Origin of the sequence: Roseomonas gilardii subsp. gilardii, from assembly GCF_023078375.1 — a bacterium.
GTDB lineage: Bacteria > Pseudomonadota > Alphaproteobacteria > Acetobacterales > Acetobacteraceae > Roseomonas > Roseomonas gilardii.
In genome coordinates, this window is the sequence record NZ_CP095554.1 from 1,355,108 (window position 1) to 1,467,588 (window position 112,481).

Below are 112,481 nucleotides of genomic sequence, written 5' to 3' on the forward strand. Positions count from 1 at the left end.
CCTGTCCGGCCTCACCCCCTATGCCGAGGACCTGGACCGCGATATCCGCCACCGTGCCGAACGCCTGCGCTGGAGCTTCTTCGAGGCGAATGCGAAGGAGCTGGACGCGATCTATGACGGGCTGGTGAAGCTGCGCCACGGCATGGCGCGCAAGCTGGGCTATGACAGCTACACGCCGCTCGCCTACCGCAACATGCGCCGGGTGGATTACGGACCGGCGGAGGTGGCCCGGTACCGGGAGCAGGTGGCGGAGCATGTCGTGCCCCTGGTGTCCCGCCTGATGGAGCGGCAGCGCCGCGAGAACGGGTGGGAGAGGCTGTATTTCTGGGACGAGGCGCTGGTCGATCCCCGGGGAAACCCCAAGCCCGCCGGCTGCCACGACCTGCTCGTGACCCGCGCCCAGGCGATGTTCGATGCGATGGACCCGCGCCTGGGCGCCTTCTACCGCCTGATGCACGAGGGCGGCTTCCTCGACCTCAAGAACCGTCCGGGCAAGGCGGGGGGCGGCTTCTGCACCTCTTTCCCCAGCTACGGCGTTCCCTTCATCTTCGCCAACTTCAACGGCACCAACCATGATATCGGCGTCTTCACGCACGAGATGGGGCACGCCTTCCAGAACTGGGAAAGCCGCGAGCAGCCGGGCATCGACTATCTCTGGCCGACCATGGAGGCTGCCGAGATCCACTCCATGGGCCTCGAATTCCTCACCTGGCCGCAGATGGAGAAGATGGTGGAACCCGGCGCCGCCGACCGCTTCCGCCGCCTGCACCTGATCACCTCGCTGGCCTTCCTGCCCTATGGCGTCTGCGTGGACCACTTCCAGCACGAGGTCTACGCCAACCCCGACGCCACACCGGCCGAGCGCCATGCGATCTGGCAGCGGCTGGAGAAGCTCTACATGCCCTGGACGGATTATGGCGACCTCGCCTATCCGGCCCGCGGCGGGCGCTGGCAGGCCAAGCACCACATCTACCGCTCGCCCTTCTACTACATCGACTACACCCTGGCGCTCTGCTGCGCGATGCAGCTCTGGGTGAAGTCCCGCCGCGACTATGCGGGCACGCTGGAAACCTATGTCGCCCTTTGCGGGCAGGGCGGCTCGGCCCCCTTCGGCGAGCTCGTCCGCTCCGCCGGCCTCGTCTCTCCCTTCGAGTCGGGCGCTTTGGCCGAGGTGGTGCGCGAGGCCGAGGCCGTGCTCGGGGCGTGACGGAGGCTCTCCCGGGGGAGGGGCGGCCCAAAGGCGCAGCGGTGGTTGCCGTGGTCGGCGCCGGCCCCGCCGGGCTCTTCGCCGCGGAATGCCTGGCCGGGGCGGGCTGTGCCGTCACGGTCTTCGACCGGATGCCGTCGCCGGCCCGCAAGCTGCTGATCGCCGGGCGCGGCGGCCTGAACCTGACCCATAGCGAGCCGCTGGACGCCTTCCTGCCCCGCTATGGCGAGGCCCGCGACTGGCTGGAGCCCGCCATCCGGGCCTTCCCGCCCGAGGCGCTGCGCCGCTGGTGCGAGGATCTGGGACAGCCGACCTTCACCGGCAGCAGCGGCCGCGTCTTTCCCACGGCCTTCAAGGCGGCCCCGCTGCTGCGCGCCTGGCTCCGCCGGCTGGAGGCCCGGGGCGTGCGACTTCGCCCACGGCATCGCTGGACCGGCTGGGACGGGCAGGGGAGGCTGCTCTTCGAGCCCGAGGGGGCGGATGCCTTCGCGTGGCGGGCCGATGCCACGCTCCTGGCCCTGGGGGGGGCCTCCTGGCCGCGCCTGGGTTCGGACGCCGCCTGGGTGCCGGTCCTGCGGGAGGCCGGGATCATCGTCTCGCCGCTCCGCCCCGCCAATGCCGGCTTCACCCTCGACTGGTCGCCCCTGTTCCGCGAGCGCGCCGCGGGCGAGCCACTGAAACGCGTCGCCCTGCATTTCGGGGGCCGCACGGTCCGGGGCGAGGCGGTCGTGACGGCCGAAGGGCTGGAAGGCGGCTTGTTCTACGCCCTCTCCGCCCCCTTGCGCGAAGCCATCGCCCTCTGGGGAGAGGCGGTGCCGCTGCTCGATCTGCGGCCGGACCTTCCGGCCGGGGATGTGCTGCGCCGGCTTTCCGCCCCACGCCGTGGGCAGTCCCTTTCCAACTTCCTGCGCAAGTCCCTGGGCCTGCCGCCGGTGGCGATCGGCCTGTTGCGGGAAGTGACGCGCGGCGCGCCGGAGAGACTGTCGGAACCGGCGCGGCTGGCGGAGCTGGTCAAGGCCCTCCCGCTGCGCCTGACGGGCATCCGGCCGATCGAACGCGCCATCTCCTCGGCGGGCGGCATTGCCCGGGAGGAGGTGGAGGCGGGCTTCATGCTCCGCCGCCGTCCTGGCGTCTTCGTGGCGGGCGAGATGCTGGACTGGGAGGCGCCGACCGGCGGCTACCTGCTCCAGGCCTGCTTCAGCACCGGCCGCGCGGCGGCGGAGGGGATGCTGCGCTGGCTGCGCGTGCCGGGGGCGGCATCATAAGGAGAGGAAAAAGGCGCGTGCGCCCCGTCCCCATCCGTAGATATGCTTCCATGCCCGCACCGTGACGATTCCCGCGGCCATGCGGGAAACCCATCCGCCATGTCGGCGCTCAAGGTTTCACAACGTTTCCGGAGACACCGAAGTGGGCATCATCTGGACCATCATCATCGGCTTCATCGTGGGCCTGATCGCCAAGTTCCTGATGCCTGGGCGTGACCCTGGCGGCTTCATCATCACCACGATCCTAGGTATCGTCGGCGCCGTGGTGGCCACCTATCTCGGCCAGGCCGTCGGCTGGTACGGACCAGGGCAAGGGGCCGGGTTCATCGCCTCCATCGTCGGCGCCATCATCGTTCTCTTCATCTACCGCATGGTGGCCCGGCGCTCGAACTCCCTCTGAAGGGACAGCCTCCAGGCTGATCGACCTTTGCACGAAGGAGCCGGCCTGGCCGGCTCCAGGAGTCCCCGCCGGATCGGCTGAGTCGGTCGGCGCCAGTGCTTCCCCGAAGGGCCTTCCGTCTTCGGGCCGGGTTCCGGCGGGCCGTTTCACCCCCGCCGGCGCCTCGCTTTCTCTCTCCGGTTTCTCCGGCAATCCATTCACGCAGCAGGCCGGCCGGTCCCGGCAGGGCCGTTCGCGGCCGCGGTGACATCAGCCCCACTTCCTCGCGCGCCCGTCCCGGCCAGGGATTTGGAATGCGGAGCACAGGTCGAGTACTCCGGGCATCTTGTGCCTACCTGCCGTGCAGCGACAAGAATACCACGCGCGCGAGCAGGATCGACCCGGCCGCAGGGAGGGATAGGACATGGTGATGCCAGGCACGGTGCCGATCCCGCGCTGCGGCGTGGCCACGGCCGGCGCCCCGCCTCATGCCCAGGCCATGCCGCCCTCGCTGAGGATGGCCCATCGCGAAAGCCGGATGGACATGCTCATGGCCGCCATCATCGCTCCTGCCGCGGGACCCTTTCCTGGATCGCCCTGACCCGGTTCCGGCGGCGCCGTTGCAGACCCCAGCACGCGGAGAGGCCCAGATGCACCAGTCCGAGGAAGGGATAAGTCCCGAGGCTCCCAGGTCCGCCATGCAGAGCTTCCTCGACGTGGTGGAAAGGATCGGCAACAGGGTTCCGAACCCGATCGTCCTGTTTCTCATCCTGATCGCCATCGTCGTCGTGCTGTCCCATCTCCTCGACATGGCCGGCGTCAGCGTCACCTATCTGGTCATCAACCCCGGGACGAACGACGTCGAATCGACGACCACGGCGGTGCGGAGCCTGCTGCGGGCCGACGGCATCCGCTTCATGGTCGAACGGATGATCCCGATCTTCCTGGGGTTCACCGCGCTGGGGCAGCTCTTCGTCGCCATGCTCGGCGTCGGCGTGGCCGAGGAAGCGGGATTGGTCGATGCGATGATCCGAAAGGTCGTGCGCGTCGCCCCGTACTGGGCACTGTGCTATATCCTCGTCTTCGTCGGCATCGTGTCGAGCATCGCCTCCAATGCCGGCTACCTCGTCCTGATCCCGCTGGCGGCCGTCGCCTTCCTCAAGGTCGGCCGGCATCCCATCGCGGGGCTGGCCGCGGGTTTCGCCGCCGTCGGCGGCGCCTTCTCGGTGAACATGTTCATCAAGCCCATCGATGCCGTCCTCGCCGAGATGACGAACGACGCCATCCGCCTGATCGATCCCAGCGTTTCCATCGGGCTGGCCTCGAACATCTGGTTCAGCATCGCCTCCACCCTGTTCCTGACCGTCGTGGTCACGCTCATCACCGAGCGGATCATCGAGCCCCGCCTCGGTGCCTATGGCGGGACGCTGCTGCCGGAGGGCGAGGGAGCCGCTGCCGCGACGGAGGAGACGGCACCGGCCAATGAGGCGCGCGGGCTGCGCTTCGCGCTCGTCGCCCTGGCGGCGGTGGCACTCCTCTTCGGGCTGCTGACCTTTCCGCCCGGAGCGGCGCTGCGCGATCCGGCCACCGGCGCGATCATCGGCAACACGCCCTTCATGAACGGCCTGGTGGTCATCATCGCCGTGGTCTTCCTGGCCTGCGGTGCCGCCTATGGCATCGGCGCGAGGACGATGAACGGTATCGGCGACGTCATCAAGGCGATGCAGAAGACGGTGACCGGACTGAGCGGCATGATGCTCGTCATGTTCTTCATCAGCCAGTTCGTCGCCTATTTCAACTACAGCAACATCGCGACGATCCTGGCCATCTCGATGTCCGATGTGCTGCAGACCACCCAGATCGGGCCGTTCTGGCTGCTCATCGGCTTCATCCTGGTCATCTGCGTGCTGGACCTGTTCATCACGGGCGCGGTCGCGAAATGGGCGATGCTGGCCCCCATCTTCGTGCCGCTTCTCATGCGGCTGGGCGTTCCGCCGGAGGCGGTACTGGCGGGGTACCGGATCGGCGATTCGGTGCCGAACATCGCCACGCCCATGCTGTCGATGTATGCGCTGATCCTGGGCTTCTTCCAGCGATACGACAGGAGCGCCGGTGTCGGAACAGTGCTCACACTGATGCTGCCCTACGTGATGTGGATGCTCGTCACCTGGCTGGGGCTTTTCACGCTCTGGTACTGGCTCGGCATTCCGTGGGGTGTGTGACGGGGGGGGTGACGGGCGAGATTCGGACACCGGCGTTCATGCCGGAACAACAGGAAGCGAGCCAGATCATGAGCAGCGCCACCGATTCCGCGGACATGGCCTTCGCCGAGGATCTCCTGATGCGGTTCCTGGAGATCGACGGCGTCACGGGCGAGGAGGGTGCAATCGCCGCCGCCGTCACCGAGGCGCTGAAGGCCGCCGGTGTGCCGGCTTCCGCCATCCGCCACGACAGTGCCCACAAGCGCATCCCCCTGCCGACAGAAACCGGCAACCTCATTGTCGACCTGCCCGGCACGCGGCCGGGGCCGCGCCTGCTTTTCTCGACACATCTCGACACGGTGCCGCTGTGCCGGGGCGCCAGGCCGCGACGCGAGGGGGACCATATCGTCTCCGACGGCACGACCGCACTGGGTGGCGACAACCGCACCGGCTGCGCCGTGCTGGTGACGCTGGCCCGGAGCCTGCTGGCGCAAGGGCTGCCCCACCCGCCCATCACCCTGCTCTTCACGGTCCGGGAGGAGAGCGGGCTGCATGGCGCGCGGGAACTCGATCCGGCGGATCTGGGCGGGGCGGTGATGGGCTTCAACGTGGATGGCACGCATGCCGCCAAGCTCACCATCGGCGCGGTCGGCCAGCAGAGCTGGGAGGTGGAGATCAAGGGCCGCGCGGCGCATGCCGGCGTCGCACCGGAGAAAGGCATCTCCGCCATCCTGGTGGCCTCTGTCGCTCTCGCCGAGGCCCATCGCGGCGGCTGGTTCGGCAAGGTGGTCAAGCCGGAAGGCCGGGGTTCCAGCAATGCGGGCGTGTTCGGCGGCAAGGATGGGAAGGCCGCCGGCGATGCGACCAACGTCGTCACGGACTATGTGCATCTCCTGGGCGAGGCGCGAAGCCCGGACGCCGCCTTCGCCGCCAGGATCGCGGAAGCCTATAGGGAGGCCTTCGCCAGGGCACAGGCGGAGATCACCGATGCCGAAGGGGCACAGGCCGAGATGAGGTTCGAGGCGAGGACCGCCTATCCGCCCTTCCAGTTGGAGGAGGACTCGCCCGCGGTGCTGCATGCGAGGAAGGCGGCGGAGTCGATTGGCCTGGAACCATACACCATCTCGTCCAACGGCGGACTGGACGCCAATTGGCTGGTCAAGCACGGTGTGCCGACCGTGACCTTCGGTGCCGGTCAGGCCGAGATCCACACGATCAAGGAATATGTGGATCTTTCGGAATTCGCCCTGGGCTGCCGCATGGCGGTGGCCCTGGCGACTCTGGCGGAGTCCGCCAGGGCTCCGGCCTTCTGAACACCTCCGTGGTGGGGCCGCCAGCCTCACCCATCCCAACAGGCCCGGACCTCCCGGCTCAGGCGTGCAGCCCGGGCGCCTCCTGCCCGGTCCGGGCCACATATTCGGTGTACCCGCCGTCATACCGGTGGATGCCTTCCGGCGTCAGCTCCAGCACGCGGTTGGACAGGGCGGCCAGGAAGTGCCGGTCATGCGAGACGAACAGCATGGTGCCCTCGTATTCCGACAGGGCCGCGATCAGCATCTCCTTGGTTGCCATGTCCAGGTGGTTGGTCGGCTCATCCAGCACCAGGAAGTTCGGCGGGTCGTAGAGCATGCGCGCCATCACCAGCCGCGCCTTTTCCCCGCCCGAGAGCACGCGGCACTTCTTCTCCACCTCGTCGCCGGAGAAGCCGAAGCATCCGGCCAGCGCCCGCAGCGAACCCTGTGCCGCCTGCGGAAAAGCATCCTCCAGCGACTGGAACACAGTGCGGTCGCCGTCCAGCAGCTCCATGGCATGTTGGGCGAAATAGCCCATCTTCACGCTGCCGCCGAGCGATACGGTGCCCTGGTCCGGCGCGGTGGCCCCCGCCACCAGCTTCAACAGCGTGGACTTGCCGGCGCCGTTGATGCCCAGCACGCAGCAGCGTTCCCGGCGACGGACGAGGAAGTCCAGTCCTTCGTAGATCACCTTGCTGCCGTAGCGCTTGTGCACGCCCTTCAGGTTCACCACGTCGTCGCCCGAGCGTGGCGCCTGGCCGAACTCGAACACCACGGTCTGGCGGCGCTTCGGAGGCTCGACGCGGTCGATCTTCTCCAGCTTCTTCACCCGGCTCTGCACCTGCGCGGCGTGGGAGGCGCGGGCCTTGAAGCGCTCGATGAAGTTGATCTCCTTGGCCAGCATCGCCTGCTGGCGCTCGAACTGCGCCTGCTGCTGCCGCTCGTTCATGGCACGCTGCTGTTCATAGAAGGCGTAGTCACCGGAATAGGAGTTCAGCGCGCCGCCATCGATCTCCACCACCTTGTTGATGATGCGGTTCATGAACTCGCGGTCGTGCGAGGTCATCAGCAAGGCACCGTCATAGCCCTTCAGGAACTGTTCCAGCCAGATCAGGCTCTCCAGGTCCAGGTGGTTGCTGGGCTCGTCCAGCAGCATCACGTCCGGCCGCATCAGCAGGATGCGCGCCAGCGCCACGCGCATCTTCCAGCCGCCGGACAGCTTGCCGACATCGCCCTCCATCATCTCCTGGCTGAAGCCGAGGCCCGCCAGCACCTCCCGCGCGCGGCCCTCCAGCGCATAGCCGCCCAGCTCCTCGAAACGCCCCTGCACCTCACCGAAACGCTCGATGATGGCATCGAGGTTCTCCGCCTGCTCCGGGTCCGCCATCGCGGCTTCCAGCACAGCCAACTCGGCCGCCACGGTGCTGACATCCCCGGCGCCGTCCATCACCTCCGCCACCGGGGTGCGGCCGGACATTTCCCCCACATCTTGGCTGAAGAAGCCGATGCTGACGCCACGATCCACCAGCACCTGGCCATCATCCGGTTGCTCCTGCCCGGTGATCATGCGGAACAGGGTGGTCTTCCCCGCGCCGTTGGGGCCGACCAGGCCCGCCTTCTCCCCACGCTGGAGTGCCGCCGAGGCCTCGATGAAGACAAGCTGCTGGCCGTTCTGCTTGCTGATGGAGTCAAGGCGGATCATGGGTACTCTGGGCCTGGGATGGGGGCGCCGCGCCGGCGCCCGTAGGAGCCGTCCGAGACCACATCCACAGACCGGCCGTCAACTGCCATCGGGGGGTGGCGGGGAGGGGGCTCTCCTGCCGGCTGCCTTATGCGCCCGGCAGGGTTGACGGCCCGGGCCCTGAGGGAGAAGGCGCACGAAACAGGAGAACCTCGGATGCCCCGCCCAGCCGCCCGCGAGGGCAGGATCGGCGCCTTCGCCGGCTTGCCGCAACATGATGCCGCCATCGCGGGGCCGGGTCACGCCGTGATGCCCCGTTGAGCCGGATGCCAGGAAAGACCGGCACCCGCCGGGTTCTGGTTGGCGCGGCGGTTCTGGGCTGCCTCGCGGTTCTGGTGCTGGCCGTGCTTCCTTCCGGGGAAAGAACAGGGAGGGCAGGCCGGGAAACCTCGCCCGATGAACCGGTGACGGCGCTGCTGGCGGATGCCGATCTTCAGGCCGGCGCCCGCCTGTTCCGCCAATGTGCAGCCTGCCACACCATCAGCCGAGGTGCGCCGGACCTCAATGGGCCGAACCTCCACGGTATCGTTGGCGCGCCCGTGGCGGGCAATCGCCCCCGCTACGGCTATACGCATGCATTGCGGGCGAAAGGCGGAAACTGGAGCGTCGAGCGGCTGGATGCCTGGCTGAAAGACCCCAGCGGCTTCGCGCCCGGTACACGCATGGTCATCCGGGGCCTGTCCGACGCACGCGCGCGAGCGGATCTGATCGCCTATCTTATCAGCCAGGGAGACAGGTGAAGGCCTGGCGCCAGAGCTGGGTGCGGGCCGGGCCTCACTTGCACCGCAAGGCGGCCCGGCCACCTCGCCGCGGGCAGCCAGACCTGGAAATGCAGGCCGCAGTCCATCGGAGATGTGGCTGCGGTTCCGCCGATCAGTCTCTGGAAAGAGCCTTACCGAGATTTCTTGTAGAGCTTGGTCGCGATCTCAAACATCTCCTCTGGTGCGTAGTCGGGCGTGAAGGCGGAAGGGACGCCGGTCAGCTGATGGATCTTGCCGCCCTCCGGCATGCCTTCCACCACCTCCAGCTCACCCGGCGGATCGCCCGGCAAAGCCTGCTCGCCATTGCCCCAGATGCCGGAAATCTCCTGATAGTCTTTCTCGCTCCACGTATAGAGCCGACGGTGTGATCCCTCCTGCAGGTACTTCTGGCATTCGGGGATCTTATCGAGCGGAATGTTGGGGGTCGGGAGGAATTTCTCCAGCTCCACGCCGGTGATCTGCTTGAGCGCCAGCGCATAGGCATGTGCATGGACGGAGCCCCGCACCAGCAGATAGCCGCAGACCTCCCGTCCCGTCGGGTCTGACAGGGTCTCATAGACGCGGAGCTTGTGCAGGCGCGCGCCACATTCCAGGTGGAAATTGTGCAGGAGATCGACCACCACATTGCCCGTGGTCGTCACCATGTCGGCATTCCACGACATGGAGTTGCTGTTCACCGGCATCGCGCCGCCGCCATTCGAGGCGAAGGAGGCAAAGGACCGGATATCCTTCATGGCCTCGAAGGGCGACATGGAGATGTCGCCGCCATTCCCCTTGTCCCCGCCGGGCTTGTCCGGCCCGTTCGCCAGCATCGCCACACCATTGCTGACCAGTTCGACATGGCCCAGCTCTTCCGCCGTGATGGAGGCCACAAGGGAGTAGAAAGGCTTGAGATTGTCCTTCGAGCGGAAATTGAAGCTCTGGAACATGTAGTTCCCGAGCGTGGACATCTCCCCGTACTTGCCGCCCAGCAGCTCCTGCAGGGCCGCAGCTGCGTTGGGATCCTGCCGCTTCGGAGCCGGAAGCTCAGCCTGAAGCTTATCAACGCGCATGAACATGGGGCGACCTCGTCAGGGATGGTGAGAACGGTAAACGTGGCCCTGAACAAAAGGATTAAAAACCGTAAAGAACTTTATCGTGACACTGATGGGAAGGCCGCGTGCCAACGGCCGAGGCGGACGCCGGTAGAGGGGTTCGGACTGGTCCCTTTGAGCCTGGCCGCGCCCATGGATGGCCGCGGCCTCCAGGACCGGCCGGCCTCGTCCGGCGCCTCCCGCTTCGGCATTCTCTACCCGGACCAGTAGCCAGCGTCTCAGGCATTTCAGGACTTCAGTGGGGAAGACCTCCCGGGTGATCTCCCTCTCTTCCCGGGAAGACCGAAAAGGCCCTTCCTGGCAGGTGTAAGGGCTGTTGCCAGATCATGCCAGGAATGAATAGGCTTCCATACAAGCCCGGCGAAACGGGAAAGCTAGGGAGGTCCGGAAGATGCGCCATGGCGTGAACGGAAACGCATGCCCGCATGGTGCCAACTGACCGATGGCGACAGTCGATATCCGCGATGTTCGCAAGAACTTCGGCAGCACGGCCATCCTCCATGGTGTCAATGTCGGTATCGAGGATGGCGAGTTCGTCGTCCTGGTCGGGCCGTCGGGCTGCGGCAAATCCACCCTGCTGCGCATGATCGCCGGGCTGGAGAACATCACCGGGGGCGAGGTGGCCATCGGCGGACGGGTGGTGAACAACCTGCCACCCAAGGACCGGGACATCGCCATGGTGTTCCAGAACTACGCCCTCTATCCCCACATGACGGTGCGGGACAACATGGCCTTCTCCATGTCGCTCGCGAAGGCGCCCAAGGATGTCATGGAGACCGAGGTGACGCGGGCCGCGCGGATCCTGGGTCTGGAGAAGCTGCTGGACCGCTATCCGCGCCAGCTTTCCGGTGGCCAGCGGCAGCGCGTGGCCATGGGCCGGGCCATCGTGCGCCACCCGCAGGTGTTCCTGTTCGACGAACCTCTGTCCAACCTGGACGCGAAACTGCGCGTGCAGATGCGGGCGGAGATCAAGGACCTGCACCAGCGGTTGAAGACGACGACCATCTACGTCACCCATGACCAGATCGAGGCCATGACCATGGCCGACAAGATCGTGGTCATGCACGGCGGGCACGTGGAACAGATCGGCGCGCCGCTGGAACTCTACGACCGCCCGGCCAATGCCTTCGTGGCGGGCTTCATCGGCTCTCCGGCCATGAACCTGTTGTCGGGCATCCTGCGCGACGGCGCCTTCCATCCCGAGGGCGGGGCTGCCCCCTGGCCCCTGCCGCCGGGCCTGGGCGCCGCCGAGGGGGAGCGCGTGATCTATGGCATCCGGCCGGAACATCTGGAACTGGCCACGTCCGGTGTGCCACTGGTGCTGACGCTCATCGAACCCACGGGCTCCGAGACCCAGGTCAGCGGGCGCAGCGGCACGGCGCAGGTAGTGGGCGCCTTCCGGGAACGCATCTCCGCCCGGGTGGGGGAGACCATTCACGTGCAGCCGGACCCGTCGCAGGTGCATCTGTTCCATGGGGATACGGGACAGCGCCTCAACAGGTGACTTCACAGAGGGCGCCATAGAAGAACCGCGCCCCAGCGAGGAGGATGACAAGAATGTACGACCTGACCCGACGTGGAGCCTTGTCTGTCGGAGCCGGCGCGCTGGCGGCCGGCCTGCTGCCGGGCGCGCGCGCCCGCGCGGCCATTCCCATGGCCAATGTCCAGCCGCCGAATATGAAGATCGAGAGCGGTGCGGCGTTGCGTGTGCTGCGCCCGACCAAGTTCGTGGATGCCGACGAGACCATCTTCCGCGAAAACACCGCGAAGTTCACGCAGCAGACCGGCGTGCAGGTGCGCGTCGATTTCGCCGGCTGGGAGGATCTGCGCCCGCAGACGGCCGTCGCCGCCAATACCGGTGCCGGCCCGGATGTCGTGGTGGCCTGGGCCGATGACCCGCATATCTATTCCGACAAGGTGCTGGACCTGACGGAACTGGCCAACTACCTCGGCCAGAAATACGGCGGCTGGCTGGCCCTGCCCAAGCGCTTCGGCCAGAAGTGGGGAACGAATCAGTGGATCGCCCTGCCGATGGGCGGCTCCGGCGGCCCCTGCGTCTATCGCATCTCCTGGCTGAAGGAAGCGGGCTTCGATAAGCTGCCTTCCGACCATGCCGGCTTCCTCAAGGCCTGCCAGGCTTTGAAGAAGAATGGCCATCCGGCGGGCTTCGCGCTGGGCAATGCCGTGGGCGACGGCAATGCCTATTGCAACTGGCTGCTCTGGAGCCATGGCGGCATGGTGGTGGACGAGCAGGGCAAGGTCGCCATCAACAGCCCCGAGACCATCAACGCGCTGAAATACGCCAAGGAACTGTACCAGACCTTCATCCCCGGCACGCTGTCCTGGGGTGACGTCAACAACAACCGCGCCTATGCGGCGGGCGAGATCGGGCTGACGCAGAACGGCGTCTCCATGTACTTCTCGCTGAAGAACGATCCGAAGACCGCCGCCATCGCCGAGGATACGGGCATGGACCGCATGCCCTTCACATCGGATGGCAGGATGGCGGAGAATGTGCTGCTGCTGAACGCGCTGGTCTTCAAGCACAGCCGCTATCCCAACGCCGCGAAGGAGTACCTGCGCTTCATGATGGAAGCGGAGCAGTATGACCGCTGGCTGGTCGGCTGCGGCGGCTACTGGTCCCATCCGCTTGCCGCCTATGCCGAGAGCGAGGTCTGGAAGAGCGACCCGAAACTTGCCGTCTATCGCGATACCAATACGGTGGAATTCTGGTCAGGCTACAAGGGGCCGATCAGCGCCGCCTCCGGCGCCGTCGCGGCCGATTATGTGGTGGTGCAGATGTTCGCGGCCGCCTCCTCCGGCCAGGCGACGCCGGAGGAAGCGGTGCGCGAAGCCGAGCGCCGTGCACGCCGCTATTACCGCTGAGCCGAGCGGCCATGGGGGAAGCCCCATGGCCCGCCTGGAGGAAACCTGACCCATGTCCGTGAGCACGACCGGGCCCACGACCAATTGGCGCCGCCCCCAGGTGACGCAAGGATGGCTGGCGCGCCTCCTCGACTCCAAGCCCTTCCTGATCGTTGCCTGCCTCACCCCGGCGATCGGCCTGCTGACGATCTTCCTGACCTATCCGCTGGGGCTCGGCATCTGGCTGGCCTTCACCGATACGCAGATCGGCCGCGGCGGGTATTTCATCGGGCTGGAGAACTTCGAATCCCTCTGGTACGACCGGGTCTTCTGGGGCGCCGTGTTCTACACGGTCTTCTACACGGCCATGGCGACCATCCTGAAATTCGCCCTCGGCCTGTGGCTCGCCCTGCTGCTGAACGAGCACCTGCCCTTCAAGTCCCTGTTGCGGGCCATCATCCTGTTGCCGTGGATCGTGCCGACCGTGCTCTCGGCCATCGCCTTCTGGTGGATCTTCGACGCCCAGTTCTCGATCATTTCCTATGTCCTGGTCGATAAGCTGGGTCTCCTCGACCATTACATCGACTTTCTCGGCACGCCCTGGGCGGCCCGTTGGTCGTTGGTCGCGGTCAATGTCTGGCGCGGCATCCCCTTCGTCGCGATCAGCCTGCTCGCGGGTCTGCAGACCATCTCGCCTTCGCTCTACGAGGCGGCACTCCTCGATGGCGCGTCATCCTGGCAGCGCTTCCGCCGTATCACCGCGCCGCTGCTGATGCCCATCCTGGCCGTGGTGCTGACCTTCTCGGTGCTGTTCACCTTCACGGATTTCCAGCTCGTCTACGCCATCACCCGCGGCGGCCCGATCAATTCCACCCATCTGATGGCCACGCTGGCCTTCCAGCGGGGCATTCCGGGCGGCCATCTGGGCGAAGGCGCCGCCATCGCCGTCTCGATGATCCCCTTCCTCATCCTCGCCACGCTGTTCAGCTATTTCGCGCTGGCGCGGCGCAAGTGGCAGCAGGGAGAAGACAATGAGTAAGGCCGCCACCCTGCCGGACGATGCGCTATCCTGGCAGTCCCGCCCGCGGCGCATGGTCACGGTCTATCTGCCGCTGCTCTGCTTCGTCTTCGTGCTGCTCTTCCCGTTCTACTGGATGGCCATCACGGCCATCAAGCCGAACGCGGAGATGTACAACTACAAGGAGTTCAGCCCCTTCTGGGTCGTGCACCCGACTCTGGCCAACATCAACAAGCTGCTCTTCGAGACGAGCTATCCGAGCTGGCTGTTCAACACCATGCTCATCGCGGTGTGTTCCACCGTGCTGTCCCTGGTGGCCTCGGTGCTGGCGGCCTATGCCATCCAGCGGCTGCGCTTCCGGGGCTCGGCCTATGTGGGCCTGGCCATCTACATCGCCTATCTGGTGCCGCCATCCATCCTGTTCATCCCGTTGGCGACCATGGTCTTCCAGCTTGGCCTGTTCGACAGCCCGCTGGCGCTGATCCTCACCTATCCGACCTTCCTGATCCCGTTCTGCACTTGGCTGCTGATCGGCTACTTCAAGTCCATTCCCTACGAGCTGGAGGAATGCGCCCTGATCGATGGCGCGTCGCGCCTGCAGATCCTGCGCCGGATCACCCTGCCGCTCGCCGTGCCGGGGCTGATCAGCGCGGGGATCTTTTCCTTCACGCTGTCCTGGAACGAGTTCATCTACGCCCTCGCCTTCATCTCCTCCTCGGAGAACAAGACGGTCCCGGTGGCCATCCTCACGGAACTGGTCCAGGGCGACGTGTATCAATGGGGTTCGCTGATGGCGGGATCGCTGCTGGGATCGCTGCCGGTGGCGATCTTCTATTCGTTCTTCGTGGACTACTACGTGTCTTCCCTGACCGGCGCGGTCAAGGAATAGCCGGCGGACGAACCGCCTCACCTCCTCATCGAAGCCGCTCCGGCGCCCTTCCATATCCGGGAGGGCGCCGTCCTCGCGCTAAAGCACCTTGCCCGGATTCAGCAGCCGCTGCGGGTCCAGCGCCGTCTTCAGGCGATGCATCAGGTCAAGTTCGGCATCGGACCGGACATAGCCCAGCCAGGACTTCTTCGTGAGCCCGATGCCATGCTCCGCGGAGATGGTCCCCCCGAAAAGGCGCACCGTGTCATAGACCACGTCCTGGATAACCCGCTTGGGCTGGGTCGGGGCACCGGGAAGGAAGGACACGATGTGCATGTTGCCGTCGCCGATATGCCCGTAGAACAAGGCGACGACGCCCGGCAGCCTTTCCTCCAACGCTGCCTTGCAGGCCCGGACATACTCGTCCATCCGGGCGACAGGCAGGCCGATGTCGAAGGATTCATGCGGACCGAGCACCTGCACGAACTCCGCGCAGGCATCCCGCACGCCCCAGAAGGCGCGGATATCGGCCAGGGATTGCGAGACGGCGGCGTTGGCCAGGAGCCCGGCCTCGGCCTGGGCTTCAAGCCAGGACTGGAAGCGGGGCGCATCGATCGCCTCCTCCATGCCCTGTGCCTCCACGAGGACGTAGGAGGCGTGCTCTCCGGGGATGGGATTGCGGACACCCGGGATCTGTCGTGTCACCACCTGCCAGTAGTCCGGCCACATCACCTCGAAGGCCGACAGCAACGGGCCAAGCCCCCGGCGGGCCGCGCCGAGGAACTGGACTGTGCAGTCGTAGCTGGGCAGGGCGCAGAGCGCCACCATGGTGCAGCCGGGCTTCGGGAACAGGCGCAGGACCGCGCGCGTGATGATGCCCAGCGTTCCCTCGCTTCCCAGGAAAAGCTGCTTCAGGTCATAGCCCGCATTGTTCTTGAGCATCTTGTTGAGGCTGCGGATGATGGTGCCGTCCGGCAGCACCACTTCCAGCCCCAGCACCATGTCCCGCGCCATGCCGTAGCGGATGACGCGGTTGCCGCCGGCATTGGTGGAGAGGTTGCCGCCGATCGCACAGGAGCCGCGTGCGCCAAGGTCGAGCGGCATGAAGAAGCCCGCTTCATCCGCCGCCTTCTGGACCGTCTCCAGCGGTGTGCCGGCCCGGACCGTCATGGTCGCGGCCGCCGGATCGATCTCCTCGATCCCGGTCATGCGTTCCAGCGACAGCGCCACGCAGCCCTCAACGGGCAGGGCCCCGCCGCAAAGCCCCGTCAGCCCGCCTTGCGGCACCACCGGCACGCCGAAGCGCTGGCAGAGCCGCATGGTGGCTGAGACCTCCTCCGTCGTGACCGGTCGTACGACGGCGAGAGGCCGCACCGGGGCCAGCGTGCTCCAGTCCTTCTCGTTGCGGACCGGGATGTCGCCCCCGCTGAGGACGGTGCGCGGTCCGAGTTCGGCCAGAAGAGCGGCGAGCAGGGCATCCTCCGCCGGAAGCGGCGTGGTGCCGGGCTGGTTGGCATCTGGGGTCATGGGATCAGCCTCGTGGCCAGGATCAAAGCCAGCGCCTGCATCGTCCATGCCGGATGGGACATGCTCGCGGCATCGGCGGGCCATGATCGCTCTACACGACGCCGCCGGGAGCACAAGGATTTTGACGTGCCGGTGATGGTATCGGCATGGGCAAGGCTCGCGACCGCCCTTCACGGACCCGGCGATATCCGCGATGCTCCCTTCCACAAGGGGAGGAAGAACGATGCTGGTTTCGCTGGTCACGCCTCGGTTGATCCTCGTCGGCGGAGGCGCGGTGGCGCAGATCGCGGAGGTGCTGTCGCAGTTCGGGCTGTCCCGCCCCCTGGTGGTGACCGATCCCTGGATGGTCTCTTCCGGCCTGGTGGAACGTTGCCTGGAGCCGCTGCGTCAGGCGGGTTTCAGCCCGGCCGTCTTTCCCGACACCGTGCCCGACCCCACCGACACGGTGGTGGTGGCGGGCGTGGAGCGCCTGCGCAGTGCCCGGCATGACTGCCTGATCGGCTTCGGCGGAGGCAGCCCGATGGACACTGCCAAGGCCATGGCCATCCAGGCCGCGCTGGAGCCCGGCGCTCATATCCGCAGCGTGAAGTTCCCCGCCCGGGCGGATCGCGGTGCCCTGCCGGTGATCTGCATCCCGACCACGGCCGGCACCGGCAGCGAGGCCACCCGCTTCACCATCGTCACCGACACGCAGCGTGACGAGAAGATGCTGATCGCGGGCCTGGGTGCCCTGCCCCTGGCCGCTATCGTGGACCATGAGCTGAGCTGGACCGTCCCGCCCCGGATCACCGCCGATACGGGCGTGGACAGCCTGACCCATGCGCTGGAGGCTTTCGTCTCCCGCCGGGCCAATCCCTTCTCCGACGACTATGCCCGCCAGGCCATGCGCCTCATCGCGCCCAACCTGCGGGCCGCCTATGCCTGGCCAGACGATGCCGCGGCACGGGAGGCCATGATGCGCGGCGCCCTGCTGGCGGGGCTTGCCTTCTCCAATGCCTCGGTCGCCCTGGTCCATGGCATGTCCCGCCCGTTGGGGGCGCATTTCCATGTGCCGCACGGGCTTTCCAACGCCATGCTGCTGCCCGCCGTGACCGCCTATAGCCTGCCGGATGCACTGCCCCGCTATGCCGAGGCGGCGCGGATCATGGGCGTGGCAGGGCCGGAAGAAGGGAACCAGGCCGCGGCGGCCCGGCTGGTGGAGGCCCTGCGCGAGCTGAATCACGATCTCGCGGTGCCATCCCCTGCTGCCTGGGGGATCGAGGCGGAGCGCTGGAACGCGCTCCTGCCCCTGATGGCGGAGCAGGCCCTGGCATCCGGCAGCCCGGCGAACAACCCCCGCGTGCCGGAGAAGGAGGAGATCATCGGGCTGTACCGGGAGGTGTATGGGGACTGATAAGGATACCTGCACGTTCCGCGCGAGGAGGATTGATTCACTTGCAGCCGGAACGTGGCGGCAACAGCCCCGCAGCCGCTCCTTTCTGTCGCCTGTGCCCTGGGGAAGGGATGACAACTCCGCCCGGGGCTGGCACACCTGTCTTGACCCCACCGCCGGGGTCCGGTTCGCGTCCTCCGGACCCGTGCCCCGCCGGACCCGCATGGCGGCGGTCCATAAATGGGATCTCGGATGGATTTGATTTCCTACGCGCAGAACCAGGAAGACGTCATGCTCTGGCGTGCCCTGCGGCGTGTCGAAAACGGCTTCTACATCGATGTGGGCGCGGCGCACCCGGAAGATCTGTCCGTGACACGGCTGTTCTACGATCGGGGATGGTCGGGCATCAATATCGAACCGAACAATGCCTATTTCACCGAGCTTCAGGCCCATCGCGGCCGGGATATCAACCTTCCGGTTTGTGTGACGGCCGAGCCGGGCGAGCGCGTTTTCCACGAGATCCCGGGAACGGGCCTTTCCACCCTGGACGCGGCGGTGGCGGAGGAGCATGCGCGCAAGGGCTGGAAGACGCAGGAACGTCATGTCTCTTGCCTGACGCTGGCGCAGATCTGCGAGCGGTACCGGCCCGACGGTCCGATCCATTTCCTCAAGATCGACGTCGAGGGTGGCGAGGCGGAAGTTCTGCAGGGCGCCGATTTCGGCCGCTTCCGGCCATGGGTCCTGGTGATCGAGGCCACCCGCCCGCTATCGCAGGAACCGGATCATGCCGTCTGGGAGAATGGGCTGCTGGCGCAAGGCTATCGCTTCGCCTGGTTCGATGGCCTGAACCGCTTCTATGTGGCCGAGGAGCAGGCCGCCGCGCTGCTGCCATACTTCACGGTCCAGCCCAATGTCTTCGATGGCTTCCTCCGGGCGGCGGACCTGCTGCGGCGGCACCAGGATTCGGAAACCTATGCAGCCAATGAGCGTGAAGCCAGACTTCGGACCGAGGCGGATCGTGATCGCGTGGAACAGGAACGACAGAAAGCCGAGGAAGCTCACAACCTTCTGCTGACCGCGCACAAGGCCGCTCTGGCCGCTCTTGAGGAAGCCGGATTGCGCCGCGGCGAAGCGGAGCAGGGAATGCTGTCTTTGCGGGAAAAGACCGCGCGGCTGGAGCAGACGCTGCGGGATGCGGAGGAACATATCCAGCGAGCGGAGCAGCGAGCTTCCGCGGCCGGCGAGCGCGAACGGAAGGCGCATACCGAATACTTGGTTCTCCGGGAAACCCTGATCGCGCAGACGGCATCGGCCGCCGAAGGGGGCGGTGTCCGCATTGGCCGGGCGCTGGAACATGCGGAGGCCGCCCATCGCCGTCTCTCGGAGATGATGGAGGAGCGTGTGCGACTGGAGGCCCGCCTTCAGGAAGCCGAGCATCGCTATGTCGCGGCGGAAGCATTGAACCGGGCTTACCACTCCAGTACGTCATGGCGCCTCACGCGCCCCTTGCGCGGCATGATCTATCTGCTGCGCCGTCAGATCGGCCTGAGGGATGTCGGCCTCTACGCCTCGCGCCGCGTGTTGCCCAAGCTTCGTCCCAATCATGCCGGGGATGATGCGAAGCAGGTGCGGGGCATCACAGAAATCCCGGCTCAGGATGGGACGCTTGTTAGCAAGACTTCCTTGCCGGCGGACACGTTGTCAGCGAGAGAGCAGGATCTTTCACCGCGCGGACAGTATGTGCGGCGACTGCTCTCGCATCGCCTTTCCCCCGATGGCCGGCAGGGCCATCCCACCATGCATGCTGGTTGAGACAGGAAGACAGAGTTGCGACTGGTCATCGATCTGCAAGGTGCGCAGGGAAGCAACGCCAAACGCGGCATTGGCCGCTATTCGCGTGAACTTGCCCTGGCGATGGCGCGCGCTCCGCGCCAGCATGATGTCGTCGTGGCGCTGAACGGCGCGATGCTGGAAACCGCCGAGGATCTTTCGGCGCGCTTCTCGGCGCTTCTCCCCCCTCCCATCTTCGCTCCTGGTTCTCCGCCCCCACCTCGGCCGGGCCTTACGCGGCACAGGCCGCGCGCGTCTTGCGGGCCCAGTTCCTGGCCTCCCTGCAACCCGACATCGTTCATGTTTCGAGCATTTTTGAGGGGCTGGGCGACGAGGCGGTTACCTTCTCGCCGGCCGGTATCGAAAGATTGCCGCTGGTCGGTACCTGTCATGACCTGATTCCGCTGATCCGGCATAAGGACTACCTTGAAGGTCAAGGTGTCCTGGCGCCGCACAAACGTTGGTATTATGCAGGCCTCCACGAGATGTTCCTGGCCGAAGGCCTTCTGTCGAATTCAGAGTCGAGCCGTCAGGAGGCCATCACCTATCTGGGCTTTGATCCTGGAAAGGTGACCAATATCCAGGCGGGGATCAGCCCGCTTTTCCGTCCGCCGGCACTGGCCGAGGACGAGGTTACCGTGCGTTTGGCACGCTACGGCATAGAGGCTCCCTATATCCTCTTTGTCGGTGCCGGCGATCTGCGGAAGAACGAGCAGGGCTTCATCGAAGCCTATGCCCGGTTGCCGGCGGACCTGCGCGCGTTGCACCAACTGGTCCTCGTCGGGCATGTCGATGAGGGACGCCTTCACCGCGCCCTGGCGGCTTCCGGCACCCCCCCGGAAAACCTGCGGATCATCCCCTTTGTCCAGGAGGATGACCTGCCCGTGCTGTACGGGCATTGCGCGGTCTTCGTCTTTCCTTCCCTGCACGAGGGTTTCGGCCTGCCGGCCGCGGAAGCCATGGCCTGCGGCGCTCCGGTCATCGCGAGCAACACGAGCAGCCTTCCGGAAGTGGTGGGCCTGGACGAGGCGCTGTTCGATCCGACCCAGCCGGCGGAGATCGCCAGGTGCATGGCCTGGGTCCTGCGGGACCCCGGGGTCCGGAAGCGCCTGTCGGCGCATGGCCTGCAGCAGGCACGCCGCTTCACCTGGGAAGCCTGTGCCGACCGCGCCTGGGATGCTCTGGAGCAGATCCAGGATCGCCGCGTGCGGCAGGGCCATGGGCGCGTCACGGCGTTGCAGCCGCTGCCCTCGCTGGCTTTCGTCTCGCCGCTGCCGCCGCAGGAAAGCGGCATCGCGGATTACAGCCGGAGCCTTCTGCCCGCGCTGTCGCGCCACTACGACATCACCCTGGTGAGCGAGCCGGGGCAGACCGACGATCCCTGGCTCGAAGCCGTCTTCCCGCAACTGGATGCCAGGCGTTTCCTGCAGCAGGATAAGAGCTTCGACCGTGTCCTGTACCAGGCCGGCTGCTCGGATTTCCATACCTTCCAGTATCGTGATCTCCTGCCCGTCCAGCCCGGCGTCACCGTCCTGCACGACGCCTTCCTGTCGAACCTCTGGAACTGGCTGGCGCATCACGAGGGAAGACCCGCCGACTTCCTGGCCCGGCTCTACCATTCCCACGGCTATCCCGCGCTTCACGACGAGGCGCGGCACGGGCGCGACGCAGCGGTGAGGCAGTATCCCTGTTGCCTGGATGTCCTGGACCAGTCGCTCTCGCTCATTCAGCATTCCGAGTACGGCCGCACGATCCTGGCCATGCATTTCGGGGACGAGATCCGCGACAGGATCAAGATCATTCCGCTCTTGGCGCATGGCCGGGCCCGCCCGGACCGGAATGCCGCCCGCAAGGCCCTCGGCATCGGAGCGGGGGAGTTCCTGGTCTGCAGCTTCGGGATCGTCTCGTCCGCCAAGATGCCCGGGGCGATCCTGGAAGCCTGGCGTTCCATGTCCGGCGGAAACACGCGTCTCGTCTTCGTCGGGGCGCTCACCGGCGAACCGGAAGGTTTCGCGCTGCGCGACGGTGAACGCGACGGCGATGTCACAGTCACCGGTCGTGTCGGACAGGAGGAATACGACCAGTGGCTGGCAGCGGCGGATATCGCCGTTCAGCTCCGCCGCGATCTGCGTGGCGAGACCTCCGCCGCGATCACCGATTGCCTGTGCTTCGAGGTGCCGCTGATCGTGAACCGGCATGGCACGGCCACCGAATTGCCGGATGACTGTGCCTGGAAGCTGCCGGAGCAGTTCTCCGTCAAGGCGCTGGGCGAGGCGATCGGGCTGTTGCGCGGCGATGCGGAACTGCGCCGGAACCTGGCCCGGGCCGGCAGGGCCTATACCGAGCAGCGGCTTCGCCCGTCCCGGATCGCGCAGGAATACCATGCCGCGATCGAGGCGAGCTACGCGAAGCGGCTGCTGCCCTCGCTGGCCGGGGTCTCGCTCGGCCTTTCCCGCCTGCACGGGACACCCTGGCCGAGGGAGGAGGAGCTCTCCGCGGTATCGCAGAGCCTGGAGGCCAGCTTCCGGTCGGCGCCGCGACGCCGTCTCCTGATCGACATGTCGGAGATGGCGCGCTTCGATGCACGCTCCGGCATCCAGCGCGTGGTGCGGGAGGTGAGCAACCGTCTCCTGGCCTCCTCCGGCCATTACAGGCGCGTGGAGGCCGTCCGCTTCGATGGCGGCAGCCTGCGCCATGCCTATGAGGCCGCCACGCGGGTTCTGGGATGCCCGCCGCTCCCCCTGGCCGAGACGCCGCTCGACATGGGTGAGGACGACACGCTGCTTTGCATCGACCTCAACCCGAAGATGACCGAGGCGGAGTTCACCGATCTGCGGCGGCGCAAGCTGGCGGGTCTGCGGCTGGTGCTGGTGGTCTACGACCTTCTGCCCATGCTGCGTCCGGACTGCTTTCCCGCCGGGATCGTGGAGGTCAGCGCCTGGTACAAGAGGATGCTCTCCATGGCCGACCATGCCATCTGCATCTCGCGCGCCGTGGCGGATGAGCTTTGCGGGTGGCTGGATACGGTGGCGGACGTCCGGGACAGGCCTCTGCCCATCGACTACTTCCATCTGGCCGGCGATTTCAGGGGTGAGGCCGCGATGGGCGAGCCCCCGGGTTCGATCCTGGCGGCCATGTCCTGCACCGCACGCCGCCCGACTTTCCTGATGACCGGCACCCTGGAACCGCGGAAGGGCTACAGGCAGGCCGTCGCCGCCTTCGAGCAGCTCTGGGCCGAGGGCGTGGATGTCGGCCTTCTGATCGTCGGCAAGGAAGGCTGGCAGATGTCGGATTTCGCCGAGCACCTGCGCACCCATCCTTACCTCGGCGGCAGGCTGCATTGGCTGGAGGGGGTTCGCGACGTCGATCTGCGACGGCTCTATGGCATGAGCCACTGCCTGCTGATGGCGTCGGAGGGGGAGGGCTTCGGCCTGCCACTCGTCGAGGCGGCGCAGGCCAGCCTGCCGATCCTGGCGCGCGACCTGCCGGTCTTCCAGGAGGTGGCCGGCGAGCATGCGATGTATTTCTCGGGGCGCCAGCCGGAGGATCTGGCCGCCGCCCTGAAGCGCTGGCTGGAGGCCAAGGAGAGGGACAAGGTTCCGTCCTCGGCCCGGATCAGGACGCAGGACTGGGATGGGTCGGTCAGGCAGTTGCTGGATCGCCTCGCCGCACAGCAGCCCTACCGCCTCTGGGCGAGGGAGAACGCGGTTCCGGCGGCAGCCGGCTCCGCCTGAGGCGGGCGGGGGGGTCAGCCCCCCGCCACCGTCAGCCCCTCGATCCGCAGCGTCGGGCTGTCGGTGCCCCGGCGGAAGCGCAAGTCGTTGGCCGGGGTCATGGCGAGGAACATCTCGCGCAGGTTGCCGGCGATGGTCAGGCCGCTGACCGGTTCGGCGAGCTGGCCGTCGCGGATCATGAAGCCGGCGGCGCCGCGGCTGTAGTCGCCGGTCAGGGTGTTGACGCCGTGGCCGATGAGTTCGGTGACGTAGAGGCCCTCGCGGAGATCGGCCATCAGCGCCTGGGGCGAGAGGGGGCCGGGTTCCAGCCACAGGTTGCTGGGGGCCGGGGAGGGTGGCGAGGAGGGGCCGCGCGCGGCGTGGCCGGTGGTGGGCAGGCCGAGTTGCCGGGCGGAGCGGGCGTCCAGGAGCCAGCTCCGGAGCGTGCCGTCCTCGACCAGGGCGAGGGAGGCGCCGGGCTGGCCTTCTCCGTCGAAGGGGCGGGAGCGCAGGGCGCGGGGCTTCGTGGGGTCGTCGCGGACGGTCAGGCCGCGGGCCATGACCGGCTGGCCCATGCCGTCGCGCAGGAAGGAGGTGCCGCGCGCCACGGCGGCGCCGTTGAGCGCGCCGGCGAGGTGGCCAAGCAGCGAGGCGGCGACGCGGGGGGCGTAGACCACCGTGCGCCGCGCCGTGGCGGGGCGGCTGGGGTTCAGGCGGCGGACGGCGCGCTCGGCCACCTCGCGGCCCAGCATGGCGGGGTCGTCGAGGTCCGAGAGGTGGACGGTGGAGACGTGGTCGTAGTCGCGCTCCATCCCCGTGCCGTGGCCCGCCAGGGCGGTGATGGAGAGGTGGTGGGCGGAGCGCGCATAGGCGCCGGAGAAGCCGGTGGAGGTGACGAGCGCGACGTCGCGGTGCGACCAGCCGGCCTCGGCGCCCTCGGAATTGGTGATGCCGGGGATGGCCAGGGCGGCGTCCTCGGCCTGGGCGGCGCGGGCGGTCAGTTCCGCGACATCGGGGCGGGCGCCGCTGGTGAGGTCGAGCTCGGGCGGGGTGAATCTCGCCGGGTCGGGCAGGCCGGCGAAGCCGTCCTCCGGCACGGCGCGGGCCATGGCCACGGCCCGCTCGGCCAGGGCCGGGAAGGACAGGGGATCGGTGCCGGAGGTGGAGACGATCGCCTGCCGGCGGCCGGAGCGGCTGTGCAGGAAGACCCGCAGGCCGAGCTCCACGCCCTCGGCGCGCTCGATCCGCTCCACCTTGCCGAGACGGCGGGCGACGGAGAGGGTGGTGCCACGGATCAGCACCGCATCGGCTGAATCCGCCCCGGCCGCCCGCGCGGCGGCGACGAGGTCGCCCAGCCGCGCCAGATGGCTCTCCATCCGGCCCCCCATCCCGGCGGCGCTCACGCCGCCAGCTTCTCGGCGATGGTGGCGAGGGAGGGCACCTTGCCCATGGGGCCGAGGGCCGCGAGGGTGGGGGTGCCGCGGAAGGCACGGGCGGCGGCGGCCTGGACCTGTTCCACCGTCACGGCGGCGATCTTCGCCTTGGTTTCCTCGACCGGGATGATGCGGCCATGGACCTGGAGCTGGCGGGCGAGCTGCTCGCAGCGGCTGCCGGTGGATTCCAGGGACATCAGGAGGGAGGCGCGGAGCTGGGCCTTGGCGCGGTTCAGCTCCTCCTCCGTCACGTCATGCTGGACGCGGCGGAGCTCCTCCAGCGTCACCGGGACGAGTTCGGCGGCCTGATCCTCCCCGGTGCCGGCATAGATCGCGAACATGCCGCTGTCCCGGAAGGGGGAGTGGAAGGAGTAGATGGAATAGACGAGGCCGCGCTTCTCCCGGATCTCCTGGAACAGGCGGGAGGACATGCCGCCGCCGAGCAGGCCGGACATCAGCATGGTCGGGTAGTGCATCGGGTCGCCATAGCCCGGGCCGGGGAAGCCCAGCACGACATGGACCTGGTCCAGCTCCCGCTCCTCGCGGAACTCGCCGCCGGTGTAGCGGGCGGGCTCGGCCTCGTGCACCTCTGGCACCGGGAGGTCGGCGAAGTGGCGGCCGACCATCTCCACCAGCGCCTCATGCTCCAGCGCCCCGGCGGCGGCGACCACCATGCGGGAGGGGCCGTAGTGGCGGCGCATGTAGTTGCGCAGCGCGTCGCGCGGCATCTTCTCGATGATCGCGGCCGGGCCGAGGGTGGGGCGGCCCATGGCCTGGTTGCCGTAGGCGGTGGCCTGGAAGTGGTCGAAGACGATGTCGTCGGGCGTGTCGTTGGCCTGCCCGATCTCCTGCAGGATCACGCCGCGCTCACGCTCCACCTCCTCCGGCGCGAAGGAGGAATGGGTGAGGATGTCGCCCAGGATGTCGGCGGCGAGCGGCAGGTCGTCCTTGAGCACCTTGGCGTAGTAGGCGGTGTTTTCCCGCGCCGTGTAGGCGTTGAGGTGGCCGCCGACATCCTCGATCTCCCGCGCGATGGCGGCGGCGTCGCGGCGCTCGGTGCCCTTGAAGGCCATGTGCTCCAGGAAGTGGGAGACGCCGTTTTCCTCGGCGCGTTCGTCGCGCGTGCCGGCATGGACATAGGCGCCGATCGAGGCGGTCTCCACGCGGGGCATGGTGTCGGAAACGACGGTCAGGCCGTTGGGGAGGCGCGTCAGGCGCACGGCATCACTCATGGGGGCGTTCGGTCTTCCATTCTTTCGGGGCCCGGCCCGGTCCTGGGCAGGGCGTGCTGTCCTATCCAGCGCAATGTAGGCGCGGCGGCCCGAAACTGCGACGGGGCGGGGGCGAAAGGGCTGATCCGGCGGGTGGGCATGGCGTGGGGCATGGCGGGGGTCAGGCCCAGCCCAGGCGCAGGGAGCGCGGGATGCGGGCGCGGCCGGCGGCGGTGCGGTGCAGGGCGGCGAGGCCCCGCACCAAGCGGCGATACGGGGTGACGGTGCCGTAAGCACCTGTAAAGGGCGGAATCTTCGCGCAGGCGAGGGTTGCGGACAAATCCGGATCGGGCAGCAGCCAGGGCGGGCCGGGCAGGGCGGCGCGCAGGTCGAGCCGCCGGGCGAGCAGGATGAGGCCGAGGCCCAGAATGCGGTGGGCGCGGCGGGCGGCGCGGCAGATGCGGTGGGCCAGGGCGTGGAGAGGGTGGCCGGGCGGGGTGGTGGCGAGGGCGGTGAGCAGGCGTTGCCACAACCCGGCATGGGTGAGGCGGCGGAAATAGCGGGCGACCGTGCCGGGATTACCGAAGCGTTCCGGCAGGGCGGCCCAGGGGGACTGGGTGAGGGCGGCGTGGAAGATGGCGTCGAGGCGGTGGCGGCGGTCGGCGGGGCGGCCGGCGCCGGTGGGGTGGGTGGGGAGGTGGGGGGCGAGGGCGCGCCATTCCGCCTCGGTCATCGGGTGGAAGGGATGGGGGATTGGGAGGGGGCTGGGGCGCATGGGGGGAGGATGGCATAAGTGGGGGTGATTAGGCAAGTTTTCCTATTTGTGGGGGCTGCGGTTTTGTCTTTGTGGGTGTGTGGCCTGGGTGGTGGCCCCCGGGGGTAAGGCTCTGCCTCGCTCCTGGTCCCCCCGACACTGGGCTTGAATGGGTCGGCGGGGGCCGTCAGCCTGTGGTTTGATCCATGGGGGAGAAGCCGATCGGAATTGGCCGAGACGGGTGGGAGCAGACCTGCATTGGGGGCTGTGTGGCCAATGGCTATTCTGAGGGTCGGCTGAGGGACAACGGCTTGTGCCGTCTCGACGATGCCCAAGCCGTCTTGGTGCGGATGCCGATCCGGAACAGAACGAATTGCATCAATGGCGTGAAAACAAGCAGCGAAAACATGCCTGCTACGAAGATGGTTCCCAGTCCATCACGTGGTGCCAGCAGGTCGAAGAGCGTTGCAGAGATGCCAACGACCAGAAGCGTCCAGCAGGTCAGAGCCCCGACATAGATCCACTTCGGCTTGAGTGTTTGAACAGGCTGAGCTGGGCTATCAGCCATGATCCAGCCTACCCAGGCCGCCAAGCAGCCCGGCACAAAAAGAAGAACGATGGAAGACGTCACGCCAGTGATCAGACCGAGCAGGCCACCTGCAACCGGTAGGATGAGGTAGGTCATGATAACCAGGGCCGGAAATGCACATCCTGTTGCATTTGGCTTGGCCGGAGGTGTGGCTATTTCACCAGGAACACCTGTTTGGCTCAGGGTGGGAACTCGATCATCGTCAGGCGAATTTTCACATCTGTTCATCGGTAACAGCCAACCGGGTCAGCAACTTCCAGTGCGGCAAGTGCAAGGGTTTTGTCCATAGACTGGAGGTATGGGGGGCCGAAGCACTACTTCGGCGCCGAAGGCCGGCAAGGCCTTCCGGGACGGCGCGACGGCGGCCAGATCAACGCAGCGGCAGGACGAGCGGCACTAAAAGCACGCTGACCGCCATCACCAGCACGGCGAGGGGCAGGCCGATGCGGAGGAAGTCGCCGAAGCGGTAGCGGCCCGGGCCCATGACGAGGGTGTTCACCGGGGAGGAGACGGGGGTCATGAAGGCGGCGGAGGAGGCCAGGGCCACGATCATGGCGAAGGGGTAGGGGGAGAGGCCGGTTTCCTGGGCGGTGGCGATGGCGACGGGGGCCATGAGCACCGCGGTGGCGGTGTTGGAGATGAAGAGGCCGGTCACGGCGGTCAGGGCGAAGAGGCTGGCCAGCAGGGCGTGGGGGCCGGCGGGGCCGACCGTGGCGATCAGGGCGTCGGCGGCGAGGGTGATGCCGCCGGTGCGCTGGAGGGCGAGGGAGAAGGGCAGCATGCCGACGATGAGGACCAGGCTGGGCCAGTGGATGGCGCGGTAGGCGCTGTCCATGTCCAGGCAGCGGAAGCCCAGCATGAGGAGGCCGGCGATGAAGGCGGCCATGACGTTCGGGACCAGGCCGGTGACCATGAGCGCCACCATGACGGCGAGGCTGAGCAGGGCGTAGGGGGCGCGGGTGGCGGCGGGGGTGAGTTCCTCCAGGTCCTCCGGCTGGTTCAGCAGGAGGAGGTCGCGGCGGCCGCGCTGGGAGCGGCGGATATCCGCCCAGGGGCCGACCACCAGGAGGGAGTCGCCGGCCTGGAGGGGCTTTTCCAGCATGCCTTCGTCCAGCGGGGCGTTGCCGCGGCGCAGCCCGGCCACGGTGAGGCCGAGGCGGGAGCGCAGCTTCGCCTCCAGCACCGACTTGCCGACGAGTTCGGCGCCGGGGGTGACGATCATCTCGGCGATGCCGACGGCGCGGGGGCGCTGGGCGAGGTCGGAGCGCTCGATGGGCAGGGGCTGGAGGCCCAGGCGCTGGGCGATCTCCGCCAGGGCTTCCGGCGTGGCGGGGAGTTCCACCAGCAGCTCGTCGCCCGCGCGCAGCACCGTCTCGGCGGTGGGGCTGAAGATTTCCGTGCCGAAGCGGGCGGGGCGTTCGACGGCCATGACGTTGAGGCCGTGGCGGGCGCGCAGGGCCAGCTTGTCGAGGCGCTGGCCGGCCAGGGAGGAGCCGGCGCGCAGGCGTAGGCGGTGGGTGCGGTCCTGAAGGCTGTAGTCCTCGACCAGTTGGCGCAGGGTGGTGTGGGCGCCCTGCCGGGACGCATGGGGGGGCCGTCCTCGGCCAGGGCGCCGGAGAGCCAGCGGCGGGCGAGCAGCATGTAGCCCGTGCCGAGCAGGAGGATGGGCAGGCCGAAGGGGGTGAAGGCGAAGAAGCCGAAGCCGGGCAGGCCCTGCCGCGTCAGCTCCGCCTGGACCACGAGGTTGGGGGCGGTGGCGACGAGGGTGAGCATGCCGCTGATGAGGGCGGCGGTGCTGAGCGGCATCATGAGCTGGCCGGGCGGGATGCGGAGGCGGGCGCAGATGCGCAGCACCACGGGGATGAAGATGGCCACCACGCCGGTGGAGCTCATCACCGAGCCGGTGAGGCCCACGATCAGCATGAGCAGCACGAGCAGGCGGGTCGGGCTGCCATGGGCGCGGGCGAGCAGCCAGTCGCCGAGCTGGCGGGCGATGCCGGTGCGGACGAGGCCCTCGCCGACGACGAAGAGGGCGGCCACCAGGAGGACGCTGGAATCGCCGAAGCCGGCCAGGGCCTCCGGCACCGTGACGGTGCCGGTGAGCGGCAGGAGGAGGAGCATGAGCAGGGCCACCACATCCGTGCGGGGGCGGCCGGTGACGAACATGCCGATGGCCAGGCCGAGGAGGCCCAGCACCATGGCGAGCGAGGCGGTCATCGGGGGCCGGGGAGGGGGCGGTGTCGCGATTCGGGAATGGGCATGCCGGTCCTTCCGCCGCCGGGGGCGCCCGGCCCGGGCTGTTCTCCCTGGGGGCGGCCCGGTCGTTTCCGGGGCGGGACTATCCCATTCCGCGGTTCGGCGGAACCGGGCTGGTTCCGCCGGCCTGGTCGGATCAGGTTTGCCTAATCAGGCGCGGTTGCGGCGGGTGTGGCGGCGGACGGCGGCCTCGACCTGGGCGAGGTCGCCGGGGAGGAGTTCCAGGCGCTCCTCGCGGGTGAAGAGGTCGGCCAGGCGCGGGGGGAGGGCGGGGCGGAAGCCGACCGCCCGTTCCGCCGCGTCGGGGAACTTCGCGGGATGGGCGGTGGCGGCGACGATCACCGGGATGGCCGGGTCCTCCGGCGCCAGGGCGCGGGCGGCGTGGGTGGCGGTGGCGCTGTGCGGGTCGGGCAGCCAGCCGGTGGCGGCGTGGACGCGGCGCATCTCCTCCAGCGTGCCCTCGTCATCCAGGGCGGTGCCGCGGAAGAGGTCCGCCGCGCGGCGCCAGGCGGCGTCGGGGACGGGCATGCGGCCGGTTTCGCGGAAGGCGCGCATGGCCTGGGCGGTGGCGGCGGGGTCGCGGTCCAGGAGCTCGAAGAGCAGGCGCTCGAAGTTCGAGGAGACCTGGATGTCCATGCTGGGGGAGAGGGAGGGCTCCACCGGGCGGGCGGACATGTCGTTGGCCGTGAAGAAGCGCGGCAGGATGTCGTTGCGGTTGGAGGAGATGATGAGGCGCCCGATGGGCAGGCCCATCTTCCGCGCCGCCCAGGCGGCCAGGACGTTGCCGAAATTGCCGGTGGGGACGGAGACGGCGACCGGGCGGTCGGGGGCGCCAAGGGCCAGGGCGGCATAGGCGTAGTAGGGGATCTGGGCGGCGACGCGGGCCCAGTTGATCGAGTTCACCGCGGAAAGGTTCATCTCCCGCCGGAAGGGGGCGTCGGCGAACATCGCCTTCACCAGGTCCTGGCAGGTGTCGAAGTCACCCTCCACGGCCAGGTTGTGGACGTTGGAGGAGAGGACGGTGGTCATCTGCCGGCGCTGCACCTCGGAGGTGCGGCCCTGGGGGTGCAGGATGACGATGTCGATGTTGGCGCGGTCGCGGCAGGCCTCGATGGCGGCGGAACCGGTGTCGCCGGAGGTGGCGCCGACGATGGTCACGCGCTCCCCCCGTTCGGCCAGGACGTGGTCGAAGAGCCGGCCGAGGAGCTGCATCGCCATGTCCTTGAAGGCGAGCGTCGGGCCGTGGAAGAGTTCCAGCGCGAAGGTCCGGGTGTCGAGCTGCACCAGCGGGGCCACGGCGGGGTGGGTGAAGGTGGCGTAGGCCTCCCCGGTCATGCGGCGCAGGGCGGCGTCCGGGATCGTGCCGCCGGTGAAGAGGCCGACGATGCGGGCGGCCAGTTCCGGGTAGGGCAGGCCGCGCATCGCGCGCCATTCTGCGGCGGAGAGGGAGGGCCAGGTCTCGGGGACGAAGAGGCCGCCATCCTCGGCCAGGCCGGCGAGCAGGACGCCCGGGAAGTCGCGGGCCGGAGCCTCGCCGCGGGTGGAGACGTATCGCATGGGGGCAGCGTATAGCGGGGGAGGGGAGATGATGCCATGATGCCGTGCCGGCATGTCAGCATGCCTGCCCGCCAGCATGCCTGCCCGCCAGCATGCCTGCCCGCCAGCATGCCTGCCCGCCAGCATGCCTGTCCGCTATCATGCCTGCCGATGGCCACCTCTCGGCCGCTCGGGAGCGCCATGGCCCGGCGTCACGGAAGAATCCGGAACATGGGTTGGTGCCGGCCGTTAAGAAGAAGCGGGGCCGGAGGCGACGGGAGCGGTGGCCCTGCCGTCTGCGCCCGCCGCCCGGCGAGGAGCACGCCCCGGGACTCACGGAGGACATCATGAAGATCACGTTCTACGCGCATGCGAGCTTCCGGTTGGAGGCGGATGGGGTGGCGGTGGTCACCGATCCCTACAAGCCGTCGCTCAGCCGCTTCGACCCGATCGACGAGCCGGCGGATCTCGTGCTGATGAGCTCGGCCACCGACGAGTTCCATTCCGACCCGAGCCATGTCCTGGGCGGGCCGGTGGTGATCAACACGCTGGAGCTGCCGCCGGAAGGGGTGGAGGTGCTGGGCATCCCGGTCCGCTCCTTTCCCGCCTATGAGAGCCTGACCTTCGACTTCCAGGCGGCGGCGGGGCGGGACCCGGATGCCAATGCGCTCTACCACTTCACGCTGGGCGGGCTGCGGGTGCTGCATATGGGCGATATCGGCAATCCGGTGGACCCCCGGCAACTGGAGGCGCTGCGCGGGCAGGTGGATGTCCTGCTGGCGCTGGCCGGCGCGCATGCGACCATCGCGCTGGACGACCTGGACGCGGCGATCACGGCCATCGGGCCGCAGGTGGTCATCCCGATGCACTACTACAACCCGCGCGGCATCCTGCAGATCGAGCCGGTCGAGACCTTCCTGGCGCGGGTGCCGCCGGAGCGGGTGACGCGGGTCGGCGGGCCGAGCCTGGAGCTGACGCCGGAGACCCTGCCGGCGCCGGCGGACGCGCCGCATGTCTATGTGCTGGAGCAGTCGCGGTAGGCATCCGTGGCGGGCGGGGGAGGCGGCATTCCGTGGCCGTCCCGCCCTTGACCGGGCCGTGTAACGGGCGGAGCCTCCGCGCCCGGAATTCCGGAGACCCCCGCCATGAACGACCTGTCCGCCCCCACCATGCCCTCCGTGCCCGCGTTGCGGGGGCGCTGGCCTCGCGGAGCGGGCCGGAGGTGGCGGGCGAGGTGTCGCGCCTGCTGTCCGGCGAGGCCTTCCGCAGGGCGGATGCCTTCGTGCGGCAGGACCACGGCCGCACGGTGGAGGAGATCATCCGCATCGCCGAGATCGCCTCGCCCCCCTTCGGCGAGGCACGGCGCGCGGAAGCCTATGCGGAGATGCTGCGGGCGCAGGGGCTCTCGGATGTGGCGCGGGACGCGGAGGGCAATGTCACCGCGCTCCGGCCCGGCACCGATCCGGAGGCCGGGCTGGTGGTGATCTGCTCGCATCTCGACACGGTCTTTCCCGAGGGGACGGATGTGGTGGTGCGGCGCGAGGGCACGGTACTGCGCGGACCGGGCGTGGGCGACAACAGCCGCGGCTTGGCGGTGAAGCTCGCCATCCTGCGGGCGCTGGATGCCGCCGGCATCCGGACGAAGGCGGGAATCCTGGTGCTGGCCTCGGTGGGCGAGGAAGGGCCGGGCGACCTGCGCGGAGTGAAGAGCTTCTTCCGTGTCCATCCGCTGCGCGACAAGGTGGTGGGCTTCATCGCCGTGGACAGCCTGGAGACGGCGCGGCTGACGGTGGGGGCGGTGGGCAGCAAGCGCTACCGCGTCAGCTTCCGGGGGCCGGGCGGGCATTCCTTCGGCGCCTTCGGGCTGGTGAACCCGGTCTTCGCCCTGGCGCGGGCGGCGGACGACCTGTCGCGCATCCGCGTGCCCGCGGTGCCGCGCACCACCTTCTCCATCGGCAGGATCGGCGGCGGGACCTCGATCAACGCGATCCCGGAGGAAGCCTGGATGGAGGTGGACCTGCGTTCGGAATCCGCCGAGGAGCTGGCGCGGCTGGAGGAGCGTTTCCTGGCCACGCTGCCGCAGGCGGCAGCGGACGAGAACGCGGCGCGCGACGTGAGGCGCGGCGGCATTCAGGTGGAGGTGAAGCAGGTGGGGGACCGGCCGGCCGGGACGACGCCGCGCGAGGCGCGGATCGTGCGGCTGGCGGAGGCGGTGATCGCGGCGCGGGGCTATGCGCCGAAGCTGGAAGCGTCCTCGACCGACAGCAACATCCCTATCAGCCTGGGCATTCCCGCCATCACCGTGGCCTCGGGCGGCACGGGCGGGCGGGCGCATTCGCTGGAGGAGTGGATCGACGTGGCGCCGGAGGAAAGCGCCAGGGGGATCGCCACGGCGCTGGGCGTCATCGTGTCCGTGGCGGGTGGCGCCGCCTGAGATGGGGCTAGCGCCAGGGTGCGGGCGTGGAAAGGGATGTGCCTTTCCGCCCGCAGCCTGGCAGCCGCCGTGTCAGTGCAGCACGCCGAACAGCCACAGCAGGATGATCACGGGGATCGGGATTCCGATCAGCCACAACAGGATGCCGCGCATCGTTTCCTCTCGCTTGTCTCCAGGCATGGAACGTGGCGTTCGCGGCGCGGGTTGCGTCGTGGCTGTTGCGGCCTCGGCTTCGTGGCCGGCCCCGGGGGAGAGGCTTTGCCTCTCGCCCCGGACCCCCTCTCCACCAGGACCCTGCGGGCCCTGGACCCGATGGGTTGGTTCCGGGTGGTGGCCGTTGGCTCGCTTGCCCGGTCCGTCGGTGCGGCGGACAGGCGGGGCGCCGGGAAGAAAACATCGTTTCCGCGCTTGTGGCGGCGGACGTGATGCGCAAGGGGGAAAGGAACACGGCATGAGCGGCAGAGACTTCGCGGGCCCGGAATGGGCGAACGAGACACCCTGGGTGGCCTCGGCGCGCTATCCGGATGTGCGGATGCGGGACCTCGATCCCGGCTTCGCCCGGTATCGCGTGATGAACGCGGCGGTGGAGAAGCTGTGCGGGGGCCTGCGCTGGGGCGAGGGGCCGGTCTGGTTCGGCGACCATCGCTGCCTGCTCTTCTCCGACATCCCGAACAACCGCATCCTGCGCTGGGACGAGGAGACGCGCGGCGTCACCGTGTTCCGGAAGCCGTCGAACTTCGCCAACGGCAACACGCGCGACCGCGAGGGGCGGCTGGTGACCTGCGAGCACGGCGCGCGGCGGGTGACGCGGACGGAGCATGACGGGCGGATCACGGTGATCGCCGACAGCTTCGAGGGGAAGCGGCTGAACTCGCCGAACGATGTGGTGGTGAAGTCGGACGGCACGATCTGGTTCACCGACCCGCTTTTCGGCATCGGCGGCGATTATGAGGGGGAGCGGGCGGAGTCCGAGATCCCCGCCGCCGTGTACCGGGCCGATCCGGCGCGGGGGGCGCTGCGCAAGGTGGCGGAGGGCGTGCCGGGGCCGAACGGGCTGGCCTTCTCGCCGGATGAGAGCCTGCTTTATCTCGTCGCCTCGCGGGCCGAGCCGCGGCAGATCCTGAGCTATCCGGTCGCGGCGGACGGGGCCTCGCTGGGCGAGGCGCGGGTGCTGATCCGGGCCGAGGCGGACGGCACGCCGGACGGGTTCCGCGTGGACGAGGACGGCAATCTCTGGTGCGGCTGGGGCATGGGGCGCGCCGGGGAGAGCGACGGGCTGGACGGTGTGCGGGTGTTCAACGCCAGCGGCGCACCGATCGGGCATATCGACCTGCCGGAGCGGGTGGCGAATGTCGCCTTCGGCGGCTGGCGGCGGAACCGGCTGTTCATGGCGGGGTGCCGGTCGCTCTACAGCGTTTTCGTCAACACGCGGGGATGCTGAGGCATGGTGATCCGTCTGCATGAGCTGTGCGGCAGCGATCCGGCGCGGGTCTTCAGCCCCTATTGCTGGCGGGCGCGGATGGCGCTGCTGCACAAGGGACTGCCGCATGAGAGCCTGCCCTGGCGCTTCAAGGACAAGGCGGCGATCGCCGATGCGGGTACGGACAAGGTGCCGGTGCTGCGCGACGGGGCGCGGGTGGTGCATGATTCCTGGGCGATCCTGGAGGATCTGGAGGACCGCTATCCGGGCCGTGCCAGCCTGTTCGGCGGCGAGGGCGGGCGGGCGCTGGCGCGTTTCGTGGCGCATTGGGCGGATACGGTGCTGAACCCGGCGATCTCGGCGCTGATCGTGTCCGACATCCCGGCGCTGCTGGATGCGGAGGACCGGGCATATTTCATCCGCACGCGTGAGGCGCGCTTCGGCAGGCCGCTGGCGGAGGTGACGGCGGGGCGGGAGGAGCGGCTGGAGGGGTTCCGTGCCCTGCTGCTGCCTTTGCGGCGGACGCTGTCGGACCGGCCCTTCCTGCATGGCGCCACGCCGGGGGCGGGGGACTACATCGCCTTTTCCGGCTTCCAGTGGGCGCGGGTGGTGAGCCCGCTGCCGCTGCTGACGCCGGAGGATGTGCTGCATGGCTGGCGCGGGCGGCTGCTCGATGCCTTCGGCGGCGTGGCGCGGGCCGTGCCGGCGGCGGAGCGGGGCTGAGGAGCGGATTGGGCCGGATGGCTCGCCCAGGTTCGGAGGCTGTGGCACGCCATGTGCGAGGGCCCGTCATGCGATAGGCTGGACGGGTTGGTGGGGCAGGGACCGATGCTGGGACGACGTGGGCTGGGTTTGGGATTTCTGGGGATGGCCGGCCTGGCCGGTGGCCGCGCTGCGCGGGCGGCCTCCTGGCCGGAGCATCCCTTCCGCTGGGTGGTGGGCTATCCGCCGGGCGGGGCCTCGGATGTCTTCGCGCGGCTGATCGGCGCGGGAATGGGCGCGGCGCTGGGGCAGAATGTGGTGGTGGAGAACCGGCCGGGCGGCGGCGCGGTGCTGGCCAGCGAGGTGGTGTCCCATGCCGCGCCGGATGGCTACTCCTGGCTGCACACGGACAACGGGAACCTCGTCTACAATCCGGCGCTCTATGCGAAGCTGCCCTATGACCCGGACCGCGATCTGACCGGGGTGGGATTCATCGGGCGGTTTCCGCTGTTCCTCGTGGTGCGGCCCGACGACCCGGCGAAGGGCTTCGCGGATTTCCTGGCCGCGGCGCCGAAGGACCCGCCGACCTATGGCACGGCGGGCGTGGCCTCTCCGCATCATCTGGCGATGGAGATGCTGCGGCGGCGGGCGGGGAACTTCCCGGCGGTGCATGTGCCTTATCGCGGCGCGCCGGCAGCGATGCAGGACCTGATCGCGGGCAGCGTGGACAGCGTGGTGGTGGATTGCGCGACGGGCATCCCCTTCCTGCGCGACGGCAAGGCGCGGGCGCTGCTGGTGATGGGGGAGGGGCGGTCCCAGGCCGCGCCGGAGGTGCCGACGGCGCTGGAACTCGGCTATGCGGATGCGGTGGCCTATGGCTGGCAGGGGCTTTCGGTGCCGGCGGCCACGCCGGGCGAACTGGTGGGGCGGCTGAACGCGGCGCTGAACGGCGCGGTGCGGAGCGAGGTGGCGCAGGCGCGGATGCGGACCCTCGGGATCGAGTCCTCGCCCCTGTCGCCGGCCGCGTTCAATGCCTTCGTTGCGACGGAGAGCGCGCGCTGGCGGCCGCTGATCCGGGAACTCGGCATCCGGCTGGATAGCTGAGACGGGGCCGATCGGGCCGCCGTCGCGCCTGTGGTCCCGGGGGGAACGGCGCTGCCTTTCCCCCGGACCCCCTATCCGCCAGGACCCTGCGGGCCCTTGCATCTTGGGTGATGCGTCCGGGAGGCTTCAGCCCTGCGGCGTGTCGGCTTTGCGGGACACGCGCGGGGCCATCAGGGGGCCATTCAGGGGGCCATGACGATGGCGGTCGCAGACCATGCAGCCCTCCTCTGGCCGGGATGACGAGACAGTCACGCTAAAGCATGGCGCGGGCGAGTCGCAAGTTCACCTTCTCGTGCCCTCTGCCTCCTGCCTGCCACGCGGCTGGGTGGGGGCGTCAGCCGCGCCGGGCTTCGGCCAGGGCGTGCGGCGGGTTCCGGCCGGGCTGTTCCGGGGTGGCGGGGCCGCGCCCGGCCATGCGGGCCAGCACGCCGTCGCACCAGAGGAAGCGGTGGAGCAGGACCATGGCGACATGGCCGGCGATCAGGGCCAGCAGCGTCCAGGCCAGGAGCCCGTGCGCGGCATTGGCGGGGGCGACCAGCGCCTCGATCCGCTCGCCGGAGGCGGGCCAGAGGGGAATGCCGAAGGGCGCGAAGGCGCGGCCCGAGCCGTATTGCCGCAGCAGGGCCAGGGAAGGGACGATCAGCATCAGGGCATAGAGCGCCAGATGGCCAAGGCGGGCGGCGAGGCCGAGCGGGCCGGCCTCGTGCGGCGGGCGGCGGCGGAGGTTGTACAGGCCCCAGGCGCCGCGCAGCAGGATCAGCAGGAAGAGCAGGGCACCGACGCTGGCATGGCTGCCGACCAGGAAGGTGGTGAGCGGGGAGCGGCCGACGGTGACCTTCACCACCATGCCGGCGAACTGCCACGCGAAGACGAGGGCCATGCCCCAGTGCAGGGCGCGGCTGACGAGGCCGTAGCGGTCCGGCGTATCACGCCAGGGCAGGGATGGCCGGGACGGGGAGGGCATGGGGCTTCTCCGGTCGATCGGGGCGGCTCGCCGGCCGGTGGGATGGCTGGATGACATTCCGTACATGTATCTCGGTGCCCTGCCGCGCAAGCGGGATTTCCGCGACCGCGAAGAAAGGGGCTTCTTGGGGTGGGGGCCGGTCAGCGCCGCTCCGCGAAGAAGTCCCGCAGCAGGGTGGCGCATTCGGTTTCGCGCAGCCCGCCCACCACCTCCGGCACATGGTGGCAGGAGGCGGCGGCGTAGATGCGGGCGCCGTGCTCGACCCCACCGCCCTTGGGGTCGTAGGCGCCGAACACCACCCGTTTCACGCGGAACAGGGAGGCCGCCTGGGCGCACATCGGGCAGGGTTCCAGCGTGACCGTCAGGGTGCAGCCGGCCAGCCATTTCTCCCCGCGCCGCGCGGCGGCGGCGCGCAGGGCCAGGATCTCGGCATGGGCGGAGGGGTCGTGGCGGGCCTCCACCTCGTTGCCGGCGCGGGCCAGGACGAGGCCGCGCGGATCGGTGACCACCGCGCCCACCGGCACCTCCCCCCGCAGGGCGGCGGCGCGCGCCTCCTCCAGGGCCAGCTCGATGGGGGAGCGGCGCGGCTCAGGCGCGGCTGGCACGCGCCGCCGTCTCGGCCTCCAGCCCCGCCAGCAGCACGCAGAGGGCGATGCCCTCGGAGGCGAGGCGCACATTCTCCAGGCTGGGGAAGGTGGGGGCGAGGCGCAGGTTGCTGTCCTGCGGGTCGGCGCCGCCCGGCCAGGTGGAGCCGGCGGGGGTCAGGGCGAGGCCGGCCTCCTTCGCGAGGGCCACGACGCGCTTCGCCGTGCCGGGGCGGGCGTCGAGGCTGATGAAGTAGCCGCCCTCGGGCTTCGTCCAGCGGGCGACGCCGGTGCCGGCGAGGTGGGATTCCAGCGCCTCCAGAACCGCGGCGAATTTCGGCGCGATCAGGGCGCGGTGGCGTTCCATATGCGCGGCGATGCCGGCCTGGTCGCGCAGGAAGCGGACATGGCGGAGCTGGTTCAGCTTGTCCGGGCCGATGGTGCGCTTCCCGGCGGAGCGGAGGAACCAGGCGACATTGGCGGGGGAGGAGGCGAAGAAGGCGAGGCCGGCGCCGGCCAGCGTGACCTTGGAGGTCGAGGCGAAGACGAAGGCGCGGTCGGGGTTGCCGGCCTCGGCGCAGAGGTTGGTGATGTTGGCGATGGCGTGCCGCGTGCCGGTCAGGTGGTGGACGGCGTAGGCGTCGTCCCAGAACAGGCGGAAATCCGGGGCGCCGGTCTTCATGGCGGCGAGGCGGCGGATCACGGCCTCGGAATAGACCTCGCCGCTCGGGTTCGAATACCTGGGCACGCACCACATGCCCTTCACCGCCGGGTCGGCGGCGAGGCGCTCGACCTCCTCCATGTCCGGTCCCTCGCCGGTCAGCGGCACGGGGATCAGGCGGATGCCGTATTCCTCGCAGATCACGAAATGCCGGTCATAGCCGGGGACGGGGCAGAGGAAGGCGATGTCCTCTTCCTGGCCCCAGGGGCGGGTGCCGCCGGGGACGCCCTTCACCATCGACCAGAGCAAGGTGTCGTGCATCAGGGCGAGGGAGGAGTTGTCGCCGACCACGACCTGCGCCGGCGGCACGCCCAGGATGGGGGCGTAGAGGGCGCGGGCCTCGGCGATGCCCTGGAGGCCGCCATAGTTGCGGGCGTCCTCGCCGGCCTCGGTGGTGGTGTCGCCGTTGCCGGGCAGGGCGAGCATGGGCTCGGCGAGGGAGAGCTGTTCCGGCGCCGGCTTGCCGCGCGTCATGTCGAGCTTCAGGCCGCGCGCCTTGAAGGCGTCGTAGCCGGCCTGGATGCGGCCGCGCAGGGCCTGGAGTTCGGCGTCGCTCAGCTCGGCGATGGCGGGCATGTCCGGTTCCCTCTGGCTTCGTGCCGGTCGGGCCGGCCGCGGGATGCCTCTTAGCCAGTCGCGGGCGGTGCGGTGAAGCGCGGCCTCGTGGATTCCGTCATGCAGGGCCGTCGCGGTGGCGGGCATGGGCGCTTCAACCCGCTCCGATCCTGGTCTAGAGCAGGGGGCAAGGTCGCGGCCCGCCCGATGCGCCGGACCCGGCTCGCGGGCGCAGCCTCCGGAGCCTCTCCGCCTGTATCGGCTTCTGGTATCGGCTTTTGGCGCCTCCAAGGACTTCTCATGACCTCACGCCCCTTCATCGGCCTGACCCTGGATGCGGAGGAGGCCGGCGGCTGGTCCAACCTGCCCTGGTACGCCATCCGCCAGAACTACCTCTCCGCCGTGGCCGAGGCCGGCGGGATGCCCGTCGCGCTGCCGCATCTGCCGGAACTGGCGGAGGGCTATCTCGACCGGCTCGACGGGCTCGTGGTCACGGGCGGGGCTTTCGACGTGGACCCGGCGCTCTATGGCGCCACGGAGCGGCACGGGACGGTGACGCTGAAGGAGGTGCGGACCGCCTTCGAGCTGGCCATCCTGCGCGGGGCGCTGGCGCGGGACATCCCGGTGCTGGGCATCTGCGGCGGCGAGCAGCTCCTCGCCGTGGCGCTGGGGGGCACGCTGATCCAGCACATCCCGGATTCCGTCACCGATGCCCTGGCGCATGAGCAGCCGAACCCGCGCGACGAGCCGGGGCACGAGGTGGCGGTGGTGCCGGGCTCCCTGCTGGCGCGCGTCACGGGCGGCGCGGCGCGGCTGGCGGTGAACAGCTCGCACCACCAGGCGGTGGATTTCGCCGGGCCGGGCGTGGTGGTGAGCGGCACGGCGCCGGATGGCGTGGTGGAGGCGATCGAGCACCCGGGCTACCGCTTCTGCCTCGGCGTGCAGTGGCATCCGGAATATGCGGTGGACCCGCGCGACCCCGACATCTTCCGCGCCTTCGTGGCGGCCTGCCGCGAGGCCGCCCGCCAGCGCGCCGGGGCGGAGCGGGTGCCGGCATGACCGGGGACGAGATGCCCGGGGGCGAGATGCCTGGGGACGACGGCGAGGAAGGCGGCGGGGAGCGCGGCGAGCGCATCGCGCGCTTCCTGGCCCGGGCCGGGATCGCCAGCCGCCGCGCCGCGGAGGTGCTGATCGCGGAAGGGCGGGTAAAGCTGGGCGGCCGTGTGGTGGAGACGCCGGCCACCTTCGTCGCGCCCGGCGATGCGGTGACGGTGGACGGGCGGGTGGTCGCGGCGCCGGAGCACACGCGGCTGTTCCGCCACCACAAGCCGGACGGGCTGGTGACGACGCACAAGGACCCGCAGGGGCGGCCCACGGTGTTCGAGAAGCTGCCGGCGGGGCTGCCGCGGCTGATCTCGGTCGGGCGGCTGGATCTGAACAGCGAGGGGCTGCTGCTGCTGACCAATGACGGCGCGCTGGCCCGGAAGCTGGAACTGCCTTCCAACGGCTGGATCCGCCGCTATCGCGCCCGGGTGCATGGCCGGGTGGACGAGGCGGCGCTGGCCTGGCTGGCCAAGGGCATCACCGTGGAGGGCGTGAAGTATGGGCCGATCCAGGCGGGGCTGGATTCGCGGCAGGGGACCAATGCCTGGCTCACCGTCTCGCTGCAGGAGGGCAAGAACCGGGAGGTGCGGCGGGTGCTGGCGCATCTCGGGCTGCAGGTGACGCGGCTGATCCGCACGGCCTATGGCCCTTTCCAGCTCGGCAGCCTGCCGCGCGGCGCGGTCGAGGAGGTGAATGCCAAGACCATGCGCGACCAGCTCGGCCTCGATGTCGCGCCCCGCATCCCGCGCGGCCGCGACCTGGCGGGGCAGGCGGGCGACGCCCCGCCCGAACCGGAAGCCGAGAAGCGCCGCCGCCCGCCCCGCGCCCGCCGCGCCGGCGACCCCTACCTCAACCCCTGGGGCACCGGCCGCCGCCGCGGCGATTCCTGATGGGGGGCGCTTTCCGGTTCGGGCCGGGGAACCGGGAGGCTCTGCCTCCCGGACCCTTTGCTGAGGGAGGGGCCGCTCAGGGGCACAGTGTGCCCCCGAGGCCCCGCCATGAGCGCTCCGCGAGGAGGGGGATCGGGAAACCGGTCGCTTCTGGCACAACGGCAGCAATGCCCCCTCCTCGCGGAGCGCTCATAGGGTTCCCAGGGACCAACGTCCCTGGGCGGGAGGGGTCCGGGGAGGGCGGAGCCCTTCCCGGAGCGCACGGCCGAACCGGAAAGCGCCCCCCATGAGGATCGTGGCCGGGCGGTGGCGCGGGCGGCGGCTGGAGGCGCCGGCGGGGGCGGGGACGCGGCCGACGGCGGACCGGGTGCGGCAGGCGCTGTTCGACATGCTGTGGCATGCGCCCTGGGGCGGGCGGGAGAGGGTGGAGGGTGCGCTGGTGCTCGACGCCTTTGCCGGGACGGGGGCGCTGGGGCTGGAGGCGCTGTCGCGCGGCGCGGCGCGGGCCTGGTTCATCGAGCGGGACCGGGCGGCGCTGGCGGCGCTGCGGGCGAATCTGGCGGCCTGCCGGGTGGGGGAGGCGGAGGGGCGCGTCATCGCCGGCGACGCCACGCGCCCGCCCCGGGCCGAGGCCGCCTGCGGGCTGATCTTCCTCGACCCGCCTTATGGCGCCGGGCTGCCCGGGGTGGTGTTGCCCGCGCTGCGCGGGGCGGGCTGGGTGGCGCCGGGGGCGCTGTGCTGCCTGGAGATCGGCCGGGCGGAGGATGCGCCGGGCCTGCCGGGCTGGGAGATCCTGGCCGAGCGGGAGCATGGGGCCGCCAGGGTTCTGGTGCTGGGCGATACGGGGGGCTGATCGCGGGCTGGGCAGGTCCTGGCTTTTTGCGGGCGGGGATCGCGCGGGGCGTTGGCGGGGTGCGTGAACGATTTGTCAGGGCCGGCCCATGACCGGGTGAGGCGTGCGGGCGCAATGCTGCATTGCGCGGCCGGGCCCTGTCCGGCTGCCGCGGAAATCGGCGGCGGTCTATTCCCGGCAGATCGTCGTTCGACCGGTCGCCCCGTGAGGGGGGACCATTTCGAGCCGGCTGGGCCTCGGCCCAGCCGGCTCCTTTTCTGTCCGGGCCCCGGTTTCCCTTTTCGGACGGCTTCGTGGCGGGGCGATCTGCCTGCGCGCGGTGGCGTGGACCTGCGCCTGGGGCCGCGGCCGCCGGAGCCCGCGCTTGCGGTGGCCGGGTATCGCCGGATGCCTGATGGCCGATGCGGGCGGATTCGGCGCGGCCGGGGGCCTTCACGCACCGGGCTGGCCGCGCGAGGATAGGGCCAATGGCCCTGGGTCCAGTCGCCACCGGACCAGGGCCGCACAGAGGCCGCCCCACGGGCACCGTCCAGGAGATTTCCGCGCATGAGCATTCCGTCCAAGCCTGTCCTGCTGACCGGCGCCTCCGGCAATCTGGGCCGCATGCTGGCGCGGGAACTGGGGGCCAAGGGCTGGACCCTGCGGCTGACCGACCTGACGCCCTTTCCCGACCCGCTGCCGGAGGGGGCGACGTTCACCCGCATGGATCTGGCGGATGGCGTCGCGCTGCTGAAGCTGGCGGAGGGATGTGGTGCCATCCTGCATTTCGGCGGGGCGAGCACGGACCTGCCCTTCGAGACGGTGATCGGGCCGAATCTGCGCGGCGTCTATCATGTCTATGAGGCGGCGCGGCGCGAGAAGGCGCGGGTGATCTTCGCTTCCTCCAACCATGCCATCGGCTTCCACGAGCGCCCGGGCCTGGGAGGGACCGGGAACGAGGCGAAGCTGGACGCGGACTGCGCCTTCCGGCCCGACAGCTTCTACGGGCTGAGCAAGTGCTATGGCGAACTGATGGGGCGGCTGTACTGGGACAAGCATGGCGTCGAGAACGTCAATGTCCGCATCGGCTCCTCCTTCGACGAGCCGGTGGATGCGCGGATGCTGTCCACCTGGCTGAGCTATGGCGACCTCGCGCGCATGATGGAATGCGCGGTGCTGGCCGAGCGCACGGGGCATTGCGTGATCTGGGGCGCCTCCGACAATCCGGCGAGCTTCTGGGGCCAGGACCACCGCGACCGCATCGGCTGGAAGCCGGAGGACAGCGCGGAGCCTTTCCGCGACCGGGTGGGCGGCAAGAAGGCCGATCCGGTGTCCGAACGCTATCAGGGCGGCGGCTATACCGCCGCGGGCTATAGCCGGGAGACGCCGAGCCCGCGCGACCAGTTCGACCCCGGCTGAGCGGCGCCGTGATCCGTCTCGAGGCGGGCGGCTGGCAGGCGGTGCTGCTGCCGGAGCAGGGGGCCTGTTTCGCCAGCCTGCGCTGCGATGGCCAGGACGTGCTGGCGCCGGTGCCCGCCGGCGTCCTGCCGGTGGGCAGCCAGGCGGGGGCCTTCCTGATGCTGCCCTGGTGCAACCGCCTGGGCGACGGGCTGCTGCGCTGGGATGGGGGGGAGCATCATTTCCCGATCAACGACCTGCGCGGGCACAACGCCATCCATGGGCTGGGGCGGGACCAGCCCTGGGCGCTGCTGCGGCACGATGCCGCCAGCCTGCGGCTGGAGCAGCGGATGGAGGAGCCGGACCAGCCCTATCGCTATCACGCGGTGCTGGATGTCGCGCTGACGGAGGCGGGGCTGCGGCTCGGGCTCGCCATCACCAACACGGCCGGGGCGGCGATGCCCTTCGGCACGGGGTGGCATCCCTGGTTCGCGCGGCGGCCGGGGACGCGGGTGCGGTTCCGGGCGCGGCATCTGGTGCGCACGGATGCGCGGGGCCTGCCGGCCGCCACGGAGGAGGTGGCGGAGGTTTCGGGCGGCGAGGAGGTCTGGCTGGGGCAGGACCGGCACTATGCCGGCTGGGACGGGGGGCTGGACCTCGACCTGGGCGGGATGGGGCTGCGGCTGGCGGGGGAGGGTCGCTGGGCGGGCAACCTGCAGTTCTATGCCCCCAACGCACCGCAGGTCCTGTGCCTGGAGCCGGTGAGCCATGCCACCGACCTGCCCAACCGCGCCTTCCTTGTCCCCTATGGCGACATGGACTGGCTGCCGCCCGGGGGCAGGATGGAAGGGGGCGTTTCCCTGACCCTGCGCTGAGGCGGCGGGGGACGCGGAGGACCGGGGCCATGAAGACCGGGGCCATGAAGACCGGGGCTGCCAGGGCGGGCAGCGCCATGAAGCGCGCGTGGGGCCGGGCCGCCGCCGGTGCCTCGCCGCGCCGTACGGCCGGCGGCCGGGGCGGCACGGCGGGCCGGAAGCGCTGACAGCAAAACGCCGCCGGCGGGGTGCCGGCGGCGTGTAAGCCTCGCGGATCGGGTGGAGGGCTCAGCCCTCCTCGTCGTTCTCGCTCTCGACGCCGATTTCCTCGCCGAGATCCTCGTCCGCGTCCTCCAGATCCTCGGCATCCTCCAGCCCGGTATCGGTGTCGGCGTCCTCGAGGTCCGTGTCGTCCGTCTCGGCCTCCGTGCCCGGCGTCACCGCGCGCTTGCGCAGCTTGTCATCGACCGGGGCGGCCGGGCGGCGCAGGCGGGGCTGCTCGGCCGGCTGCTCGGTGCCGCATTTCGGGCAGACGGCGGGCGTGCGGGCAAGGTCGTAGAACTTCGTGCCGCAGGCCACGCAAACGCGTTTGGTGCCCAGTTCGGGTTTGACCATGGATGGAGTCGTCCTGGTTTCGACCGACGTCCGCTCAGGCCCCGCGCTTGCCGCGGAGCCTTGGGGGCCGGGCTTCAATGAGGGCGCGCGATTGCCACGCACCCCCTCGCGTGTCAAACGCGCAATCCATGCGGGACACCTGCCAGATGCTCAGGCCGCTGCGTGCGGCCTCCCCCGCCGCCTCTTCCGCCGCCTTTCTGGGCCAGGGGCTCGCGGGCGAGATCCGCGTGCCCGGCGACGGGGCGATCGGCCACCGCGCCCTGATCCTGGCGGCCCTGGCCGTGGGCGAGAGCCGCATCGAGGGCCTGCCGGAGCGCGAGGACATCCGCCGCACCGCCGCCGCCCTGCGCGCCCTGGGGGCGAGGGTGGAACAGGTTGGTCCTGGCCTCTGGCGCGTCGTGGGGCGCGGGGTGGGTGGGCTGGTGGAGCCCGGGGACATCCTCGAACTGGGCGGTTCCGGCGATGTCGCGCGGCTGTTCTGCGGGTTGCTCGCGGGCCATCCGCTTTTCGCGGTGCTGACCGGCGATGCCGCATTGCGCCGGCGGCCCATGGGGCCGGTGACCGGGGCGCTCGCCGCCTGCGGGGCGCGTTTCGCCGCGCGCGGGGCGGGGTTCCTGCCGCTGGCGGTGGAGGGGGCGCGGCTGGCCCTGCCGGCGGAGCACCGCCTGACCCTGGCCTCGGCCCCGGTGAAGTCCGCGCTGCTGTTGGCCGGGCTCTGCGCCCGGGGCGTGACGCGGGTGGAGGAGCCCGGGAGCAGCCACGACCATACCGAGAACCTGCTGCGCCATTTCGGCGCCCGGCTGCGCGTGTCGCCGCAGGGGGAGGGGGAGGGACAGGGAAGGCTGATCGAACTGGAAGGGCAGCCGGAGTTGAGTGCCGCGCCGGTTTCCGTGCCGGGCGACCCGTCGCTGGCCGGTTTTCCGCTGGTGGCGGCGCTGCTGGTGCCGGGGTCGCGGGTGACGGTGCGGGGCGTCTGCCTCAATCCGCTGCGCAACGGCCTTCTCGCCACGCTGCGCGAGATGGGGGGCGGGTTCGCCGTGGCCGGTGAGCGCGTCGAGGCGGGTGAGCCGGTGGGCGATGTCACCGCCACGCATTCCCCTTTGCGCGGCGTGGATGTCCCGGCCGGGCGGCTGGCCGGTGCCGGGGCGCTGCTGGCGGTGGCCGCGGGCTTCGCCACGGGCACGAGCCGCATCCGGGGTCTGGAGGCTGGGGAACTCGCGTCCCTCGCCGCGCTGCTGGCCGGGAACGGTGTGGCGGCGGAGGCTGGGAGTGGCGAGCTGATCATCCGCGGCAATGGTGCCTCCGTGCCCGGCGGCGGCCGGTTGGATTCCGGGGCGCAGCCTCGTCTGGCGATGAGCGCACTGGTCCTGGGCCTGGCGGCGGAGATGCCTGTGACCGTGGCGGACAGTGCCGGCATCGACAATGTTTTCCCGGGGTTCGCCGAAGCGATGAATCGCATGGCGGGCGGGGACGCCATCGCGCCCCTTTGACCGGCGTGGTATGATGCGGCGCACAAATCCTGTAGGGTGCCGCAACCAGAACGGGAGCAGATCCGGATGACCGCCACCGAGACCCTTGCCGCCGGAACCCGGGCGATCATCGCCGTGGACGGCCCGGCCGCCGCCGGCAAGGGCACGCTGGCCCGCCGTCTCGCCACGGCGCTGGACCTGCCTTACCTTGATACCGGCCTGCTCTATCGCGCCACGGCGCGGCGCCTGATCGACGAGGGCGGCGATCCGGGGGATGCCCGGGCCGCCGAGGCGGTGGCGCGGGCCCTGGAGCCGGGCGATCTCGGCCGGGCCGGCCTGCGCGCGCCGGACACCGATAACGGGGCCAGCCAGGTCGCGGCCATTCCCGGCGTGCGGGCCGCGCTGCTCGATTTCCAGCGCCAGTTCGGGCGGGCCAATGGCGCCGTGCTGGACGGGCGCGACATCGGCACCGTGGTCTTTCCCGATGCGCCGGTGAAGCTCTTCGTCACCGCCAGTCCCGAAGCGCGTGCCGAACGCCGTTGGAAGGAGCGCCAGGCGCGGGGCGAGGATGTTTCCCTGGCGGCGGTGACCGCCGAGATGGCCGCCCGCGACGCCCGCGACGCCTCCCGCGACACGGCCCCCATGAAGCCCGCCGAGGACGCGATCCTCCTCGACACCACCACCCTCGACGCCGATGCCGCCTACGCCCAGGCCCTCCACCTCGTCCGCCAGCGCCTCGGCCTCATCGGCTGAGGGGGGGTGCTGGGGGGATCGGGCGTGGCGCTCCGGGAGGCTCTGCCTCCCGGACCCTTTGCTGAGGGAGGGGCCGCTCAGGGGCACAGTATGCCCCCGAGACCCCGCCATGAGCGCTCCGCGAGGAGGGGGTACAGGAAACCAGTCGCCAGATGGCGCAACGGCGGTCGAAGCCCCCTCCTCGCGGAGCGCTCATAGGGTTCCCAGGGACTAACGTCCCTGGGCGGGGTGTCCAGAGGGGCGGAGCCCCTCTGGCCCCGTCCGGATCACCTCCAGGGCACCCCCTCAGCGGGTGTAGGCGTGGGAGGTGTTGGCGGCGGGGGTGGAGCCGGCGAGTTCGGCCAGGAAGGCGTCGTGGGTCATGGGGCGGGAGAACATGGGGTAGTTCTTCTCCACGGCGAGGCGCTGTTCCTCCTCGCTGACCGTGGCGGTGCAGTCGGTGAGGGTGACGACCTCGAAGCCCTTCTCGTAGCCGCTGCGCATGGTGGATTCGACGCAGCAGTTGGTCAGGAAGCCACCCAGGGCCAGGGTCTCCACGCCGCGCTGGCGCAGGATGAAATCCAGGTTGGTGCTGGCGAAGGCGTCGAGGCCGCGCTTGCCCTCCAGCACGATGTCGGTGGGCTCGGGCGTGAGTTCCCCGGTGATCTCGGCGCCCCAGCTTCCCTTGCGGAAGGCCTGGCTGTCCACCACGCCCTTGAGGATGCCGTAGGGCTTCGGGTTCAGCTCCGGATAGCCCTCGGCGAAGGAGATGGGGGACCAGACGATCAGGGCGCCCATCTCCCGCGCGCGGCGCACCGTCTCGACCGTGTGGCCGAGCATGCCGGTGCTCTGCATCACCGGCTTCACCGCCTCGTGGAGGGCGCCGCCCTCGGTGGTGAAGTCGTTCTGGTACTCGATGAGGACGAGAGCGGTCCTGGCGGGGGTCATGCGCGTGCTCCTGAACGGGGGGGATGCGACAGGAGACATGGTGTGCCGCCGGCCCGGCCGAAGGGAAGGGCGGAGCGGGGGAGGGGCCACGCTTTCCCTTGACCGGATCGTTGCGCGGGGAGTAAAAGCCGGATCGTCGCGGGGGAAGGTTTTCTCCCGCGTGCTCGTGCTGCGGTTTCCGGAACCGGAACGGTTTTGCCGGCAAGGTTCCCTGGAGCATCACCACGGGTCTCATCCCCCCACGGTCCGGCCAGGCCGGGCAAGACGTGTCGGTCCCGGCTGCTCGCTGAAGCGGAGCCGGAGGTCGGGGCGCAGGCCCAGCGGCCCCTTCCCCCCGAAGGCGCCGCCGTTTCAGGAACAGACAACTACATGGCATCTGCCACCACCCTCGACCGCGCCGCGGCTTCCGAGGATTTTGCTGCCCTCCTCGACGAGACCCTCGGCGCTGACACCGGCTTCGCCGGCTCCGTCGTCACCGGCCGCGTCATCCGCGTGGACGACGACGTCGCCGTCGTCGATGTCGGTCTCAAGAGCGAGGGCCGCGTCCCGCTGCGCGAGTTCGCCCCCCAGGGCCAGAAGGCCGAGGTCAAGCCGGGCGACACCGTCGAGCTGTTCGTCGAGCGCTATGAGGACAAGGACGGCTCCATCGTCCTGTCGCGCGAGAAGGCCCGCCGCGAGGAGGCCTGGACCAACCTGGAGAAGCAGTTCCAGGCCAACAACCGCGTGAACGGCACGATCTTCGGCCGCGTCAAGGGTGGCTTCACCGTCGATCTCGGCGGCGCCGTGGCCTTCCTGCCGGGCTCGCAGGTCGATATCCGCCCGGTGCGCGATGTCGGGCCGCTGATGGGCTCCCCGCAGCCCTTCCAGATCCTGAAGATGGACCGCGCCCGCGGCAACATCGTCGTGAGCCGCCGCGCGGTTCTCGAGGAGACGCGTGCGGAGCAGCGCAGCGAACTGATCCAGGGCCTGAAGGAAGGCATGGTGCTCGACGGCGTGGTGAAGAACATCACCGACTACGGCGCCTTCGTGGATCTGGGCGGCGTGGACGGGCTGCTGCACGTCACCGACATCGCCTGGCGTCGCATCAACCACCCCTCCGAGGCCCTGACCATCGGCCAGCAGGTCAAGGTGCAGGTCATCCGCTTCAACCCCGAGACGCAGCGCATCTCGCTCGGCATGAAGCAGCTGATGGCCGATCCGTGGGAGGGTGTGGCCGTCAAGTATCCGGTGAACGCCAAGTTCTCCGGCCGCGTGACGAACATCACCGACTACGGCGCCTTCGTGGAGCTGGAGCCGGGCGTCGAGGGTCTGGTCCATGTCTCCGAGATGAGCTGGACCAAGAAGAACGTCCATCCGGGCAAGATCGTCGCCACCTCCCAGGAGGTCGAGGTGATGATCCTGGACGTGGACGAGCCGAAGCGCCGCATCTCGCTGGGCCTGAAGCAGGCGCAGGGCAACCCCTGGGACCAGTTCCTGGAGCAGCACCCGCCGGGTTCGACCGTCGAGGGCGAGATCCGCAACATCACCGAGTTCGGCCTCTTCATCGGCCTGGGCCCGGATCTGGACGGCATGGTCCACATGTCCGACCTGTCCTGGGAGCTGACCGGCGAGCAGGCCATGGCCAACTACCACAAGGGCGACACCGTCCAGGCCAAGGTGCTGGACGTGGATGTCGAGAAGGAGCGCATCTCCCTCGGCATCAAGCAGCTCCAGTCCGACCCGGCCGCCGAGGTGCTGGACCGCGTCCGCAAGGGTGACGTCGTCACCGGCGTGGTGACGAAGGTCGAGGCCAACGGCATCGAGGTGAAGGTCGAGGACATCCTCACCGGCTTCATCCGCCGCGCCGAGCTGGCCCGCGACCGCAACGACCAGCGCCCCGAGAAGTTCGCGGTGGGCGAGAAGGTCGATGCCAAGGTGGTCATGGTGGACCGTGCGGCCCGCCGCCTGAGCCTGACCATCAAGGGCAAGGAGGTCGAGGAGGAGCGCGAGGCGGTGCGCGAGTACGGCACCTCCGACAGCGGTGCCTCGCTGGGCGACATCCTGGGTGCCGCGATCCGTCGCCGCAACCAGATGACCGAGGACTGATCCTCCGCCTCACGGCGAAGGTCACGGGAACGCCCCGGGGAGAGATCCCCGGGGCGTTTCGCGTTTGCGGGGGGGCCTTGTGCCTGGCCGCCGGGAGAGAGGCAGCGCCTTCCCCAGGGCCGGACGCGCAACCGGTGTCAGCCGCCGGGCGGGGCGGCGAGGGCGGCGAGTTCCGCGGCGGCGTCCCGGAGGCGGGGGAGGTGCTGCCGGACGAAGCGGGGCCGGTCCATGGCCGTGCTGTGCCAGACGATGTTGATGCAGCCGAGCAGGGCGGGGCCGGTGCCGATCGGCACGGCGATGCCCATGTCGCCCGCCCGGCGGGGATTGCCGCGCCGGATATGGCTGCTGGTGCGGTGGCCATAGCCATCCTCCAGCGTCTCGCGGATGCCGCGTGCCGTTTCCTCCGGGCTCGCTCCCCAGGGTGGGGGCGGGGCCTGGTCCTGCCATGCGGCGCGGGCCTCGGCGGTGCTCCAGGCGAGCCAGGCGCGGCCGAGGCCGCTGGTGGCCATCGGGACGCGCAGGCCCTGCGGCACCGCCTCGAAGCCGAAGGGCGAGAGGAGGCGGGAGCTTTCCACGATCTCCATGCCGCCCTGGCGGAACAGGCCGATATCCGAGGGCCAGCGCACGTCCTGGCACAGGGCGCGGAGTACGGGGGCGGCGGCCGCGAGCAGCCGGGCGCGGTGGCGGTCCTCCGCCGTGGCGGTGGGGGTGGTGGCGCGCCAGAGCCCGTCGGCGAGGCGGCGATGGGCGAAGCCCTCCTCCTCCAGCGTGCGGAGCAGGCGCAGCAGCGTGGGCTTGGCCAGGCCGGTGGCGCGGTTCAGCGCATCGAGCGAGAGGGGTGGGCCGGCTTCCAGCACCCGCAACACGGCGAGACCGCGCGAAAGCGCCCTGACCATTTCCGGAACCTCCCTGCCGCCAGAGATTCCACAGGGTGGAAGGCGTGCGCAATCCGTTTGCGGGCGGGGGCCGTCCTGCGGCATGGGCAGGGCCGCGCGCCCCCGGACGTGACCATGCGGGGGGCAAGGAACGGAGCCCGGGACAGGGCTCGCGAGGAAAGGGAAGGATGCGGATGCCACCGATCAGCCGCCGGGACCTGTTGATGTCGGCCGCCGCCGTGCCGGTGGCCGGGGCGGCCGCTGCGGCCCAGCCCGCCGTCACGCGGCCGAACATCGTCTTCATCATCGCCGACGACATGGGCTATGCGGACGTGTCCTGCTATGGCCGCCCGGACATGGCGACGCCGAATGTCGACCGGATCGCGGCACAGGGCACGCGCTTCACCCAGGGCTATTCCAACTCGCCGGTCTGCAGCGCCTCGCGCGTCGCCATCATGACCGGCCGCTACCAGCTTCGCCTGCCGGTGGGGCTGGAGGAGCCGATCTCGGGCACGACGCGCAAGGGCATCGGCCTGCCGCCGGAGCATCCGACCCTGCCCTCCCTGCTGAAGAAGGCGGGCTATGGCACCACGCTGGTCGGCAAGTGGCATCTGGGCAGCCTGCCGGATTTCGGGCCGCACCAGAGCGGGTACGACCACTTCTATGGCTTCCGGGGTGGGGCGATCGACTATTTCCTCCATACCGGGCGGAACGGCTCGAAGGATTTCTGGGAGGAAGACGAACGGATCGAGCCGGAGGGCTATGCCACCACGCTGCTGGGCGACCGGGCGGTGCGCGTGGTCGAGGGCTATGCGCGGACGCGGCAGCCCTTCCTGCTGAGCCTGCATTTCAACGCGCCGCACTGGCCCTGGGAGGGGCCGGATGACCGGGCGGAGGCGGAGCGGCTGCGGGGCAAGGACCCGGCGAGCTGGGATGCCGGATCGCAGGAGACCTATCGCCGCATGATCGCGGAGATGGACCGGCAGATCGGGCGGGTGATGGAGGCGCTGGAGAAGAACGGGCTGGCGCGCGACACGATCATCATCTTCACCAGCGACAATGGCGGCGAGCGCTTCGCGGATACCTGGCCCTTCTCCGGCCACAAGACGGAGCTGCTGGAAGGCGGGCTGCGGGTGCCGGCCATCATCTCCTGGCCCGCGCGCATTCCGGCGGGGCGGGTGAGCGAGCAGGTGACGGCGAACATGGACTGGATGCCCACGCTGCTGGCCGCGGCCGGGGCGGCGCCGGACCCGCGGTACCCGCCCGACGGCATGAACCTCCTGCCGCATCTGGCGGAGGGGGCGCCGGCCGTGGAGCGGCAGCTCTTCTGGCGCTACAAGTCGCTGTGGCAGCGCGCGGCCCGCATCGGCGACTGGAAGTACCTGAAGATGCTGGACAACACCTTCCTCTTCAATGTCGTCGCGGACCCGCTGGAGCGCGCGAACATGAAGGAGCGGGAGCCGGAGGTCTATCGCCGGCTGGTGGCGGCCTGGGATGCCTGGAACGGCACGATGCTGCCGGAGGTGGCGCACAGCTTCACCGAGGATATCGACGGATCGCAGATGGCGAGCCAGTTCGGCACCCGCCCGAGCAGCGGGGTGCCCGATCCCACCCTGCCGGGCTCCGAACCGCCGGCCGGACAGGCGGTCTCGCCCTTCCTGGAACCGAAGGGGGCGGGCAAGCCCTGATCCTCAGGGGGCTCCCTCCGGTGGCCCGGGGGAAAGGCGCTGCCTTTCCCCCGATGCCCCTGACCGCCAGGAGCCCGTGGCTCCTGCACCTTTCTTTCGCTGGCATCCTGCTGATGCCGGGACGCCATGTTTCCCGGCGACTGCCGGTGCCGCCAGCGTGGGCGTGATGTTTTCTTCTTTCCGGTGCGCGGAGTGGGGGCGGGGCGCGTATCAGCTCCGGCGCAGGGCGTTGCCGTAGAAGACCAGGATGCTGCGGTTGAGCAGCAGGATCTGCTGGCGCGTCAGGGGCAGGGGGCCGCAGCGCGGATCGAGGAAGGCGCGGCGCAGCTCCTCGTAGAGCGGGCGCAGCTCCTGCCGCATGGGCGGGCGGCGGTAGGCGGGGCGGACGGCCAGCACGCGGCCGGAGGCGTCCACCTGGACCTCGAATTCCAGCACCGCATCCGGCGGCACGGGCACGTCCCCACGGCAGGGGGCGATGTGCCGGATCAGGGTTTCGATGAGTTGCGCCGAGGGATCGTCGGGGGCCCCCTGCGCCCGGGCGGTGGCCGGGAGGAAGGGGAGCAGGAGCAAGGGGACGAGGGCGCGGCGGCGCATGGCCGGGTCTATTCCGAGCTCCAGCCCGCCTTGCGCTCGTAGTGCTTGAAGTATTTTTCCGTCACCTGGTCGGTCTTCACCACGACGCAGACATCGGTGGTGTTGAACTGCCGGTCCACCACGGCACCATCGCCGACGAAGCCGCCGAGGCGCAGATAGCCCTTCACCAGTGGCGGCAGGTCCGCCAGCGCGTGGCGGCCGACCTGCGACGGGTCGAGACGCACCATGTTCTCGTAGCGGTCCGGCAGGGCGCGGGGGCGCAGGTGCGGCGGCGCCATGTGGTTGAGGGCGAGATAGGTGAGCTGTTCCGCCAGCGCGTCCAGATCCGTGCCGGGCAGGGAGGCGCAGCCGAACATCACCTCGACACGGTGCTTGTGCACATAGGCGGCGATGCCGCGCCAGAGGAGTTGCAGGCTGCCGCGCGTGCGGTGGTTCTCCCCGACGCAGGAGCGGCCGAGTTCGAGGATCTGGCCCGGCAGGTCCAGCAGCGGGGTGATGTCGTATTCATCGGCGGAATAGAAGCGGCCGATCAGCGCCGCGGCCTCGCGCCGGATGAGGCGGTAGGTGCCGACCACCGATTCCGGACCTTCGCCGAGGCTGTGGTCCACCACCAGCAGGTGGTCCGCCACCGCGTCATAGGCATCGACATCGCGGCCGGGGCGCATGTCCGGCGTGGGGCGCGCGCCCATTTCCTCGTAGAAGATCTTCCAGCGCAGTGCCTGGGCGGCCTCGATTTCCCAGTCATGGGCCGCGATCCGCACGCCGAGCTCGCCTGCGCGCAGTTCTCCGAAGCCGGCATCGGTCATGAGAGGGGGGCCATGGAATTTGTCACGGATCACCCCCTGGACCACGCTCATCCCTCGCCGTCCGTATCCCGTTGCCGCGCCACGGACTCGCCCTTGGGCTTGCGGCCGAAGAGTTCCAGGCGCTGGCCGATCAGGGAGAAGCCGAGCCGCGCGGCGATCTCCTGCACCAGGCGTTCGTGCGCGGCGTCCTCGAACTCGATCACCTTGCCCGAGTCGACATCGATCAGGTGGTAGTGGTGGCCATGGTCCGTCGGCTCGTAGCGGGCGCGGCCGCCACCGAAGTCATGGCGCTCCAGGATGCCCTTTTCCTCCAGCAGCCGGACGGTGCGGTAGACGGTGGCGATGGAGACCTTGGAGTCGATGGCGAGGGCGCGGCGGTACACTTCCTCGACATCCGGGTGGTCCTGGGCCTCGCTCAGCACGCGCGCGATCAGCCGGCGCTGGCCGGTCATCTTGAGCCCGCGTTCGACGCAAAGGCGCTCGATGCGGGAGGGGTCTGGGCGTGCTGCGTCCATGCGTCCGTTCTAGTCTTGTCCCCGGCGGAGCGGGAAGTGCCGGCCGGGCGGCACAATACCCACCCCTGGCCCTCCACGGCAAACATGACGGGTCCACGACACCGTCATGTTCCGGCGTCTCAGCCGCCCGCGCGGCGGCTCCGGCCCCGCGGGCGCGTCCCCAGGCCGATGCTCTTGGCCAGGGAGGAGCGGTGCTGGGCGTAGTTCGCGGCGACCATCGGATAGTCCGGCGGCAGGCCCCAGCGCTCGCGGTACTGCTCGGGCGTCAGGTTGTAGTGCGTCATCAGATGCCGCTTGAGCATCTTGAGCTTCTTGCCGTCCTCGAGGCAGACCAGATAGTCGGGCGTGACGCTCTTTTTCACCGGCACGGCAGGTTCGGGGCGGGTCACCGGTGCCGGCTCGGCCGGTTTGCCAAGACCGAGGAGGGCGCGGTGGACTTCCGTGATCAGCCCGGGCAAGTCATTGTGCTGGACACTGTTGTTGGAGACGTGTGCCGCGACGATCTGAGCCGTCAGAGCCAGTACGTCGCCACGCGACTCTTCCTGGGCCGGCGCATCGGCCATGTTGACTCTCCTTGAGATCATAGTCCCGGATCACCCGCACAACATCTCTGGAATTTTGTGGGGGCCTGCACGGACCTAAATAGACGCGGACGGGCAGAAAAACAACAGGAGGTTTCATGATCAGTTCAGGTGAAGAAGAGTTGCTCGACTATGATTCCCGCATCGACATCACGCGCGACACTTGCCCCATGACCTTCGTCCGGACGCGCCTCGCCCTGGACCGCATGGCGCCCGGGCAGGTTCTTCTGGTGGAGATGCGCGGTGCCGAGCCGGTGCGCAACGTGCCCCGCACGGCGGTGGAGCAGGGCCACGAGATCCTGGCGCGGGACGAGGCGGGGGATGGGCTGGTGCGGCTCTGGCTCCGCCGCGGCGGGGCCTGAGCGGGAGAGCCGAGGGGGCGATTCCGGTTTCCGGGGGCCAGGGCTGGCCTTGCCCCCCGGGGATCATCGGGCGGGAGGAGGCGCCGGATCAGGCCGGCACGCGGGCCGTGTGGACGGCCTCGGCCAGGGCGCGCACCTGGTCCAGCACCTTGCGCACCGTGTCCGGCCCGGCGCGGCCCTCCGAATCGAGCGTGGCGGCCAGGGTATCGACCAGCGCCGTGCCCACCACCGCCGCATCGGCGATCCGGACCGCGTCGGCGGCCTGTTCCGGCGTGCGGATGCCGAAGCCGATGGCAATCGGCAGCGCCGTGGCGGCGCGGATGCGGCCGACATTGCGGTGCAGCTCCTCCGCCGCGGCGGAGCGCGTGCCGGTGATGCCGGTGATGGAGACGTGGTAGACGAAGCCGCCCGCGCCATCGAGCGCGTAGGGCAGGCGGGCATCGTCCGTGGTGGGGGCGATCAGCCGGATCAGGTCCAGCCCCTGCGCTTCGGTGAAGGGCGCGAGCTCGTCCGATTCCTCCGGCGGCATGTCCACCACGATCAGCCCGTCCACCCCGGCGGCCGCGGCATCGGCGCAGAAGCGTTCGGCGCCATAGGCCAGGATCGGGTTCAGGTAGCCCATCAGCACAACGGGCACCGCGGCCTCGGCGGCGCGGAAGCCGCGCACCATCTCCAGCACCCCGGCCAGGGTGGCGCCGGCCTTCAGCGCGCGCAGGCCGGCGCGCTGGATCGAGGGGCCGTCGGCCGCCGGGTCGGTGAAGGGCACGCCGATCTCGACCAGGTCCGCCCCCGCCGCCGGCAGGCCGGCGAGCAGGGCGCGGGAGGTTTCCAGGTCGGGGTCGTAGGCCTGCAGGTAGGGGACCAGCGCCCCCTTGCCCTGAGCCTTCAGCGCCGCGAAGCGGGCGGCGATGCGGCCCCCGTGACCCTGATCCCGGCGATCCTGATCCCGGCGACCCTGATCCTGGTGACGGTTGTCCTGCTGCGCGGTCATCAGATCTCGGCCCCCAGGTGATGCGCCACGGTGAAGATGTCCTTGTCGCCGCGCCCGCTGAGGTTCAGCACGATGGTCTGGTCCTTGCCCATGGTCGGCGCCAGCTTGATGACATGGGCCAGCCCATGCGCGGATTCGAGCGCGGGGATGATGCCCTCCAGCTTCGAGCAGAGCTGGAAGGCTTCCAGCGCCTCCGCGTCGGTGGCGGAGACGTATTGCACGCGGCCGATCTCGTGCAGCCAGGAATGCTCCGGCCCGATGCCGGGATAGTCGAGCCCGGCGGAGATGGAGTGCGCCTCGGTGATCTGGCCTTCCGGCGTTTGCAGGAGGTAGGTGCGGTTGCCGTGCAGCACGCCGGGCTGGCCGCCATTGATGGCCGCCGCGTGCTCGCCACTCTCGATGCCGCGCCCCGCCGCCTCGACGCCGTAGATCTGCACGGATTCATCGTCGAGGAAGGGGTGGAACAGGCCCATGGCGGAGGAGCCGCCGCCGACCGCGCAGACCAGCGCGTCCGGGAGGCGGCCTTCCAGCGCCATGTGCTGCTCCCGCACCTCGTCGCCGATCACGCACTGGAAGTCGCGCACCATCTCCGGATAGGGGGCGGGGCCGGCGACCGTGCCGATGCAGTAGTAGGTGTCGTGCACATGTGCGACCCAGTGGCGCAGCGCCTCGTTCATCGCGTCCTTCAGCGTGGCGGCGCCGGAGGTCACGGATTCCACCTCCGCGCCCAGCAGCTTCATGCGGAAGACGTTGGGCTTCTGCCGCTCCACATCCGTGGCGCCCATGAAGACGGTGCAGGGCAGGTCGAACAGGGCGCAGACCGTGGCGGTGGCCACGCCGTGCTGGCCGGCGCCGGTCTCGGCGATCACGCGGGTCTTGCCCATGCGCTTGGCCAGCAGGATCTGCCCCAGCACGGCGTTGACCTTGTGCGCGCCGGTGTGGTTCAGCTCCTCGCGCTTCAGGTAGACCTTGGCGCCGCCCAGGTGCTTCGTCAGCCTCTCGGCGAACCAGAGGGGCGAGGGCCGGCCCACATAGTCCTTCAGCAGGCGGCGCCATTCCGCGTCGAAGGCGGGGTCCTTGCGCGCCGCGTCATAGGCGGCCTGGACCTCCAGGATGTTGGGCATCAGCGTCTCGGCCACGAAACGGCCGCCGAAGCCGCCGAAGCGGCCGCGGCTGTCGGGGCCGGAGCGCAGGCTGTTGGGCAGGGTCTCGTTCATCGGGGGCGTCCTCTGGTCCAGAGGGCAGATAGCGCGGGCGAGCGGATTGCGACAGGGCGGAGGGGCGGGAGGCTGATGCGACGCCAGCCGGCGCGCCGGGCGCTGCTGGATGGGGCGTGGCTCTGTCCCCGGGGGGATAAGGCTCCGCCTTTTCCCCCGGACCCCCTTATCCGCCAGGAACCTGAGGTTCCTGGACCTCCCATTCGTTGGTGCCGCCAGCGCGGAAAAGGGTTCTTTCTTTTCGGGGCCCCACTGATCCACCTGTGCCCAGGGATTCGGACGGCAGACTGACGGCCACCACCGACACCAACGAAAGCCCGGGGTCCGGGGACCGGCTTCGGTCCCCGGCGGAGTGGGGGACGGGGGGCGAGGCGGAGCCTTGCCCCCGGGGGCTGGCCATGAGGCGGGGAGGGTGGCCGCGTCAGGCGGTGGTGCCGGCGAAACGGGCCGCGCCCTGGCCGGCCCGGCGGCCGAAGACGGCGCCCGAGGTCAGGCCGGAGCCGCCGGGGTAGCCGTTGAAGAAGACGCCGCCCACCAGCTCGCCGCAGGCGAAGAGGCCGGGGATGTCGTGCCCGTCCGCATGGACCACGCCGCCGGTGTCGCTGACCTCCAGCCCGCCATAGGTGAAGGTGATGCCGCCGGTCACCGGGTAGGCGCGGAAGGGCGGGGTGTCGATGCGCTGGGCCCAGTTGGATTTCGGCAGGGGCAGGCCCTTCGTGCCCTTGCCATCCTTCACCGTGGGATCGAAGGGTACCGCGTCCTCCACCGCCGCGTTGTAGGCCGCCACGGTCTCGCGCAGGGTGTCCCGGTCGCGGATGCCCTCCATGCGCGCGAAGAGCTCCTCCAGGGTCGGGGCCTCGATGAAATGGGCGTCGGCGAAGCGGTATTCGCCGTAGAGCAGGGGCGCCACCTTGCTGTCGAAGACCTGCCAGGCGAAGTGCCCGGGCTGTTCCAGCACGGCGCGGCCGAACTGGGCATAGGTGTAGTTGCGGAAGTCGCGCCCCTCATCGACGAAGCGCCGCCCCTCGGCATTCACCATGATGCCCAGGAAGTAGCAGATCTTGCGGTAGTTCTTCCGCTCCAGGTGCGGGATCTCCAGGTTGCCGTATTCGGGCATGTGCAGGTCCATCGGCGTGGCGTGGCAGCCGCCGTAGAAGCCGTGCCGCCGGGCGCCCAGGGCGAAGGCCATCTCCAGCCCTTCCCCGGTGTTGCAGGGGGTGCCGCGCACCTTGGCCACGGCCCAGTCGGGGCCGAGATATTCCTCCCGCAGGGCCCGGTTGGCCTCGAAGCCGCCGCAGGCGAGGACCACCGCCCCGGCGTGGATCTCGCCCTGCTCCCCGGCGGCGTTGCGGGTGCGCAGGCCGGTGACGCGGCTCCCTTCCGTGAGCAGCGCCTCCGCGGCGCAGTCGTGGCGGATCTCCCCACCCAGGCGCCGGAAGGTGGCGAGTTCGGCATCGACGAGGCCGACACCCTCGTGCCGCGCCTCCAGCGTCAGCCCGCCCCAGAAGACGTGGCGGCCGTCCTTGCGGAAGCTCTGGCGGGAATAGATCGGCTCGAAGCGCACGCCATGCCCGGCCAGCCAGCGCAGGGTGAGGTAGCTTTCGGCGATCAGGATGTTCTGCTCGCGGCTCAGGGGGCGGCCGTCGTTGAAGCCCAGCAGGTCGGCGCCGAAGGTCTCGGCGGTGTAGGCGCCGAAATCCGTCTCGGCGAGGCGGGGGTCCTGCGGGTCCTGCAACAGGGGCAAGAGGTCTTCCCGGCCGTTGTAGACGAAGCGCATCGCGCCGGCGGTGTAGCGGGAGTTTCCGCCGGCCAGCTCCGGGCCGGCCTTCTCGATCACCAGCACCTGGCGTCCCGCCTCGCGCGCCGCGATGGCGGCGCAGAGCGCGGCATTGCCCGAGCCGACGACCACGACATCCCAGTTCCTGTCCATCCGTGCGTCTCCCATAATTGTATCCTGCCGCATACAACATGTGCGGGCATGGTCACGCAAGAATTGTATGCCGTTGGATGCAAGAGAGGCGTGCCGTGGCGATGCCGCCGTGGAAGGGCCGGTGCCTCAGCCTTCCCGGAGGCGGATGCGGGCCTTGAAGGCGTGGCGGATATGGCGCCGGGCGGCGGCCTCGGCGGCGTCCGGGTCGTGGGCCGCGATGGCCGCCACGATCTCCCCATGCTCGGCCAGGGAGGCGGGGCCGCGTTCCGGCTGGCCCAGGGTCGTGCCCCCGAGCAGCAGCAGGGAACGACGCATGTTCTCCAGCATCGTGTCGAGGAAGCGGTTGCGGGCGGCGAGGTGGAGCTGGCGGTGGAAGAGCCGGTTGCCGCGCGCCAGGGCGACGGGGTCGTCCACCCGCGCGTGGTCCTGGGCCAGCATCTCCCGCAGGATCTCGATCTCCTCCGGCGTGGCCTGGCTGGCGGCGAGGCGGGCGGCGGCGCCTTCCAGCACCTCCCGCACCTGGTAGAGCTCCACGGTCTGGCCATGGTCCAGCATGGCCACGACGGCGCCGTGATGCGGCTCATGGACCACGAGGCCGGTGGCCTCCAGCCGCTTCAGCGCTTCCCGCACGGGGGTGCGGCTGACGCGGAAGCGGTCCGCCAGCTCGACCTCGCGCAGCCGGGTGCCGGGGGGCAGGGCGCCGCTGTCGATGGCGTCCAGGATCAGCTCATAGGCGCCGCTGGAGCGGCTGCGGCCGGAGGTGGCTTCTTCCGCCGTGGTTCCGCGGGGCGGGCGGGAGGGCATGTGGCTCAGCCCTCGATCGCCCGGCCGGCGCGGTGCCGGCGCAGCAGCCACCAGCCGAGCAGGGCGGAGAGCACGAAGAGCGCCACGCCGAGGGCGATCTGGGCGGCCTGGTTCACCGCCACGCCCTCCCCCAGCAGCACGAAGACGGCCGTCTGGGGCACGTAGCCGATGGCCGAGCCGAGCAGGAAGGGCCCTGCCGCCACGCCGGACAGGCCGGCCAGCAGGTTGAGGGCGAGGTTGTTGCCGACGGGCAGCAGGCGCAGCGCCAGGGTGGCGCCGAAGGGCGAGCCGGCGAGGACGTCGTGCAGCGGCTTGAGGCGCCGGCCGAAGCGCCCGGCGAGGCGGCGGGCGGCCCATTCCCGGCCGATCACCCGGGCCCAGCCATAGCCCAGGGCGCAGCCCAGCACCTGGGCCAGCATGGAAAGGCCGCCCCCGGCCAGGGCGCCGAAGGCGCTGCCGCCGAGGAAGGCCACGGCCTGGCGCGGCGCGCCGACGGCGGTGGCGACGGCGCCGACCAGCACGAAGAGGGTTTCCGCCCAGAGGCCGCCGCCGCGCATCTGGGCACTCATGAAGGCGATACCGTGGTCCTCGCCCAGTTCGCGCAGCACCCAGCCGGCCAGGGCGAGGCCCAGGGCCAGCAGCAGCAGGCGGAAGACGGAGCGCAGCGCGCCGCGCGAGCGGTCGGGGGTGGTCACGGCCGGGCGGAAGGGGGCAGGGTGACTGGGGGCGGGGTGGCTGGGGCCGGGGCGACTGGCGGCGGCGGCGCGGCATGGGCCACCTGGGGGCGCTTCCAGCGCCGTTGCAGCCACATCACGCCCAGCAGGTCCACGATCCCCACCGCCAGCCGGTCCAGCGTGCCGTAGTTGGAGACGCCGCGCGTGCGGGGGCGATGGTTCACCGGCTCGCTGACCACCCGGCCGCCCTGGCGGATGGTCAGGGCGGGCAGGAAGCGGTGCATGTGGTCGAAGGGCGGCAGTTCCAGGAAAAGCGCGCGGGGGAAGACCTTCAGCCCGCAGCCGGTGTCGGGCGTGGCGTCGCCCAGCAGGCGGGCGCGGACGCGGTTGGCGATGCGGCTGCTCAGCCGCTTCACCGCCGTGTCCTTGCGGGTGGTGCGCCAGCCGGCGACCAGCACGGCCTGTCCCGGCATGCCGTCCGCCGGGTTCTCCTGCCGCGCCCTGGCCCAGAGTCTCGGGATGTCGGCCGGGTCGTTCTGGCCGTCGCCGTCCAGCGTGGCGATCCAGGGGGCGCGGGCGTGGCGCACGCCGGTCACCACCCCGGCGGACTGGCCGCAGGAGCGGGCGTGGCTGATGCGCCGCACCGCGAGGCCCGAGGCGGCGGCGGCGTCGATCCGGGCCGCCGTATCGTCGGAGGAGCCGTCGTCCACGCAGAGGATCTCGTGCGGCACGCCGGCCAGGGCGGCGGCGATCTCGGCCGCCAGGGGGGCGACGTTCGGCCCCTCGTTGCGCATGGGGACCACCACGGAGATGGCCGGGGCGCCCATCGGGGCGCCCGGCGGGAGGTCCGTCGGGGAGCCGGTCGGCGCGGCGGAGGGGCTGGCGGTCATCGCGGGGGCGGCCCTGGGATTGGCGTGTTGAGCCGGGGACATGGGGGCTGCGGCCTAGCAGGGGGTCGGCACGCGGTCCAGGGGAAGACTATAATGGCCGCCATGCCCTTCGATCCGCCTGCCCCGTCCCGCGAGGACGTCCTGGCCCGGAACCGCCGTGCCGTCGCCCTCTGGCTGATCCTGGTCGCCGCCATGGTCTGGGTCATGGTGGCGCTCGGCGGCGCCACGCGCCTGACCGGCTCCGGCCTGTCCATCATGGAGTGGGCGCCGATCCGCGGCATCCTGCCGCCGCTGAGCGAGGCGGAGTGGCAGCGCCTCTACGACCTCTACCGCACCATCCCGCAATACGAGCTGGTGAACCAGGGCTTCGGGCTGGCGGGGTTCAAGGGGATCTTCTGGCTGGAATGGACGCACCGCTTCTGGGGGCGGATGATCGGGCTGGTCTTCGCCGGCGGGCTGGCCTGGTTCTGGGCGCGGGGGCGCATCCCCGCCGGGCTCGGGGGGCGGCTGGTTCTGCTGCTGGTGCTGGGCGGGCTGCAGGGGGCGGTGGGCTGGTTCATGGTGGCCTCGGGCTTCGAGGCCGACCGCACCGCCGTGTCCCCCTGGCGGCTGGTGATCCATCTGGCGCTGGCGCTGGTGCTCTATGCGGTGCTGGTCTGGACCGCGCTCGGGCTGCTGCATCCGGCTCCTGACGGGGCGGCCGCGGAGGGGCGCGGGCCGTTGCGGCGGCTTGCCCATGCCACGGCGGGGCTGGCCGGGCTGACCATGCTGGCCGGCGGCTTCGTGGCCGGGATCAAGGCGGGCTTCGACTACAACACCTTTCCGCTGATGGGCGGGCGGCTCGTGCCGGACGGCTATCTCTTCCTGTCGCCCGCCTGGAGGAACCTGTTCGAGAACGTGGCCTCCGTGCAGTTCAACCACCGGCTGCTGGCCACGCTCACCGGGCTGCTGGCCATCGCCACCGCCTGGTACGGACTGTCCACCCTGCCGCGCGGCGAGGCCGGGGCGCGGCGGGCGCGCTGGTGGGTCGGCGCGCTGGCCCTGGCCACGCTCGTGCAGTACGCGCTGGGGGTGGCGGCGCTGGTGAACGTGGTGCCGGCCTGGCTCGGCACGCTGCACCAGGCCATGGCGGTGGGGGTGCTGACCGCCGCGCTCGGCACGCTGCATGCGCTGCGCCGCCCGCGCGGCGGGCCGGTTCCGGATGCGCGGCCCGCCTCCGTCCGGGCGGTGTGATGGAGAGTGACCTGGGCGGCGTGCCGGCGGCCGCCCCGGCGCTGATCGAGAGCCTGCCGGTCGGCATCCTGGTCATCGATGCGGGGAAGCGGCTGAGCTTCGTCAACGGGGCCTTCCTGGCGCTGGCCGGGCTGCCGCCCGGGGCGCTGCCCGGCGGGATGCCCGTGGCCGAGGTCCGCCGCGTCCTGGCCTATGGCGGCTTCTATGGCCCCGGCGACCCGGAGGAGCGTGCAGCGTCGGTTGGGCAGATCGACCATTCCCGCCCGCACCGGCGCCTGGTCCACACGATGCGGGGGCAGTGGCTGCAGGTACAGACCCGGCCGCTGCCGGACGGGGCCTGGGTCAACACCGTCTCGGACATGACGGCGGCCCGCCGTGCCGAGGCGATGGCGCAGGAGCACAGCCGGACGCTGGACGGCCTGTTGCAGCATCTGGGGACCGGGGTGGCGCTCTATGGCGCCGATGGGCGGCTGCGCTGGTCGAACCGGGCCTATGCGGCACTGAACGGGCTCGTGCCCGGGGCGCTGCGGGAGGGGATGGGCTTCCTGGAGGTGCTGCGCCTGATGGAGGCGCAGGGCGAGTTCGAGAACCTGGAGGATGAGGACTATCCGGCCCGCTGCGTGGCCGAGGCGCGGCACCTGCCCTGCCAGGGCCAGCGCGAGAGGCCGGGCGGGCAGGTGCTGCGCATCCAGCGCCGGCCCTCCGGCGATGGCGGCATGCTGGTGGAACTGGACGACGTGACCGCCCTGCGCCGGGCCGAGGACATGGCGAGCCACCGGGCGGCCATGCTGGACGGCATCCTGGCCGCCCTGCCGCAGGGGGTGCTGGTCTATGGGCCGGACCGGCGCGTCTCGCTGGTCAACGAATCCTTCCACCGGGCCATGCCGGACATGGCCTACAAGGTCGGGGATTCCGTGTCCGAGATCGTCGCGCGGCACGGGGCGGCGGGCGACCGGAGCGAGCCCCCCGGGGCCATCATGCTGGCGGCGTCCGAGGCCTGGCGCCAGCGCGGGAGCCGGGGCTACACGCTGCAGCGCCATGACGGGCGCGTCTTCGACATCCACACCTCCGCCCTGCCGGATATGGGGCGGGTGGCCGTCTTCACCGATGTCACCGGGCGCCACCGGGCCGAGGCGGAGGCGCGGCAGCAGGAGGAGCTGCTGCGCACCACGCTGAACCACCTGCGCTATGGCATGGCCATCTTCGACCGGGAGGGGCGGCTCGTCGCCTCCAACCCGCTGACGGCCCGGCTCTGCGGGCTGCGGCCCGAGCAGGTGGTGCTGGGCACCCATGTGGACGACCTGCTGCACGACCAGATCGCGCGCGGCGAGTTCGGCCCGCCCGGCCCCGGGACGGAGGAGCTGATCCGCCGCGCGGCCGAGACGCCCCGCGCCGGCCCCGGGCGCTATGTCCGCACCCGCACGGACGGGACGGTGGTGGAGATCACCACCGACCTGACCCCCGATGGCGGCTTCGTGCGGACCTTCGTGGACATCACCGAGCAGCACCGGGCCCGCGCCGAACTGGCCGCGGCGCGCGATGCCGCCGAGGCCGCGAACCGGGCGCAGGCGCGTTTCCTGAGCCATATGAGCCATGAGCTGCGCACCCCGCTCAATGCGGTGATCGGCTTCTCGGAGGTCCTGCTGGACGGGCTGGGCGAGGGGCGGGGCGAGGCGGGTCGGGGGGTGGAGGACCCGGCCACGCGGCAGCTCTTCCTGACCGCCATCCGCGATGCCGGGCAGCACCTGCTGGGGCTGATCGACGACCTGCTGGACACCGCCCGTTCGGATTCCGCCGAACAGAGCCTGGAGATGCGACTGGTCGAGCCGGAGCCGCTGCTGCGCGAGGCCCATCGCATCCTGCTGGGCGCCGCGCGGCGCGGCGGCACCGAACTGGCGCTGGACCTGCCGGATGCCCTGCCAGCGGTGCGGGCCGATGCGCGGCGGTTGCGCCAGGTGCTGCTGAACCTCATCTCCAACGCGGTGAAATTCACCCCGGCGGGGGGGCGGATCATGCTGGCCGCGCGTCTCCTGCATACCGAGGGGGAAGGCCGGGAAGGGGCGGGGGAGGCGGCCATGATGGAGATCAGCGTCACGGATACCGGCATCGGCATGGCGCCGGAGGACATCCCCCGGGCCTTCGAGCCCTTCACCCAGCTGGAGGACGGGCACGCCCGGCGCTATGGCGGCTCCGGCCTCGGCTTGCATCTCGCCCGCGCGCTGAGCGAGGCGATGGGCATGCGGCTGCGGCTGGACAGCACCGCCGGGCAGGGTACCACCGCCCGGCTGCTGATCGCCCTTCCGGACGGGACGGGTGGTGATCCCGGTGCCGCGTCCAACCCTCCATCCTCCGGCCATCCATCCCCTGGCCATCCATCCTCCGCCGCACCCTTTCCGGAGACCGCGCCATGAGTGCCGCCACCGATGCCATGGCCGCCACCGAGCGGCTGTTCTTCCGCGATCTGGACCCGGACCGGGCAGCGCGCATCGTGGCCGATGCCCTGGCCGGGGCGGAGGATGGCGAACTGTTCCTGGAATACCGGGAAAGCGAAGCGGTCAGCCTGGATGACGGGCGCATCCGCGCGGCCAGCTTCGACACCTCCCGCGGCTTCGGCCTGCGCGCGGTGCGTGGCGAGGGGGCGGCCTATGCCCATGCCGGGGAGATCGGCGAGGCGGCGCTGAAGCGGGCCGCCGAGACGGTACGCGGATTGCCGGGCGAGAGCGTGGCCGCGCTGGCGGAAGCACCGCGCCGCACCAATGCACGGCTCTACGACAGCGCCAACCCGCTCGCCGCCATGGGCTTCGCCGAGAAGACGGCGCTGCTGGCCGCCATCGACGCCTATGCCCGGGGGCGCGACGCGCGGGTGCGGCAGGTGATGGCGACGATCAGCGGCGAATGGCAGGCGGTGCGCATCCTGCGCCCCGGCGGGCCGGGCGTGGCGGACCTGCGGCCGCTGGTGCGGCTCAATGTCGCGGTGGTGGTGGAGGATGGCGGGCGGCGGGAGACCGGCTCCTTCGGCACGGGCGGGCGCTTCGCCTATGGGCGCGTGCTGAACGAGGCCACGTGGAAATCCGCCGTGGACGAGGCGCTGCGCCAGGCGGTGGTGAACCTGGACAGCCGTCCGGCGCCGGCGGGGGAGACGGCCGTGGTGCTGGGCCCCGGCTGGCCCGGCATCCTGCTGCACGAGGCGATCGGCCATGGGCTGGAGGGTGATTTCAACCGCAAGGGCACCAGCGCCTTCGCCGGGCTGATGGGGCAGCGGATCGCGGCGCCCGGCGTGACGGTGGTGGATGACGGCACCATCCCGGACCGGCGCGGCTCGCTGACCGTGGATGACGAGGGCACACCGACCTCCCGCACCGTGATGATCGAGGACGGCATCCTGGTGGGCTTCATCCAGGACCGGCAGAATGCCCGGCTGATGGGCGTGGCGCCGACCGGCAACGGGCGCCGCGAGTCCCATGCCCATATCCCCATGCCGCGCATGACCAACACGGTGATGACGGGTGGGGCGCATGCGCCGGAGGAGATCATCCGCTCGGTGAAGCGCGGGCTCTATGCGGTGAATTTCGGTGGCGGGCAGGTGGACATCACCTCGGGCAAGTTCGTCTTCTCCGCCTCCGAGGCCTATCTGATCGAGGATGGGCGCATCACCGCGCCGGTGAAGGGCGCCACGCTGATCGGCAGCGGCGCCGATGCGCTGACCCGGATCAGCATGGTGGGCAACGATTTCGGCATGGACCCGGGCATCGGCACATGCGGCAAGGAAGGCCAGGGCGTGCCGGTCGGCGTCGGCCAGCCGACGCTGCGCCTGGATGGGCTGACGGTGGGCGGCACGGCGGTGTGAGGCCGGGGGCGGCGTTGCGCTGCCGGCCCGGGGGAAGGCGCTGCCTTCCCCCGATACCCCCATCCGCCAGGAACCTGAGGTTCCTGGACCTCCCGTTCGCTGGTACTTCCTGCGGCCCGATCGCGCCGGAGAGCGATGCTCTCCGGCGACTGCCGGTGCCGCCAGAGCGGAGAAGGATTCTTTCTTTTCGGGAGCCCCGCTGATCCACCTGCGCTCAGGGATCGGACGGCAGGCTGAGGGTCACCACCAGCGCCAACGAAAGCCCGGGGTCCGGGGACCGGCTTCGGTCCCCGGCGGAGTGGGGGTCCGGGGGCGAGGCAGCGCCTTGCCCCCGGGGGTGGCCGCGAAGGGCGACGCCAGGTCTTCCAGATGAAGCAGCTGTCATCGCGGCCGCGGCAACCGTGCCCGGGCTCCGCCGGTTCTCCTGCCACCGGCTGGGCGCGGAGGGATTCTCCATGGGTGATGATGTCAGGATCGGCCCCTATGACGGACCCTCTGGCGGCTGGGGATCGGCGAAGTCGCTGGGCGAGATCATGCTGCGCGAAAGGGTCACGCCCGGGATCGGCGAGGCGCTGCTGCGGCAGAACAAGGCGGACGGCTTCGCCTGCGTCTCCTGCGCCTGGGCCAAGCCCGCTTCCGCGCATCCCTTCGAGTTCTGCGAGAACGGTGCCAAGGCCACGGCCTGGGAGCTGACCTCGCTCCGCACGCCGCCGGATTTCTTCGCGAAGCACACGGTGTCGGAGCTTCTGGGCTGGTCCGACTTCGCGCTGGAGCAGCAGGGGCGGCTGACGCATCCGATGCGCTATGACGCCGCCAGTGACCGCTATGTGCCGGTAAGCTGGGAGGAGGCCTTCCGCGTCATCGGGGAGGAGCTGCGGGCGCTCGATCCGAAATCGGCGGTCTTCTATGCCTCGGGGCGCGCCTCGCTGGAGACGTCCTACATGTACGCGCTGCTGGCGCGGATGTATGGCTGCAATAACCTGCCCGACAGTTCCAACATGTGCCACGAGACAACCTCGGTGGCGCTGAAGGAGGTGCTGGGATCGCCGGTCGGCACCATCACCCTGGCGGATTTCGGGCATTGCGACGCCATCTTCTCCTTCGGGCAGAATGTCGGCTCCAACGCGCCGCGCATGCTGCACCAGTTGCAGGAGGCGGTGCGGCGCGGCGTGCGGATCGTCACCTTCAACCCCCTGCGCGAGCGCGGCTGGGAGCGGTTCACCAACCCGCAGAACCCGCTGGAGATGGGTACGGGGGCGAGACGCGGATCAGCGAGCAGTACCACCAGGTGAAGGCGGGCGGCGACATGGCCGCGCTGATGGGCCTGTGCAAATGGCTGATCGAGGCGGATGACCGGGCGCGGGAGACGGGCGGCGCGCCGGTGCTGGACCATGATTTCATCCGCGAGCACACCACGGGCTTCGAGGCTTTCGCGAAGGCCGCGCGCGAGACGGGGTGGGAGCGGATCACCGCGGAATCCGGCCTGACGCGTGTGGCGCTGGAAGCGGCGGCGGAGCTCTACAGCCAGTCGAAAGCCTGCATGTTCATCTATGGCATGGGGCTGACGCAGCAGGTGCTGGGGGAGCAGAGCCTGCACATGCTGGTGAACCTCATGCTCCTGCGCGGCAATATCGGGCGGCAGGGTGCCGGGATCTCGCCGGTTCGGGGGCATTCCAACGTGCAGGGGCAGCGCACGGTCGGGATCTCGGAGAAGCCGGAGCTGGTGCCGCTGGATCGCCTCGCGGAGCAGTACGGCTTCGAGCCGCCGCGCGGGAAGGGGCTGAACACGGTGGAGGCCTGCGAAGGCATCCTCAGGGGCGAGGTGAGGGCCTTCATCGGCCTGGGCGGCAATTTCGTGCGCGCCATCCCGGACCGTGACCGGATGGAGCCCGCCTGGCGGAAGATGCGGCTGACGGTGCAGATCGCGACGAAGCTGAACCGCTCGCATCTGGTGAACGGCGAGGTCGCGCTGCTGCTGCCCTGCAAGGGGCGCATCGAGCGGGACAGCCAGGCGACGGGCGACCAGGTGGTGTCGATGGAGGACAGCACCGCCACCATCCATGCCTCCTTCGGCAGGCGCGAGCCGGCGAGCGCGGACCTGCTGTCCGAGCCCACGATCGTGGCCGGCATCGCCAAGGCGGTGCTGCCGCCGAACCCGAAGTTGGACTGGGATTCCTGGCTGGCCGATTACAGCCGCATCCGCGATGCGATCGAGCACACCTATCCGGAGGAATTCCGGGGCTTCAACGACCGGATGGCGGTCCCCGGCGGCTTCCACCGCCCGGTCCCGGCGCGCGACCGGGTGTGGAAGACCAGGAGCGGCAAGGCGGAGTTCCGCGTGCCGGAGAAGCTGACGGCCACGGGCTTCGAGGACCGGCCGGAGCAGTACCGGCTGATCACGCTGCGGTCCAACGACCAGTTCAACACCACGGTCTATGGTTATCACGACCGTTTCCGCGGTGTGAAAGGCACGCGGATGGTGGTGTTCATGAACCCCGGAGACATCGCAGCGGCGGGGCTGTCCGATGGTGACGAGGTGACGCTGGCGACGGTCTATGATGACGGCGTGCGGCGGGAATTCGGTGGGCTGCGCGTCACCGGCTTCGACATCCCGCGCGGCTGCCTCGCGGCCTATTACCCGGAATGCAACACGCTGATCCCCGTTTCCCACCACGCGAAGGAAAGCAAGACGCCGGCGGCGAAGGCGGTGCCGGTGAGGATCGCCGCGCGCGTGCCGCATCATTCCGGGCGCAGCGTGCCGGCGGAGGGCCTGCCGCCGGGATGATCGCTGGTGCTGGAAGGCGTGCTTCTGGCCCGGGGGGAAGGCGCTGCCTTCGCTCCCGTCCCTCCCATCCGCTTTCCGGGAGCGCCGCCCTTCCGTCTGCTTCCGTGGATCGGCCCGCAGGCCCCCGGGTCGCCGCTTCCCATCCCCGCCCGCGATGGGCAGGATCGCGGCATGTCCGGTTCCAGTCCCGCTGCGCGCCTCGCCCGGCCTGGGGAGGCGCCGCGTCTCGCTGCCCTGGTGGAGCGTGCCTATGCCCATTACGTCCCGGTGATCGGGCGGCGGCCGGCGCCGATGGATGACGACTATGCCGCCCGCGTCGCGGCGGGGCAGGCGCATGTCCTGGAACGGGACGGGCGCGTCCTGGGCCTCGTGGTGATCGAGGAACGGCCCGGCCATCTCTGGCTCGACAACATCGCCGTGGAGCCGGAGGCCCGGGGACAGGGCTTCGGCACCGTCCTGCTCGACTTCGTGGAGGCGGAGGCGCGGCGGCGTGGCTTCCGCGAATTGCGGCTGCTGACGCATGAGAGGATGGAGGCGAACCTCGCCCTCTACCGCCATCGCGGCTTCGCCGAGACCGAACGGCGCGAGGAGCAGGGGTTCCGGCGCGTGTTCCTGCGCAAGATGCTGGGCTGAGGCGGGGCAGGGTGCCGGATTCCCTTCACGGCCTCGTGGCTGGTCCCCTGGTCGGCTCCCTGCTCGGCTCCCTGCTCGGCTCCCTGCTCGGCTCCCTGCTCGGCTCCCTGCTCGGCTCCCTGCTCGGCTCCCTGCTCGGCTCCCTGGGCCACCGGCACCATGCCGGACGGATGCCCCATCAGGGCCTCGCGGCCTGGGTTTCCCGCCTGTCTTCCATGTTTCCGGTCAACGGGGCGGTGGCGGCGGGCTGGGCCGCCCGTTGGGCCGCCTGCGACAGGGCCTCCACCGCCTCCTGCAGATTCCGCACGATCCGCACCGTGCCGTCGCCGAGGCCCTCTGGCGGGAGGGCATCGCGCAGGGCCTGTTCCTGCTCCACCCCGGCCTCTCCCCAGAGCCCGACCAGCAACGGCGCCGAGGGGAAGTCCCGGCGCAGCCGCAGCGCGGCGTAGCGCAGGCTGGCGCCGCTGGTGCCGCCGGCCACCACCGAAAGGCAGAGGGCCCGCACCGTGCCGCCGGGCGAGGCCGTGACCGGTTCGGGCTTCCGCAGGGCGGCGTTGGGCACCATGCCGGCGCCGAAGCCGCGTTGCCGCAGGGTCTGGAGCAGCATGCAGGCGGCCTGGCCGTCGAAGCGCCCGCGCCCGGGGATGCAGAGCACGCTGTCGGGGGCGGTCCATTCCTCCGGCACGGCGGCCATGGAGGCGGTGGGGGCGGGCGCGGGGCTGGCGGGTGCTTCCGGGTCCCTGTCCTTCGGGCCGGTCTCCCTGGCCGGAGCCACGGGTCCGTCCATGAGAGGGGGCTCGTCCTCCTCCAGGGCATCCTCGTGGTCCGCCAGGTCCTCCAGCAGCGCGTCCACCTTGCCGCGCACCCATTCGATGCGCCGGCGGCTGAGCGCGCCGCGCCCGGCATCGGCCTGCGCCAGCGCCAGGCCGGGCAGCGCCACCTCGTCGTAATAGGCGCGCAGCGAGCCGTTCCCCAGGCGCAGTTCGGCCTGTTCGACCAGCCCGTCCGCATCCCCCGCCAGGGCACGCTGGTAGAAGGCCTCGGGCGGGGCCAGGGCCTCCCGGTCCCCCAGCAGGACGTCGAGGAATTCGAGCTGCTTTACATGGCGGCCGAGCACCACGAGGCAGAGCGTCAGCGGCATCGCCATCAGCAGGCCGAGCGGGCCCCAGAGCCAGGTCCAGAAGGCCGTGGCCAGCAGCACCGCGATCGGGGTGAGGCCGGTGCTGTGGCCATAGACCAGGGGCTCCACCGCCTGGGCCTGCAGCGCCTCGGCCACGCCGAAGAGTGCCACGGTCCAGAGCAGGGTGCCCCAGCCCGGGTCCACCGCCATGGCCAGCAGGGCGGGGAAGGCGACGGCGATGATGACCCCGACGAAGGGGACGAAGCGCATCAGCCCCGCCACCACGCCCCAGAGCGCCGGGTTGGGGATGCCGATGGCCCAGAGGCCCAGGCCGATGACGGTGCCGAAGCAGGCGTTCAGCATCACCTGGGCCAGGAAGAAGCGGCTGAGCCGTGTCGTCGCCTCGTCCAGCGCGGCGGTGGTGCGTTGCAGGTCGCCGGAGCCGACCAGCTTGATGACGCGGTCGCGCATGTCCTCCCGGTACAGCAGCAGGAAGACCACGAAGACCGCGACGATGCCGGTGGTGGCGACCGGGCCGACCAGGGGGGAGATCACGCGCTGGATCAGCTCCAGCGTCCCCGGTTCCGGCGTGTGGACCTCCACCGGCAGGGGGCGGACGGGGGTTCCCGCGCCGGCGGGGGTGGGGGCGGCCGGGGCGGCGGCGCGGGGCGCGACATTCTCGCCCAGCCGCTGGAGCAGGCCGGAGAGGCGTTCCAGGATGCCGCCGCTGGACAGGTGCCCGACCTTGTCCATCACCGCGGCCTGATAGCGGGGCAGGTCGGCGGCGAGCTCGGCCATCTGCCGCCCCACCATCACGCCGATGCCGGACAGCAGGGCGAAGGCCAGGAAGGCGGTCAGCAGCACGGCGGGGATGCGCGGCACCCGCCAGTGCCGCAGGCCCCGCACCACCGGCGCCAGGACGAAGGCCAGCAGTGTCGCCAGCACCAGCGGCACCAGCAGTTCCCGCGTGATATAGAGGATGCCGACCACCGCCATGATGGCATAGAGCGTGCCGATGCCCCCGCCGGGGAGGCCGGCGGCGCGGATGCGGGCGCGGGCACCGGAGCTTTCGGGAAGGCGCATGCTGCTCCGTTTCGGCCGGGCAACGGGTGCGGGCGGCCCCGGCCTGTCACGGCGCGCCCGGCCTTCCGCCAACGCCAGGGGGTGGAGGGGGTTTTCGCTTTCTGCGACGTTTCTCCGGTGGTGAGTTCCGGGGCCAAGGGGGGGCAGACCCGCCGCACTCGCCTCTTGCGCATGGGGCTGGGAGATGCCTACTCCGGCCCCGCGCGGAGGAGTGAGCGATGAACTGGATTTCCGACTGGGCTCTGCCGAAGATCCAGACCCTGTTCGGCAGCAAGCGGGATGTGCCGGAGAATCTCTGGCACAAATGCCCGTCCTGCGAGCAGATGATCTTCCACCGCGATCTGGAGCGCGGGCTGCATGTCTGCCCGCATTGCGGCCATCATCTGCGCATCGGCGCGCTGCGGCGGCTGGACTACACGCTGGATGCGGGATGGCAGCGCATCGAGCTGCCCAAGGCGCCGCTGGACCCGCTGCGCTTCCGTGACCAGCGCCGCTATGTGGACCGGCTGAAGGAGGCCCAGGCCAAGACCGGGCTGGACGAGGCCGTGGTGGTCGCGCATGGCACGATCGAGGGCAAGGCGGCGGTGGTCGCGGCCTTCGACTTCAACTTCCTCGCTGGCTCGATGAGCGCCGGGGTGGGCGAGGCGCTGGTGGCCGCCGCGCGGCTCGCCGTGCTGCAGGATGCGCCGCTGATCGTCTTCAGCGCCTCCGGCGGGGCGCGGATGCAGGAGGGCGCGATCAGCCTGATGCAGATGCCGCGTACCATCATCGCCTCCCGCATGGTGAAGGAGGCCGGGCTGCCCTTCATCACCGTGCTGTGCGACCCGACCACGGGCGGCGTCACCGCTTCCTTCGCCATGCTGGGCGACATCCAGATCGCCGAGCCCAAGGCGCTGATCGGCTTCGCCGGGGCGAGGGTGATCGAGCAGACGGTGCGCGAGAAGCTGCCCGAGGGTTTCCAGCGGGCGGAATACCTGCTGGAGCACGGCATCCTCGACATGGTGGTCAGGCGCACCGAGATGAAGGTGACGCTGGCCCGGCTGATCGGATTGCTGCGCGAGCGCCTGCCACCTGGGCTGGAGGAGGCGGGGGTGGACCTGCCGATGCCGCCGCCGCCCGACATCGCCGCGCCGAAGCCGCAGGCCCGGCCCGTGGCGGTGGCCCGCACGGTGCCGGCCGAGAATCCGGCGAACGGCGACTGAGGCCACCGCCCATGCCCGCTTCCGTGCCCTCCTCCCCCGCGACGCCTTCCATGGCGCCCTCCATGGCATCGGGGCAGCTCGACCCTTCGCTGCGCCTGCCCACGGGCCTGGAGCCGGGACGGGCGGAGCGGATCGTGGACCGGCTGCACGCGCTGCATCCCAAGCTGATGGACCTCAGCACCGGGCGGATCGAGCGCTGCCTGGCGGCGCTGGGCCATCCGGAGCGGCACCTGCCGCCGGTGATCCATGTGGCGGGCACCAACGGCAAGGGCAGCACCTGTGCCTTCGCCCGCGCCATCGCCGAGGCGGCGGGCCAGCGGGTGCATGCCTATACCTCGCCGCATCTGGTGCGCTTCCACGAGCGCATCCGGCTGGCGGGGCGGCTGGTGGAGGAGGAGGTTCTGGCCGCCGCGCTGGAGGAGGTGGAGCGGGCCAATGCCGGGGAGGGGATCAGCGTCTTCGAGATCACCACGGCGACCGCCTTCCTGCTCTTCGCCCGGGTGCCGGCGGACCTGCTGGTGCTGGAGGTCGGGCTCGGCGGGCGTTTCGACGCGACCAATGTGGTGCCGCGCCCGGCGGCCTGCGCCGTGGCCTCGGTCTCGATGGACCATGTGGAATTCCTGGGGAACAGCCTGGCCGGGATCGCGGCGGAGAAGGCGGGCATCGCCCGGCCCGGCGTGCCGCTGGTGACGGGCTTCCAGGCGCCCGAGGCGATGGCGGCGATCGAGCGTGTCGCCGCCGAGGCCGGGGCGGTGCTGCTGCGCCGGGGGCGGGACTGGGAGATCGGACCGGAGGGGGAGGGGCTGCTCTACCGCGACGGGGCCGGGGTGCTGCGCCTGCCGCGGCCCGGGCTGCCGGGGCCGCACCAGATCGACAATGCCGGGCTCGCCCTGGCGGCGCTGCGGGCCTGGAACCCGGACTGGCTGAGCGAATCCGCCGCCGCCGGAGGCTTCCGGGAGGCGCGCTGGCCCGCGCGGCTGCAGCGCCTCGACACGGGGCATCTGGCGGAGAAGCTGCCGCCGGGCTGGGAGCTCTGGCTGGATGGCGGCCACAATGCCGGGGCCGGGGAGGTGCTGGCGGAGCACCTGGGCGCCTGGGGCGACCGGCCGGCGCATCTGCTGGTCGGGATCAAGAAGTCCAAGGCGGCGGAGGATTTCCTGCGGCCGCTGCTGCCGCGGGCCGCCTCGGTCTGGGCGGTGGCGGAGCCGGGGCAGCATCTGGCGATGACGCCGGAGGAGATCGTGGCCGCCAGCGGCGGCGTGGCCCGCATCGGCCCCCGGGTGGAGGATGCGCTGGAGGCCCTGCTGCGCGAGGCCGACCCCCGGGAAGCCGCCCGGGTGCTGATCTGCGGCAGCCTCTATCTGGCGGGCGAGATCCTGAAAGCGAACGGCACGCCGCCGGCCTGATGGGCCGGCGGCTTCAACAGCCTGTGATGCGGCCGGAGCCGATGCAGTCGCCGTAGTTCACGATCCGCATCAGGATGGGGAAGACCCACCAGGCGGCGAGGATGGTCGCGACCACCCCCAGCAGCACGCCCATGCCCAGATAGTCCGGCCCGTGCCGCCTTGGTGGGCCGGCGCCCCTGGCGGGCGGTGGCGTGGCCGAAGGGGGAGAGGCCGGAAGGGGAGAAGACGCAGGGGGAGCGGGCGAGGGGACCGCCGGGGTTCCAGGCGTCTCGCTCATGCCGCTCCCGTCCCGCCTGTCCTGTCCCGTCTGGGCTCAGGCCAGGTTGCTGTCCAGCCATTCGCGCAGCTTGCTGCGCGGCTGCGCCCCGACCAGCGTGCCCACCGGCTTGCCGTCGCGGAACAGGATCATGGTGGGGATGCCACGCACCGCGTAGTCGTTCGGGGAGCCCGGATTCTCGTCGATGTTCACCTTGGCCACGGTGAGCTTGTCGGCATAGTCCCGCGCCACCTCGTCGAGAATCGGGGCCACCTGCCGGCAGGGGCCACACCATTCGGCCCAGAAATCCACCAGCACGGGGCCCGGCGCCTGCAGCACGTCGGCCTGGAAGGTCTCGTCGCTCACAGCCTTGGTCAGCTCGCTCATGGCCGCCATCATCTCCAGTTGCTGGCGGAAAAGGTCGTGGCGCCAGCGCCCCGGGTCAAGGCCGCCCGGGCGGTGGCATGGGCGACGCGGCCGCATGGGTGCTCCCCGGTGCGCTCCCCGGGGTACTCCCTGGGCGGCCCGCGTGCCGGCCGGTGCTTGCGCGAAAGCCCGGCGCGGACGAAGCTGCGCGCCATGCGACAATTTCGTGGACGGATCGGCGAGGACCAGGTGGTGGAGCTCGCCGAGACCTTCCGGCTGATGAGCGACCCCACGCGTCTGAGGATCATCCTCTCCTGCCTCGATTCGGCGGTCGCGGTGGGGGATATCGCGGATCGCCTGGGGATCTCCGGCAGCCTCGTGTCCCACCACCTGCGGCTGCTGCGCGCGGCGCGGCTGCTGCAGGCCGAGCGGCGGGGGCGGCAGGTCTTCTATGCCGTGGGGGATGAGCATGTGCGCTCGATGCTCACCGACATGACGGACCATGTGAGCGAGGAGGTGGAGACCGAGGTGGAGGGGGAGCCGTCGGGGCCCGATCTGCCCGGCTGAGGCCACCGCACCTTGTCACTCCCGCTGGCGCGTGATTTACCCAAGGTTCAAGGACCGGGCACCGGTCCGGAAACAAAAGCGCGGCACCGCCCCCCATGGCGGCAGCGGCGCAAGGGACCGGAACGGCGGCCGGCATAAATAACCGGCAATGGGATCATCGGGGCGGGGCATGCGGCGGACAATCGCGACGGCACTGGCCGGAGGGTTCACGGGGGCTGTGTTGGCCCCCTTCGTGACCTCCGGGGCCACGGCATGGGCACAGGGGACGGATGCCCAGGCAACCGGGGCGCCGACTCCCTGGGGCCTCGGCCTCCAGGCCGCCGCGGGGCCGGTGAAGGAAGCGATCCACGACTTCAACACGCTGGTGCTGTGGATCATCATCGTCATCACCGCCTTCGTGGCGGGGCTGCTGGGCTGGGTGGCGTACCGCTATCGCGCCTCGGTCAATCCGACGCCGTCGCGCACCAGCCACCACACGGTGCTGGAGATCGCCTGGACGGTGATCCCGGTGGTGATCCTGCTGGTGATCGCCATCCCCTCCTTCCGCCTGATCTATTACGAGGACCGGGCGGTGGACCCCGACATCACCATCGGCGTGCAGGGGCGGCAGTGGTACTGGCACTACAGCTATCCGGACAACGGCAACTTCGCCTTCGACAGCTATCCCATCGCCCAGGCGGACCTGAAGCCCGGCCAGTTGCGCAACCTCGCGGTGGACAATCCGCTGGTGGTGCCGGTGGGCGCCAAGGTGCGGGTCCTGGCCACCGGGCACGACGTGATCCATTCCTTCTTCGTGCCGTCGCTGGGGGTGCAGAAATACACCATCCCCGGCCGGGCCATGGAGACCTGGTTCGAGGCCGACCGGGAGGGCACCTTCTATGGCCAGTGCAACCAGATCTGCGGCACCAACCACTGGTTCATGCCGATCGCCGTGCGCGTGGTGCCCCGGGCGGAGTTCGATGCCTGGGTGGAACAGGCCAAGACGAAGTTCGCCCAGGGCCAGGGCCCCGGCTGGCCTGACGAGATGAAGACCGAAGTCGCGGAGGTCCGCCCCCAGGGGCGGTAAGGACGGGAAAAGAAGCCATGGCCACCGTCACGGACGCCCATACCCATCACGACGACCATCACGACCACAAGCCTGGCTTCGTGTCGCGGTGGTTCTTCAGCACCAACCACAAGGATATCGGCACCCTCTATATCGGCTTCGCCCTGGTCTCGGCGCTGGTCGGCATCGGGCTGTCGATGATCATGCGGCTGGAGCTGCTGGAGCCCGGGCTGCAGTTCTTCGCCGATGGGCAGAGCTGGAACATCGCCGTCACCGCCCATGGCGTGCTGATGGTGTTCTATGTGGTCATGCCCGCGCTGATCGGCGGCTTTGGCAACTGGTTCGTGCCGATCATGATCGGCGCGCCGGACATGGCCTTCCCGCGGCTGAACAACATCTCCTTCTGGCTGCTGGTGCCGGCGCTGGCGCTGACGGTCGCCAGCCTCTTCGTCGGCGGTGCCGGCACGGGCTGGACACTGTACCCGCCGCTCTCCGACATCCAGTACCAGCCCAGCATGGGCGTGGACATGGCGCTGTTCGGCCTGCACCTGGCCGGCGCCTCCTCGATCCTGGGGGCGGCCAACTTCATCACCACCATCTTCAACATGCGCGCCCCGGGCATGACGCTGCACAAGATGCCGCTGTTCGTCTGGTCGATGCTGGTGACGGCCTTCCTGCTGCTGCTTTCGGTGCCCGTGCTGGGTGGCGCGATCACCATGCTGATCACCGACCGGAACTTCGGCACCTCCTTCTTCAAGCCGGAGGGTGGCGGCGACCCGGTGCTGTTCCAGCACCTGTTCTGGTTCTTCGGGCACCCCGAGGTCTACATCATGATCCTGCCGGCCTTCGGGATCGTGTCGCACGTCCTGTCCACCTTCAGCCGCAAGCCGATCTTCGGCTATCTCGGCATGGCCTATGCCATGGTGGCGATCGGGGTGGTGGGCTTCGTGGTCTGGGCGCACCACATGTTCACCTCCGGCATCTCGGTGGACACGCGGGCCTATTTCATGGCGGCCACGATGATCATCGCGGTGCCGACCGGCATCAAGATCTTCTCCTGGATCGCCACGATGTGGGGCGGTTCCATCGAGTTCAAGACGCCGATGCTCTTTGCCATTGGCTTCGTCTTTCTCTTCACGGTCGGCGGCGTGTCCGGCGTGAAGCTTTCCAATGCCTCGGTGGATGTGATCCTGCACAACACCTATTATGTGGTGGCGCATTTCCATTATGTTCTTTCGCTGGGCGCCGTCTTTGGGATCTATGCCGGGTTCTATTACTGGATCGGCAAGATGAGTGGCTACCAGTACCCGGAATTCTGGGGGAAGGTGCATTTCTGGATGACCTTCATCGGGGTGAACCTGACCTTCTTCCCGATGCACTTCCTGGGCGCCCAGGGCATGCCGCGCCGCTATCCGGATTATCCGGATGCCTTCTGGGGCTGGAACGCGGTGGCCTCGGTCGGCGCCTTCATCTCCGGCGCCTCGATGCTGCTATTCTTCTATGTGATCTACCTGACCTTCGCGCGGAAGGAGAAGGCGGCGGCCAATCCCTGGGGTGAGGGGGCCACGACTTTGGAATGGCAGGTCAGCAGCCCGCCCCCCTTCCATACCTTCGACGAACTGCCGAGGATCCGCTAAAGAGCCCGGCATGAGCCAGAGCGCCATCGGCGAGAAGGGGGCTGCGGCCCCCTTCGACGCATCCACACCCGATTTTTCCGAGATCCGCGACTGGTTCGCCCTGCTCAAGCCGCGGGTGATGACCCTGGTCGTCTTTACCGGCTTCATCGGGATGCTGGTGGCGCCCGGCTCCATCAACCTGCTGCTGGGTTCGGTCGCGGTGCTGTGCATCGCCGTCGCGGCCGGGGCGGCGGGGGCCATCAACATGTGGTACGACCGCGACATCGACGCGGTGATGCGCCGCACGGCCAACCGGCCCATCCCCGCCGGGCGTGTCCGGGCGGAGGCTGCGCTGGCCTTCGGCGTGGTGCTGGCCATCGCCTCGGTCGCGGTGATGGGGCTGGCCACCAACTGGATGGCCGCCGGCTGGCTCGCCGGATCGATCCTCTTCTATGTCTTCGTCTACACCATGTGGCTGAAGCGCCGGACGCCGCAGAACATCGTCATCGGCGGCGCCGCCGGGGCCTTTCCCCCGGTGATCGGCTGGGCCGCGGTGACCGGCTCGGTGGATCTGCTGCCGCTGCTGCTCTTCGCCATCGTCTTCGCCTGGACGCCGCCGCATTTCTGGTCGCTCTCCCTCTGGGCGCATGGCGACTACCAGCGCGCCGGGGTGCCGATGCTGCCGGTGGTGGCGGGGGCGAAGGAGACGCGGCGCCAGATCATGCTCTACACGCTGGTGCTCTTCCCGCTGGCGGTGGCACCTTGGCCGCTGGGCCTCGCCGGGCCGATCTATGGCGTGGCGGCGGTGCTGCTGGGGCTGGGCTTCGCCTGGTGCGCCTGGAAGGTGCTGCGCGACGAACAGGACCCGCAGGGGCGCAGCCTGACCAAGGATGCCCCGGCCAAGCGCTGCTTCCGCTTCTCCCTGCTGCACCTCGCCCTGCTCTTCGCCGCCCTGGCGGCCGACCGGCTGATCCTTGGCTGAGTTCGAACCCGTCCGCATGACGCCGGAGGAGAAGGCGGATTTCCACCGCCGCCGCCGGGCACGGAACTGGGCCCTCCTGGCGGCTCTGCTGGGGCTGGTGGTGCTGTTCTATCTGATCGCCATCGTCCGGATGTCGCAGACCTCGTGACACCGGCCAGGAGGAAAGACGCTGCCTTTCCCCCCGGACCCCCCTATCCGCCAGGAACCTGAGGTTCCTGGACCTCCCATTCGTTGGTGCTTCCCGCGGCCGGCAATCGCCGGAGAGCCATGCTCTCCGGCGATTGCCGGCGCCGCCAGCGCGGGGGAGGATTCTTTCTTTTCGGGGGCCAGCTGATCCACCTGCTCCCAGAGATCGGGCGTCAGGCTGACGCTCACCACCAGCGCCAACGAAAGCCTGGGGTCCGGGGACCGGCTTCGGTCCCCCATCCTGGTCATGGGCGGAGAGGGTATGGGAGGGGCGGCGCCTCTCCCACGGGGCCGGTGCTACCCGCTCACCCGGTACTCGATGCGGCGGTTGCGGAAGCGGCCTTCCTCGGTCGCGTTGTCCGCGACGGGCTGGTCGCTGCCATAGCCCTTGGCCACCAACTGATCCGCCGGAGCGCCATCGGCCACCAGGGCGGCGCGCACGGCCTCGGCCCGGCGCTGGGAGAGGGTGCGGTTGATCTCCGGATCGCCGGTGTTGTCCGTGTGGCCGCTGACCTCGATCACCGTGCCGGGCGGCAACTGCCGCAGGCGGGTGGCGGCCTCGCGGATCAGGGGCAGGCTGTCCGGCGGGATCTCGGCGCCGGCGGTGGGGAAGTTCACGATGGACAGGTTCAGCGCCCGGACCAGCATGGCGGGGCTGAAGCCGCTCGGCAGGGTGGACAGGGCGCGCATGGTTTCCGCCGTCGCGTCCTCGATCCGCAGCCCGGTCGCATCCGGCAGGGGAGCGATTCGGAGGCTGTCCGGCAGTTGCGTGCGCAGGGTGGCGATGAGCTGGTCGCGCTCGGCATCGGGCAGGCTGCCGCCGATGCGGAGCTGGCCGGGCTGGAACAGCGCCCGCAGGCCGGGCAGGCCCAGGGTGGGCAGGCGCAAGGCGGAAAGGGTCTGGCCGAACCAGTCCATCCAGGGCGTGGGCCCGGCATTGGGGTCGATCACCAGATCGGTGCGGACCGCCGCGGTGCCAAAGGCGGCGTTCAGGGCCTCGGTCACGCGCCGGAGGGTGGCCTCGTCGGGCAGGCGGCCGGTGGCCCGCCAGACCGTGCCGTCATAGTCCAGGAACAGCCGGGCCAGCGGGGAGGCCGGCAGAGCCAGGGCGGGAGCCTGTGCCGTGGCGGGGGCCGCGCCGGAGGTGGTGGGGGCCGGGGTGGCGGGAGCTGGCACCGGGGCGGATGGCGCGGGTGCCGGGGTGACGATGGGCGGGATCATCGCGGCGACGGGTGGGGCGGCGGGCGGATGCGCGGGCTGGGCGGCGACCGGGACGGCCGCCTCGTGCTGCGCCGGGCCGCGGCTCATGAGCCAGGCGCCGAGCAGGCCGAAGAACAGGATCGCCGCCGCGGCGGGCCAGCCGGTCCGGTCGGCGCTGTCCTCGCCGGTCCTGATGCTGGGATGATCGGCCACCATGTCGCACCCTTTCCGATGGGGGGGCCATCCTGGGTCGGCCGCCGGGCCGGGACAATTCCGGGGGGCCTGTCCGGCCGGACAAATCTGCGGGACGAATCCGTGCCATCCATCCTCCGGCGCGGAAAAGGCATGTCTTGAGCCGGGTGGGCCGCAGGCGCTACTGCTTCGGGGGTGATGCCGAGCGATCGCGACTCCTCCCCCGCCCCGCAGCGGACCTCGCCCGCCGCAACCGCCGCCTTGGCCTCGCGGCGCTGGGCGCGGCGGTGGCCATGGTCGGCGTCTCCTTCGCCGCGGTGCCGCTCTATACGCTGTTCTGCCAGGTCACCGGCTATAACGGCACGCCGCGGATCGGCGGGCCGGCGGCCCCTGGAGCACCGCAGGGGGAGCGCGGCATCACCGTGCGCTTCGACGCCCAGACCCATCCCGGCCTGCCCTGGCGCTTCGGGGCCGTGCAGCGGAGCATGGCGCTGAAGCCCGGAGAGCAGGGGCTGGCCTTCTACGAGGCCGAGAACAGGGCCGCGACTCCGGTGGAGGGGATCGCCCTCTACAACGTCACGCCGGAGGTGATGGGGCCCTATTTCCACAAGACGGCCTGTTTCTGCTTCGACGCTCAGACGCTCCAGCCCGGGCAGAAGGTGGAGATGCCGGTCACCTTCTGGGTCGATCCGGCGATGCTCCAGGACCCGAACACCCGCGACATCCGCACGGTCACGCTCAGCTACACCTTCTTCCGCACGCTGGAGGATGCGCAGCGCGCCGGGGCGCTGGCCCATGCCGGGCCGCATGTGGGCAAGGCGGCCTCCGCCACGCCGTGACGGGGCGCCGCCTTCCGCCGGGCACCGTGCCCTGGCCTCTCCCGACTTGATCGGGGGCGGATTTCGCGGGATTGATGGCGTAACCAAAAGCTGCGGCGCCCGGCCGTGGTGAATCCGAACGGGATGCGTAATGGCCAGCACGGAAACGACCATGGGGACCCTCGGCACCGACATTCCTGACGCCCCGCCGCTCCACAAGCATCCCTATCACCTCGTCGAACCCTCGCCCTGGCCGATGATCGCCGCGCTGGCGGCGGGAACCATGCTGCTGGGGATCGTCCTCTTCGCGCACAGCAACATCCACTGGGTGCTGGGCGTCGGCATCCTGGGCGTGCTGGGCAGCATGGCCGGCTGGTGGCGCGACGTGATCCGCGAATCGCGCACCCCGGGCGTCTATACGCCGATCGTGCAGATCGGCCTGCGCTATGGCATGGCGCTGTTCATCGCCTCCGAGGTGATGTTCTTCGTGGCCTTCTTCTGGGCCTATTTCCACTTCGCGCTGTTCCCGGAGCATGTGTCCGGCGCCGCCGCGCCGGCCGTCTGGCCGCCGCATGGGGTGCATACCTTCGACCCCTTCGGCCTGCCCTTCCTGAACACCATGATCCTGCTGCTGTCCGGCACCACGGTGACCTGGGCGCATCATGCGATGCTGGAGGGCGACCGGAAGTCGGTCCTGCGGGGGCTGGGGATCACCGTGCTGCTGGGCCTCAGCTTCTCCTTCTTCCAGTTCTGGGAGTATGGCGAGGCGCCCTTCGCCTTCGTGGATGGCGGCATCTATCCCTCGGTCTTCTTCCTGGCGACCGGCTTCCACGGCTTCCACGTCATCGTGGGCACCATCTTCCTGGCGGTCTGCTGGTTCCGCGCCTATGCGGGGCAGTTCACGCCGAAGCGGCATTTCGGCTTCGAGGCCGCCGCCTGGTACTGGCATTTCGTGGACGTGGTGTGGCTCTTCCTCTTCGTCTTCATCTACTGGTGGGGGGCCGGCGAGATCGCCGCCCACTGACCGTGCGGGCGCGCCGCGCCCCCGTTGGCACCGGGGCGCGGCAAACAAGGGCATCGGCGCGCGTTCATTCCCGGTGAATTGCGGGAGGACGACGATGACCCGGACGACCAGCGGGATGAGCCTGTCCGATCTGTCCAGGCTCATGAGCAAGATCGACTACTGCATGTTCTCGACCCATGCCGGGAACGGCCACATCGCCAGCCGGCCGATGAGCAACAACGGCGATGTCGAGTACAAGGGCGATTCCTGGTTCTTCGCCCTGGAGAGCACCCATACCGTCGAGGAGATCGGGCGCGACCCGAAGGTGGCGCTCTCCTTCACCGGCAGCCAGGGGCTGCTGGGGCAGAGGCCGCTCTTCATCGCCGTGGAGGGCGAGGCGGAACTGATCCGGGACAAGGGGGCCTTCCAGGAGCACTGGAACAAGGAACTGGACCGGTGGTTCGAGCAGGGCGTGGACACGCCCGGCCTGACGCTGATCCAGGTCCATGCGAGCCGGATCACCTATTGGGACGGCATGGAGGAGGGCGAGGTTTCGGTCTGATCCGGATATGCGGCCGATCAGAGTGGCGGCTGGCCGGGGCGGCGCGTGAGCCAGTGTGCCATCCGGCGCAGGGGCCGGGTGGCGCGCCATGTGGTGGAATCCAGGATCGAGCGGAGCAGGGCCTCGTTTTCGCCTTCCAGGTTAGCGGGGGGGGGGGAGGGCGGATGTGCCGGGCCGTTCGGTCTCCGGGGGTGTTCCGGCCTCGCCGGTCATCGGGGTCAGGACGTAGAGGCTGGCCCGGCCGCAATCGGGGAAGGGGTGGAAGGCAGCCTGCCATCCGGCGCGCCGGGCGGCCTCCATCAGGAAGCCGTGCGAGAAGCCCAGTTCCATCCAGCCGAAGCGGCGCATGCAGAAGACCGAGAGGGCATCGAGGCGCGGACCCCAGGCATAGGGGATATCGGGACGGGGAGCCTCGACCACAGGCTCACCGCAGAGCAGCAGCCGCCCGCCCGGCTTGATCCGGTCGTGGAGGCGCCGCAACAGGGCCTGGAAATCGACCGAGTGGTGGAAGGCTTCGTAGAACACCACGGCGTCGAAGCGCTCCGTTCCGAAGCCTTGGCCGAAGCGGGCCTGCTCCACCTCGACGGGCAGGTCCATTTCCGCGGCCTGCCGCCGGATCACCTCGACGGCGACCGTGTCGATATCGACCCCGCAGGCGCGGTAGCCCATCCGGGCCAGCATCAGCAGCAACTGGCCGCTGCCCGGGCCGTATTCCAGCACGGAGCCACCCGGCTGAAGGCCGAGGTGCCGGAGGATGTGCCCCCAGGCGTAAAGGTGCTCGCCCGTCATGGCCGCGTCCCGGAAGCTCCAGGGCACCAGCCCGGTCCAGATCGCTTCCGGGATGGTGTAGGAGGGGGCTTCGTCGCGCTCGGGGTGATAGCCGCCCGCGCTGCCCTCATCCGGACGCGAGCGCAGGGTCAGATACAGGTCGAGGACACCCTGGCGATAGTCGTTCGAGAAGGGATCGAGTTCGTTGAGGCGTGCCGCATCGGGCATGTCGAGCACGCATTTCGTCAGACGGACGTATTCGGCGGCATCGGGAACGCCCCCGCCGATCCTGTCCAGCACCGCGTCGAACTCCGCCGGTGAAACCCGCACCTGGACCATCGGACATCCCCCACAAGATTTCCCGAGTAGTCTGCCTCATGACGGAAGCGATGGAAAAGACCGCCGGAACGGCCTGGCCGCTGGCGGCGCCGCGCGATCCGCGATGGCTGGACGTGGCGTGGCGGAGAGGGCAGGAACCTTCCGGCCCGAACTGAAGCGCCTCGATGACCCGTCTTCGCCGCCTGCTGCTTCCCTTCCTCTGCGTCCTGCCGGTTCTCGTGGCGCTGGTGGCGCTCGGGAACTGGCAGGTCCGGCGCCTGCACTGGAAGACCGACCTCCTGGCCCGCATCGACGCCGCCGAGGCGGGGCCGCCCCGGGCGCTGCGCGATCCGCCGGAGGCGCTTTCCAAGGTGGTCGCCACCGGACGTTTCCTGAACGACCGCGAGGCGATGGTCGGGCTGGAGGTGCGGGATGCCGTGCTGGGCGCCTTCCTGGTCACGCCGCTGGAACGGGCGGATGGCCCGCCCGTGCTGGTCAACCGGGGCTGGGTGCCGCTGGAGCGCAAGGCGCCGGTCAGCCATCCGGAGGGGGTGGTGAGCGTCACCGGCTGGGTCCGCCCCGCCGATGGGCACAATGTTTTCGCCGCCAGTGACGATCCCGCCGGGCGGCGCTTCTATACCTTCGATCCGGCGGTGATCGGCCCGGCCCTGGGGCTGGCGCAGGTGGCGCCCTATGCGCTGGTGGCCCTGGCCGCGGGCCCCGAGGCGTCCGCGTTGCCCCGGCCGGCCCGCGCCATGCCGCGGCCGGACAACCCGCATCTCGGCTATGCCATCACCTGGTACGGCACCGCCCTGGCGCTGGTCGGCGTCTTCGCCGTCTTTGCCTGGCGCCGCCTGAAGGACCCCGCCTGAAGGATTTCGCATGACGAACGACCCCTATCTCCGCCTGAAGTCCCGCTTCAACCGCATCGGCGCGCTGGGCGAGGCGAGTGCCATGCTGGGCTGGGACGCTTCCGCGATGATGCCCGAGGGCGGCGGCGCCTCGCGCGGCGAGCAGCTCGCCGTGCTGGCGGGGCTGTCGCACGAGTTGCTGACGGCGCCCGCGGTGGCGGAGGATCTCGCCGCCGCCGAGGCCAGCCCACCGGCGGAGCCCTGGGATGCCGCCAATCTCGCCCTGATGCGGCGGGCCCATACCCGCGCCGCCTGCCTGCCGGGGGATCTGGTGGAGGCGGTCTCGCGCGCCAACAGCGCCTGCGAGAAGGTCTGGCGCAAGGCGCGCGCCGCCTCCGACTTCGCCATGGTGCGGCCGTATCTGGAGGAGGTGGTGCGCCTCCAGCGCGAGGAGGCGGCGGCGCTGTCCGGCGCCACCGGCCTCGCCCCCTATGACGCGCTGATGGACGGGTTCCAGCGCGGCATCGGGGCGGCGGATGTGGAGCCGGTCTTCGCCGCCTACGAGACCTTCCTGAAGGAGGCGCTGCCCGAAGCCGAGGCGGTCCAGGCGCGCCGCCCGGCGCCGGTCGAGCCCGCCGGACCCTTCCCGGTGGAGATCCAGAAGCGGCTCTGCCGCCAGCTTTCCGAGCGGATCGGGCTGGACTTCACCCATGCGCGGCTGGACGAGAGCGCGCATCCCTTCTCGGGCGGCACGCCCGCCGATGCGCGGATCACCACGCGCTATGACGAGGGCAACTTCGCCCAGGCGCTGCTCGGCGTGGCGCATGAGACGGGGCATGCGCTCTATGAGCGCGGGCTGCCGGAGGCCTGGGAGCGGCAGCCGGTGGGCGAGGCCGCCGGCATGGCGGCGCATGAATCGCAGTCCCTGCTGATCGAGGTGCAGGCCTGCCGGTCCGATGCCTTCCTCTCCTGGCTGGGGCCGCAGCTCCATGCCGCCTTCGGCGGGGCGGCGGAGGCTTATGAGGGCGCCAATCTGGGGCGGCTCTGGCGGCGGGTGGCGCGCGGCTTCATCCGCGTCGATGCGGACGAGATGACCTATCCGGCACATGTCATCCTGCGCTTCCGGCTGGAACGGGCGCTGATCGGCGGCGACCTCGCCGTGGCCGACCTGCCGGGGGCCTGGAACGAGGGGTTCCAGGGCCTGCTCGGCCTGACGCCGCCGGACGACCGGCGCGGCTGCCTGCAGGACATCCACTGGTACGATGGCGCCTTCGGCTATTTCCCGTCCTACACGCTCGGCGCCATGGCGGCGGCGCAGATCATGGCGGCCGCCCGCGCCGCCGTGCCGGGGATCGACGCGGCCCTGGCGCGGGGGGATTTCACGCCGCTGCTCGGCTGGCTGCGGCCCAACATCCATGGCAAGGCGGCGAGCCTGGGTTTCCAGGACCTGCTGCGGGAGGCGACCGGCGGGCCACTCGATCCGGCGGCTTTCACCCGCCATCTGCGGGCGCGCTATCTCGGGGATTGAGGCCGGGCGGCGGCTTTTGCCGGCCATTCCTTCCTTGGACATTCCAGGACGCGGCACCTTGCGTCCGGCCCCGGGGAAAGGCCGCTGCCGTCGCCCCCGGGCCAGAGGCGCGGCACCGGCTCAGCGGTGCCGCAGCCGCGAGAGGCTGGGCCTTCCCCGGGGCCGGGCGCGGAGGTGGTCCCGCCGGCGGACCGGTCAGAGGCGCAGGGCGCTCCGCAGCTCCGTTTTGGCTGCCGCGAAATCCGCCTGGAAGGCCGGATCGGCGAAGAGGATCGCCGCCATGGCGGTGCCGGCGCGCTGGCCGGCTTCCAGGTCGCTCGGATAGTGCATGCCGCCGATCACCCGGCTCCAGGCATAGTCCCGCGCCCGTTCCCAGATCTCCGCCCGCTTTTCCGGCAGCATGGCGGCGAGGACGATGGCGCTCATGGTCACCCGGGTGGTGTGGCCGGAGGGCCAGGAACCGCTTTTCGAGGCAGGCACCAGGGCCTTCACGCGCGGGTCGGCCAGATAGGGGCGGACCCGGCCGAAGAAGGGCTTGGCCGCGTCCACCGTGGCGTCCTCCGAGGCGCCGACCCGGTCGAACAGCAGGGCCGCCCTGGGCAGCGCCGCCCGGTCCAGCGAGCCGCCGAGGATGCCGCCGAACATGTCGAACAGGCTTTCCTTCGCATCCGCCACGGCCTGGGCGATTCGCTCGGGGCTGGCCTCCGTCTGGACCGCGACGACCCGGTCCAGCTCGATCCGCTGCACCGCGGCGTCCGGCGGCGGCGGCAGCAGCACAGTCAGGTCGATCTGGCGCGGGGTGACATAGGGGGGCGCCTCCTCGGCCCAGGCCGGCAAGGCGAGGCCCAGCAGCAACGGGGAGGCGAGGAGAAGGGCGCGGCGCGAGGCGGCGGGGCGATGCGGCATGAGTCGGATCGGCGGGTTGTTGCGGCGCATCCGGTGGCGACCCGGCCAGCCTTTTGCAAATGAAACTCCGATGACACGCGGCGCGGTGGGTTTCCGCGCTCAGGATCGCTGGGCGGGGCGGCGCAGCAGCGAAAGCGCGGCGCCAACCGCGCAGAAGCCGATCATCACGCAGAGGGCGACGTGATAGGCGCCGATCAGCGCGCCCGGATCCTGTGGCGGGAAGTGGCGGAGGGGCCGCTGTAGACCGCCTGCTTGCTGTCCATCATCAGCGGGCTGGTGACGATGGACAGAGACGGGGCGGCGCCGGTCACGTGCCCCGTGTTCTGGAGCATGGAGCAGATGCCGTTGGCGATGCCGCGCCGGTTGGCCGCCACGCTGACCATGATGCTGCTGGTGTTGGGCGTCCGGAAGGTGCCGGAGCCGAGGAGGAGGCCGATGCCCAACGGGGCATACGCCCGCAGACCCGTCAGCATCAGCGCCCGCTCGGCCGCCGCCAGGCCCATGCCGGTGGCACAGAGGGTGGGGGAGCCGAAGCGGAGCACCAGCCGCTGTGGATGGCAGATGGGCCGGCGGAGCGGGGGCGGGACCCGCTCAGGCCGGGATCGGCACCCGCTGGGCCAGAGGGTCGATCAGCGCCTCGATGGTGGCGGGTTCCTCCCAGGCGAGGGTGATGTTCAGCACCGTGATCCGGGCGCGGAAAGCCTGCGGCAGGCGGACGAAATCCTTGCGCGTGGTGACGGGGATGGCGCGCAGCCGGTCGGCCTCGGCGAGCAGCTCCCGCAGGTCCCCGGCATCGAAGGGGTAGTGGTCGGCATAGGCGGCGCGGCCGGCGATGACCGCCCCGGCCTCCTGCAGGCTGGCGAAGAACTTCAGCGGGTTGCCGATGCCGCAGAAGGCGAAGACCGGCTGGCCCACCAGCATCCTGGCCTCCGGCCCGGGCACCAGCTTGCCGCGCAGCACCGGCAGTTTCGGCGGCAGTTGCGCCAGCGCGCCGGTGCGGTCCTCGCCGATCAGGATCGCGGCGCGGCAGCGCGCGGCGGCGGTTTCCACGGCTTCGCGCAGCGGCCCGGCGGGGATCACCCGCCCGTTGCCGAAGCCGTAGGAGCCGTCGATGGTCAGCAGCGCCAGGTCCTTCTCCAGCGTCGGGTTCTGCAGCCCGTCATCCATGACGATGGCCTGGGCGCCGCCCTCGATCGCCGCGCGGGCGCCGGCGGCGCGGTCGCCGGAGATCCAGGCCGGGCGTTCCGCCGCCAGCAGCAGGGCCTCGTCGCCGACGTCGTGGCTGTCGTGCTTCGCCGGATCGACCCGCAGCGGCCCCTTCAGCTTGCCGCCATAGCCGCGCGAGAGGAAATGCACGTTGATGCCGCGGTTGGCGAGGCGGCGGCCGAGATCAAGCGCCAGCACCGTCTTGCCGGCGCCGCCGGCGGTGACGTTGCCGCAGCAGATGACCGGCACCGGGGCCTTCCAGCCCGGTTTGGCGACCCGCCTCGCGGTTGCCTGGGCATAGAGCGCGGCCAGGGGGGACAGGAGCAGGGGCAGCACTCCCCCACCGTCCCCGCTCCAGAACTCGGGGGCACGCATCGGTCCGGTCAGGTCCTCTCTTCCTGGCATTCCCGGGGGATTCCCGGGGAGGGCGGCTTGGGCAGCAGTTCCGCGATCGTCCGGGCGACGTCCTCCGCCAGCCCCGATGCCCCTTCCGCGACGCGGGCGGCACCCTGTCGCAGCAGTTCCGCCCGCCGCGTATCGGTTAGCACGGCGTGCGCGGCATCCGCCAGCATGGCCGGATCGGCGGCCGCCGGAGCCGGGGGAAGCTGCACCGCCCCGCCCGCGGCCAGCAGCCGGGCGGTGACGTCGGCGAAGTTGCCCATATGCGGGCCGAGCAGGATCGGGCAGCCGAGCCGCGCCGGTTCCAGCGGATTCTGCCCGCCGCCGGGTGCCAGCAGGGACTTGCCGATCACCGCCACCCCCGCCAGCCGGTAGAAGAGGCCAAGCTCACCCAGCGTGTCGGCGAGGTAGAGGCCGGTCTCCGGCCCCGGCTCGCCGCCCGCGCCGCGGCGGACCGCGCCGGGCAGGAGGGTGGCCAGCTCCGCTCCGCGCTCCGGATGGCGCGGAGCGATCACCGTGAGAAGCCCGGGCAGGCGGGCTGCGAGTCGCTCATGCGCCCGGGCCAGGATCTCCTCCTCCCCGGCATGGGTGCTGGCGGCGAAGAGGACGGGCCGGGCGCCGACCAGCCGGCGCAGGCGGGCCAGTTCCGCCGGATCGGCGGGCAGGGGGAGGCGGCGTATTTCAGGTTGCCGGCGACCCGCACAGCCCCGGCCCCGGCGGCGCGCAGCCGTGCCGCGTCGGCCTCGCTCTGCGCCAGCACCAGGCGGAAGGTGGAGAAGGCTTCCCGCGCCAGGCCCGGCGCCCAGCGCCAGCCGCGTGCCGAGCGTTCCGAGAGGCGGGCATTGACCAGGAGCATCGGAACCCGCGCCCGGCGGGTCGCGGCCAGCAGGTTCGGCCAGACCTCGCTTTCCACGAAGACCCCGGCATCCGGCCGCCAGCCCTGCAGGAAGCGGTCCGCCCAGCCCGGCACGTCCAGCGGCACGAAGCGATGCTGCAGCCGGGGGCGGAGCGTTTCCGGCAGGCGGCGCATCAGCAGCTCCGCCGAGGTGACGGTGCCGGTGGTGACCAGGAAGTGCAGCGCCGGATCGCGCCGGGCCAGCGCCTCGATCAGCGGCAGGATGGAGAGGCTTTCCCCCACGCTGGCGCCGTGCAGCCAGAGCAGCCGGCCCGGTGGCCGCGCCGCGCCGCCGCCCTCGCGCTCCTGCAGGCGGGTGGGGATCTCCTTGTTCCGCCGGGCGCGGCGCCGCAGGTGCAGGCGCCAGAACGGCGCCGTCAGCCGTGCCGTGGCGTCCCAGGCCAGGCTGCCGGGCGTCATCCCGGGTAAGGCCCGCCCCGGGGAGCGCCTTGGGGCGCATCCGCCGTTTGGGTGGGCTGGACCTGGACCTGGGGCAGCGGGCGGCCCGCCGCCCAGGCATCGGCGATGGCGCAGGCCGCGTTCATTCCGGCGGCGATGGCCTGCCGCCCGCCCTCGATATCGTCCCGCGACACGAAGACCGCCGGGAGCACCACCACCACCCCGCGCCCGAAGGGCAGGGGCAGCATCATCCGGTCCCAGGAGCGCAGCATGCGGCGCCGTGTCGTGGCCGCCGCGCAGGGGATGACCGCGGCCCGCGCCGTGGCGCCGAGCTGGGCGACGCCCGGCGCCGCCTCCCGCCGCGGGCCGCGGGGACCGTCGGGGGTGATGGCCGCGAGGTCGCCGCGCGCCAGCAGGCGCAGGATGCTCATCATGCCCGAGGCCCCGCCGCGCGAGGTGGAGCCATGGACGGTGTCGAGCTGGAAGCGGGCGATGATGTCGCCGATGAAGCGGCCGTCCCGGTGGCGGGAGACCAGCACATGGGTCTGGCGCGGGCGCAGCACCGGGAAATGCTCCCGCGCCAGGCGCCAGAGCATGGGCATCATCGGCAGGCGTTCGTGCCAGAAGGAGACCATGAGGGGGCGGCCCGAGGCCACGGCCGCCGCCATGTCGTCCCGGCCCAGGAAGGTCCAGCGCGTGGTCGCGTAGACGAAGGCCAGATAGAGGCCGATCAGGCGCGCCGCCGCCGTGAGCGTCGCAGGGTGCCGCAGCAGGCGCTTGAACATTGTCGCGCGGGGCTAGCATGCCCTGCGGTTCCGGTCACGCGGCTGTCCCGATGAGGCTGGCATGCGCCGGTGCAGAATGTTCCGAAAAGGCAACACACCCGGGGCGCAGAGGGGAGCTGGCGCCGGCGGGCATCGATTCCGGACGGGGAGCCACCGGCCCAGCCTGGAGCAGCCTTGAGCACGGGGCGCGTTGAACTCGCTTCCGGCGCATGGGAAAGGACGAGGCAACGGATCCGACGTTCGAGGAAGACGCAAGTCCATGCCCGCCTATCGTTCCCGCACCACCACCCATGGCCGCAACATGGCCGGCGCCCGCGGCCTCTGGCGCGCCACCGGCATGAAGGACGGCGATTTCGGCAAGCCGATCATCGCGGTGGTCAATTCCTTCACCCAGTTCGTCCCCGGGCACGTCCATCTGAAGGATCTCGGCCAGCTCGTGGCGCGGGAGATCGAGCGGGCCGGCGGCGTGGCCAAGGAGTTCAACACCATCGCGGTGGATGACGGCATCGCCATGGGGCATGACGGGATGCTCTACTCCCTGCCCTCGCGCGAGCTGATCGCCGACAGCGTGGAGTACATGGTCAACGCGCACTGCGCCGACGCCATGGTCTGCATCTCCAACTGCGACAAGATCACGCCGGGCATGCTGATGGCGGCGCTGCGGCTGAACATCCCCGTGGTCTTCGTGTCCGGCGGGCCGATGGAGGCGGGCAAGGTCACCGCCCAGGGCGTGACGAAGAAGTACGACCTGATCGACGCCATGGTGGCCGCCGCCGACGACCGCGTCTCGGACGAGGAGGTGAAGGTCATCGAGCGGTCCGCCTGCCCCACCTGCGGCTCCTGCTCCGGCATGTTCACGGCAAATTCGATGAACTGCCTGACCGAGGCGCTGGGGCTGGCGCTGCCGGGCAACGGCTCGACGCTGGCCACCCATGCCGACCGCCGCCGCCTCTTCGTCGAGGCGGGGCACCTGATCGTCGATCTCGCCCGCCGCTACTACGAGCAGGACGACGCTTCCGTGCTGCCGCGCCATGTCGCCTCCTTCGCCGCCTTCGAGAACGCGATGACGCTGGACATCGCCATGGGCGGCTCGACCAACACGGTGCTGCACCTGCTCGCCGCCGCGAATGAGGGGGAGGTGCCCTTCACCATGGCGGATATCGACCGCCTGTCCCGCCGCGTGCCGGTGCTGTGCAAGGTCGCGCCCGCCGTGTCGCAGGTGCATATGGAGGACGTGCACCGCGCCGGCGGCATCATGGGCATCCTGGGCGAGCTGGACCGTGCCGGGCTGGTGGACACCAGCGCCGGCAACGTGGCCGAGGGCACGCTGGGCAAGGCGCTGGCGCGCTGGGACGTGCGGGAGACGGAAAGCGCCTCGGTGAAGGAGTTCTACCGCGCCGCGCCGGGCGGCGTGCCGACCCAGGTGGCCTTCAGCCAGGAATGCCGCTTCGACGAGCTGGACCTGGACCGCGAGAAGGGCGTGATCCGCGATCTGGAGCATGCCTATTCGCGCGATGGCGGGCTGGCGGTGCTGTTCGGCAACCTCGCCCTGGATGGCTGCATCGTGAAGACCGCCGGCGTGGATGAGAGCATCCTGAAGTTCTCCGGCCCCGCCCATGTCTTCGAGAGCCAGGACGCCGCCGTGGAGGGCATCCTGGGCAACAAGGTGAAGCCGGGCGAGGTGGTGCTGATCCGCTATGAGGGGCCGCGCGGCGGGCCGGGGATGCAGGAGATGCTGTATCCGACGAGCTACCTGAAGTCGAAGGGGCTGGGGAAGGCCTGCGCCCTGGTGACGGACGGGCGCTTCTCCGGCGGTTCCTCGGGGCTTTCCATCGGCCATGTCTCACCCGAGGCGGCCGAGGGCGGACTGATCGGCCTGGTGGAACAGGGCGACCGGATCGAGATCGACATCCCCAACCGCCGCATCCATCTCGCGGTCGAGGAGGCGGAGCTGGAACGCCGCCGCGCGATCCGCGAGGCGGCCGGCTGGAAGCCCGCCGTGCCGCGGGCGCGCAAGGTCAGTGCCGCGCTGCGGGCCTATGCGATGCTGGCGACCAGCGCCGCCAAGGGTGCGGTGCGGCAGGTTCCCAAGGACTGAGGCCCGAGGACTGAGACCGGGGGCAGTCCACCCCGCCTGATCCTCCCGGGGGTGGTGGCTGCCCCCGGGGGAAGGGCCCTGTCCACGGCGATCCGTGCCTACTGGAGGTCCGGATAGGCCGGGTAGGAGGCGCCACGGGGCCCTGAGGACTCCGCACCGTCATCCGGCCAGTCCTCCTCCGGCGGATCCAGCAGTTCGATCAGCCGGGCCACGCGTCCGGAGGCCAGCGGGGCGCCGCTGTTCATCGGAGCCTCGTCATTGGCCAGCCAGGACCGCGCCTGGGCGAATTCCTCGCCGGTGGCGCCCGTGGCCAGGATTTCCGTGATCAGGTGATCCTCCACCCTGCCCAGGGCGGCCACGATCTCATCCCGTGTCAGCATGGACATCTGGAGCCTCCTTCCATCCGTGGGTCTCCGCATGGCGTGGAGCCGCGCGGAGACCCCCGTGACGGAACGCCCCGGTGCGGCCATCGTTGCCGGGGGGCGCCCTTTTTCGGTGCCTGGGACGGGGGGCATGAAAAGGCCGGGCCCCGTGTCCGGAGCCCGGCCATATCCGCCGGAAAACCTCTTCGGAGGCGGCTCAGGCCGCCTGCTGGATCGCCGAGAGCAGCCAGTCCTGGCCCGGCTGGCGGGTGAAGGTCCAGATCTCCGTCACGGTCTGGCGGGCCTGCGGGTCGCCCTCCACCACCTGGCCGCTGCTGTCGCGGGTGACATCGATCAGGCTGAAGCGCATCGCCACCGTGGCGTAGTCCTGGCCGTTCTCGTTCCAGGCCTCGGCGAGGTCGCCGGATTCCAGCCGGACGTCGCGGGTCTCGTTGCGCCAGCCGCGCGCCTTCAGGTCCTGCAGGTCGTTGCTGAAGTAGCGCAGCATTTCCGGCGTGGCGAGGCGGGCCAGGGCCTCGGTGTCGCCGCGCGACCAGGCGGCGTTCACCGCCTGCAGGCTGCGCTCGAAGGCGGCGAAGTCAGCCTGGCCGACCTGCACCGGGGCGGTGGCCGGCGCGACGGGGCGGCCCGAGGCCGCGCCCCGCATGGCGCCGCCCAGCGGGCCGGGGCGGTTGCTCATCGGGTCCTGCTGCGCCTCGCGGGCATAACCCGGCGCGTGTCCGGCCATGGCGACGCCCCCCTGGCGGCGGCGCAGGAAGCGCATCAGCAGCATGACGCCGCCGACCACCAGGGCGATCTGCAGCAGCAGGCCGATCAGCCCCGCGAAGCCGGAGATGCCGCCGAAGCCGAAGCCGAAGAGCATGCCGAGCAGGCCGGCGCCGAGCAGGCCGCCCATCATGCCGCCCATGAAGCCGCCGCCGAAGCGGCTGCCCGCAGGAGCGGGGGTGTAGCTGGGGGGGCGGGCCGGGGTGGCCTGGTTCATGCCGCCACGCGACATGTCACTGCGGTCGAAGGTGTTCGCGCCGCCGCCCGGCGCGGTGCGGGTGGCCGGGGGCGCATTGAAGGTGCGGCTGCCGCGGCTGCCCGAGGAGAAGCCGCCGCCGGGGCGCGCCTCGGCGAGGGCCGGCGCCAGTGCCAGGGCAAGGGCGGCGAAACCCGCGAGGAAGCGGGCCTTCCGGACGGTCTTGCGATGCATGGGACGGTTCTCCCGGGTGAGTGATTCTGTCATGGCTGTAATATAAGAAGCCCGGACGGGGATGCCATGTCCAGCCATCATTGTGAGAACGATGGCACCGCGTGAAGGTTTTCCGGTGCCCTGGAATGGGTGGCGGCCTTGGCGGAAGGGCGTTCGCGGAGGAATTTTCTTGCGATTTGGCAATATGGAATGATCCCGGAATATTCTGGACGGGGCACGGTTTTGGCGCGGCGCCGCCCTGGCCCTATCCTCGCCGGGGCCGTCCCTGAGCCGCTTTGGCCGGTCCTTGCCCTCTCACCCCCCCCCTCGGCCTCATCCCGGCCGTTCAGAGGATGCCCGCCATGCCGGAACCCGATTTCCACCCGACCCTCGCCGCGCCGGATGATGATCCCTGGCTCTGGCTGGAGGAGGTGGAGGGGGCCCGCGCCCTGGAATGGGTGGAAGGGCAGAACGCCACCCTGCTCGCCCGCCATGCCGATGCCCGCTTCGAGGCCGATCGCGACGCGCTGAAGGCGGCGATGGACCGGCCGGACAAGCTGCCCTTCGTCACCCGCCGGGGCGGGCTGCTGTACAATTTCTGGCAGGATGCCGCCCGGCCGCGCGGGCTCTGGCGGCGGACCACGCTGGATTCCTACCGGAGCAGCGATCCGGTCTGGGAGGATCTGCTGGACCTCGACGCGCTGGCGGCGGAGGAAGGGGAGGACTGGGTCTGGCAGGGCGCGCGCAGCCTGCCCGGCGCGCATGACCGGGCGATTCTTTCCCTGTCGCGCGGCGGTGGGGATGCGGTAGTGCTGCGGGAGTTCGATCTTCCCACCCGGCGCTTCGTGGAGGGCGGCTTCGCCGTGCCGGAAGCCAAGGGGCTGGTGGACTGGATCGACCGCGACACGCTGCTGCTTTCCACCGCGCTGGGGGCAGGGAATGCCACGCAGTCCGGCTATCCCCGCCGCATCCGGCTCTGGCGCCGGGGCGGGGCGCCGCTGGGGGCGGAGGTGCTGTTCGAGACGGCGCCGGAGAGCATGGGGCTCTGGGGCAGCGTGGACCGCGCGACGGGCCATCTGGTCTTCCGCGAGCAGCTCGGCTTCTACGACGCGCGCTATCACCTGAGGGAGCCGGGCGGGGCGGTCACGACGCTCGACCTTCCGACCGACATGCGGCTGGACTGGCACCATGGTGGCACCGCCCCGGCCGGCGGGGCGGAGCTGGAGGGCTGGCTGGCCCTGTGGCCGCGCACGCCCTGGACGGTGGCGGGGCGAACCCATGCGCCGGACACGCTGCTGGGCATCCGGCTGGCGGATTTCCTGGCGGGAAGCCGGGACTTCGCCACGTTGTTCGTGCCGGGGGAGCGGCGGGCGCTGCAGGGCTTCTTCTGGTGCCGGGGAAGGCTGGTCCTGTCCATCCTCGACGACCTGCGCCCGGTCTTCACCCTGCGGACGCCGCCGGGCGGCGGGGCGGACTGGCATGCCGAGGAGATCCCGGGACTGCCGCAGATCGGCGTGGTCAGCGTCTGGCCGCTGGACGAGGAGGAGATGGAATCCGACGGCACGCTGATGGTCAGCGCCCAGGACCCGGTGACGCCGCCCAGCCTGATGCTGTCCCCACCTGGCCTCGGGATGCCGGCGCTGCTGAAGCAGGCGCCGCGCGTCTATGATGCCGCCGGGCTGGTGGTGACGCGGCACGAGACGGTCTCGGCGGATGGGGAGCGCATCCCCTATGTGCAGGTCGGGCCGGAGGGGCTGACCGGCGAGGCGCCGGTGCATATGACGGGCTATGGCGGGTTCCAGGTCACCACGCAGCCCTATTACGCCATGCGCACGGGCAAGCTCTGGCTGGAGAAGGGGGGCACCACCGTGCTCGCCAATATCCGCGGCGGCGGGGAGTTCGGCACGCGCTGGCACGAGGCCGGGCGGCTGGCGGGCAAGGCCCGTTCGCATGACGACTTCGCCGCCGTGGCCGCGGACCTGGTGCAGCGCGGCGTCACCCGGCCGGGGCGCATCGCGGCGGAGGGCGGCAGCAATGGCGGGCTGCTGATCGCCAACATGCTGACGCGCTATCCGGAGCGGTTCGGGGCGCTGTTCTGCACCATCCCGCTGGTGGACATGCGGCGCTATACGAAGCTGCTGGCGGGGGCGAGCTGGATCGCGGAATACGGCGATCCGGAGAAGCCGGAGGACTGGGATTTCCTCCAGCACATCTCGGCCTATCACTGTGCGGAGCCAGGGCGGCGCTATCCGCCCATCCTGCTGGCCACGGCGCGCAAGGATGACCGTGTCCATCCCGGCCATGCCCGCAAGATGGCCGCCAAGCTCCAGGCCATGGGCTACGACGCGTCCTTCTACGAGCCCGGCGCGGGCGGCCATGGCTATGGCAAGGATAGCGGGGAGATCGCCACCTTCTCGGCCCTCGGCATGGCCTTCCTGCGCCGCGCCATCGGCTGGGAGGATTGATCCGGGCGGGACGCGTCTTGTGGCCGCCCGCCGGGGGCAAGGCGCTGCCTCGCCCCCGAGACCCCCACTCCGCCCATGACCATGGTGGGGGACCGAAGCCGGTCCCCGGACCCCGGGCTTTCGTGGGCTCCGGTGGCTGCCGTCGGTTTGCGGGCTGATCCCTGGGAGCAGGTGGATCGGCGGGGCTCCGAAAGCAAAAACAACACCCTGTCCGCGCTGGTGGCGCTCGCAGTCGCCGGAGAGCGATGCTCTCCGGCGTGGTCCGGCCGTGGTGAGCGCCAAGGAGTGGAAGGTCCAGGAAACTCAGTTTCCTGGCGGATCAGGGGGTCTGGGGGAAAAGGCGGAGCCTTGTCCCCCCGGGACAGGGCGACGCCGGGGGTGTCAGCGCAGGAGGTAGCGGGTCGGGCGGAGGGGCTCGGGGAGGTCGGTTTCGCCCAGGGCTTCCAGGAGGTCGGTCTCGACCACGCGCACCATGGCGTTGAGGGCGAGGTCGTTGGCCTGGTCGCCGAAGGGGTCCTCCAGCTCGTCGCCCAGGGCGTCGAGGCCGAAGAGGGTATAGGCCAGGATGGCCACCACGACGGGCGTGCCGAAGCCGAGCGTGCCGACGAAGCCGAAGGGCATCAGCAGGCAGAAGAGCCAGGCCGAGCGGTGCAGCAGCAGCGAATAGGCATAGGGCAGGGGCGTGTTGTGGATGCGCTCGCAGCCCGCCTGGATGGCGGTCATCCCGGCCAGCGGGGCGGAAAGCTGCGTGTGCAGGATGTCGGTCAGGGCGCCGGCGCGCAGCAGGGCGGCCAGTTCCGCCGATTGCGCGCGCAGCACCGCGTCCGGGCGGTTGCGCCGCGTGGCCAGGGCGGCGGCTTCCTCCGGCGGAAGCCAGGGGCGGGCGCGTTCCAGCCCGTTCTGGCCGCGGAGCTGCGTGGCCAGGAGATGCGCGAAGCCCGCCACGCGGCGCAGCAGGCGCCCGCGCACCTCGCTTTCCGGCAGCAGGCTCGTCACCAGCCGGGCGAAGACGCGGTTCTCGGTGATCAGCCTGCCCCAGAGCTGCCGGCCCTCCCACCAGCGGGCATGGCAGGCGTTGTTGCGGAAGCTGAGGAAGATCGAGAGCGTCAGGCCCAGCACGGTGAAGGGCGCCGCGCTGAATTCGGGGAAGATACCGGGATAGCGCCGGTCCAGCAGCGCCAGCAGCAGGGCGATGCCTGTCACCAGCGCCACGCGCGGCGCCACCAGCGGCACCACGGAGCCGCGCAGGGCGAAGAGGAGATCCAGCGTGCCGGGGCGGGGGCGGACGATCATGGCGGCTCAGCCCCCTCTCGCATGGGTGGTCACATCGGTCCGCCCGGGACGGCGCTGGCGCAGAGGGCCGGGTGCCGCCGGGCGTCGAAGAGCTGATAGTGCCACCATTCCAGGGCATAGTGGTCCCAGCCGGCCGCCGTCATGAGGCCCAGCAGGATGGCGCGGTTGCGCTGGTCCTCCGCCGGGATGTCCAGGCTGCCATGGGCGGAGGCTTCCTCCACCGCGTCGAAGCCGGTGCCCATGGGCAGTTCGCGGCCGCTGGCCGTATCCACCAGCGTCAGGTCCACCGCCGCGCCGCGCGGATGCACGCCGCCCAGGCGCGGGTCGGAGACGAAGCGCTTGTCCTCCACCGCATGCCACAGCGCCCATTGGGCCTCGATCGGGCGGAAGGCGTCGAGGAGCTTGATCCGCAGGCCCAGCGCCAGCGCCAGCGCATTGGCCCGCAGCAGGCGCTCCCGCGCCTCCGGCAGCAGCAGCGCGGCCGGGCGCGTGTAGATCGGGCGGCCGGTCAGGTTGTCGGCGGTGGCGTAGCGGATGTCGAGGAGGACGCCGTCTTCCTCGTGGATCGGAATCAGCATGGGGGTGCTTATAGCCATGCGTGCTCCAGGCGGCTTCCCCGGCTCCGGACCGCGGGGCGCAACCCAGCCCCGCTCCGGCGCGTTCGCGGCTTTCCGACCAAGAGGGAATCCGACCGATGCGCGGCACCGCTTTCACCCTGGCCCTGGCCTTGATGACCACGCCGCTCTGGGTCCAGGACCTCCGGGCGCAGGATATCGGCCAGGGCAATGGCCGTGGGGGCGCGACCAGCGGCTCCCCGGCCGGCGGCTCCAGCGAGGCGCCCGACCTCGCCAGCTATGAGAAGCTGTTGCAGGACAGCCTTGGCAAGCTGCGCGCCGCCGCCAGCCAGCCCGGGGTGAAGGACGAGTTCAGCAAGGACGAGTCCGTCGGCACCGCGCGCCGGGAGGTGCTGACGGTATTGCAGGACAGCCTGGGCGTCGTCCGGCGCGCGCCCGCTTCCTACAAGGACCGGGCTGTCTACAAGCAGGCCGAGAGCGAGGTCCAGGCGGCCAGCAACAAGGTTCAGGGCCAGCAGCAGGACGCCGCCCTGGCCGGCCCGATGCGGCAGGCCATCCAGGCCGTGGAGGCCCTGGTGCGCGATGTCGGGGCCTCGCACGGGCGGGGCTGATCCCGGAGGCGCGCCGCGCCCCGGTGGATAAGGGCAGGCGTGGCCGGTCAGGCCAGGGGCAGGAGGTGGATCAGCCCCAGGCTGATGACGCACAGCACGAGGAGCGACCCGATCACGGCCCCGACCACCAGGGCGCCGGCCCGGGCGACCATGCGGACATCCACGCCCAGGCCCAGCGCGGCCATGGAGATCACCGTCAGCAGCGTGGTCAGGCTGGCGATGGGGGCCAGCGCGGCCTGCGGGATCAGGCCCAGGGAGCGCAGCACGGCGCAGCCCAGGAAGCCCAGGATGAACCAGGGCACCAGCCGGCCCAGGATGCGGGTGCGCGGCTGGGTGCGGGTGGCGGGCTCCGCCGCTTCGCGCCGGCGTGCCGCCAGCAGGGACAGGACCAGCACGACCGGCCCGAGCATCAGCACGCGCACCAGCTTGACCAGCGTGCCGAGCTGCACGCTCAGCGCCCCGACCGGCGCCGTTGCGGCCAGAACCTGCGGCACGGCGTAGACGGTGAGGCCGGCCAGGACGCCATACTGCGTCTCGTGCAGCCCCAGCAGTGGCACGGCCAGCGGCAGGGACAGCACCACGACGATGCCCAGCACGGCGGTGAAGGCGATGGAGGCGGCGATGTCGCGGCTTTCCGCGCCGATCACCGGCGCCACGGCGGCGATGGCGGAGTTGCCGCAGATCGAGTTGCCGCAGGCCACGAGCATGGCCATCCGGCGCGGCAGGCCGAGCAGGCGGCCGATGCCGTAGCTGGCCGGGATGGCCACAGCCACCACGGCGGCGATGCCCAGCACCAGGGCCGGGCCGACCGCCAGCAGCGCCTGGGCGCTCAGCGCCGTGCCGAGCAGGATGATCGCGACCTCCAGCAGCACCTTGGCGGAGAAGGCGATGCCGGGTGCGAAAGCCTTGCCCGGCGTCCAGGCGGTGCGTAGCGCCGTGCCGAGCAGGATGGCCAGCACCACGGGTTCCAGCCAGTCGCGGCCCAGCAGGGCGTGCTCGGCCTGGCCGATGCCGGCCGCCAGCGCGGCGATGGCGGCGCAGAGCAGCACGCCCGGCCCCAGGCGCCGCAGCGCCCCGGCCCGCCGCCCGCCGGTCGCTTCGCCCGCCGTGGCCGGCTGGACGAGGCTGGGGCTGGAGGCGGGGCGGGTCATGGTGTCTCGGTATCCTGGAAGCCGGACCCTATGATGCGCCGCGCTGAAACATCTGACAAACGCAATGGTTCGATCGGATCAATCTGAATTCCAGAACGATCTGCTGCCATTGCGGGGCCGGGGCGGGGCATGAGCCCGTTGCGGTGGTAAGCCTGGGTCAGGCCGGGTTGCGGGCCTGCCACTCGGCGAAGACGCGTTCCAGCAGCTCGACCTTCTTGCAGTCCTGGGCTGCCGCGGCACGCTTGAAGGCCCGCCGGAACTCGGCCGTGACGCGGAAGTTCAGCGGCTCGGTGCGCTCCTTGGCCGTTTTTGCCGCCTTGCGGGGCTTCTCCTTCAGCGCCTCCGGGCTGGCTGCCTTGGCGGGCTTGGCCTTGGCCTTCTTCGGGCTTTCCGGCGCCGGCCCGTCGGTCCGCGCGGGCTCGGCAGGCGTCGCGGCTTCGGCGGCCTTCCCAGGGTTGGCGGGGGCCTCGCTCAGGGCGCCGAGCACGCTGCTCTGCGGGGGCGGGGCGCCCTTGGTTCCGCGGCGGCGGACCGGATGGGGGCTTCCGGCGGGCGTGCCGGTGGGGGAGTGCTCGGGATCGGACATGGTCTGTTCCAGGATCTCTGTTCCAGGATTCCGGGGCCCCGCCGGGCGGATGGCTGGCGGGGTGGGGTTTCACGGCTGAACGGAGGTTTCCGGCCCCTCCCGCCGTGTCGGGGAGGGGCGCGGGATCTCAGCGGGGCCGGCGGGTTCTTTCCACGGGCGGCTCGGCCGGGGGCGGCTGGTGACGAAGGCGACGGCATCGCGGGCGAAGGCCTCGGCCTTGCGGCGCAGCGAGACATGCGAGACCTCGGTGGCGACACGGCCCTCGTCATGCGCGCGGCGGTAGCCAGCCTTTTCCGGCCAGGCATGCGGCAGGCAGTGGTAGCCGGCCTCGCGCACATAGAGTGCCGCCTCCTCGATCTCGGCGGCGGAATCGCCGGCGCGGCAGAGGGCGATGGCGATGCGCGAGGCGGGGATGCCCTGGCCGAGCAGCTCATGCGCCAGGCGCACGGTCGGCAGCAGGTCGTCCACCGCCAGCCCGGACGGGATCAGCACCGCATCGGCGGCGCGGGCCACCTCCAGCGTCTGGGCATCGGCGAAGCCGCGCGCGTCGAGCACGAGGCAGTCGGCCTGGTCGCGGCGCGCGGCGCGCAGGGCGGGGTCCAGCCCATCGAAGCATTCCGCCCGCACCACCGGCTTCCGCCCGGAGGCGGCACGGCGGCGCGCCCATTCGGCCGAGGTGGCCTGCAGCACGTCCAGGTCGGCGAGCAGCACGTCGCGGCCCTGGGCGGCCAGTTCCCGTGCCAGCAGGCGGGCCAGCGACGACTTCGCCACGCCCCCTTTCTGTGACACGCAGCCCACGACGAGCATGATGGTCCGGGTCTCCCGCCTCAGGTCCGGGGCGCATTCTGCGTGCAAGCGTGCAAGCGTGCAAGCGTGCTGGATGCTCCGGCCGGGGCTCGGCCCAGATGGCTCAGCCCAGATGGCTCAGCCCGGGTGGCTCAGCCCGGGTGGCTCAGCCCAGCCAGAGCCGCACGGCTTCCCGCAGGAAAGCGGTGTCGGCGGCGTTGCCGGCGGGATTGCCCGCGCGGTGGCCATGGATGCTGGGGATGGGGAGGAGCTTCGCGTCGCGCAGGAGGGGCAGCTCCGCCTCGTTGTCGGCGGTGCGGAAATACAGGTCCGTCGCCCCTGGCATCAGCAGCACGCGCGCCCGGATCGCCGCCAGGGCGCGCGGCAGGTCGCCTTCGTGGAGCGGGTTGTCGCTGATGTCGCCGGCATCCCAGCAGCGGAGCTGGGCGTACAGGTCAGCGGCCGGCTTCGCGTCGTAGCGGGTTTCCCAGCCCCGCAGATAGGCGGCGAGATCGGGGGCCCCGGGCGAGAGGTACAGTCCGGCGCGGTAGAAATCCTGGCTCATGGCCCAGCCGGCATAGATCCGTCCGAAGGCGCGCTTGGCCAGGGCTGGCTCGGCGGCGAAGCGGCCCTCGCCCCGGTGTTCGGGCGCCGCTTCCAGCACGGCCATGAGCCCGCGCAGGAAGACCTGGTTGTGCGGGGCGGTGCGGGCACTGCCGCAGTTGATCACCACGCGCTCCACGGCATCGGGGAAGCAGGCGGCCCAGTGATAGGCCTGCTGCGCGCCCATCGACCAGCCATAGGCCGCGTGCAGCCTTTCGATGCCGAAGACGTCGCGCAGCAATTGCCGCTGTGCCTGCACATTGTCCCAGGCGGTGACCAGCGGCGGATAGTCCGGCGTGTTCGAGGGCGAGGAGGAGACGCCGTTGCCGAACATGTCGATCTGCACGATGAACCAGCGCGTCGGATCGAGCACACGGTCCGGCCCGATCAGCCATTCCAGCTCCGGATGCCGCGCGCCGTAGCTGGTGGGATAGAGCACGACATTGTCGCGGCCGGGCGAGAGCGTGCCGTGTGCCTTCCAGCCCAGCATCGCATCGCGGATTTCCCCGCCATGCAGCGCGCGGCGCGTGCCGAGGCGGATGCGGCCACTGGCCGTGGGCCAACCGGAAGATGGGGGCGGTGGAGGCTGCTCCGCGCGCATGCTGTCCGTTGTCCTCCGCCGCCGTTCCGCCTGTAACGTGAAAGGCGAGGATGGGAATGGTCAAGCGTGGAGCCGTGTCGCCGCCTCTGCCGCTTGCGCAAACAGCCATGCCCAAGGATGCGGCAGGGCGGCGTGGTGCGCTGCGCTGCGGCATGAAGAGCGGTCATTCGGTGTGTTGACGCGCTCGGTATACCGGATGACAGTCTGCGCGCTTCCGTACGGGGGAGCCGGTGTGGCGCAGGCCGCGGCGGCGGGTTTCGGCCATACCGAAACCCTGTGAACCCGTGTGTGCCAGGGGTGATGCATGCCCCGGTCCGTGGGCCATGGGATGGCGGCGGGAAGCGGCAGGATGTTTGCTGGGGGCGGAAGCATGGGCGGCGATCTTCTTCTGACGGGCGGACGGATCTTCCGCGGGCTGAAGGGCGGCTTCGCCGAGGCGCTGCTGCTGCGCGACGGCAAGGTGGCGGCGGTCGGCGCGCGCGCGGAGGTCGAGGGCGCTGCCGCGCCGGGCACGCGGCGCATCGACCTCGCGGGGCGGGCGGCGATTCCCGCCTTCAACGAGGCGCATATGCACCTGCTGCCCTATGGCCTCGGCCTGGCGCAGGCGAATCTGCGGCCCGATGATGGCGTGAAGACGCTGGATGAGCTGCTGTCCCGCCTCCGCACTGCCGCCGCGCGCACGCCGAAGGGCGAGTGGGTGGTAGGGCGCGGCTATGACCACCTAGTGCTCGATATCGGGCGGCATCCGACGGCGGAGGAGCTGCAGGCCGCCGCGCCGGAGCATCCCATCTATATCGTGCGCACCTGCGGCCATATGGGCGTGGCCTCCACCGCTGCGCTGAAGCGTGCGGGCATCGGGCACAACACGCCCGACCCGCAGGGTGGCGCCATCGAGCGGAAGGACGGTGCGCTGACGGGGCTGTTGCAGGAGCGCGCGCAGGGGCTGCTGAAGCAGGCGATTCCGGAGCCTTCGGAAGACATGATGGTGGAGGCGATCGAGCGCGCGGGGCGTGATCTCGCCGCGCGCGGCTTCGCCTCGGCCAGCGACATGAATGTCGGCATGACCGCCGGCATGGCGGAGGTGGCCGCCTACAGGCGCGCGCTGGCCGAAGGGCGGCTGATGCAGCGCATGTGGCAGGTGCTGGCGGGCAATCCCGAGGGCATCGCGGCGGAGGCCTGGGAGGCCGGGCTGCGGCCGGACCATACGCATGACATGCTGGCCTGGGGTGCGGTGAAGACCTTCGCCGACGGTTCGGCGGGTGGGCTGACGGCGGCCTTTTTCGAACCCTATCTCGCCTCCGCCGGCGGCGGCACCGGCATCCTCTGCTTCCCCGAGGAGGAGCAGCACGCGCTGCTGGCGAAGTATCACCGCCAGGGCTGGCAGCTCGACATCCATGCCATCGGCGACGCGGCGATCGAGCAGATCCTGTCCGGCATGGAGGCCGCCGACACGCCGGACATGCCGGTGCTGGGCCGGCGCCACCGCATCGAGCATTGCGGCTTCCTGAACGCGGACCAGCGGCGGCGCATGAAGGCGCGGGGCATCATCCCGGTGCCGCAGCCGACCTTCATCTACGAGTTCGGCGAGGTCTATCTGAAGGTGCTGGGCATGGAGCGTTCCGCCGCCTCCTATCCCATGCGCACCTGGCTGGAGGAGGGGCACAACCCGCCCGGTTCCTCCGACAGCCCGGTCTGCACCGTCGATCCCTTCGTCGGCCTCTATGCCATGCTGACGCGCAAGACGGTCAAGGGCACGGTGATCGGCGCCGGCCAGCGCCTGGGCATCGAGGAGGCGGTCCACTGCTACACCTGGTGCGGCGCGCATTCGCAGTTCGCCGAGGACCGGCGCGGCACGCTGGAGGTGGGGATGCAGGCGGATGTCGCGGTGCTGTCCGCCGACATCTTCGCGCTGGAGCCCGAGGCGGTGCGCGACACGAAGGCCGACCTGACGCTGCGCGGCGGCGAGGTGATCTTCGACCGGCACGGCGCGCTGATGTCCGAGGCGGCCCAGTGAGGGGCAACGCAGTGAGGGGCAACGCAGTGAGGGGCAACGCAGTGAGGGGCAGGCCGGGCGACGGGACCGGCTGATGCTCCGCCACGCGCTGCAACGCCTGCTGCTGGCCATTCCCGTCCTGATCGGCGTGCTGCTGGTCGGCTTCCTGCTGATGCAGGTGGTGCCGACCGACCCGGCCACGGTGCGGGCCGGCCCGACCGCGACGCCGGAGGTGATCGCGGCGATCCGGCAGGATCTGGGCCTGGACCGGCCGCTCTGGTGGCAGTTCGGCGCCTATGTCGGGCGGCTGCTGCACGGGGATCTGGGCGTTTCCATCATCAACAACGTGCCGGTGACGCTGGAGCTGGGGGAGACGATCGGCCCGACGCTGGAGCTGATGTTCGCCTGCCTGATCTGGTCCATTCCGCTGGGCATCGCCATGGGCACGGCGGCGGCCTATTGGCGCGGCACGCTGTTCGACCGGGCGGTGATGGCCGTCGCCGTCGCCTGCGCCACGCTGCCGGTCTTCTTCATCGGGCTGATGCTGATCTGGGTGATCGGTTTCCAGTGGCAGCTCCTGCCCTTCACCGGGCGGGGCGGGCCGCTCTGGACGGCCGACGGGCTGCTGGCCATCGCCATGCCGGCCATCACCCTGGGCATGGCCTTTGTCGGGCCGGTGGCGCGGATGACGCGCACGGCGGTGCTGGACGTGCTGGGGGCGGAGCATGTGCGCACCGCGCGGGCCAAGGGGCTCGGCGAGTTCGCCGTGGTGATGCGTCACGGCTTGCGCAACGCGCTGATCCCGGTGGTGACGCTGATCGGGCTGCAGATCGGCTTTTTGCTCGGCGGCGCGGTGGTGACGGAGACGGTCTTCTCCTGGCCTGGCGTCGGGCGGCTGGCGGTGGGGGCCATCCTGTCCTCCGATTTTCCCATGGCGCAGGGGACGATCCTGGTGCTCTCCCTCGGCTTCATCCTGGTCAACCTCGCGGTGGACGTGCTCTACGTCGCGCTCGACCCGCGGATGCGTTCGGCATGAGCGCGGTATTGCCCGAGGCGGCCGTCAAGGTCGCCGAGCCGGAGATCGCCGCCACCGACGCGCATGTGGCGCGCGGCCCGGGCCTGTTCCGGCGCCTGCTGCGCGACCCGGTGGGCGCGGCCGCGCTGGTGCTGGTGGTGGTGCTGGTCGCCGCCGCCGTGCTGGCGCCCTGGCTCTCGCCGACCGACCCTTATGACAACGACCTGTCGCTCGCCATGCAGCCGCCGGGGCTGCGCCCGGCCTCTGGCTGGGGGCGGATGCGCAGGGGCGCAACATGGTCACGCGCCTGCTCTTCGGGCTGCGGACCAGCCTGCTGATGGGGCTGGCCTCGGTGCTCCTGGGCGGGATGGCCGGCATGCTGGTGGGTTTCGCCGCCGCCTTCTGGCGCCGCATCGACGGGCTGCTGATGCGGCTGATGGATGTGCTGCTGTCCTTCCCCGCCATCCTGTTCGGCCTCGCTTTGGCGGCGATCTTCGGGCCGGGCATCTGGGCGGTGGTGCTGGCGCTCTCGGTCGCGACCGTACCGCTGATGGCGCGCATCACGCGCGGCGCGGCGCTGGGGGTGATGCAGCAGGACTATATCGAGGCGGCGCGGGCCACGGGCATGTCCGATGCGCGGCTGATCCTGCGGCACCTCGCGCCCAACTGCCTGTCGCCGATCTTCGTCTTCACCACGCTGCGCTTCGGGCAGGTGATCCTGCTCGGCGCCGCGCTCTCCTTCCTCGGCCTGGGGGCGCAGCCGCCGCTGGCGGAGCTGGGGGCCATGGCGAGCGAGGGGCGGAACTTCCTGTTCTTCGCGCCGCATATCGCGGTGATCCCCTGCATCCTGATCTTCCTGGTCGGGCTGGGCTTCAACATCCTGGGCGACGCGCTGCGCGACGCGCTCGATCCGAAGCTGCGCCGCTGACCGCCAACGCCAACCTGTTTCCGGGAGTTCCTCGCATGCGTCAGACCCTCCGCACCGCGCTTCTCGGAAGCGCCCTGGCCGTTTCGGCCCTGATGCCCGTGGCGGGCGCCTGGGCGCAGGCCGCGCCGCGCGACACGCTGGTGGCGCTGCGCGAGATCGACGCCGACAACTATGATCCGGCACGCACCACCTCGCAGTCGGCGGGCTGGGCGATCTACATGATGGCCGACACGCTGGTCTCCATGGACTGGGACCAGAAGACGGTGAAGCCGGGCCTGGCCGAGAGCTGGACGGTGAGCCCGGACGGCAGGCTCTACACCTTCAAGCTGAAGCAGGGCGTCAAGTTCTGCGACGGCAAGCCGATGACGGCGAAGGACGTGGTCTATTCCATCAACCGCTGGATCGACCCGGCCACGCGCAGCCCCTCCAGGTGGCGCGCCGGACAGGTGAAGGAGGTCCGCGCGGTCGATGATTACACCGTCGAGTACGAGCTGAAGGAGCCTTTCTCCGAGCTGTTGCTGCAACTGACCATGTATTTCGCCTCCATCGTGGACCAGGGCGCGGTGGAGAAGCTCGGGCAGAATTTCGGCGTGCAGGGGTTCAACGGCACCGGCCCCTATTGCTGGGGGAGCTGGACGCCGCGGCAGGATCTCGTGCTGAACCGGCATGACGGCTACAACTGGGGGCCGCCGATCTACAAGAACCCCAGCCCGCAGATCGGCAAGGTGATCTGGCGCGTGATGCCGGAGGCGAACACCCGCCTCGCCGCCTTGCAGACCGGGCAGGCGGACGTGACCCAGGACATCCCGCTCTTCGCCATCGAGGGGCTGAAGAAGGTCCCGACCGTGAAGCTGACGCAGCAGCCGGTCTATTTCTGGGATGTCTTCGTCGGCTTCAAGGTAGACAAGCCCGTGGTCAGCGACCCCGCGATCCGCGAGGCGGTGAACATGGCGGTGAACCGGGCGCCGATCGCCAAGGCCGTCTATTTCGACGCGGCCTCGCCGGCGGATGCGCTGCTGAACCCGAAGGTGCAGGACTTCAACCCGGCGACCCTGAAGGAGCAGCCGAAATTCGATATCGAGGGGGCGAAGAAGCTCCTCGACGAGGCCGGCTGGAAGGTCGGGTCGGACGGCATCCGCGAGAAGAACGGGCAGCGCGCGAGCTTCCTGCTCTATGGCATCCAGAGCACCCTGAACAGCGGCGGCATGCAGGCGATGCAGTCCGACCTGCGGCGTGTCGGCATCGACATGAAGATCCAGCTCTGGGATGCGACCGTGGCCTGGGGCAAGCTGGCGACGCAGGAATTCGACGCCTTCACCATGTCCTATCCGTACCTCTCGGCCACGGATGCGCTCTCCCTCTACTTCCCCAGTGCCAACCGGCCGACGCCGAACCGCATGAACTGGGCGAACGAGGAGACCGACAGGAACCTGATGGGCGCCCGCACCGCCACCGACCCGGCGGAGCGCGCCAGGATGATCGGCGAGGTGCAGGAGCAGCTCACTGGGGCCAATGTCTGGGTGCCGCTGGTGCGCCAGCAGCTCTGGCTCCTCGCCTCCCAGCGCGTCGAGGGGGCGCGGCCGCACGGCATCTATGGCGCGGCCCTGTACAAGGGCCTCGACATCAGGCTGACGCGCTGAGGAGCATCCGGGCATGACCGTCACGCTGATCCGCGACGCCGATGTCGTCCTGGCCTGGGACGAGGCCGCGAAGACCCATAGCTACCTGACCGGCGGCGATGTCGCCTTCGAGGGTGGCGCGCTGCGCTTCGTCGGCCGGGGCTATGATGGGCCGGCGGAGGAGGTGATCGACGGCAAGGGGCTGATGGTCATGCCCGGCCTCGTCAACATCCACACCCACCCGTCCAGCGAGCCGATGAACAAGGGGCTGCTGGACGAGATCGGCTCGCCCGGACTCTACAACTCCTCGCTCTACGAGTTCATGCCGATCTTCCGCGCGGGCGAGGATGCGGTGCCCGACTGCGCCCGCGTGGCGCTGAGCGAGCTGCTGCTGTCCGGCGTCACCACGGTGGCCGACCTGTCCGTGCCCTATGACGGCTGGCTCGACCTGCTGGCGGAAAGCGGGCTGCGCGCCGTCGTCGCGCCGATGTTCCGTTCCGCCCGCTGGTACACGAAGAATGGCCATGTGGTGGAGTACGAGTGGAACGAGGCGGCCGGCGAGAAGGCGATGGCGGAGGCGCTGCGCCTGGTGGACCGGGCCGCGCAGCATGAATGCGGCCGCCTGTCGGGCATGGTGATCCCGGCGCAGATCGACACCGTCTCGCCGGGGCTGATGCGGGAAAGCCAGCAGGAGGCGCGGGCCCGCAACCTGCCCTGGCAGATCCATGCCGCGCAGTCGGTGGTGGAGTTCCACGAGATCACCCGGCGCCACGGGCTGACGCCGATCGGCTGGCTCGACAGCATGGGGTTGCTGAACGAGCGTGCCATCATCGGCCATGGCATCTTCCTCGACGACCATCCCTCGACGCGCTGGCACACGGACACCGACCTGAAGCGGCTGGCCGGGACGGGCACCAGCGTGGCGCATTGCCCGACGGTCTTCGCGCGGCGCGGCATCACCATGAAGAATTTCGGCCGCTACCGCCGCGCCGGGGTGAATATGGGCCTGGGCACGGACACCTATCCGCACAACATGCTCGACGAGATCCGGCTGGCCGCCTATCTCGCCCGCACCCAGGCGAGTGATCCGCGCGCCGTCACCACGCAGGAGCTGTTCGAGGCCGCGACCATCGGCGGGGCGAAGGCGCTGGGGCGGGAGGATATCGGCCGCCTCGCCCCCGGCTGCCGGGCCGATTTCGTGCTGGTGGACGTCACCCATCCGCTGATGCAGCCGCGCCGCGACCCCCTGCGCTCCCTGGTCTATGCCGCCGGCGAGCGCGCGCTGCGCGCCGTCTATGTGGACGGCACCTGCGCCGTGCGCGACGGGCGGGTGCTGACCATGGATTTCGCCGGGGCGGCCGAACGGCTGAACGAGGCGCAGAAGCGCGTGGTGGCCGAGGCCCCGTCGCGTGACTGGGCGCACCGGCCGGTGGAGCAGATCTCCCCGCCGACCTTCCGCTGGTCCTGAGGAGTCTCCACATGGCCGAGGACCTTCTGCGCATCGAGGGGCTGCGCACCAGCTTCCGCACCGGCCAGGGCGTGGTCTCCCCCGTGGATGGGGTGGACCTCGCCGTGCCGCGCGGACGGACGCTCGGCATCGTGGGGGAAAGCGGCTGCGGCAAGTCGATGCTGTCGCTGTCGATCATGGGTCTCGTGCCGCCGCCGGGGCGGATCGCCGCCGGCAAGGTGCTGCTGGAGGGCAGGGACCTCGCCGCCCTGTCCCAGGCGGAGATGCGCAAGGTGCGGGGCGGGGAGATCGCCATGATCTTCCAGGACCCGATGACCTCGCTGAACCCGGTGCACAGCGTCGGCAGGCAGATCACCGAGGCGATGCGCGTGCATGACCGCACCGCCTCGGAGCGGGCGATGCGCGATGCCGCCATCGCGGCGCTGCGCCAGGTGCGCATCCCGGCGCCGGAGCGGCGCTTCGACCAGTATCCGCACGAACTGTCGGGCGGCATGCGGCAGCGGGTGATGATCGCCATGGCGCTGGCCTGCCGGCCCCGGCTGCTGATCGCCGACGAGCCGACCACGGCGCTGGATGTGACGGTGCAGGCGCAGATCCTCGACCTGCTGCGCAATCTGCAGGCGGAGACGGGGATGTCGATCATCCTGATCACCCATGACCTCGGCGTGGTGGCGGAGATGGCCGACGAGGTGGCGGTGATGTATGCCGGCCGCGTGGTGGAGCGCTGTTCCGCCACGAGCCTGTTCAACGATCCGCAGCATCCC

Annotated in this window: 99 protein-coding genes and 3 pseudogenes (2 of these 102 running past the window's edge); 57 read left to right on the plus strand and 45 right to left on the minus strand. The window is 70.5% G+C overall.

The annotated features are described in order from the left end of the window. The 5 genes from MVG78_RS06155 to MVG78_RS06175 form a co-directional block, all read left to right on the plus strand. Window positions 1-1,207, plus strand: partial view of a M3 family oligoendopeptidase gene (locus tag MVG78_RS06155; protein ID WP_247559112.1) — the 3' portion only. 479 nt of this gene lie to the left of the window's left edge; only the last 1,207 of its 1,686 coding nucleotides appear in the window; the start codon falls outside the window, past its left edge; its stop codon occupies window positions 1,205-1,207. 50 nt (window positions 1,208-1,257) lie between these two features. After that, complete coding sequence (locus MVG78_RS06160; RefSeq protein WP_247560324.1) at window positions 1,258-2,472, plus strand: TIGR03862 family flavoprotein; 1,215 nt, start codon at window positions 1,258-1,260, stop codon at window positions 2,470-2,472. A 142-nt stretch (window positions 2,473-2,614) separates the two neighbouring features. Further along, window positions 2,615-2,872, plus strand: a complete 258-nt coding sequence (locus MVG78_RS06165) for a GlsB/YeaQ/YmgE family stress response membrane protein (protein WP_247559114.1) — start codon at window positions 2,615-2,617, stop codon at window positions 2,870-2,872. Window positions 2,873-3,501: 629 nt separating this feature from the next. Then, window positions 3,502-5,073 carry an AbgT family transporter gene (locus MVG78_RS06170; protein WP_247559116.1) on the plus strand — a complete coding sequence of 524 codons (1,572 nt, stop codon included), beginning with the start codon at window positions 3,502-3,504 and terminating at the stop codon, window positions 5,071-5,073. 68 nt (window positions 5,074-5,141) lie between these two features. Beyond that, window positions 5,142-6,365 (plus strand): M20/M25/M40 family metallo-hydrolase, encoded by a 1,224-nt coding sequence (locus MVG78_RS06175; protein ID WP_247559118.1) that lies wholly within the window; start codon window positions 5,142-5,144, stop codon window positions 6,363-6,365. A gap of 58 nt (window positions 6,366-6,423) precedes the next feature. On the opposite strand, the gene MVG78_RS06180 is transcribed toward MVG78_RS06175, so the two are convergent. Beyond that, entirely contained in the window at window positions 6,424-8,046 is a 1,623-nt protein-coding gene (locus tag MVG78_RS06180) for an ABC-F family ATP-binding cassette domain-containing protein (RefSeq protein WP_247559120.1), read from the minus strand. A 305-nt stretch (window positions 8,047-8,351) separates the two neighbouring features. On the opposite strand from MVG78_RS06180, the gene MVG78_RS06185 reads away from it, so the two are divergent. After that, complete coding sequence (locus tag MVG78_RS06185; protein WP_247560326.1) at window positions 8,352-8,825, plus strand: c-type cytochrome; 474 nt, start codon at window positions 8,352-8,354, stop codon at window positions 8,823-8,825. A gap of 152 nt (window positions 8,826-8,977) precedes the next feature. Here MVG78_RS06185 and MVG78_RS06190 read toward each other — a convergent pair whose 3' ends face one another. Beyond that, complete coding sequence (locus MVG78_RS06190) at window positions 8,978-9,904, minus strand: manganese catalase family protein (RefSeq protein WP_247559121.1); 927 nt, start codon at window positions 9,902-9,904, stop codon at window positions 8,978-8,980. A gap of 478 nt (window positions 9,905-10,382) precedes the next feature. On the opposite strand from MVG78_RS06190, the gene MVG78_RS06195 reads away from it, so the two are divergent. The 4 genes from MVG78_RS06195 to MVG78_RS06210 are packed head-to-tail and all read left to right on the plus strand — an operon-like array spanning window position 10,383 to window position 14,712. Next, a complete protein-coding gene (locus MVG78_RS06195) occupies window positions 10,383-11,444 on the plus strand; it encodes an ABC transporter ATP-binding protein (RefSeq protein WP_247559122.1) in 1,062 nt (353 codons plus the stop codon). Window positions 11,445-11,497: 53 nt separating this feature from the next. After that, window positions 11,498-12,826, plus strand: coding sequence for an ABC transporter substrate-binding protein (locus tag MVG78_RS06200; RefSeq protein WP_247559124.1), 1,329 nt, complete (start codon window positions 11,498-11,500; stop codon window positions 12,824-12,826). 52 nt (window positions 12,827-12,878) lie between these two features. Then, on the plus strand, window positions 12,879-13,844 hold the full coding sequence (locus MVG78_RS06205; protein WP_247559126.1) for a carbohydrate ABC transporter permease: 966 nt from the start codon (window positions 12,879-12,881) through the stop codon (window positions 13,842-13,844). Then, entirely contained in the window at window positions 13,837-14,712 is an 876-nt protein-coding gene (locus tag MVG78_RS06210; protein ID WP_247559128.1) for a carbohydrate ABC transporter permease, read from the plus strand. Before MVG78_RS06205 ends, MVG78_RS06210 begins: the two co-directional genes overlap by 8 nt. Before the next feature lie 78 nt (window positions 14,713-14,790). Here the strand turns inward: MVG78_RS06210 and MVG78_RS06215 are convergent, their stop codons facing one another. Next, window positions 14,791-16,218, minus strand: a complete 1,428-nt coding sequence (locus MVG78_RS06215) for an FAD-binding oxidoreductase (protein ID WP_247559129.1) — start codon at window positions 16,216-16,218, stop codon at window positions 14,791-14,793. A gap of 223 nt (window positions 16,219-16,441) precedes the next feature. Between MVG78_RS06215 and MVG78_RS06220 the strand changes: the two genes are divergently transcribed. From MVG78_RS06220 to MVG78_RS06230, 4 genes and pseudogenes are all read left to right on the plus strand, one after another. Next, the gene (locus MVG78_RS06220; protein ID WP_247559131.1) at window positions 16,442-17,611 is read left to right on the plus strand and encodes an iron-containing alcohol dehydrogenase; all 1,170 of its coding nucleotides are present in this window, start codon (window positions 16,442-16,444) and stop codon (window positions 17,609-17,611) included. A 231-nt stretch (window positions 17,612-17,842) separates the two neighbouring features. Then, entirely contained in the window at window positions 17,843-19,402 is a 1,560-nt protein-coding gene (locus tag MVG78_RS06225) for an FkbM family methyltransferase (protein WP_247559133.1), read from the plus strand. Between the two features lie 260 nt (window positions 19,403-19,662). Further along, window positions 19,663-19,956, plus strand: a pseudogene (locus MVG78_RS21950) (hypothetical protein); the annotation flags it as partial. A gap of 33 nt (window positions 19,957-19,989) precedes the next feature. Beyond that, entirely contained in the window at window positions 19,990-23,154 is a 3,165-nt protein-coding gene (locus MVG78_RS06230) for a glycosyltransferase (protein WP_247559135.1), read from the plus strand. Between the two features lie 14 nt (window positions 23,155-23,168). On the opposite strand, the gene MVG78_RS06235 is transcribed toward MVG78_RS06230, so the two are convergent. From MVG78_RS06235 to thrC, 7 genes and pseudogenes are all read right to left on the minus strand, one after another. After that, on the minus strand, window positions 23,169-24,509 hold the full coding sequence (locus MVG78_RS06235) for a TldD/PmbA family protein (RefSeq protein WP_247560328.1): 1,341 nt from the start codon (window positions 24,507-24,509) through the stop codon (window positions 23,169-23,171). Between the two features lie 23 nt (window positions 24,510-24,532). Further along, window positions 24,533-25,798 (minus strand): M16 family metallopeptidase, encoded by a 1,266-nt coding sequence (locus MVG78_RS06240; RefSeq protein ID WP_247559137.1) that lies wholly within the window; start codon window positions 25,796-25,798, stop codon window positions 24,533-24,535. Window positions 25,799-25,958: 160 nt separating this feature from the next. Further along, entirely contained in the window at window positions 25,959-26,552 is a 594-nt protein-coding gene (locus MVG78_RS06245; protein WP_247559139.1) for a transposase, read from the minus strand. A 259-nt stretch (window positions 26,553-26,811) separates the two neighbouring features. Next, complete coding sequence (locus tag MVG78_RS06250) at window positions 26,812-27,216, minus strand: hypothetical protein (RefSeq protein ID WP_247559140.1); 405 nt, start codon at window positions 27,214-27,216, stop codon at window positions 26,812-26,814. Window positions 27,217-27,490: 274 nt separating this feature from the next. Next, window positions 27,491-28,744, minus strand: a complete 1,254-nt coding sequence (locus MVG78_RS06255; protein ID WP_345892877.1) for an SLC13 family permease — start codon at window positions 28,742-28,744, stop codon at window positions 27,491-27,493. A 44-nt stretch (window positions 28,745-28,788) separates the two neighbouring features. Beyond that, a pseudogene (locus MVG78_RS06260) lies at window positions 28,789-29,337 on the minus strand (SLC13 family permease); the annotation flags it as partial. A gap of 189 nt (window positions 29,338-29,526) precedes the next feature. Continuing rightward, entirely contained in the window at window positions 29,527-30,933 is a 1,407-nt protein-coding gene (gene thrC / locus MVG78_RS06265) for a threonine synthase (protein WP_247559142.1), read from the minus strand. 326 nt (window positions 30,934-31,259) lie between these two features. On the opposite strand from thrC, the gene MVG78_RS06270 reads away from it, so the two are divergent. The 5 genes from MVG78_RS06270 (at window position 31,260) to MVG78_RS06290 (ending at window position 36,572) form a co-directional block, all read left to right on the plus strand. Continuing rightward, on the plus strand, window positions 31,260-31,952 hold the full coding sequence (locus MVG78_RS06270) for an MBL fold metallo-hydrolase (RefSeq protein WP_247559144.1): 693 nt from the start codon (window positions 31,260-31,262) through the stop codon (window positions 31,950-31,952). Between the two features lie 182 nt (window positions 31,953-32,134). Next, on the plus strand, window positions 32,135-33,346 hold the full coding sequence (locus MVG78_RS06275) for a M20/M25/M40 family metallo-hydrolase (protein WP_247559146.1): 1,212 nt from the start codon (window positions 32,135-32,137) through the stop codon (window positions 33,344-33,346). Window positions 33,347-33,797: 451 nt separating this feature from the next. Next, entirely contained in the window at window positions 33,798-34,787 is a 990-nt protein-coding gene (locus MVG78_RS06280; protein ID WP_247559148.1) for an SMP-30/gluconolactonase/LRE family protein, read from the plus strand. 3 nt (window positions 34,788-34,790) lie between these two features. Then, window positions 34,791-35,489 (plus strand): glutathione S-transferase N-terminal domain-containing protein, encoded by a 699-nt coding sequence (locus MVG78_RS06285; protein WP_247559150.1) that lies wholly within the window; start codon window positions 34,791-34,793, stop codon window positions 35,487-35,489. 144 nt (window positions 35,490-35,633) lie between these two features. Continuing rightward, complete coding sequence (locus MVG78_RS06290) at window positions 35,634-36,572, plus strand: Bug family tripartite tricarboxylate transporter substrate binding protein (RefSeq protein WP_247559152.1); 939 nt, start codon at window positions 35,634-35,636, stop codon at window positions 36,570-36,572. A 334-nt stretch (window positions 36,573-36,906) separates the two neighbouring features. On the opposite strand, the gene MVG78_RS06295 is transcribed toward MVG78_RS06290, so the two are convergent. The 3 genes from MVG78_RS06295 to MVG78_RS06305 form a co-directional block, all read right to left on the minus strand. Next, window positions 36,907-37,536 (minus strand): cytochrome b, encoded by a 630-nt coding sequence (locus MVG78_RS06295; protein WP_247559154.1) that lies wholly within the window; start codon window positions 37,534-37,536, stop codon window positions 36,907-36,909. A 140-nt stretch (window positions 37,537-37,676) separates the two neighbouring features. Continuing rightward, window positions 37,677-38,108, minus strand: coding sequence for a nucleoside deaminase (locus MVG78_RS06300; protein ID WP_428480801.1), 432 nt, complete (start codon window positions 38,106-38,108; stop codon window positions 37,677-37,679). Between the two features lie 16 nt (window positions 38,109-38,124). After that, complete coding sequence (locus MVG78_RS06305; RefSeq protein ID WP_247559158.1) at window positions 38,125-39,417, minus strand: aspartate aminotransferase type Ic; 1,293 nt, start codon at window positions 39,415-39,417, stop codon at window positions 38,125-38,127. Between the two features lie 279 nt (window positions 39,418-39,696). Between MVG78_RS06305 and MVG78_RS06310 the strand changes: the two genes are divergently transcribed. The 5 genes and pseudogenes from MVG78_RS06310 to MVG78_RS06330 all read left to right on the plus strand — a co-directional run bounded on the left by MVG78_RS06310 (window position 39,697) and on the right by MVG78_RS06330 (window position 44,495). Continuing rightward, the gene (locus MVG78_RS06310) at window positions 39,697-40,455 is read left to right on the plus strand and encodes a gamma-glutamyl-gamma-aminobutyrate hydrolase family protein (RefSeq protein ID WP_247559160.1); all 759 of its coding nucleotides are present in this window, start codon (window positions 39,697-39,699) and stop codon (window positions 40,453-40,455) included. A gap of 26 nt (window positions 40,456-40,481) precedes the next feature. Further along, a pseudogene (locus MVG78_RS06315) lies at window positions 40,482-41,219 on the plus strand (pseudouridine synthase); the annotation flags it as partial. 457 nt (window positions 41,220-41,676) lie between these two features. Further along, window positions 41,677-42,243: a 16S rRNA (guanine(966)-N(2))-methyltransferase RsmD gene (gene rsmD, locus MVG78_RS06320; RefSeq protein WP_247559162.1), complete on the plus strand. Its 567-nt coding sequence runs from the start codon at window positions 41,677-41,679 to the stop codon at window positions 42,241-42,243. A 546-nt stretch (window positions 42,244-42,789) separates the two neighbouring features. Further along, the gene (locus tag MVG78_RS06325) at window positions 42,790-43,641 is read left to right on the plus strand and encodes an NAD-dependent epimerase/dehydratase family protein (RefSeq protein ID WP_247559164.1); all 852 of its coding nucleotides are present in this window, start codon (window positions 42,790-42,792) and stop codon (window positions 43,639-43,641) included. Between the two features lie 8 nt (window positions 43,642-43,649). Continuing rightward, window positions 43,650-44,495 carry an aldose epimerase family protein gene (locus tag MVG78_RS06330; protein WP_247559166.1) on the plus strand — a complete coding sequence of 282 codons (846 nt, stop codon included), beginning with the start codon at window positions 43,650-43,652 and terminating at the stop codon, window positions 44,493-44,495. A 228-nt stretch (window positions 44,496-44,723) separates the two neighbouring features. Here the strand turns inward: MVG78_RS06330 and MVG78_RS06335 are convergent, their stop codons facing one another. Then, the gene (locus MVG78_RS06335; RefSeq protein ID WP_247559168.1) at window positions 44,724-45,050 is read right to left on the minus strand and encodes a TIGR02300 family protein; all 327 of its coding nucleotides are present in this window, start codon (window positions 45,048-45,050) and stop codon (window positions 44,724-44,726) included. 146 nt (window positions 45,051-45,196) lie between these two features. On the opposite strand from MVG78_RS06335, the gene MVG78_RS06340 reads away from it, so the two are divergent. Next, window positions 45,197-46,540: a 3-phosphoshikimate 1-carboxyvinyltransferase gene (locus MVG78_RS06340; RefSeq protein ID WP_247559170.1), complete on the plus strand. Its 1,344-nt coding sequence runs from the start codon at window positions 45,197-45,199 to the stop codon at window positions 46,538-46,540. A gap of 66 nt (window positions 46,541-46,606) precedes the next feature. Beyond that, a complete protein-coding gene (locus tag MVG78_RS06345) occupies window positions 46,607-47,272 on the plus strand; it encodes a (d)CMP kinase (RefSeq protein WP_247559172.1) in 666 nt (221 codons plus the stop codon). 285 nt (window positions 47,273-47,557) lie between these two features. On the opposite strand, the gene MVG78_RS06350 is transcribed toward MVG78_RS06345, so the two are convergent. Then, entirely contained in the window at window positions 47,558-48,199 is a 642-nt protein-coding gene (locus MVG78_RS06350) for a cysteine hydrolase family protein (protein WP_247559174.1), read from the minus strand. Window positions 48,200-48,568: 369 nt separating this feature from the next. On the opposite strand from MVG78_RS06350, the gene rpsA reads away from it, so the two are divergent. Beyond that, window positions 48,569-50,284, plus strand: coding sequence for a 30S ribosomal protein S1 (gene rpsA, locus MVG78_RS06355; RefSeq protein ID WP_247559176.1), 1,716 nt, complete (start codon window positions 48,569-48,571; stop codon window positions 50,282-50,284). A 137-nt stretch (window positions 50,285-50,421) separates the two neighbouring features. On the opposite strand, the gene MVG78_RS06360 is transcribed toward rpsA, so the two are convergent. Next, complete coding sequence (locus tag MVG78_RS06360) at window positions 50,422-51,180, minus strand: helix-turn-helix domain-containing protein (RefSeq protein ID WP_247559178.1); 759 nt, start codon at window positions 51,178-51,180, stop codon at window positions 50,422-50,424. Between the two features lie 167 nt (window positions 51,181-51,347). On the opposite strand from MVG78_RS06360, the gene MVG78_RS06365 reads away from it, so the two are divergent. Further along, window positions 51,348-52,847, plus strand: a complete 1,500-nt coding sequence (locus MVG78_RS06365; RefSeq protein ID WP_247559180.1) for a sulfatase family protein — start codon at window positions 51,348-51,350, stop codon at window positions 52,845-52,847. A 210-nt stretch (window positions 52,848-53,057) separates the two neighbouring features. Here the strand turns inward: MVG78_RS06365 and MVG78_RS06370 are convergent, their stop codons facing one another. The 4 genes from MVG78_RS06370 to MVG78_RS06385 form a co-directional block, all read right to left on the minus strand. Further along, the gene (locus tag MVG78_RS06370) at window positions 53,058-53,441 is read right to left on the minus strand and encodes a hypothetical protein (protein ID WP_247559182.1); all 384 of its coding nucleotides are present in this window, start codon (window positions 53,439-53,441) and stop codon (window positions 53,058-53,060) included. An 8-nt stretch (window positions 53,442-53,449) separates the two neighbouring features. Beyond that, window positions 53,450-54,247 carry a GNAT family N-acetyltransferase gene (locus tag MVG78_RS06375; RefSeq protein ID WP_247560334.1) on the minus strand — a complete coding sequence of 266 codons (798 nt, stop codon included), beginning with the start codon at window positions 54,245-54,247 and terminating at the stop codon, window positions 53,450-53,452. A gap of 47 nt (window positions 54,248-54,294) precedes the next feature. Further along, entirely contained in the window at window positions 54,295-54,762 is a 468-nt protein-coding gene (locus MVG78_RS06380) for a Fur family transcriptional regulator (protein ID WP_247559183.1), read from the minus strand. Window positions 54,763-54,881: 119 nt separating this feature from the next. After that, on the minus strand, window positions 54,882-55,325 hold the full coding sequence (locus MVG78_RS06385) for a Ros/MucR family transcriptional regulator (RefSeq protein WP_247559185.1): 444 nt from the start codon (window positions 55,323-55,325) through the stop codon (window positions 54,882-54,884). A 116-nt stretch (window positions 55,326-55,441) separates the two neighbouring features. On the opposite strand from MVG78_RS06385, the gene MVG78_RS06390 reads away from it, so the two are divergent. Next, on the plus strand, window positions 55,442-55,705 hold the full coding sequence (locus tag MVG78_RS06390) for a sulfurtransferase TusA family protein (RefSeq protein ID WP_247559187.1): 264 nt from the start codon (window positions 55,442-55,444) through the stop codon (window positions 55,703-55,705). A gap of 88 nt (window positions 55,706-55,793) precedes the next feature. Here the strand turns inward: MVG78_RS06390 and trpA are convergent, their stop codons facing one another. The 6 genes from trpA to MVG78_RS06420 form a co-directional block, all read right to left on the minus strand. Continuing rightward, entirely contained in the window at window positions 55,794-56,696 is a 903-nt protein-coding gene (gene trpA, locus MVG78_RS06395) for a tryptophan synthase subunit alpha (RefSeq protein ID WP_247559188.1), read from the minus strand. Next, window positions 56,696-57,913, minus strand: coding sequence for a tryptophan synthase subunit beta (gene trpB, locus MVG78_RS06400; RefSeq protein WP_247559190.1), 1,218 nt, complete (start codon window positions 57,911-57,913; stop codon window positions 56,696-56,698). The genes trpA and trpB overlap by 1 nt, the downstream gene beginning before the upstream one ends. A 421-nt stretch (window positions 57,914-58,334) precedes the next feature. Continuing rightward, a complete protein-coding gene (tcuA, locus tag MVG78_RS06405) occupies window positions 58,335-59,843 on the minus strand; it encodes an FAD-dependent tricarballylate dehydrogenase TcuA (protein WP_247559192.1) in 1,509 nt (502 codons plus the stop codon). 126 nt (window positions 59,844-59,969) lie between these two features. Further along, entirely contained in the window at window positions 59,970-60,647 is a 678-nt protein-coding gene (locus tag MVG78_RS06410; protein ID WP_247559194.1) for a GntR family transcriptional regulator, read from the minus strand. Window positions 60,648-60,652: 5 nt separating this feature from the next. Continuing rightward, the gene (locus MVG78_RS06415) at window positions 60,653-61,342 is read right to left on the minus strand and encodes a TVP38/TMEM64 family protein (protein WP_247559196.1); all 690 of its coding nucleotides are present in this window, start codon (window positions 61,340-61,342) and stop codon (window positions 60,653-60,655) included. Continuing rightward, window positions 61,339-62,211, minus strand: coding sequence for a glycosyltransferase family 2 protein (locus MVG78_RS06420; RefSeq protein ID WP_247559198.1), 873 nt, complete (start codon window positions 62,209-62,211; stop codon window positions 61,339-61,341). Before MVG78_RS06420 ends, MVG78_RS06415 begins: the two co-directional genes overlap by 4 nt. Window positions 62,212-62,304: 93 nt before the next feature. Here MVG78_RS06420 and MVG78_RS06425 point away from each other — a divergent pair, with 93 nt between their 5' ends. From MVG78_RS06425 to MVG78_RS06450, 6 genes are all read left to right on the plus strand, one after another. Continuing rightward, on the plus strand, window positions 62,305-63,444 hold the full coding sequence (locus MVG78_RS06425) for a COX15/CtaA family protein (protein WP_247559200.1): 1,140 nt from the start codon (window positions 62,305-62,307) through the stop codon (window positions 63,442-63,444). Next, window positions 63,444-65,855 (plus strand): sensor histidine kinase, encoded by a 2,412-nt coding sequence (locus MVG78_RS06430; RefSeq protein ID WP_247559202.1) that lies wholly within the window; start codon window positions 63,444-63,446, stop codon window positions 65,853-65,855. The genes MVG78_RS06425 and MVG78_RS06430 overlap by 1 nt, the downstream gene beginning before the upstream one ends. Continuing rightward, the gene (gene tldD / locus MVG78_RS06435) at window positions 65,852-67,291 is read left to right on the plus strand and encodes a metalloprotease TldD (protein ID WP_247559204.1); all 1,440 of its coding nucleotides are present in this window, start codon (window positions 65,852-65,854) and stop codon (window positions 67,289-67,291) included. The genes MVG78_RS06430 and tldD overlap by 4 nt, the downstream gene beginning before the upstream one ends. A gap of 455 nt (window positions 67,292-67,746) precedes the next feature. Then, window positions 67,747-68,583 (plus strand): molybdopterin-dependent oxidoreductase, encoded by an 837-nt coding sequence (locus MVG78_RS06440; RefSeq protein ID WP_247559206.1) that lies wholly within the window; start codon window positions 67,747-67,749, stop codon window positions 68,581-68,583. Next, window positions 68,559-70,076 carry a molybdopterin dinucleotide binding domain-containing protein gene (locus tag MVG78_RS06445; protein ID WP_247560336.1) on the plus strand — a complete coding sequence of 506 codons (1,518 nt, stop codon included), beginning with the start codon at window positions 68,559-68,561 and terminating at the stop codon, window positions 70,074-70,076. Before MVG78_RS06440 ends, MVG78_RS06445 begins: the two co-directional genes overlap by 25 nt. Before the next feature lie 171 nt (window positions 70,077-70,247). Next, window positions 70,248-70,709 (plus strand): GNAT family N-acetyltransferase, encoded by a 462-nt coding sequence (locus MVG78_RS06450; protein ID WP_247559208.1) that lies wholly within the window; start codon window positions 70,248-70,250, stop codon window positions 70,707-70,709. Window positions 70,710-70,887: 178 nt separating this feature from the next. Here the strand turns inward: MVG78_RS06450 and MVG78_RS06455 are convergent, their stop codons facing one another. Next, on the minus strand, window positions 70,888-72,912 hold the full coding sequence (locus MVG78_RS06455; RefSeq protein WP_247559210.1) for an AI-2E family transporter: 2,025 nt from the start codon (window positions 72,910-72,912) through the stop codon (window positions 70,888-70,890). Window positions 72,913-73,130: 218 nt separating this feature from the next. Here MVG78_RS06455 and accD point away from each other — a divergent pair, with 218 nt between their 5' ends. Further along, on the plus strand, window positions 73,131-74,114 hold the full coding sequence (gene accD, locus MVG78_RS06460) for an acetyl-CoA carboxylase, carboxyltransferase subunit beta (protein WP_247559212.1): 984 nt from the start codon (window positions 73,131-73,133) through the stop codon (window positions 74,112-74,114). 62 nt (window positions 74,115-74,176) lie between these two features. Then, the gene (locus MVG78_RS06465) at window positions 74,177-75,520 is read left to right on the plus strand and encodes a bifunctional folylpolyglutamate synthase/dihydrofolate synthase (RefSeq protein WP_247560337.1); all 1,344 of its coding nucleotides are present in this window, start codon (window positions 74,177-74,179) and stop codon (window positions 75,518-75,520) included. A gap of 13 nt (window positions 75,521-75,533) precedes the next feature. On the opposite strand, the gene MVG78_RS06470 is transcribed toward MVG78_RS06465, so the two are convergent. Both MVG78_RS06470 and trxA read right to left on the minus strand, forming a co-directional pair. Continuing rightward, window positions 75,534-75,797 carry a hypothetical protein gene (locus MVG78_RS06470; RefSeq protein WP_247559214.1) on the minus strand — a complete coding sequence of 88 codons (264 nt, stop codon included), beginning with the start codon at window positions 75,795-75,797 and terminating at the stop codon, window positions 75,534-75,536. Window positions 75,798-75,833: 36 nt separating this feature from the next. Further along, window positions 75,834-76,163, minus strand: a complete 330-nt coding sequence (gene trxA, locus MVG78_RS06475) for a thioredoxin TrxA (protein WP_247559216.1) — start codon at window positions 76,161-76,163, stop codon at window positions 75,834-75,836. Window positions 76,164-76,355: 192 nt separating this feature from the next. Here trxA and MVG78_RS06480 point away from each other — a divergent pair, with 192 nt between their 5' ends. The 5 genes from MVG78_RS06480 to MVG78_RS06500 all read left to right on the plus strand — a co-directional run bounded on the left by MVG78_RS06480 (window position 76,356) and on the right by MVG78_RS06500 (window position 80,500). Continuing rightward, on the plus strand, window positions 76,356-76,709 hold the full coding sequence (locus tag MVG78_RS06480) for an ArsR/SmtB family transcription factor (protein ID WP_247559218.1): 354 nt from the start codon (window positions 76,356-76,358) through the stop codon (window positions 76,707-76,709). Between the two features lie 217 nt (window positions 76,710-76,926). Beyond that, entirely contained in the window at window positions 76,927-77,775 is an 849-nt protein-coding gene (gene coxB, locus MVG78_RS06485) for a cytochrome c oxidase subunit II (protein WP_428480762.1), read from the plus strand. A gap of 17 nt (window positions 77,776-77,792) precedes the next feature. Further along, window positions 77,793-79,391, plus strand: coding sequence for a cytochrome c oxidase subunit I (gene ctaD / locus MVG78_RS06490; protein ID WP_247559222.1), 1,599 nt, complete (start codon window positions 77,793-77,795; stop codon window positions 79,389-79,391). 10 nt (window positions 79,392-79,401) lie between these two features. Further along, window positions 79,402-80,352 (plus strand): heme o synthase, encoded by a 951-nt coding sequence (locus tag MVG78_RS06495; RefSeq protein WP_247559224.1) that lies wholly within the window; start codon window positions 79,402-79,404, stop codon window positions 80,350-80,352. After that, complete coding sequence (locus MVG78_RS06500) at window positions 80,345-80,500, plus strand: cytochrome c oxidase system small membrane protein (RefSeq protein WP_247559226.1); 156 nt, start codon at window positions 80,345-80,347, stop codon at window positions 80,498-80,500. Before MVG78_RS06495 ends, MVG78_RS06500 begins: the two co-directional genes overlap by 8 nt. 335 nt (window positions 80,501-80,835) lie before the next feature. Here MVG78_RS06500 and MVG78_RS06505 read toward each other — a convergent pair whose 3' ends face one another. Continuing rightward, complete coding sequence (locus tag MVG78_RS06505; RefSeq protein ID WP_247559228.1) at window positions 80,836-81,954, minus strand: OmpA family protein; 1,119 nt, start codon at window positions 81,952-81,954, stop codon at window positions 80,836-80,838. A 143-nt stretch (window positions 81,955-82,097) separates the two neighbouring features. On the opposite strand from MVG78_RS06505, the gene MVG78_RS06510 reads away from it, so the two are divergent. From MVG78_RS06510 to MVG78_RS06520, 3 genes are all read left to right on the plus strand, one after another. Continuing rightward, window positions 82,098-82,769 (plus strand): cytochrome c oxidase assembly protein, encoded by a 672-nt coding sequence (locus MVG78_RS06510; RefSeq protein ID WP_247560338.1) that lies wholly within the window; start codon window positions 82,098-82,100, stop codon window positions 82,767-82,769. Between the two features lie 151 nt (window positions 82,770-82,920). After that, entirely contained in the window at window positions 82,921-83,772 is an 852-nt protein-coding gene (locus tag MVG78_RS06515) for a cytochrome c oxidase subunit 3 (protein ID WP_247559230.1), read from the plus strand. Window positions 83,773-83,866: 94 nt separating this feature from the next. Further along, window positions 83,867-84,313, plus strand: coding sequence for a pyridoxamine 5'-phosphate oxidase family protein (locus tag MVG78_RS06520; protein WP_247559231.1), 447 nt, complete (start codon window positions 83,867-83,869; stop codon window positions 84,311-84,313). A gap of 141 nt (window positions 84,314-84,454) precedes the next feature. On the opposite strand, the gene MVG78_RS06525 is transcribed toward MVG78_RS06520, so the two are convergent. Continuing rightward, window positions 84,455-85,420 carry a class I SAM-dependent methyltransferase gene (locus tag MVG78_RS06525; RefSeq protein WP_247559233.1) on the minus strand — a complete coding sequence of 322 codons (966 nt, stop codon included), beginning with the start codon at window positions 85,418-85,420 and terminating at the stop codon, window positions 84,455-84,457. Window positions 85,421-85,584: 164 nt separating this feature from the next. Between MVG78_RS06525 and MVG78_RS06530 the strand changes: the two genes are divergently transcribed. Continuing rightward, window positions 85,585-86,271: an SURF1 family protein gene (locus MVG78_RS06530; RefSeq protein ID WP_247559235.1), complete on the plus strand. Its 687-nt coding sequence runs from the start codon at window positions 85,585-85,587 to the stop codon at window positions 86,269-86,271. A 10-nt stretch (window positions 86,272-86,281) separates the two neighbouring features. Next, window positions 86,282-87,778 carry a carboxypeptidase M32 gene (locus MVG78_RS06535; RefSeq protein WP_247559237.1) on the plus strand — a complete coding sequence of 499 codons (1,497 nt, stop codon included), beginning with the start codon at window positions 86,282-86,284 and terminating at the stop codon, window positions 87,776-87,778. A 195-nt stretch (window positions 87,779-87,973) separates the two neighbouring features. On the opposite strand, the gene MVG78_RS06540 is transcribed toward MVG78_RS06535, so the two are convergent. From MVG78_RS06540 to MVG78_RS06565, 6 genes are all read right to left on the minus strand, one after another. Then, window positions 87,974-88,714: an acid phosphatase gene (locus MVG78_RS06540; RefSeq protein ID WP_247559239.1), complete on the minus strand. Its 741-nt coding sequence runs from the start codon at window positions 88,712-88,714 to the stop codon at window positions 87,974-87,976. A gap of 164 nt (window positions 88,715-88,878) precedes the next feature. Continuing rightward, on the minus strand, window positions 88,879-89,226 hold the full coding sequence (locus MVG78_RS06545) for an MFS transporter (RefSeq protein WP_247559241.1): 348 nt from the start codon (window positions 89,224-89,226) through the stop codon (window positions 88,879-88,881). A gap of 49 nt (window positions 89,227-89,275) precedes the next feature. After that, entirely contained in the window at window positions 89,276-90,265 is a 990-nt protein-coding gene (lpxK, locus tag MVG78_RS06550) for a tetraacyldisaccharide 4'-kinase (protein WP_247559243.1), read from the minus strand. An 8-nt stretch (window positions 90,266-90,273) separates the two neighbouring features. Beyond that, a complete protein-coding gene (locus tag MVG78_RS06555) occupies window positions 90,274-90,804 on the minus strand; it encodes a 3-deoxy-D-manno-octulosonic acid transferase (protein WP_247559245.1) in 531 nt (176 codons plus the stop codon). Beyond that, complete coding sequence (locus MVG78_RS06560; protein ID WP_247559247.1) at window positions 90,801-91,604, minus strand: 3-deoxy-D-manno-octulosonic acid transferase; 804 nt, start codon at window positions 91,602-91,604, stop codon at window positions 90,801-90,803. The genes MVG78_RS06555 and MVG78_RS06560 overlap by 4 nt, the downstream gene beginning before the upstream one ends. Next, window positions 91,601-92,368, minus strand: coding sequence for a lysophospholipid acyltransferase family protein (locus MVG78_RS06565; RefSeq protein WP_247559249.1), 768 nt, complete (start codon window positions 92,366-92,368; stop codon window positions 91,601-91,603). The genes MVG78_RS06560 and MVG78_RS06565 overlap by 4 nt, the downstream gene beginning before the upstream one ends. A 259-nt stretch (window positions 92,369-92,627) precedes the next feature. Here MVG78_RS06565 and ilvD point away from each other — a divergent pair, with 259 nt between their 5' ends. Next, complete coding sequence (gene ilvD / locus MVG78_RS06570; protein WP_247559251.1) at window positions 92,628-94,466, plus strand: dihydroxy-acid dehydratase; 1,839 nt, start codon at window positions 92,628-92,630, stop codon at window positions 94,464-94,466. Window positions 94,467-94,564: 98 nt separating this feature from the next. Here the strand turns inward: ilvD and MVG78_RS06575 are convergent, their stop codons facing one another. Both MVG78_RS06575 and MVG78_RS06580 read right to left on the minus strand, forming a co-directional pair. Further along, complete coding sequence (locus tag MVG78_RS06575) at window positions 94,565-94,852, minus strand: hypothetical protein (protein ID WP_247559253.1); 288 nt, start codon at window positions 94,850-94,852, stop codon at window positions 94,565-94,567. A gap of 193 nt (window positions 94,853-95,045) precedes the next feature. Beyond that, on the minus strand, window positions 95,046-96,044 hold the full coding sequence (locus tag MVG78_RS06580; protein ID WP_247559255.1) for a Tim44 domain-containing protein: 999 nt from the start codon (window positions 96,042-96,044) through the stop codon (window positions 95,046-95,048). Window positions 96,045-96,385: 341 nt separating this feature from the next. On the opposite strand from MVG78_RS06580, the gene MVG78_RS06585 reads away from it, so the two are divergent. Next, complete coding sequence (locus MVG78_RS06585) at window positions 96,386-98,488, plus strand: prolyl oligopeptidase family serine peptidase (protein ID WP_247559258.1); 2,103 nt, start codon at window positions 96,386-96,388, stop codon at window positions 98,486-98,488. Window positions 98,489-98,869: 381 nt separating this feature from the next. On the opposite strand, the gene MVG78_RS06590 is transcribed toward MVG78_RS06585, so the two are convergent. Together MVG78_RS06590 and ddpX are read right to left on the minus strand one after the other, a co-directional pair. Further along, window positions 98,870-99,781: a bestrophin family protein gene (locus tag MVG78_RS06590; protein WP_247559279.1), complete on the minus strand. Its 912-nt coding sequence runs from the start codon at window positions 99,779-99,781 to the stop codon at window positions 98,870-98,872. A gap of 29 nt (window positions 99,782-99,810) precedes the next feature. Continuing rightward, window positions 99,811-100,359 (minus strand): D-alanyl-D-alanine dipeptidase, encoded by a 549-nt coding sequence (ddpX, locus tag MVG78_RS06595; RefSeq protein WP_247559280.1) that lies wholly within the window; start codon window positions 100,357-100,359, stop codon window positions 99,811-99,813. Between the two features lie 116 nt (window positions 100,360-100,475). Here ddpX and MVG78_RS06600 point away from each other — a divergent pair, with 116 nt between their 5' ends. Next, window positions 100,476-100,967 carry a hypothetical protein gene (locus MVG78_RS06600; protein WP_247560570.1) on the plus strand — a complete coding sequence of 164 codons (492 nt, stop codon included), beginning with the start codon at window positions 100,476-100,478 and terminating at the stop codon, window positions 100,965-100,967. A gap of 47 nt (window positions 100,968-101,014) precedes the next feature. Here MVG78_RS06600 and MVG78_RS06605 read toward each other — a convergent pair whose 3' ends face one another. The 4 genes from MVG78_RS06605 to MVG78_RS06620 form a co-directional block, all read right to left on the minus strand. After that, window positions 101,015-102,118: a YeiH family protein gene (locus MVG78_RS06605; protein WP_247559282.1), complete on the minus strand. Its 1,104-nt coding sequence runs from the start codon at window positions 102,116-102,118 to the stop codon at window positions 101,015-101,017. A 157-nt stretch (window positions 102,119-102,275) separates the two neighbouring features. Then, window positions 102,276-102,704, minus strand: coding sequence for a hypothetical protein (locus MVG78_RS06610; protein WP_247559284.1), 429 nt, complete (start codon window positions 102,702-102,704; stop codon window positions 102,276-102,278). 69 nt (window positions 102,705-102,773) lie between these two features. Further along, the gene (locus MVG78_RS06615; protein ID WP_247559286.1) at window positions 102,774-103,475 is read right to left on the minus strand and encodes a ParA family protein; all 702 of its coding nucleotides are present in this window, start codon (window positions 103,473-103,475) and stop codon (window positions 102,774-102,776) included. Window positions 103,476-103,656: 181 nt separating this feature from the next. After that, window positions 103,657-104,694, minus strand: coding sequence for an alpha/beta fold hydrolase (locus MVG78_RS06620; RefSeq protein ID WP_247559288.1), 1,038 nt, complete (start codon window positions 104,692-104,694; stop codon window positions 103,657-103,659). A gap of 370 nt (window positions 104,695-105,064) precedes the next feature. Here MVG78_RS06620 and MVG78_RS06625 point away from each other — a divergent pair, with 370 nt between their 5' ends. The 7 genes from MVG78_RS06625 to MVG78_RS06655 all read left to right on the plus strand — a co-directional run. After that, complete coding sequence (locus MVG78_RS06625) at window positions 105,065-106,708, plus strand: amidohydrolase (protein WP_247559290.1); 1,644 nt, start codon at window positions 105,065-105,067, stop codon at window positions 106,706-106,708. A gap of 73 nt (window positions 106,709-106,781) precedes the next feature. Further along, window positions 106,782-107,723: an ABC transporter permease gene (locus tag MVG78_RS06630; protein ID WP_247559291.1), complete on the plus strand. Its 942-nt coding sequence runs from the start codon at window positions 106,782-106,784 to the stop codon at window positions 107,721-107,723. Further along, a complete protein-coding gene (locus MVG78_RS06635) occupies window positions 107,720-108,040 on the plus strand; it encodes a hypothetical protein (protein WP_247559293.1) in 321 nt (106 codons plus the stop codon). Before MVG78_RS06630 ends, MVG78_RS06635 begins: the two co-directional genes overlap by 4 nt. Further along, window positions 107,998-108,630 carry an ABC transporter permease gene (locus MVG78_RS06640; protein ID WP_247559294.1) on the plus strand — a complete coding sequence of 211 codons (633 nt, stop codon included), beginning with the start codon at window positions 107,998-108,000 and terminating at the stop codon, window positions 108,628-108,630. Before MVG78_RS06635 ends, MVG78_RS06640 begins: the two co-directional genes overlap by 43 nt. A gap of 35 nt (window positions 108,631-108,665) precedes the next feature. Next, complete coding sequence (locus MVG78_RS06645; RefSeq protein ID WP_247559296.1) at window positions 108,666-110,270, plus strand: ABC transporter substrate-binding protein; 1,605 nt, start codon at window positions 108,666-108,668, stop codon at window positions 110,268-110,270. Window positions 110,271-110,283: 13 nt separating this feature from the next. After that, window positions 110,284-111,717: an amidohydrolase family protein gene (locus tag MVG78_RS06650; protein WP_247559298.1), complete on the plus strand. Its 1,434-nt coding sequence runs from the start codon at window positions 110,284-110,286 to the stop codon at window positions 111,715-111,717. Window positions 111,718-111,728: 11 nt separating this feature from the next. Continuing rightward, window positions 111,729-112,481, plus strand: partial view of an ABC transporter ATP-binding protein gene (locus MVG78_RS06655; protein ID WP_247559300.1) — the 5' portion only. 246 nt of this gene lie beyond the right edge of the window; 753 of the gene's 999 nt are visible here — the first part of the coding sequence; it begins with the start codon at window positions 111,729-111,731; its stop codon lies beyond the right edge, outside the window.

Excerpts from the sequence above, each read along its gene's own strand:
- MVG78_RS06170 (WP_247559116.1), top strand. The coding sequence starts at position 3,502 with ATGCACCAGTCCGAGGAAGGGATAAGTCCCGAGGCTCCCAGGTCCGCC.
- MVG78_RS06175 (WP_247559118.1), top strand. The coding sequence starts at position 5,142 with ATGAGCAGCGCCACCGATTCCGCGGACATGGCCTTCGCCGAGGATCTC.
- MVG78_RS06180 (WP_247559120.1), bottom strand. The coding sequence starts at position 8,046 with ATGATCCGCCTTGACTCCATCAGCAAGCAGAACGGCCAGCAGCTTGTC.
- MVG78_RS06185 (WP_247560326.1), top strand. The coding sequence starts at position 8,352 with ATGCCAGGAAAGACCGGCACCCGCCGGGTTCTGGTTGGCGCGGCGGTT.
- MVG78_RS06190 (WP_247559121.1), bottom strand. The coding sequence starts at position 9,904 with ATGTTCATGCGCGTTGATAAGCTTCAGGCTGAGCTTCCGGCTCCGAAG.
- MVG78_RS06195 (WP_247559122.1), top strand. The coding sequence starts at position 10,383 with ATGGCGACAGTCGATATCCGCGATGTTCGCAAGAACTTCGGCAGCACG.
- MVG78_RS06200 (WP_247559124.1), top strand. The coding sequence starts at position 11,498 with ATGTACGACCTGACCCGACGTGGAGCCTTGTCTGTCGGAGCCGGCGCG.
- MVG78_RS06205 (WP_247559126.1), top strand. The coding sequence starts at position 12,879 with ATGTCCGTGAGCACGACCGGGCCCACGACCAATTGGCGCCGCCCCCAG.
- MVG78_RS06210 (WP_247559128.1), top strand. The coding sequence starts at position 13,837 with ATGAGTAAGGCCGCCACCCTGCCGGACGATGCGCTATCCTGGCAGTCC.
- MVG78_RS06215 (WP_247559129.1), bottom strand. The coding sequence starts at position 16,218 with ATGACCCCAGATGCCAACCAGCCCGGCACCACGCCGCTTCCGGCGGAG.
- MVG78_RS06220 (WP_247559131.1), top strand. The coding sequence starts at position 16,442 with ATGCTGGTTTCGCTGGTCACGCCTCGGTTGATCCTCGTCGGCGGAGGC.
- MVG78_RS06225 (WP_247559133.1), top strand. The coding sequence starts at position 17,843 with ATGGATTTGATTTCCTACGCGCAGAACCAGGAAGACGTCATGCTCTGG.
- MVG78_RS06235 (WP_247560328.1), bottom strand. The coding sequence starts at position 24,509 with ATGGAGAGCCATCTGGCGCGGCTGGGCGACCTCGTCGCCGCCGCGCGG.
- MVG78_RS06240 (WP_247559137.1), bottom strand. The coding sequence starts at position 25,798 with ATGAGTGATGCCGTGCGCCTGACGCGCCTCCCCAACGGCCTGACCGTC.
- MVG78_RS06245 (WP_247559139.1), bottom strand. The coding sequence starts at position 26,552 with ATGCGCCCCAGCCCCCTCCCAATCCCCCATCCCTTCCACCCGATGACC.
- MVG78_RS06250 (WP_247559140.1), bottom strand. The coding sequence starts at position 27,216 with ATGACCTACCTCATCCTACCGGTTGCAGGTGGCCTGCTCGGTCTGATC.
- thrC (WP_247559142.1), bottom strand. The coding sequence starts at position 30,933 with ATGCGATACGTCTCCACCCGCGGCGAGGCTCCGGCCCGCGACTTCCCG.
- MVG78_RS06270 (WP_247559144.1), top strand. The coding sequence starts at position 31,260 with ATGAAGATCACGTTCTACGCGCATGCGAGCTTCCGGTTGGAGGCGGAT.
- MVG78_RS06280 (WP_247559148.1), top strand. The coding sequence starts at position 33,798 with ATGAGCGGCAGAGACTTCGCGGGCCCGGAATGGGCGAACGAGACACCC.
- MVG78_RS06285 (WP_247559150.1), top strand. The coding sequence starts at position 34,791 with ATGGTGATCCGTCTGCATGAGCTGTGCGGCAGCGATCCGGCGCGGGTC.
- MVG78_RS06290 (WP_247559152.1), top strand. The coding sequence starts at position 35,634 with ATGGCCGGCCTGGCCGGTGGCCGCGCTGCGCGGGCGGCCTCCTGGCCG.
- MVG78_RS06295 (WP_247559154.1), bottom strand. The coding sequence starts at position 37,536 with ATGCCCTCCCCGTCCCGGCCATCCCTGCCCTGGCGTGATACGCCGGAC.
- MVG78_RS06305 (WP_247559158.1), bottom strand. The coding sequence starts at position 39,417 with ATGCCCGCCATCGCCGAGCTGAGCGACGCCGAACTCCAGGCCCTGCGC.
- MVG78_RS06310 (WP_247559160.1), top strand. The coding sequence starts at position 39,697 with ATGACCTCACGCCCCTTCATCGGCCTGACCCTGGATGCGGAGGAGGCC.
- rsmD (WP_247559162.1), top strand. The coding sequence starts at position 41,677 with ATGAGGATCGTGGCCGGGCGGTGGCGCGGGCGGCGGCTGGAGGCGCCG.
- MVG78_RS06325 (WP_247559164.1), top strand. The coding sequence starts at position 42,790 with ATGAGCATTCCGTCCAAGCCTGTCCTGCTGACCGGCGCCTCCGGCAAT.
- MVG78_RS06335 (WP_247559168.1), bottom strand. The coding sequence starts at position 45,050 with ATGGTCAAACCCGAACTGGGCACCAAACGCGTTTGCGTGGCCTGCGGC.
- MVG78_RS06340 (WP_247559170.1), top strand. The coding sequence starts at position 45,197 with ATGCTCAGGCCGCTGCGTGCGGCCTCCCCCGCCGCCTCTTCCGCCGCC.
- MVG78_RS06345 (WP_247559172.1), top strand. The coding sequence starts at position 46,607 with ATGACCGCCACCGAGACCCTTGCCGCCGGAACCCGGGCGATCATCGCC.
- MVG78_RS06350 (WP_247559174.1), bottom strand. The coding sequence starts at position 48,199 with ATGACCCCCGCCAGGACCGCTCTCGTCCTCATCGAGTACCAGAACGAC.
- rpsA (WP_247559176.1), top strand. The coding sequence starts at position 48,569 with ATGGCATCTGCCACCACCCTCGACCGCGCCGCGGCTTCCGAGGATTTT.
- MVG78_RS06360 (WP_247559178.1), bottom strand. The coding sequence starts at position 51,180 with ATGGTCAGGGCGCTTTCGCGCGGTCTCGCCGTGTTGCGGGTGCTGGAA.
- MVG78_RS06365 (WP_247559180.1), top strand. The coding sequence starts at position 51,348 with ATGCGGATGCCACCGATCAGCCGCCGGGACCTGTTGATGTCGGCCGCC.
- MVG78_RS06370 (WP_247559182.1), bottom strand. The coding sequence starts at position 53,441 with ATGCGCCGCCGCGCCCTCGTCCCCTTGCTCCTGCTCCCCTTCCTCCCG.
- MVG78_RS06375 (WP_247560334.1), bottom strand. The coding sequence starts at position 54,247 with ATGACCGATGCCGGCTTCGGAGAACTGCGCGCAGGCGAGCTCGGCGTG.
- MVG78_RS06380 (WP_247559183.1), bottom strand. The coding sequence starts at position 54,762 with ATGGACGCAGCACGCCCAGACCCCTCCCGCATCGAGCGCCTTTGCGTC.
- MVG78_RS06385 (WP_247559185.1), bottom strand. The coding sequence starts at position 55,325 with ATGGCCGATGCGCCGGCCCAGGAAGAGTCGCGTGGCGACGTACTGGCT.
- MVG78_RS06390 (WP_247559187.1), top strand. The coding sequence starts at position 55,442 with ATGATCAGTTCAGGTGAAGAAGAGTTGCTCGACTATGATTCCCGCATC.
- trpA (WP_247559188.1), bottom strand. The coding sequence starts at position 56,696 with ATGACCGCGCAGCAGGACAACCGTCACCAGGATCAGGGTCGCCGGGAT.
- trpB (WP_247559190.1), bottom strand. The coding sequence starts at position 57,913 with ATGAACGAGACCCTGCCCAACAGCCTGCGCTCCGGCCCCGACAGCCGC.
- tcuA (WP_247559192.1), bottom strand. The coding sequence starts at position 59,843 with ATGGACAGGAACTGGGATGTCGTGGTCGTCGGCTCGGGCAATGCCGCG.
- MVG78_RS06410 (WP_247559194.1), bottom strand. The coding sequence starts at position 60,647 with ATGCCCTCCCGCCCGCCCCGCGGAACCACGGCGGAAGAAGCCACCTCC.
- MVG78_RS06420 (WP_247559198.1), bottom strand. The coding sequence starts at position 62,211 with ATGACCGCCAGCCCCTCCGCCGCGCCGACCGGCTCCCCGACGGACCTC.
- MVG78_RS06425 (WP_247559200.1), top strand. The coding sequence starts at position 62,305 with ATGGCCGCCATGCCCTTCGATCCGCCTGCCCCGTCCCGCGAGGACGTC.
- MVG78_RS06430 (WP_247559202.1), top strand. The coding sequence starts at position 63,444 with ATGGAGAGTGACCTGGGCGGCGTGCCGGCGGCCGCCCCGGCGCTGATC.
- tldD (WP_247559204.1), top strand. The coding sequence starts at position 65,852 with ATGAGTGCCGCCACCGATGCCATGGCCGCCACCGAGCGGCTGTTCTTC.
- MVG78_RS06440 (WP_247559206.1), top strand. The coding sequence starts at position 67,747 with ATGGGTGATGATGTCAGGATCGGCCCCTATGACGGACCCTCTGGCGGC.
- MVG78_RS06450 (WP_247559208.1), top strand. The coding sequence starts at position 70,248 with ATGTCCGGTTCCAGTCCCGCTGCGCGCCTCGCCCGGCCTGGGGAGGCG.
- MVG78_RS06455 (WP_247559210.1), bottom strand. The coding sequence starts at position 72,912 with ATGCGCCTTCCCGAAAGCTCCGGTGCCCGCGCCCGCATCCGCGCCGCC.
- accD (WP_247559212.1), top strand. The coding sequence starts at position 73,131 with ATGAACTGGATTTCCGACTGGGCTCTGCCGAAGATCCAGACCCTGTTC.
- MVG78_RS06465 (WP_247560337.1), top strand. The coding sequence starts at position 74,177 with ATGGCATCGGGGCAGCTCGACCCTTCGCTGCGCCTGCCCACGGGCCTG.
- MVG78_RS06470 (WP_247559214.1), bottom strand. The coding sequence starts at position 75,797 with ATGAGCGAGACGCCTGGAACCCCGGCGGTCCCCTCGCCCGCTCCCCCT.
- trxA (WP_247559216.1), bottom strand. The coding sequence starts at position 76,163 with ATGAGCGAGCTGACCAAGGCTGTGAGCGACGAGACCTTCCAGGCCGAC.
- MVG78_RS06480 (WP_247559218.1), top strand. The coding sequence starts at position 76,356 with ATGCGACAATTTCGTGGACGGATCGGCGAGGACCAGGTGGTGGAGCTC.
- ctaD (WP_247559222.1), top strand. The coding sequence starts at position 77,793 with ATGGCCACCGTCACGGACGCCCATACCCATCACGACGACCATCACGAC.
- MVG78_RS06495 (WP_247559224.1), top strand. The coding sequence starts at position 79,402 with ATGAGCCAGAGCGCCATCGGCGAGAAGGGGGCTGCGGCCCCCTTCGAC.
- MVG78_RS06505 (WP_247559228.1), bottom strand. The coding sequence starts at position 81,954 with ATGGTGGCCGATCATCCCAGCATCAGGACCGGCGAGGACAGCGCCGAC.
- MVG78_RS06515 (WP_247559230.1), top strand. The coding sequence starts at position 82,921 with ATGGGGACCCTCGGCACCGACATTCCTGACGCCCCGCCGCTCCACAAG.
- MVG78_RS06520 (WP_247559231.1), top strand. The coding sequence starts at position 83,867 with ATGACCCGGACGACCAGCGGGATGAGCCTGTCCGATCTGTCCAGGCTC.
- MVG78_RS06525 (WP_247559233.1), bottom strand. The coding sequence starts at position 85,420 with ATGGTCCAGGTGCGGGTTTCACCGGCGGAGTTCGACGCGGTGCTGGAC.
- MVG78_RS06530 (WP_247559235.1), top strand. The coding sequence starts at position 85,585 with ATGACCCGTCTTCGCCGCCTGCTGCTTCCCTTCCTCTGCGTCCTGCCG.
- MVG78_RS06535 (WP_247559237.1), top strand. The coding sequence starts at position 86,282 with ATGACGAACGACCCCTATCTCCGCCTGAAGTCCCGCTTCAACCGCATC.
- MVG78_RS06540 (WP_247559239.1), bottom strand. The coding sequence starts at position 88,714 with ATGCGCCGCAACAACCCGCCGATCCGACTCATGCCGCATCGCCCCGCC.
- lpxK (WP_247559243.1), bottom strand. The coding sequence starts at position 90,265 with ATGCGTGCCCCCGAGTTCTGGAGCGGGGACGGTGGGGGAGTGCTGCCC.
- MVG78_RS06560 (WP_247559247.1), bottom strand. The coding sequence starts at position 91,604 with ATGACGCCCGGCAGCCTGGCCTGGGACGCCACGGCACGGCTGACGGCG.
- MVG78_RS06565 (WP_247559249.1), bottom strand. The coding sequence starts at position 92,368 with ATGTTCAAGCGCCTGCTGCGGCACCCTGCGACGCTCACGGCGGCGGCG.
- ilvD (WP_247559251.1), top strand. The coding sequence starts at position 92,628 with ATGCCCGCCTATCGTTCCCGCACCACCACCCATGGCCGCAACATGGCC.
- MVG78_RS06575 (WP_247559253.1), bottom strand. The coding sequence starts at position 94,852 with ATGTCCATGCTGACACGGGATGAGATCGTGGCCGCCCTGGGCAGGGTG.
- MVG78_RS06580 (WP_247559255.1), bottom strand. The coding sequence starts at position 96,044 with ATGCATCGCAAGACCGTCCGGAAGGCCCGCTTCCTCGCGGGTTTCGCC.
- MVG78_RS06585 (WP_247559258.1), top strand. The coding sequence starts at position 96,386 with ATGCCGGAACCCGATTTCCACCCGACCCTCGCCGCGCCGGATGATGAT.
- MVG78_RS06590 (WP_247559279.1), bottom strand. The coding sequence starts at position 99,781 with ATGATCGTCCGCCCCCGCCCCGGCACGCTGGATCTCCTCTTCGCCCTG.
- ddpX (WP_247559280.1), bottom strand. The coding sequence starts at position 100,359 with ATGCTGATTCCGATCCACGAGGAAGACGGCGTCCTCCTCGACATCCGC.
- MVG78_RS06600 (WP_247560570.1), top strand. The coding sequence starts at position 100,476 with ATGCGCGGCACCGCTTTCACCCTGGCCCTGGCCTTGATGACCACGCCG.
- MVG78_RS06605 (WP_247559282.1), bottom strand. The coding sequence starts at position 102,118 with ATGACCCGCCCCGCCTCCAGCCCCAGCCTCGTCCAGCCGGCCACGGCG.
- MVG78_RS06610 (WP_247559284.1), bottom strand. The coding sequence starts at position 102,704 with ATGTCCGATCCCGAGCACTCCCCCACCGGCACGCCCGCCGGAAGCCCC.
- MVG78_RS06620 (WP_247559288.1), bottom strand. The coding sequence starts at position 104,694 with ATGCGCGCGGAGCAGCCTCCACCGCCCCCATCTTCCGGTTGGCCCACG.
- MVG78_RS06625 (WP_247559290.1), top strand. The coding sequence starts at position 105,065 with ATGGGCGGCGATCTTCTTCTGACGGGCGGACGGATCTTCCGCGGGCTG.
- MVG78_RS06630 (WP_247559291.1), top strand. The coding sequence starts at position 106,782 with ATGCTCCGCCACGCGCTGCAACGCCTGCTGCTGGCCATTCCCGTCCTG.
- MVG78_RS06635 (WP_247559293.1), top strand. The coding sequence starts at position 107,720 with ATGAGCGCGGTATTGCCCGAGGCGGCCGTCAAGGTCGCCGAGCCGGAG.
- MVG78_RS06640 (WP_247559294.1), top strand. The coding sequence starts at position 107,998 with ATGGTCACGCGCCTGCTCTTCGGGCTGCGGACCAGCCTGCTGATGGGG.
- MVG78_RS06645 (WP_247559296.1), top strand. The coding sequence starts at position 108,666 with ATGCGTCAGACCCTCCGCACCGCGCTTCTCGGAAGCGCCCTGGCCGTT.
- MVG78_RS06650 (WP_247559298.1), top strand. The coding sequence starts at position 110,284 with ATGACCGTCACGCTGATCCGCGACGCCGATGTCGTCCTGGCCTGGGAC.